We start from the raw sequence: 111,015 nt of genomic DNA on the forward strand, positions 1-111,015 counted from the left end.
ATGTCGTGGATGTTGAACAGCATGGTCCGGGAGGCGTTCGTGACGTCCGTGATGTGTTCTCCCGTCAGATTGTATATCATCCACGAGTCGATGGTGCCGAGCATGAGTTCGCCGGCCTCGGCCCTGTCGCGGACGTCGTCGGGGCGCATGCGCGCCAGTTTAATCTGGTCGGTGTTGTCGAGGAGCCACTCCGCTTTGGTCGCCGAGAAGTACGCGTCGGGTTCGAGTCCCGTCTTCTCGCGGACCCACTCCTCTTTACCCTCGTCCTGAAGCGCCTCGACGCGGTCGGTCGTCCGACGGTCCTGCCAGACGATGGCGTTGGCGAGGGGGCGACCGCTCTCGCGGTCCCAGACCAGCGTGGTCTCCCGTTGGTTCGTGATGCCGATGGCCTCCAACTGTTCGGCCTCCAAGCCGCCCTCGCTGAGCGCTTCGAGTATCACCGCCTCGGTGTTCTCCCATATCTCCTCGGGGTCGTGTTCGACCCACCCGGGTTCGGGATAGATCTGTTCGTGCTTCTGGTAGGCGTTCGCGACGACCCGCCCGTCGTGGTCGAACACCATGAAACGGGTGCCGGTCGTCCCCTGGTCTACCGCGCCGATGTACGTGTCTTCTGTCATCTGTGAACAACTCCGTGTCGTGGGCCGAATCCCACCGCCGACGCCACCACCGCGTCGAACAGTTAACATAGCCCAAGAAATCGCATAAATGTTTCTTGAGTTATGTGTCCGAGACAGTCAGACCGGCGGTCAGGTCCGCGTTCGATACGTTCGGCTCGCCGGCGCCGTCAGGCACATACGCGTCCGGACGAACGACTAGTGATGACGCGAAACACGGACGTGGTCGTGGTGGGCGGCGGGGCGACGGGCGCCGGCGTCGCCCGCGACTTGGCGCTCCGCGGCGTCGACGTGACGCTGGTCGAACGCGGCGGACTCTCCTCCGGGACGTCGGGCCGGTCGCACGGCCTCCTCCACAGCGGTGCCCGGTACGCCGAGTCCGACGAGGTGGGCGCCCGCGAGTGCATCGAGGAGAACCGAATCCTCAAAGACGTCGCCGGCGAGTGCATCCGCGACACGGGCGGTCTGTTCGTCCAACTCCCCGACGACGACCCGGAGTACTTCGAGGCCAAGCGCGCCGCCTGCGAGGAGATAGGCATCCCCGTCGAGACGCTCTCGCCCGAGGAGGCCCGCGAGGCGGTTCCGGGTCTGTCCGAGGACGTCGTCCGGGCGATGGAGGTGCCCGACGCCGTCGTCTACCCCTCCCGCCTCGTCGCGGCCAACGCCGCCGACGCCCGCGAGCACGGCGCGACGGTTCTCACGGACGCGCCCGTCGAGGACCTGCGGGTCGAGGAGGGACGGATAGTCGGCGTCGACGTCGGCGGCGCCGTCGACGAGGAGATTCGGGCCGAACGGGTGGTCAACGCCGCCGGCGCGTGGGCTGGGAAGGTCGCCGAGACGGCCGGCGTCGACGTGGAGATGCGCCCGACGCGGGGGGTCATGGTGTCCGTCGAGCACGAGGGTCTCGGACCGGTGCTCAACCGCACCCGCGACCCCGACGACGGCGACATCGTCGTCCCGCACGACGGCGAAGTCGTCCTCGGGACGACGAGCGTCGAAGTCGAGGACCCCGACGACTACGAGACGGCGGAGTGGGAGGTCGAAAACTCCAGAGCGGAGTGCGCGACGATGCTCCCGGCCGTCCGCGACGCCCCCGAGGTGCGGACGTGGTGGGGCGTCCGCCCCCTGTACGCGCCCGACGAGGACTCCCGCCACGGCGCCCGCGGCATCTCCCGCGGGTTCTTCGTCCTCGACCACGCCGACGAGGGCGTCGAGAACCTCACGAGCGTCGTCGGCGGGAAACTGACGACGTACCGGCAGATGGCCGAGGCGACGGCGGACCGCGTCTGCGAGGCCCTCGGCGTCGACGCCGACTGCCGGACCGCCGAAGAGCGACTACCGGGCGCGGACGACCCGGAGACGCTGGACTCCCTGGTCGAGGAGTTCGGCGGCGCGGGGCCGACGGACGAGGACGTGGTGGGTCGGTAGTCCAGAGAGAAAGAGAGCGAAAAGGCGTTCGGAGGCGCTCAGACCAGCGCTTCTTCGAGCAGTTGCAGGGGGTGCTTGATGTCGTAGCCGGTGCCGTGCTCCATCTGCATCGAGCACGTCGGGCACTCGGTCATGCCGACGTTCCCCTCGGCGTGTTCCATGTGGTCGAACATCTCCTCGCCGATTTTCATCGAGGTGTCGTACTTCTCGTCCTTCCAGCCGTACGTCCCCGAGATGCCGGAACAGGAGTCGCCGACGTCTTCGATGTTCACGCCGTCGAGTTCGCGGAACAGTTCGACCGCTTGGTGCTCCAACCCCTGATTCCGGGCGTGACACGGCGCGTGGTAGGCGAACGACTGCTCCTCGACGGAGGCGTTCTCGATTTCGGCTTCGAGGTCCTCGTGGATGCGGAGGTACTCCATCGCCTCGTAGGTGTGCGCCGACACCTCGGCGGTGCCGTGGAACTCGAACAGTTCGGGGTACTCCTGGCGCAGCGACATCGAACAGGAGGTACAGGAGGCGATGACGTCGTAGCCCTCGTCGATGAGGTCCGAGAACTCCGAGACGTTCACCTCGGCGGCGCGTTCGGCGTCGTCGAGCATCCCGTTGGCGAACATCGGCGTGCCGGAACACCGTTGTCTGGGAACGGCTATCTCGTAGCCGAACACCTCGAAGACTCTCACCAGCGCCTTCGCCACCTCCGGCGTGTTGTAGTTCGAGTAGCAGCCGTGGAAGTAGGCGATTTTCTTCTCCTCGGAGGACACCCGCGCGCCGCCGCGTTCGTGCCACCACTCGCGGAACGTCTGCTGGGCGAACTCGGGGAAGTCGCGTTCGGAGGTGATTCCCAGCACCTTCTCGTTTACCTTCTGGACGACGGAGTTGTTCAGCGCGAAGTTCGTCAGGCGCGGCACCTTGCTGCCTATCTCCGCCATGATGCGGTAGTTCGAGAGGATTCTGTTTCTGATGTACTCCCTGGACAGTTTGTCCATCTGCTCGTCGACGTACTCGCCCCGAGCGGTGTTGTGCATCTGACTCAGGGGGACGCTCGACGGGCAGGCGTTGTCACAGCGCATGCAGTTCGAGCAGGACATGATCGAATCGTCGATGTCCTCGTCGCCCTTGCGCTTCAGGCGCCACTGCTCGGGGCCTTGGAACTTCGGCCCCGGGAAGTCGTCGTCCACCTCCGCGACGGGGCAGGAGGTGTCGCACGACGTGCATTTGTAGCAGTTGTCGGCGCCGGGGCGGAGGTCCATCTCCGTCTCGTCGTCGAACACCTGCACGGGTTCGAAGTCGGTCTGTTCGTCTGGCGTCGGGTTCGATGGGTTCTCTGCGTCGCTCATGTAGATGGTCAGGCCTCCTCGCCCGCGCGGCCGCCGGCGACGGCGCCCGTCGCCAGCGAGACGCCGCTGGCGGATTTCTCGCGGGCCACGTCCGCGCCGCCGACGACGCCGCCCGCCGCGCGGAGGTTCGAAAATTCCGGTTCGCCACTCGCCGCCGTGGGTCGCAACTCCTCGTCGGGGACGACGCCGAACCGCGCGAAGGCGTGCCCGCCGAACGCCTCGGACTCCGACCACTCGTACCGGTCCTCGGAGTGTGGCACGTGACAGTCGAAGACGGGTTCGGTGACGCGTTCGCGGTCGGAGCCGATGCCCTTGCCGACGAGTCCGCCCGTCGCGAGGACGAACTGCTCGGCGTGGTACGGCACGTTCTTCCCCTTGCGGTCGACGTACACCGCCTCGATTCGGTCGCCGTCGGCCTCGTAACCGACCGCGGGGTTGCCCGTCGAGAGGCGGACGCCCGCCTCGTCGAGGGCGGCGAACAGTCGGTCCTCCAGTTTGAGACCGAGGAGGCTCGGCGGCCCCGTCGGCACCTCGAACACGGAGACACCGAGTCGGTCTGCGAGTTCCTCGCGCACCTCGGCGTCCCTGTCGTCGCCGAGCATCGCGGGGAAGCCGACGCGCTCCTCGTCCGTCAGGTGCTCCGCCACCGCGTCCGCGAGGGCGCGACGGACGCCGCCGCCGTCGTCCGCCGCCTCGTCCTCGTCCAACGCCTTCGCGAACCGCGTCGCGCGGGCGTCGTCGCGGAACGTCTTGGGGAACGGAACCGTGACGCCGCGCGCCGCGAACGGGACGCCCGCGGCGACGACGTGTTCGGCGACGACGGGCGCCGAGAAGTCGGTCGTCCCCTCGAAGCCGACGAACAGGGTGTCCTCGTCGATGCTGGCGAGGCCGGGAGCGACGGACTCCGGATAGCGCGCCGTCGGTTTGACCGTCCCGCCGTAGGTGGGCACGAGGGCGTTCGCGTCGGTGTGGCCCCCGGCGTACGCGTCGCCGACGGCGTCGTCGAAGATGCGCAGACCCTCCCTGATTCCCGCCTCGCCGACGAGGCCGTACGGGTGGTCCTCCGGCAGGTCGGCCACCGCGCCGTAGGGGTTCGCGCGAGGGCCGTCGCCGTCGACGTAGCCGAGCACGTCTATCAGGCCGCTGGCCTGCCGGAGCGTGCTCTTCTTGTGCGCGACGAGGCGGACGGACTTTCCGGTCTCCCGCGCCGCGAGGGCCGCCGTCGCCGCGGCGAGGCCGCCGCCGACGACGAGCACGTCCTCACGAATCGGCATTCTCGCCCTCCCGTCCCCCGTCGGTCGCCGCGCGGTCCGGGTCGTCGCCGGTCGTGCCGGCCGCGGCCGTCGCCGTCTCGCCGGCGTCGAACGCGGCGAAATCAACGTTCGAATCGGAGGCCGCGGGGTCGCCGTCGCGGTTCATCGTCGTCGCGTGGAGCATGTGCTTGAGCATCGCTTGGGACAGTTGCTCGCCCCACAGGGCGTGTCGTTCGCCCTTCCAGCGCTCCTGGTAGAGTTCGTCCAAGGAGTCGCGGACGACGAGTTCGTCGTGGTCGTGTATCAGTTCGTTCGCCATCCGGTGACAGCAGAACGCGCCCTGACAGTTGCCCATCGAGGAACGGGTTCGGATGCGGACGGCGTTGAGGTCGGTGCCCGAGTGGTCGATGGCGTCGTGAATCTCCGCGCGGGTGACCGCCTCGCAGTCGCAGACGACCGGGTTCGGGCCGTCCCACCCGCCGAGAACGTCGTCGGTGCGGGAGCCGAGTCGCTGCGCGCTTCGGCGACCGACGGGCGAGCGGATGCCGAACTCGTCCATCCACTCGCGGAGGACGGAGAAGTCCTCCGAACCGGGGAGGGGAACATCGGCGGTCGTGCACTCGGCCTCGACGCCGAGTTTCTCGCAGACGTGGTTCGATATCTTCTCGGCCATCATGCGGTAGGTGGTCAGCTTTCCGCCGACGATGGACGCCATGCCCGGCAGGTCGTCGCGTTCGCCGTGGTCGAGGAGGAAGAAGTCGCGCGTGATGTCCGTCGGGTCGACCGTGCCGGTTCCCGGCGGTTCGTAGAGGGGACGGACGCCCCAAAAGGAGCGGATGGTCCGCGCCTCCGAGAGCATGGGGACGAGTTCCGAGAGCGTGTCTATCATCAGGTCGACCTCCCAGCCCTCCTCGGGGTAGTCCTCGGGGTCCTCGACCTCCTCGTCGGTCGTGCCGAGGATGCAGGTGGTCTCGTGCGGGACGATGATGTCGGCGTCGCCCTTGGGCCGGCAGCGGTTCACCACCGTGTCGACCTGCCGGACGTTCATGATGGTCATGACGCCCTTCGAGGGGCGGACGGCGACTTCGACGCCGGCCATATCGCCGATCTGACCGGCCCACGCGCCCGTCGCGTTCACGACGTAGTCGGCGTACAGTTTCTCGCGGGTGCCGGGTTCGCCGTTCCCGATGCCGATGTCCTTCTCGCCGTGTTCGACCTCGACGCCGACTATCTCGCCGTCCTCGACGAGGACGTCGACGACTTCGGCGTGCGTCTCGACGCGCGCGCCGCGGTCGATGGCGTCGGCGGCGTTGGCGACGCAGAGGCGGAACGGGTCGATTGCGCCGTCGGGCACGCGGATGGCTCGCTTGACGTCCTTCGCGAGGTACGGTTCCATCTCGCGGGCCTCCTCGCCTGAGAGCACCTCCGCGGGGATGCCGCAGTCGCGACAGCCCTGCAACTTCTCCTCGAAGTACTCGTCGTCGTCCTCCGGTCGCTGGACGAACAGGCCGCCCGTCATCTCCACGCAGTGGGTGGCGATTCTCCGCAGGACGCGGTTCTCCTCGATGCACTCGCGCGCGGACGGTTGGTCCGAGACCGCGTACCGCCCGCCGCTGTGGAGGAGGCCGTGCATCCGGCCCGTCGTCCCGTGTGTCAAATTCCCCTTCTCGACGAGGGTGACGTCGAGTCCGCGCATCGCGAGGTCGCGCACGATGCCGCACCCGGTCGACCCGCCGCCGATGACGAGGACGCTCGGCGTTTCGGTCATCTCACTCTCGACTGGTGGGCCCGCCAATACTTTATTTTACCTCTCGCCCCCCATCGCGCGTAAATTATATTCTCGACCGGCGCTCTGCCGGTTCCGCGCACTCACACCGGATGCAAACGGCTCGAAGCCCTCGATTCCGTCCTTTCCGACGACGCGACCGGACGGAACGAGCACGAACGATTACAATAGTTACTGCCGGTTGCCACGTGAACCGCGAGTCAGCGGTCGGTACCGAATCTTCACCGACCAGACGAAGCGAGAGCGCGAAAGAAACACGCTCGTCGGGCGCGCCGACACCGGATGTTTTTATCGGTCCTCGGAGAAGGGGAAGACGACACCCCCGAGGACGCCATGCGACTCACCGACAGAATCGACCGACGCCGACGCCGCGGAGACGGCTCCCGCCATCCGGTCCGGGACCTGTCCGCGCTGGACCCCACGCACCACCTCGACGAACCCGTCGGTCGCGGACCGACGCTCGAACGCCTGCTCGACCGACTGGACCCGGCGTTCGACGGCCGCCTGCCCGAGAACCTCTACGTTCACGGGCCGAAGGGGGCGGGCAAGTCCGCGGCCGTCTCCGCGCTGTTCGCCCACCTCGCGGCGACGGCGCCGGGCCGCCGCGGCGCCATCCGGACCACCACGCGGGCGACGGCGCCGGCGGTCACCGAGTTCGCGGCCGTCGACGCCCGCGCCGCGCCGACGGAGTTCGCCCTCCTCCGCGCCGTGCTCGCGGCCGTCGCCGACGGGTCCGTCCCGGAACAGGGGGTCGGCACCGCGGCCCTCCGGGACCGCCTCCGCGCGGAACTCGACCCCTCGCGCCGGGTGGTCGTCGCCGTCGACCACGTCGGCGAACCCGGAACCCCGGACCTTCCGGCCGTAGACGCCGCGTTCGACCCGGTGGCCGAGGCGCTCTCGTACGTCGCCGTCGGGCGCGACGCTCCCGATTCGACGAGGGAAGTCGCCGGCGCGACGGCCGAGATACCGGCGTACGAGCGCCACGCTCTCGTCGACGTGCTGACCGAACGCGCCTCCGACGGCCTCGCGCGCGACGCCCTCGGCCACGAGACGGTGAGCGAGGTGGCCGCGTGGGCCGACGGCGACGCGCACGACGGCCTCGCGGCTCTGTTCGGCGCGGCGGCCGTCGCCGTCGACGACGGCGCCGCCCGCATCGGCCCCGCGCACGTCGCCGCCGGGCGCGACGCGGTGCCCGCGGACTGCTGTTCGCTGGGTCGGGTGTTCGCGCTCTCGGCGAGTCGCCGGCGCGTCCTCGCGTCGCTCGTCTCGTTGGACCCGGCCGACCGCTCGTCGGTGACCGCCGCCGCGGACGCCGTCGCCGCGGACTCCTCCGTGGGGCTCTCGGCGGCGACGGTCAAGCGCGTCCTCTACGAACTCGCGGAGTCGGGGCTCGTCCGCCGGGTGGAGACGGCCGCCGACGGCGACGGCCCCGGCCGACCCCCCACGCGTCCGGAGCCGAACTTCCCGACGCTCGCCTTCGAGCGCCTCCGCTCGGCGGACGCCGGCGGCACTCACCCCGAGCGGTGACTCTTTGCCGGCGTGCGCCGAACCGCGCCCGTACATGGATACCGACGCGCCGCCGCTGGTCCTCGACATCGACGGGACGCTCACCGACGAACCCGGCCGCCTCGACCCGCGGGCGTGCGACGCGCTCTCGGCGTGGAAGGCGCCGGTCGTGCTCGCCACCGGGAAGGCGTTCCCCTACCCGGTGAGCCTCTGTCACTACCTCGGCATCGAGAAGAACGTCGTCGCGGAGAACGGCGGCGTCGTCCTCGCGGACGGCGAGGTGACGTACACCGGTGACAGAGACCGCGCGCAGGCCGTCGCCGACGAGTTCGCCGAGCGCGGCGGCGACCTCGGCTGGGGGTCGTTCGACGACATCAACTACTGGCGGGAGACGGAGATAGCCGTCGAGCGGACGGCCGACGAGGACCTGCTCCGGGCGGTGGCCGACGAGTACGAGATGGAGGTCATCGACACCGGCTACGCCTACCACGTCAAGACGCCGGGCGTCGAGAAGGGCGTCGGCTTCGAGCGCCTCTGCGAGACGCTGGGGATGGACCCCGAGGCGTTCGTCGCCGTCGGCGACAGCGTCAACGACGCGTCGACGTTCGGCGTCGCAGGCCGCTCGTTCGCCGTCGCCAACGCCGACGAGGCGGCGCGCTCGGCCGCCGACGAGGTGCTGGAGGAGTCGTACATGGACGGGACGCTCTCGGTGTTGAGTCGGATTCTATAGTAGCGTTCGCAACTGATTACTCATCCGATCGCACGACACCGTGCGGTCGAGTGAGCGAAGACGTGCGAACGCTACTATGGAGCGACCGACCGCTGCCGGTTCACCGACTCAGACTTCCGCCCCGTCGGCGCCCTCGTCCTCGAACGGCGCGAACGTGCCGTTGATGTCCCACTCGTGGATGCAGTAGCGGCTTCCGACCCGCTTCTCGCCGCCCTCCTCGGCCACCGTCCACGTCGTCTCGACGCCGTCCCAGCGCTCGACTCGGCCGCACCGCTCGCAGGTCCGCTCCGTCGGCGTACGGAGTGTCGGTTCGGTCATGGTTACCGAGAGTGTCGGCGCCGGGGGAATTAAGCTTGCTCCCGCGGCGACGGACGCGGGCACGCGCCGGACGGGATTTGACTTTGACCCGCCGCGACCGCCGCCGTTTTTGAGGGCTCCCGCGAACGCTCGGTATGGGATTCCACACGTTCGACGTCGAACGCGCCGACGCCCTCGACGACGAGGGGCGCTACCGCTACTGCTCGCGGGAGGAACTGCTCTCGCTTCTGGACCCGGACCCGGACGCCGTCGTGGCCGACCTGGGGAGCGGAACGGGCTTTTACACCGACGACGTGGCCCCCCACGTCGGCGCCTGTCACGCCGTCGACGTGCAGGCGGAGATGCACGAGTTCTACCGCGAGAAGGGGGCGCCCGACAACGTCGAGTTCGTGACGGCCGACGTGGCGTCGCTTCCCTTCGAGGACGGCGAACTCGACGCGGCGTTCTCGACGATGGTCTACCACGAGTTCGCGAGCGAAGAGGCGTTCGCGGAACTCGCGCGCGTGATTCGCCCCGGCGGCCGACTCGTCACCGTCGACTGGTCGAAGACGGGCGACGGCGCGGACGGCCCGCCGACGGACGAGCGGTTCGGACTCGGGGACTGCGTCGCCGCCTTAGAAGAGAACGGGTTCGGCGTCGTCTCGGCGACGACGCGGCGCGAGACGTTCGTCTGCGTCGCCCGTCGCCGCTGACGGCCGCCGATTCTCCGGCGTCGGAACCCGGACGAACGTCGAGTAATCGAGAGATATACTAGGCACTCCTAGGAATGAATACGGTCATAGGCTGTACCAGCGTAACTTTTTTGCCGAAATGTATGATAACTATCGCCATGGTGATGAACCACGCGAAAGTCGACCCGTACTCCCCGACGGAGGGCTACTACGAGTGCCGCGACTGCGACGCGCGCATCTCGGGGACGGGAATCACGACGTGCGAGGAGTGCGGCAGCGACGCCGTGTTCAATATCTCGGTCTCCCGGGAGTAATCGCGGACTCGGCTTCGCTTCCGTCGCCGGGTCCGAACCGCTCTTCTGTCGGTCCGATTCGACCCGCGACCGCCCGATAGCCTCGTCCCGTCGATTGCCGTTCAGTCGACGCTGCGGGCCGCGGTGTCTTCGGTCTCCGCCTCGTCGTCGTCTATCTCCGCCAGTCCGGCGTAGCGGTCCACGAGGAGGACGACGACGGCGCCGAGGACGGCCGTGACGGCGAAGACGGCGTAGCCCTCCGTCGTCCACGCGCGGCCGAGTTCCGCCAGTTGGTTCGACGCGCTCTCCACCGGGGCGCGGAGGGCGCCGACGATGAGGGCGACGAGGAAGGCGAGCGTCGGTTCGCGGTAGTGTTCGAGCGCCCAGCGGACCGCGTGTGCGACGGTGAACAGGCCGACGAGGGCGCCGAGCATGAACGCGACGACGACGACGCCGCTCTCGACGACGGGGGCGACCGGCCCGCCGAGGACCAATCCGAGAAGGCCGTCGACGAACGTCCGCAGCGTCCCCGTCATGTACTCGTACTGCCCGAGGAGGATGAGGAGGAGCGACCCCGAGATGCCGGGGAGGATCATCGCGCTGATGGCGATGGCGCCCGCCACGAACGTGACCGGAGCGCTCGTCCCCAGCGACGAGGCGGCCTGTCCGGAGACGACGAACGCGAAGACGAACCCGGCGACGGCGGCCCCGATTCGTCCGGGCGTGTCCACCTCGACTTCGGAGAACAGCACCCACGCCGAGGCGGCGATGAGGCCGAAGAAGAAGCCGAACGTCGGGACGGGGAAGTCGGTGATGCCCACGTGGACGACGCGGGTGATGCTGACGACGGCGGTGGCGATGCCGGCGCCGAGAACGAGGAGGAAGCGGACGTCCATCTCGCGGAGGGCCGCGGCGGCGTCGGCGCGACCGCCGGGGGTGACGCCCTTGAGGACGTCGACGATTCGACCGGGCGAGACGGCCGTGACGGCCGCGATGAGTCGCTCGTACACTCCGGTAACGAGCGCGATGGTGCCGCCGGAGACGCCGGGGACGGCGTCGGCGGCGCCCATGCAGACGCCCTTGAGGAACACGACGAACCACGAGGCGGTGACCGCCCCCCCCGCGTCGTCGGAAGCCTTCGACATGCTCCCTCGTTCGTCACGGGGGTATTCCCTTGTTTCGTTCCGCGCGAGCGGTGCGACTCGACCGGAGGCGGTGCGACTCGGCGCCGACCGGCGTCAGTTCTCGGGACGGAGGAGAACGTTAAAACGCGCACGACGAGTGAAATCCGACAATGAAACTGAGCATCATCGGCAGCGGCTACGTCGGGACGACCATCGCGGCCTGCTTCGCGGAGGTCGGACACGACGTGGTCAACGTCGACATCGACGAGGACGTCGTGGCGACGCTGAACAGCGGCGAGTCGCCCATCCACGAACCCGGTCTCGACGACCTCATCGAGGAGCACGCCGGCGACCGCCTCCGCGCGACGACCGACTACGAGGCGGTCCTCGACACCGACGCGACGTTCCTCGCGCTGTCGACGCCCTCCACCGACGACGGCCACATCGACCTCTCCATCATGGAGGCCGCCGCGGAGTCGCTCGGCGCGACGCTGGCCGAGAAGGACGACTACCACCTCGTCGTCACGAAGAGCACCGTCGTCCCGACGACGACCGAGGAGGTCATCGCGCCCGTCCTTGAGGAGGCCTCCGGCAAGCGGGTCGGCGAAGGGTTCGACGTGGGCATGAACCCCGAGTTCCTGCGCGAGGGCAGCGCCGTCGAGGACTTCCTCGACCCCGACAAGGTCGTCCTCGGGTCGCAGACCGACCGCGCGGCGGAGACGCTCCGCGCGGTGTTCGACCCCCTCGTCGAACAGGCCTCCGACGCCGCCGTCGTCGAGACGGGCATCCGCGAGGCCGAGATGATAAAGTACGCCAACAACGCGTTCCTCGCGGCGAAGATATCGCTCGTGAACGACCTCGCCAACATCTGCAAGGAGTACGACGTCGACTCCTCGGAGGTGCTGGACGCCATCGGTCTGGACTCCCGCATCGGTTCGGAGTTCCTCGGCGCGGGCGTCGGGTGGGGCGGCAGTTGCTTCCCGAAGGACGTCGCCGCCATCGTCGCCGCCGCGCGCGACGTGGGCTACGAACCGGCGATGCTGGAGGCCGCCGTCGCGGTGAACGACCGCCAACCCGTCCGGATGCTCGACATCCTCCGCGACCACGTCGACCCGTCGGGCGCGCGCGTCGCCGTCCTCGGCCTCGCGTTCAAACCGGGTACCGACGACGTGCGCAACTCCCGCGCGATTCCGCTCATCGACGCCCTCCTCGACGCCGGCGCCGACGTCGTCGGCTACGACCCCGTCGCCACCGAGAACTTCCGCGAGAAGTTCCCCGACATCGACTACGCCGACTCCGCGGGCGCCGCCCTCGACGGCGCGGACGCCGCCCTCGTCGTCACCGACTGGGACGAGTTCGCCGCCCTCTACGACGAGTTCGACGCGATGAACGAACCGGTCGTCGTCGACGGCCGCAGCATCGTCACCCGCCGCGACGACATCGTCTACGAGTCGCTCGTCTGAGGACGGCGCGTTTCGCGTCTCTCCTCTGCGGGCTCTTTTTTTCCTTTCTCCATCTCTCTCGACCCGTCGTTCGGCTTCCGCCGTAGCCGTCGCTCTGCGAGAGAGCAAACCCGGACGAAAATCCGAAGCGATATCGGAGCGATACCGAAGCGAGAGACCGCGCTGCGGACCTACGCCGACGGCTTCGCCGCGAACGCCGAATCCGGAGCGACGAGCGACGGTGCGGTCACCGAACCGGACGGCGTCGACGCGCCGGACGAGTCGGACGACGTCTCACCCGACGCGGACGAGTCGCCCGACTGGGTCGTCGCGCCGGAGTCGCCCGACGCCGACGAGTTCGACGAACCGTTCGAGGTCTGCGTCTGAAGCTGCTGTGCGCTCCGCTCCAGTTCGACCGTGAGCGTGTCGTTCTGGGCGCCGTTCACCTGTCCCTCCGGCACCGAGAGGTTCGCGCTCTCGCGCACGACGTAGCCGCTCTCGTTGACGCTCGCGCCGGTGGATATCGTGTAGGGTCCGGCCGCCCGGACGTTGACGTCCGTGTACCCGTTCTCGGGACCGTACTCGTCGTAGCCCGTCGTCGAGTACGGCAGCGTCATGGTGAACTCGCCGTTCTGGTCCGTCTGAGCCTCCTGCGTGTAGGTGAACGTGCTGTTCGACCCCGCCATCTGCATCCGCACGCTCGCGGTGACGGTGCTGTCGGCGGGGGCGCCGCTGCCCTGCACCGTCGCGCCGGGGACGCGCTCGAACGTCTTGACCCACGAACTGTCGCGCGGGAGGACGGGTTGGAGGTCGCTGATCTGTCGAACGCTGAACCCGGCCGCTCGGGCGTCACCGACGGCCAGTTGCAGGTAGGTGTTCGACGAGGTCAGCGCCGACGTCTGCGTCGCGTGGACGAGTCGGTAGTGCTGCAGGGCCGGCACGTCCTCCTCGGGGTAGCCGCCGATACCGCCGACCTGGGCGGTCCCGTCGCGCTCAACGAACTGCCGCGCCGCGCTCATGTTGTCGAACTGGCGGACGAGCGAGGCGTTGCCCGAGGGGTTACCGGGGACCGAGGCGGTCCCGTCCGCGGTCTGCACCGACCGGGGCTCCCAGTCGAGGACGACCGGTGCGGCCGACTGCGAACTCCCGTGGTAGTAGTACAGGCGGGTCATCAGGCTGTCGTAGTAGCGCTGGTCGCGGACCAGGAAGTTCTGGCCTGCGTACGACCCGTCGCTGCCGAAGCGGTAGACGCGCGTCGCGAAGAAGTCGTCCTGCGAGACGTTCTCCTCGGCGTCGTACCAGACGGTCGGCGCGGTGAACTTCGAACCGGGAGCGACCATCTTCCAGTCGACCATCACGTAGCGGGTCTGCTCGCCCTCGGCGCTCTGCGAGGCGAGGACGTTCTGCGCTTGAGTCTCGTTGGGCGCGAGCAGGAAGTTCGCCGCCTCCGTCGCGCCTTGCTGGAACGGGTTGGCGTTCGGGATGCGCTCGCCTTCGACGGTGATCCAGTGGCCGTAGTCCCACCACGACATCACGCCGTAGGCGCCCTCGGGGTAGTCGAAGTCATCGGTGTACTCGTACGTGCCGTACTGGTCGAGTTGGTCGGCGTTACCGGCGCCGCCGAAGTTGCCCTCGGCGGGCGTCGATGCGTTCATCCACTCCAGCGACTCCTCCCAGATGAGCACCTCCCCCGGGGACGTGGACGCGCCGACTTGCCACGCGGTGCTCGTGCTCGCGCTGCCGCCCGAGGCCGTTCCCACCGATATCGGGACGACGAGCGCGGGCGCGAGGATGAGCAGAATCGCCGCGACGACGGCGAGGACCTGATAGCCCGAAACGTCGTTCACGCGCTCGACCGACTGGAGACCGAGGTAGCTCGACCTGACGAGTTCGCCGATGAGGTAGGCGTTCGCGACGGCGACGCCCACGGCGAGGTAGTAGTTGAAGCGCACCTGGGTGAACGCCGCGGCGGTGATGAACGCCAGCCAGACGAGCACGAACAGCCGCTCGGGTTCGTACCGCGCCTGGAGGACGGCGCCGACGATGAGCGCCGAGACGACGAGGAGACCGACGAGCGCCGGGTCGATGCCGACGGCGTTCCCGATGGCGCCCGTTATCGCCGGCACGAGGAGAATGAGACCGATGACGGCGAGTGCGCCGACCAGGTATCCGATCTTCCGCGAACTGCCGTCGCGAACGAGCGGTTTGGCCGCCAGCCAGATGACCGCCGCGAGACCGGTGAAGAAGGTGAAGCCGTACTCCAGGATGATGGCGCTCGCACCCGTCACCGACCCGGAGAGGAACGGTTGTGCCTCGCCGATAGTCCGCGTTGACGCGCCGGCGCTGAAGCCGACGGTGCGGAGGAGATTCCGAGAGATGCTCCCGAACACGTCCGGAAGAACGACTGCGAACAACCCGATGGAGACGAGGATGAGACCACCGACGGCGGCCGGGTACAGCGACTCGTCGACGTCGTTCGACTCCCAGACGCGAGCGAGGGCGGCGAGGACGACCGCGCCGGCGCCGACGCCGAGCGAGAGGAGGGGTTGGAGGAGCGTAAAGCCCGTCACGCCGAACCCAGGTTCCTCGATGAGGGCGAACGTCATCGCGCCCGCCACGAGCATCGAAACGGCCGCGACGTAGGCGATCGGTTCGGGGGACTCGCCGTGCATCTGGTCGTGCACCATCTGGAGGACGAAGTAGACGCCGACGATGCCGACGAGGAGGATTCCCGGCGGCCACACCCACATGTAGGATCCGATGGCGAACCCCGCGAGGGCCGCCCAGAGAGTCGGCCGGCGGAGCGCCCGTCCGTCGCGCTGTGCGACGAGTTCCCAGACGGGCTTCTCGCGCGACGCAACAGTGAGCGCGAGCATGATCGCGAAGACGGCCAACGTCATGAACAGCGGTTCGGCGACGTTGTGGTCGGCGAAGCCGACGAGGCCGCGGCGGAGGAACGTCCCCGGCAGGAGCATGAGGACGATAGCGCCGAACAGACCGCCGATTCGGCCGCCGAGTCGCTTACCGACGAGGTACGTCGGGATGACGGTGAGGGCGCCGAACACGGCGGGAGCGACCAAGAGCGTCTGCCCGACGAGCATCTGGGAGGGGTCGCCGAGACCGAGAATCAGGGCGGCGGTCGCGATCAGTTGGTCGTACAGCGTGCCGAACTGGCCGGCGAGCGTCCCGTACGGGAACCCGGTCCACGGGTCGAACGGCATCGTGAACGGCCAGTTCCTGACCGTGTAGTTCACTTGTCGGAGGTGGTACCACGCGTCGTTTCCGGAGAAAAACACTTCGCCGTCGACGATGAACCGGTCGTAGCTGCGGAGCCGTATCCACAGCATGACGGCGAAAATGCCGGCGAGGACGGCTTTGGGGTAGTGATTCCGGAGGGAATCCGCTACGGAGGGCGAATCCTCTCTCTGCGAGTCGCTCATCGTCTCCACCGACTGGGAATATGCTGATAAGCCTTGTGATGCGCGTTTTAGCGGGTTTGACCCGCTGATGCGGTCGTTGAAGGACAACGTTTATCGGGCGCCCGGAGATAGCCTCCGCAAATGAAGGTTTCCGTGGTCGTCTGTACGTACTCGATGGAGCGGTACCCCTCCTTCAGCGAGTGTGTGGAGAGCGTCCTCGCACAGACCCACGACGACCTCGAAGTCGTCCTCGTCGTCGACGGCAACGACGAGGTGTTCTCGCGGGTCAAGGAAGACTTCGGTGGTCGCGAGAGAGCCGTCCTCCACTGCAACGACGAGAATCGCGGCATCTCCTACAGTCGGACGAAGGGAGCGAAACTCGCCTCGGGCGACGTGGTAGCGATGATAGACGACGACGCGACCGCCGAACCCGACTGGATCGAAAAGCTCGTCGGGACCTACGAGAACAATCCCGACGCGGTCGCCGTCGGTGGCAACGTCGTCCCCGACTGGGTAGCCGAGAAACCCGAGTTCTTCCCCTCGGAGTTCTACTGGCTCGTCGGCTGCGACGAACGCGGCTTCGGGAACCACCTCGACGAGGTGCGCAACACGTACGGCTCGAACATCTCGTTCAAGCGTGACGCGTTCTTGGAGGCCGGAGGCTACGACGAGAACACCGGCCGTAAGGGCGACAGGCACATTCAGGCCCACGAGGCGCCCGTCTGCGTCCGCATCTACGAGAACACCGGCAAGCGTGTCATCTACAACAAGCGCGCCCGCGTCCACCACAAACTGTTCGAGTACCGAACCGACTTCCGGTGGCTCGTCTTCCGTTCGTTCTGGCAGGGCTACTCCAAGCGCGTCATGGACCTCATCCTTCCGCAGGCCTCCGGAGGGAAGAACGAGTATCTGAAGGACCTCTTGACTGCGTACGTCCCGGACCGGTTGTACGAACTCGCAAAGCAACCTTCGGCGGCGAAAGTGCAGCAGTTGGTCGCGATATTCGTGTTTACTGCCGCCGTGGGGTTCGGGTATCTGTACGGGATGGCGACGCCGGGTTTGGTGGAGAAGGTGAACGAGTAAGGTCGGATCACCGTCGCGCGTTTCCGCCGAGGTACCGGGCGTACTCGCGGTAATACCCCAGTGCACGAACAGCAGTCATCGTGACCGAGAGCGCCTCGAATAGTGCTCGCTTCGGGGCCGACACCGACCGCTCGTCGCCCTCGTCGTCGGCTGACTTCACACCGCTCGGTCGAGGTGGAAGCCCCGGTCGGCCGAAGCGCTCCGGGTAGAACTCCTGTCGCTGACAGAGGCCGCGTCCGATCCTGAGTTCCTTTCGGATCAGTGCTGCGAACGAGTCCCGAACCGGGTGGTACAGCGTCGCGTCGGCCGCGAACGCCTGTTCGTAGCCCGCTTCCGCGACTCTGACTCCGAACTCGGAATCGCCGCCCGAGACGAGGCGAGCGTCGAAGTCGCCGACGGCGTCGATCACTTCCCGTCGGACCAGCAGACAACACGTCGGGGCGTACCGCTGTTGTCGAACGTACCGTTCGATGGGGAACGCTGTTCGCGAGTCGAACTCGGCGGCGAGCGTCTCGGGGCCGTCGACGACGAGTTCGACGTTGCATCCGACGTACGCCGCGTCCCGAGCCGCATCAACAGCCTGCTCCAGCCAGTCTTCGTCCATGTACATATCGGCGTCAACGAACGCCAGAACGTCTCCGGATGACGCAGCGATTCCCGCGTTCCGGGCTGCATACGACCCCTGCGCGTCGTCTTCGACGACGAGCTCGACGGTGTCGTGCTCTGCCGCGAACCGACGAATGATATCTCGGGTTCGGTCCGTCGAGCCGTTGTCGACGGCGATAATCTCTATTTTGTCACCCGGGTACGACTGCCTCGTGAGCGCCGATAGCGTGTCCTCGATACCCTTCGGGTCGTTGTAGACGGGGACGACGACCGAGACGAGAGGGAGATCCGCAGCCTGCATCGACCAGTACATCGGAAAGAGGCCTAAAGAGAACCGGGGTTCGAGTTGCCGGTAACTCTACTCCGCTTCTGCGCCTCGTTCCTCGCGCAGTCGCTCTTCGGCTTCGTCTCGGTCCTCGGGATACCCGATGTCCATCCGCCAGCCGTCGATGCCGATGGCGTCGATAGTTCTTCCTGAACGGATGAGCAGGTCGACCGCTTCGCTGATCTCGTACTCGCCGCGGTTAGAGGGCTGAACGAGGTGGCATGCGTGGAAAATCTCGGGGGTGAACGTGTAGAAGCCGGTCATCACGAGGTTCGACTCGGGTTCGTCGGGCTTCTCGACGACTTCGATTATCTCCCCGTAGTCGTTCGTCACGCAGACGCCGTAGCGAGAGGCCTCGTCCCACGGCACCTCCTCGACCAAGAAAGCGGCGTCCGCGCGGTCCTCTCGCTGTCGCTTGACGACGTCCTGTAAGTTCGCGTTGAAGATGTTGTCGCCGAGCATCAGCATGAAGTCCTCGTCGATGTGGTCTTCGACGGTCAGGAGGGCGTGCGCGAGCCCCTTCTGCTCTCGCTGGTGGGCGTAGGTGATTGGCACTCCTCTGTATTCGTCGTCGTAGTGGCTGATGATGACCTCCTTCTTGTAGCCGACGACGACCACGAGTTTCTCGGCGCCGAGATCGACGAGTTGGTCGAAACAGTGGGTGAGAATGGGTTTGCCGTCGACTTCGACCATTCCTTTGGGCTTGTCTTCGGTGAGCGGTCGGAGTCTGGTTCCTTTGCCGGCGGCGAGGACGACTGCTTGCATGAGTCCCTATTCGTATACGCCGTGTAATATAGCTTGGTTCGAACAATCTCTCACGAGCGTCCGCGAACACGTTACTCTGTCCACGCTGAATGGGTCGGACGTTCACCGGACGGGCGGGAAGGAATCGAACGGCAGGTTATCGACGATAGTCTTCCTGAACTGGCTCGAAAGCGCTACCAGCGTGACAAAGTAGACGCCCGCACCGACGCCGACCAACCCGACGGTGACCGCGATGCCGTACGTCCCCGTCTCCGGGAGCCTCATCCAGCCGAGAACGGTGAGTGCGCCGCCCATCACCAGCGCGGAGAGCACCTCACGGCCGATCTCTCTCAGCGGTGGTGAGACGTCGATGACGCGCGAGAGGAGTACCACCGACATCGACAGTCCAATGCCGGTCGCGAGAACGGTCGCCGCCGCCGCGCCAACCCATCCGTATCGCCACACCAGTATTACGTTCAGTGCTACGTTCGAGGCGATGAATAGCCCGTTCGTCCGGAACGCCAAGTCCGGACGGTCGATGGCGTTCAGCGCCGCCAGAAGCTGGTTCTGATACCCGTACAATAGGCACGCGAGTATCAGTAGACCGAGAACGGTCGAACCTTGGACATACTCGTCTCCGTATATTCTGAGTAGACGCTCCGAGAGCACGACACCGCCGACAAGCCCTGGAAGGAGTACTAATCCACTATACGCGAGACCATCTTCGAGGAGTTTGGTCACTGCCCCTATGTCCTCTTCTGCGGACAACTTGCTCATTTCCGGAAACAGCGTCGCGCTGATAGAGTTTCCGAAGATTGTGAGGAACTTCGAGATGTTCCACGCGACGGCGTACACGCCGACTAAAGAAGGGGAGACGAACGCGTTGAGCACCAGTACGTCGACTTCGTTGAACGACCGCGTTTCGAGTTGTGAGAGCCAGGAGAACTTTGCGTACTCAACGAGGCGGGCGAAATGCTCGACCGTCGGTCGTCGAAGGTGGAGTGAGATGTATCGAAGGCTCGCGACACCGACGCTCGCCCCTCCTGCGGCGTACCCGATTAGGAGGCTGCTTAGCGAGCCTCCTGCGAGCACGAGTCCGATTTGAGCAGCGCTCCGAGTCCCGATTTTCGCCGCTTGCGCGATGCCACCGATGTGAACTAACCGTTCTCCGGACAGCGTCGCATCTACGAACGAGTAGAACAACCTGACCACGAGCAAGAGGATTACGAAGCCAACGACTGATTCGCCGACATACGCGTTGACCATATCAGCAACGAGGATAAGACCGCTTATTACGACCGTTCCCAACGCCGCGATGGAAATCATTCCCGCCGTGAAGTACGCCGACTGGTCTCTTCCCTCGCTTATCCGTTTCGTCGTCGCGTTCGAGAGTCCCATCGAACCTAGCAGTTCCAGCCAGAAGATGAGCGCGATGACGACCGTATAGGTCCCGAATACCGCCGAACCGAGCGTCCGTGCGATGTAGAGCGTCGCGAAAAAACCGAGTACGGAGCCGCCGAATCGAGACACGAAGACGACGAACGATGTTTGGCCGAGTTTCATGCGGTGTTACGCTTTTCCAATCGAAAGTAGCGAACGTTCTAGTTTCTACCGCTTTTCTTCGGTATCGGTTATCGGTGATCTTCCTGCTATCCCGCTACAAATTGCTCGTCTCGTTCGCCGATTTATCGCGCGTGAAACCTTCAATATCAAGCGCTTTGTAAGTTGAGGTAGACCTCTCCACATGACCAGTGACTCGCCGGTTTTACTACTGACTGTCGATACACTCCGTGCGGATCGGTTCAACCAGGAGTGTTTCCCCGAGACGTATGCGACGTTTACTGATGACTTTGCTCATTTCTCCTCGGCGCTTTCTCATGGGAACGCGACTCCCCTCGCATTCCCTTCTATCATAACATCTCATCCAGTGGTCGGTGACGGAAGCTTCGTCGCCGCCGCGAAGACCCTTGCAGAGCTGTTCGACGATCGAGAGTGTATCGGGTTTTCTAACAACGCTCACCTTCGCGGCGAACGTGGATATGATCGGGGATTCGATCAGTTCCACGACCTCGTCCCTCCGGACGCCCGTTCACCGATTGACCGACTGAAACAGAACGACTTACTTCGCGAATCAGATATCGTCACAAAAACCTACCGGGTATTGAAAAACGTAGCCGGTATAGCGAATACCAGAAATACCGGGTCTATCACTGATCCCTTTCCAAACCCCAAAACAACTGCCGAGACAGTAACCGACTTCGTCCAGCGACAACTGTCCAAACACTCAAATCCGTTCGTGTGGGCGCACTATATGGATCCCCACAAACCGTTTCACCCGGATCAAGCAGTCGATGGCCCCGAGATCACGCGATCACGGGAAGAGATCAAGCATCTCAATTCGTACGAACACTCCGATGACCCTCTACCTGACGAGGAGATGTCCCTCATGAGGGCCCTGTACGAGTCGAATATTCGATATCTCGACCGTGAGCTGTCACGGCTGTTCACTTGGTTACAGACCAACGATCAATACGACGATTCTTTGATCATCGTGCTCGGTGACCACGGCGAACTCTTCGGAGAACACCAGCGGATGTTCCATCCGTGGGACGTCGACCCGTTCGACGAACTCATACGAACACCCCTTCTCGTGAAATATCCTAGCGGTGATCATGGCGGTCTGGAGTTTGATCACCTTGTCCAGCACGCCGATATCATGCCCACGGTCGCCGAGGTGTCGGACCTCTCGACGGAATTCATCTCCGAACTCGCACATCCTCTCACCGACACCATCCCCAGACAAGTCATCTCGAAGTCGAACGTCTCGATAAGGATTACGGAACCGAACGGTGTCGGTATCAAGCGGCGAGACGGGTCAACAGAAGGCCTGGAGGATCTCTCAACGACCGCTCGGGGGATTCTCCGAGAGCAACAGTTTCCAGAAGTACGAACGAGTGGTGGAGTCGCGAAAGGTGTCGAAGATCAGGAACGCCAAAAACAGCTAAAAGCACTTGGCTATCAGTAGCCGTCGTTATTTGGGCTATCACGTGATGCCGATTGAGAGAAGAAAAATACTGTCTCTGAAACTCTCTCCCTCGTGGCCCATACCTCGCTACACGCAGCATTTTTGTTCCAGTTCGCGGGCGCTCTACCCCTCTTTGATTTCCGAACTCCACGGCAACTGACCCACTGGCCGTCATCCCAACGGTACGATTCAACTGCATGGTCGAAAATCTGTGATACAGAAACAGATACGATGACCTATCACGGACCACCGAGATTCTGAACCACGGCATCGAAGCCCGCGGTACCTCTCTGTATCGGATATTGACTTACTCGGTGCCATCGAAACGCTTGGTGGCACAGTCGGGGGCGAGAAATTGTTAATAAGGATGGCTGCAGATACGACACCGTGTACAAAAGGCGCCGTCGGTTAGAACACGACCGCACAATCGCAAGTGGGAGAATCTCTGACGTGGGCCTCTGGGATCTCATCGATGCAGAGTAACGATAGTTCGCTTATCACCAAAGTTCGTACGGGCCTGGATAATCCAAAACTAGCGGTTAAGTATCTGATGCGTCCGTATCTTTCGTCTGCTACGCTCACCGCCTCGTCACGTTTGCCTATAGGTACAAACATATTCGAAAGAAAGTGGGACTTACTCATCGTGCTTGATACCTGCCGTCCCGACGCGCTTCGTGCCGTCGCGGACGACTACTCGTTTTTAGACATGCACGAAATCGGCGACACTATCTCTGTTGGGTCGTCTACACTTGAGTGGACTGCAGCGACGTTTGTCGACGACTACCTAAGCGAGATTAAGGATACTGCGCTTATCTCTGCAAACGGCTGGCCGGTCCGTATCCTTGATCAGGGATACCGTCCCGAAGACCGTCATGCACGGTATGCTAAGACTGATTGGGGCACCATATCTGGGGACCAGTTGGGCCTACATCTTCCCGCGTGGCGTTATGGGGGAGGTCGAGCGGGCTACTCGGATCAACCACAGGCAGACGTTGAAACAGTTGTTGACCTCGCTATCAGCGTCGGACGGGACGAGGACTTCAGCCGCGTGATCGCACACGTTATTGAGCCTCACTTTCCTTTCTCAGCGGCAGCCGCGAGACGGAACGCGTCCGAATTATCCACGGCCGAACAAGACCCATGGGAGTACGTTCACAACGGAGGTGACAAAGCGGTTGTATGGGAAAAGTATATGACTGAACTACGCGCCGGATTGGATGGCGTTGAGCGACTACTGGACAATTTCGATGCTAACCGCGTGCTGATCACGGCAGATCATGGGGAGTGCTTCGGCGAGTGGGGTCGGTGGGGACACGCCAGCGGTTCGATCAACCCGGCGCTCCGTCGCGTGCCGCTTGCGTATACCACTGCAACAGACAATCAAACGAGCGACCCAACGATCGAGACTGGAACCAGAGACACTGAGAGGACAGTCGAGGATAATTTGGAATCCTTAGGGTATCTATAGTAGACTACCACGACCGAAGCTACCATCAATAGCCTTAGAAGAACAGAGTGTTCGTTATCGACCGCCGACTCGTCTCCCTCTGGGCCACGGTATTTCATTACAAATACGATTCGCATCTCGTGGGTGCGGTAGGCCCAACAGTCGGAACGCACTATCGCTGACATTCTGGGGAGACGATTCGAGGTCCCCGGTCAGGAAGTCATTCAACATCTCAAGAAGAAAATATGCGTCCACTCACAGGACGCTTTTACTTCGGTCCGTGCAGAACAACCCCGACTGATCTCGCTCTGAGAGCGAAGAAGTTAGTATCAATCAAAAGTCTGTTGTACTGGTATGGCACACCAGCGTGTGGCTATCTTCGCGAACAGTCTCAGACTGGGCGGTGCGGAGCGAGTCGCAGTCAATCTCGTCGCTGGCTTCGCGCGATTTGGCCACGAGGTGGACCTCGTCCTCGTTTCTGAACACGGGGAACTGCTGCGGCACGTTCACGAAAACGTCCACGTAATCGATCTTGATTCCGACCGCGTTCTCCGGAGTGTACTGCCGCTCAGACGCTATCTCTCTCGTCATCACCCAGACGCGCTCATCTCGATCGGGGCACACGTGAACCTGGTCGCAACGTGGGCTTGTTCTTCGGTCCGGCCGTCACCGACGCTGCTCCTTACCGAACACAGTATCATCAAGCGAATGTCGAACAACCGCAAAGCTACTGTGATGCAACTCCTCGCTCATCTCTGCTATCGCGTTTCGGACTCCGTCGTCGCGGTCAGCGAAGGAGTTCTGGACGACCTTCGTTCCGATATTGGATATCACGGCGATGCGCGTGTCATCTACAATCCTATCCTTTCCGAGCAGCTGCTTTCCGAGGCCGCTGAACCTCTCGACCATCCCTGGTTCAGCGACGATATTCCCGTTATTCTCGGTGCTGGACGGTTGGCACCCGAAAAAGACTTTTCAACGTTGATACAGGCATTCGCCGAACTTAGGGAGCGGCGCGAGGCACGGTTGGTTATCACTGGGTCCGGCCCACAGAGAGAGCACCTCGAGTCGCTCATCAGTTCACTCGGACTCAACCGCTGGGTCGATCTTGCTGGATACGTCGAAAACGTCTACCAGTACATGTCAAACGCGGATGTTTTTGTGCTCTCGTCGCTCAACGAAGGATTCGGTATGGTCGTCGCAGAAGCACTTGCGTGTGGCACGCCTGTCGTTTCAACCGACTGCCCGAGTGGTCCAGCCGAGATTCTTGCCGATGGACGATACGGCTCGTTGGTTCCAGTCGCTTCACCGTCGGCCATGGCGGATGCGGTTGCGGACATGCTGAACGACCCGACAGACCCGACATTGATCGCTCAGCGCGCACAGGAATTCTCGGTCGACCGCGTAACCGAGCAGTATAACGCGTTGATAGCTGAGTTCGAGTGAGTGCGACCCGCGCGCGTATCTCAAACGTATCCCAATGCTCTGAGCTTCTCTCTTCTGTCGCCTTGTTCAGTACTGGGCTGCAGTGTGGGAACTAGCGAGCGACTGTCGGTCGCAGAGGTGACGTACCACGGAACTGTTCGGAGCATATCGAACGGCATCCCGAACGGGTGCTCGTAAACGCCGTACTCACCAAATGCCTCACCGTGATCTGCGGTGATGACTACCTTCTCTCCGTCAACATTGTTCAGCAGCAGTTCAACTTCGTCAAGTACGTATCGCAGGTTCTCCCGATACGAGCCCATGACTCTCTCTTTGGAGGCTTCGCCGTCGCGGATTAGATACGGTGCAGCACGCCACTTTCCCCCCATCTCAGGTCTGTTCATGCCCTCCCCGATGGGGTCCGGAACGGAGGGTGCGTGGGGTTGCATGTAGTGTACGAGCAGTCGTTCAGGTTCTGCTTCACGGGCGACCGAGACAGCCCGCTCGGTTATCGACCGAGGAAGGACTGTTCCGTTCTGCTCGTCCCACGCGTATCGCCAGACCTCATCTAAGGCTGCGAGACCGTTCGGGTCCACGTACTCGTCTGTCCAGATATTGCCCGTTACGTACGCTAATTCCGAAAGCACGTTTCTGTACTCCGGAACGAAGTTTCGCCGCATCCACTCTTTCGAGTGCGTCCCCCGGGAACGAAATCGCCCATTCCCCGTGAGGAATCCGTACTCCGACTCGACTGATTCGATCAAATCACAGCGGCAGGCGTCAAGTACGACCATGACATCCCACTCGCGGTCGAAGATCGACTCTTCATTCCCTCGGAAACGAGCGTTGTAGTACCGTCTGTAGAAACCCAACTGAAGCTGGTAGAACGCTTCACTGCCCCCGCCTCGGATTCCCCGTCGCCGAATATCGGACGCGGTGCTCTCTGCCCAGTCGCGCAGCGTCATCTCTCTTTCAGTCGGTTCGTAGAGTCAAGTATATTCCGTTCAATGAGTACACAGACGACAAGAGACAACGCTTTTGAAATCCCGAGAGAGACGGCTTACTGATGCCCCCCCTCTCGTCCGTCTGCGTCCTCGTCCCCACCTACAACGAGGCCGAGACCGTCGGCGACGTCATCAACGACTTCCACAGGGAGGGCTTCGAGAACATCCTCGTCATCGACGGCGGGTCCGAGGACGGCACCCCCGACATCGCCCGAGAACACGGTGCGAACGTCGTCATGCAGTCGGGGTCGGGGAAGGGACAGGCCATCAGGGAGGCGATGGAGTACCACGTCGACGCAGAGTACGTCCTGATGCTCGACGGCGACGCGACGTACCGCGCCGCGGACGCCGAGAACATGCTCGCGCCGTTGGACGAGGGGTACGAACACGTCATCGGCGACCGCTTCGCCGACATGAAGAACGGCGCGATGACGCGGTTCAACAGACTGGGAAACCGCGTCGTCAACGGCGGGTTCGCCACCATCCACGGGCACGACTACCGGGACATCCTCTCGGGGTACCGCGCGTTCACGCGGGCGTCGTTCGGCCGGATGACGCTCACCGCCGATGGGTTCGGCGTCGAGACGGAGATGGCCGTCGAGTGCGTCAAGCGGAACATCCGGACGACGGTGGTCCCCGTCACCTACCTGCCGCGGCCCAACGGGTCGGACACGAACCTCAGACCGATTCGCGACGGAGGCATCATCTTCCTCGAACTCTACCGGCGGGCGAAGACGAACAACCCCCTGTTCTACTTCGGGAGCGTCGGCGGCGTCTCGACGGTCACGGGCTTTCTCATCGCCGCCTACGTCGCCGTCGAGTGGATAACGATTCGCGTCTCCCACGAGGTGCTCGCCGTCGTCGCCGCCTTCGCCATCATCGTCGGCGTCCAGTTGCTCATGTTCGGCGTCCTCTCGGACCTCATCCTGACGCTACACAGGGACACGCTCCGGAAGATAGACGAGGAGTCCGACTGACTGACGGCGTCTGCGTCGGTCCGCGGTGACGGCGACGCGCGGCGCTCCGGCGTTCGGTCCGGCCACTCTCGGAGGGACGACGCGGCGGCGGGGAGGACGACTCAGAAGGGAAGCATGGCGCGGAGTTGGCCGAGGATGCCGCCCGATGCGGACCGTCGGTACTCCTCGAAGACGGGGTGGAGTTGGTCGAGCAGTTCAGCCTTGCTGGCGAAGCGGGACTGCGGCACAGATTCGAGCGCCTCGCTCAGCCGAACCGTCCCGCCGGCGGCGTTGTAGGGGACGGCGACGTCGTCGAGTCGGCGGACGAGTTCGTCGTCCGTCACCGGGTACGACACGTCCGCCTTCGAGAGGTCTTCGGCGAGTGCGGCGATGCCGAACTCGAGCGTGTCCGGTTCGTCCCCGCCCTGCGGTGGTGGTCGTGCGGCCATCACCCCTCGGTAGTACGTCGCACGTTGAAAAACCCCCGACTGCGGACGCCGCGGTCCGGGCGTTCGAGAGCGACGCGCGGGCGGCGACGTCCGCATCTGTTATCCTTCCGGAGTGCCTCGGACGGGACGACGATGACGGAGTACACCACGGTGTCGATTCCGAAAGACCTCGCCGAACGCGTCGAAACCACCATCGAAGGCACGAGTTTCTCCAGCACGAGCGACCTCGTCCGGTTCCTCCTGCGGAGCATCGTCATCCAGCACCAGCGGGAGGGCAAACTCACGGAGGCGCAGTTCGAGGACATCGCCGAACAGCTCGCCGATTTGGGGTATCTCGACCGCTGAAGAACCGAAACCGAACTTCGCCGCGCCGCGTCCGCCCGACCGTTCCCGCTCCGTTCCCGTCCTTCGGCGAACTCACTCGCTCGCCAGCGACTCGTTCGGCGGGTCGGCGTCGACGACGTCGAGAGAGAGTCGCTTGTGCGAGCGGTCGAACGCGGCCACGGACGACGGCTCCCACGGCGGGACGGCGACGATGACGGCCGCCGCGAAGTCGTCCTCGCGCGTCGGTTCGGCCGGCCCCTGCGGGTGCGAGACGAACCGGGCGCGCCCGCGGCCCGCGGGCGTCCCGAGGTCCATACCGAACACCGCGCGGACCGACCCGCCGGTCTCCGGGAGGTAGAAGTGCGTCAGCACGGGCGTCTCCGGGTCGAGAGCCAGCGCCGGCTCGAACTCCTCGGCGGGCGTCGAGGCGAGGACGACCGAGACCCGTTCGGGTTCGGACTCGGACGCCATCTCCAACAGCGCGTCGCGCAACCCGCGCGTGATGTGGACCACGGGCCGTCTACGACGTCAGATTGTAAAAAGTGACCGAGAGGGAAACGTACCGGGAGGCGACTTCCGACCGGTCAGGACAGCATCCCTCTGAGGACCTTCCCGTACGCCGCGGGGAGGTTCTTCCGCGCCCCGGACAGCGCCGTTCGGAGGGCGGCGCCGGCGTCGTCCTGTACGCCCTCACCGTGGCCGACGAGGACGCGTTCGGGGTCGTAGCGGCGGAGGGGGCGGCGCGGCGGCAGGGGGCGGAGCATCGGGTGGACGCCGAGGCGTTCGCCCGGCGCGCGGAAGTACGGCGCCGTCCCGACGGCCTCGGGGACGAAGAGGGTGCCCGACTCCCCGTGGTAGAACCCGACCTCCTGCCACGGCGGGAGCGAGGAGTCCTTGATTGTGAACGCGTCGAAGCCGGAGTCGCCCAGACGGCGACCGAACCGCTCGACGGGGGCGTTTATCTCGTCGGCGACGCCGGTCATCCAGTCGGCGACGTAGACGGGGACGTCGTGGCGGTTCGCCACGCGGGCGGCGTCGCGCTTGTGGCGGTCCAGTCCGACGACGACGCCCGACACCTCGCCGTACTCCGCGAACAGGTCGTCGAGGTCCGGCGCGTCCACCGGGTCGAACACCCAGACGCCGCCGTCGTCGCCGACGACTGCGTGGCTCGCCCGCTGCATCTGCTCGTCGGGGTACGCGAGCCAGCCGACGCCGCCGTCCCACCGGTCTATCGTTCGGTACTCGGCCGTCCCGCGTCCCTTCATGGGCATGGCCGAAACGTGGGACGGAGGGCGCATAAATCCAGCCGCCGGCGGCGAGACGCTCCGGGGAGGACGGTTTTGACCCCTCCCTCCGTAGGGACGCCATGCTCACCCGTCTCTGCCGTCTCGGACTGGAAGCCAAGTACCTCGGCGCGGCCCGGGAGTTCTACGAGACGCGACTCGGTCTCGTCCCCGCCGACGAGTCCGACACGGCCGTCGCCTACGGCGTCGGGGAGACGATGGTCGTCCTCCGGCGGCCGGTGGGTCCCCCCCGCGGCGGCGTCCACACCCACTACGCCTTCGTCACCGCCCGGGACGACTACGACGACTGGCTGTCGTCGCTGTCGGACCTCGACCCCGTCGAGTTCTCCTTCGGGTCCTCCCGGTCGCTGTACGTGTACGACCCCGACGGCAACTGCGTCGAGATAGGCGGTATCGACGAGGGCGCGGACGACGGATCCGCGGACGGAGCGGTGGACGACGACGGAGACTCGCCGCTCTCGTCCGGCCGCCCGCTGACCGGCGTCTTCGAGGTGGTGCTGGAGGTGACGGACCTCGACCGGTCCGAGGCGCAGTTCCGCGCCCTCGGGTTCGAGGTGGTCGACAGGGGCGAGGACCGACCGCGGGTGCGACTCGGGGGGCCGGTCGACCTGGAACTGTGGGAACCGCAGTTGGGCATCGCCGACGCCCGCGGCGGACTGCACGTCGACCTCGCGTTCGAGACGGCCGACCCGGCGGCGGCCGTCGAGGCCGGGGGGCCGTGGGTCGACGGTCCGGAGGCGGTCGAAGGGGGACTCCGCGTCCGGGACGTGGACGGTCACGTCCTGACGTTCCTCTCGGACTGCTGAGTTCCGCTATTCATGCGCCGGCGGCGGGCACGTCGACGGCGCGTCCGCCGTCAGGAGGAGAGCCGACTCGTGTCGATGTCGACGCCCGGCGGCGTCACGACGAGGAACTGTCGGAAGTGCATCAGCTGTCCCTCCATGTCCTTTATCTCGCGTGCGAACCCGGTCGCCAGTTCGTTCAGGTCGCCCTCAACGGCGAGAAAGAGGGCGTTGCCGTTCTCGACGGCTCGGACCCACTCCTCGGGGTCCGTCTCCCCGTCGAGGACGCCGAGTATCACGTCGCCGGTCAACTCCTCCTCGTCGAGGTGTTCCTCCGCCGAGGAGAGGTCGAGGTTGAAGTCGCTCATACCCGCCGACAACGCGGAGGGTGACGAAAAGGGTTCGGTGCGTCCCGACGCCGCGCCGCCCCGCACCGTCCGCCCCGAGTCGGCGCTCCACGTTCGTCCAGTCGGCGGCGCGCGCGAGCCGCCGAACCCATCAATTCAAAACTTAGACGATGAAAATAACGTTCGGACGGGGTCGCCGACCCGTCTTCTCCCGCGACGATATAAGGTGATATACACACCTTCCACCGTACTGAACCCGTTTACGTCGTGCGGTTTCGGCCTCTCGCCGGACATGATATTGATTATCACCCAGCGTTCGCGACACGGTCACAGGGAAACGGTTTTATACCCTTCCGGGTCTCAATCGGGATACGATGTCTCAACGACACACGGAGGACACTTCGTCGGGCTCCCCGGCGGGTCGAGTTCTTCCAGGGCACGTTAGCCCACATTACTGAATCAGAGATAGACGGTGTACGGATTTTCGACACGACGCTGCGCGACGGCGAGCAGTCGCCACGCACCTCGTTCAGCTACGAGGAGAAGCGCGACATCGCGGCGACGCTGGACGAGATGGGGACGCACGTCATCGAGGCGGGCTTCCCGGTCAACTCGGACGCGGAGTTCGAGGCCGTCAGCGACATCGCCGCCGCCACGGACACGGACGTCTGTGGACTGGCCCGCGTCGTCGACAAGGACGTGGAGGCCGCCCTCGACGCGGGGGTGGAGTTGGTCCACGTCTTCGTCAGCACCAGCGACGTGCAGTTGGCCGACTCGATGCACGCCTCCAAGGAGGAGGCCGTCGAGCGCGCCGTCGCGAGCGTCGAGCGCGTGAAAGAGGCGGGCGTCGACGTCATGTTCTCGCCGATGGACGCCACCCGGACGGACGTGGAGTTCCTCGGGGAGATACTGTCGGCCGTCGACGACGCCGGCGTCGACTGGGTGAACATCCCGGACACCTGCGGCGTCGCGACGCCGACGCGCTTCGCGAGCCTCATCCGCGAGGTGCGAGAGCACACCGACGCGCACATCGACGTGCACGCCCACGACGACTTCGGACTGGCCACCGCGAACGCCATGGCGGGCTTCGAGGCGGGCGCCGCGCAGGCGCAGGTGTCGGTCAACGGCATCGGCGAACGCGCGGGCAACGCCGCCTACGAAGAGGTCGTCATGTCCGCGGAGTCGCTGTACGACGTGGACACCGGAATCGACACGCAGCGCATCACCGAGCTCTCCCGTCTGGTCGAGGAGGCCAGCGACATCCCGACGCCGGCGAACAAGCCGGTGGTCGGGCGCAACGCCTTCAGCCACGAGAGCGGCATCCACGCCGCAGGCGTCATCGAGAACTCGGACACGTTCGAGCCGGGGGTTATGACCCCCGAGATGGTCGGCGCCCAGCGGGAGTTCGTCCTCGGCAAGCACACCGGCGCTCACTCCGTCCGCAAGCGGTTGGAGGAGGCCGGGTTCACGCCGGACGATGACGAGGTCCGCGCGGTGACCCGCAAGGTCAAGGACTTCGGCGCGGAGAAAGAGCGCGTCACCGACGACGTGCTCACCCGGTTCGCCGGCGAAATCGGCGTCGACCACGAGGACGACGAGAACGAGGAGGTACGGGCCTGATGCCCCGCGCCCCGTTCGCTCACGACGGTGAGCCGCGGGTGCGCACCCCGCGGCGCCGTCGCCGCAATCGTTGCGCGCCGCGAAACGTTCATTACGTTCCGAGGAAATCGACCGAACAGGATGCGACGACAGACGCGCGAACGGCCGCCCGCCTCCCCGGACGCGGAGTCGGGACGCCGCGCGGACGACGTGGTCGCGATTCGGTCGCTCGGTATCGTAGGGGCCGCCTAGCCCCTCACACCCCTCTCCTCACGACTGTCGATTCGCCCGGCGGGCGACCGCCGAGACCGAGAGATTCCACCACCCAGACGGCGAGCACACTCACGATGGAGTTCCACGACCACGACCGCACACGCGACCGACGACCGCATCGAGCGACGACCAGACCGCACGGAGGCGACCGATGAGCGAACCAGCGCCGCCGACGCGCGACGACGAGGCCGACGGGGCGACCGACGCCGCCGAAGAGAGCGAACCGGAGTCGGAGTCGACCGACGCGACGCCGGTGACGACGGGCGCCTCCTCGGTCATCCGCGCCCTGGAGAACGCCGGCGTCGAAGCCGCCTTCGGCGTGCAGGGCGGGGCCATCATGCCCATCTACGACGCGCTGTACGACTCCGATATCAGACACGTTACGATGGCGCACGAGCAGGGCGCCGCGCACGCCGCGGACGCCTTCGGCGTCGTCCGGAGCGAACCGGGCGTCTGCCTCGCCACCTCGGGCCCCGGCGCGACGAACCTCGTCACGGGCATCGCGGACGCCAACATGGACTCCGACGGCGTCCTCGCCCTGACGGGACAGGTGCCCTCGGGGATGGTCGGCTCCGACGCGTTCCAGGAGACGGACACCATCGGCGTCACGACGCCCATCACGAAGCACAACTACTTCGCCGACGACGCCGACGCCGTCGGCGACACCGTCGGGGAGGCGTTCGCCCTCGCCGGCGAGGGCCGCCCCGGTCCGACGCTCGTCGACCTACCGAAGGACGTCACGCAGGGCGAGACGGACCGCGAACCCGGCCCGGCGGAGACGCCGAAGACCACGACGCCGCAGACGGTTCCGGACGACGACGCCGTCGCCGCGGCGGCCCGCGCTATCGAGGACGCGGAGCGACCGCTCCTGCTCCTCGGCGGCGGGGTCATCAAGGCCGACGCCACCGAGGAGGCCCGCGAGTTCGCGCGCGACCTCGGTATCCCGGTCGTCACCACGATGCCGGGCATCGGCTCGTTCCCCGAGGACGAGGAACTCTGCCTCTCGTGGGCGGGGATGCACGGCACCGGCTACGCCAACATGGCCATCACGCACACCGACGTGCTGATAGCCGTCGGCACGCGGTTCGACGACCGCCTGACCGGCGGCGTCGACACGTTCGCACCCGAGGCCGAAGTCGTCCACGTCGACATCGACCCCGCGGAGATATCGAAGAACGTCCACGCCGACTACCCGGTCGTCGGCGACGCGGGGACGGCGCTCGACGCGCTGTCGAGCGAAATCGCGGCCGACCCCGACGCCGAGGAGTGGCGCGAGCAGTGTCTGACGTGGAAGGAGGAGTACCCGATGGACTACGCGACGCCCGAGGACGAACCGCTGAAGCCGCAGTTCGTCGTCGAGTGTCTGGACGAGGCCACCTCCGACCGCGCCATCGTCACCTCCGGCGTCGGCCAGCACCAGATGTGGGCCGCGCAGTACTGGACGTTCACCGAACCGCGGACGTGGGTGTCCTCGCACGGCCTCGGCACGATGGGGTACGGGCTCCCCTCGGCCATCGGCGCGCGCCTCGCCGCCGAGGACGACCAGGAGGTCGTCTGCGTCGACGGCGACGGCTCGTTCCTGATGACGATTCAGGAGCTCTCCGTCGCGGTTCGGGAGGAGTTGGACATCACCGTCGCGGTGCTGAACAACGAGTACATCGGCATGGTGCGCCAGTGGCAGGACGCCTTCTTCGAGGGCCGACACATGGCCGCGGAGTACAACTGGTGTCCCGAGTTCGACAAACTGGCCGAAGCGTTCGGCGCGCGCGGCTGGCGCGTCGACGACTACGACGAAGTCGCCGACGCCGTCGAGGAGGCCATCGCGTACGACGGTCCCTCGGTCATCGACTTCCACATCGACCCGCGGGAGAACGTCTACCCGATGGTCGCCTCGGGCGGCGCGAACGGCAAGTTCGCCCTCTCGGAGGACCAGCTATGAGCTCGGAGGACGACGACGCGAACGCGGACGAGGAGATTCCCAAGCACGGACTGCAGGGGCCGCACCCCGACGAACGGCCGCACCCGACGGGGCGGCGCAACTCGCAGGGCATCCGCATCGACCCGGAAGTCGAGGCGGAACACCACCCCCGGCGGGCGGTCATCTCCGCCCTGGTCGAGGACGAACCCGGCGTGCTCTCGCGCGTCTCGGGGCTCGTCTCCCGGCGGCAGTTCAACATCGAGAGCCTCACCGTCGGTCCCACGACGGTCGACGGCCACTCGCGGCTCACGATGGTCGTCGAGGAACCCGACCCCGGCATCGACCAGATAGAGAAGCAACTCGCGAAGCTCAAGCCCGTCATCGCCGTCGGCGAACTCGACGACGACATGGTCCGGACCGAACTCGTCCTCCTGAAGGTGGAGGGCGAGGAACCCGACAAGGTCCACGCGGTCACGGACATGTACGAGGGCAAGACGCTCGACGCCGGCCCGCGGACCATCACGGTCCAACTCACCGGCGACGAACAGAAGATAGACGACGCCGTCGACGCGTTCCGGCAGTTCGGCATCATCGAGATAGCTCGGACGGGCCAGACCGCGCTGGCGCGCGGCGACAAGGCGACAGTGCCCGGAGAGGAACCCGGAACCTCCGGCGAACCGACCACACCGGCAAACTACGATGACTGACGACGAACTCAACACCGAGGTATACTACGACGACGACGCGGACCGCTCGAAGATAGACGACAAGACGGTAGCCGTCATCGGCTACGGCAGTCAGGGCCACGCCCACGCGCAGAACCTCGCCGACAGCGGGGTCGACGTGGTCGTCGGCCTGCGCGAGAGTTCTTCCTCGCGCGCCGCCGCCGAGGAGGACGGCCTCCGCGTGGAGACGCCCGTCGACGCCGCCTCCGAGGCTGACATCGTCTCCGTGCTCGTCCCCGACACCGTCCAACCGGCGGTGTTCGAGGACATCAAAGGGGAACTCGACGAGGGCGACACGCTCCAGTTCGCCCACGGGTTCAACATCCACTACAACCAGATTCGTCCGCCGGAGGACGTCGACGTGACGATGGTCGCGCCGAAGTCGCCCGGTCACCTCGTCCGCCGCAACTACGAGGCCGACCAGGGGACGCCCGGCCTCATCGCCGTCTACCAGGACGTGAGCGGCGAGGCGAAGGAGGAGTCGCTGGCGTACTCGCACGCCATCGGCTGCACCCGCGCGGGCGTCATCGAGACGACGTTCCAGGAAGAAGTCGAGACCGACCTGTTCGGCGAACAGGTCGTCCTCTGCGGCGGCGTCACCTCCCTCGTGAAGCAGGGCTTCGAGACGCTCGTCGACGCGGGCTACTCCCCGGAGATGGCCTACTTCGAGTGTCTGAACGAACTGAAGCTCATCGTCGACCTGATGTACGAGGACGGCCTCGGCGGGATGTGGGACTCCGTCTCCGACACCGCCGAGTACGGCGGGCTGACGCGCGGCGACCGCGTGGTCGACGACCACGCCCGCGAGAACATGGAGGAGATACTGGAGGAGGTCCAGAACGGCACGTTCGCCCGCGAGTGGATCGCGGAGAACCAGGCCGGCCGGCCGTCCTACACCCAGTTGAAGGACCGCGAGGAGAACCACCACGTCGAGCAGGTCGGCGCCCCCCTGCGGGACCTGTTCGCGTGGGGCGACGAGGAAGGCGAAGAGGAGGAGGCCGCCGAGGCGCCGGCGGACGACTGAGCGCGAGGGAGATACCATGACAGACACAGACGAGACCGAATCCGAGAACGAAAGCACGATGGCGACCGTCAGCCACACCCATCCGCACACCGACGAGACGTTCGGCGGCGTCTACCGACGCGGCCCGGCCGTCGCGGACGGGGGCGAGGCGGCGGCGCGGACGCGAGCGGAGGAGACGGGGATGGAGAGCGTCGACCACACCCCGCGCGAGGGCGACGACGTCGAGGAGGTATGGACGCGCGGTCCCGACGACGGCGACGGTGATGTAGATGAGTGAGGGAACGCTGTACGACAAGGTGTGGGACGAGCACGCGGTGACGACGCTACCGACGGGGCAGACCCAACTGTTCGTCGGCCTGCACCTCATCCACGAGGTGACGAGTCCGCAGGCGTTCGGGATGCTGCGCGAACGCGACATGGAGGTCGCGTTCCCCGAACGGACGCACGCGACGGTCGACCACATCGTCCCGACGGCGGACCAGTCGCGGCCCTACGCCGACGACGCCGCCGAGGAGATGATGAGCGAACTGGAGGAGAACGTCCGCGCGGCGGGCATCAACTTCTCCGACCCGACGACGGGCGACCAGGGTATCGTCCACGTCATCGGGCCCGAGCAGGGACTCACCCAACCCGGAATGACCATCGTCTGCGGCGACAGCCACACCTCGACGCACGGCGCGTTCGGCGCGCTGGCGTTCGGCATCGGCACCTCGCAGATACGCGACGTGCTGGCCACCGGCTGCATCGCCATGGAGAAACAGAAGGTCCGAAAGATAGAGGTCACGGGCGAACTCGGCGACGGCGTCGAGGCGAAGGACGTCATCCTCGAAATCATCCGCAGGCTCGGCACCGACGGCGGCGTCGGCTACGTCTACGAGTACGCGGGCGAGGCCATCGAGAGCCTCGGGATGGAGGGGCGGATGTCCATCTGTAACATGTCCATCGAGGGCGGCGCCCGCGCGGGCTACGTCAACCCCGACGAGACCACCTACGAGTGGCTCGCGGAGACGGACGCGTTCCGCGACGACCCCGAGAAGTTCGAGCGACTGAAACCGTACTGGGAGTCCATCCGCTCCGAGGCGGACGCCGAGTACGACGACGTGGTCACCATCGACGGCGACGAACTCGAACCCGTCGTCACGTGGGGGACCACGCCGGGACAGGGCGTCGGCATCACGCAACCGATTCCGGCGCCGGAGGACCTCCCGGAGGACAAACGCGACACCGCGCGGCGCGCGCAGGAGCACATGCGCGTGACGCCCGGCGAGACGATGCAGGGCTACCCCATCGACGTGGCGTTCCTCGGGTCGTGCACGAACGCGCGCCTCGCGGACCTGCGCCGCGCGGCCCGTCTCGTGAAGGGCCGGCAGGTGCACGAGGACGTCCGCGCGATGGTCGTCCCCGGCAGCCAACGCGTGCAGGAGGCCGCCGAGGAAGAGGGGCTGAAGGACATCTTCGAGGCGGCCGGCTTCGAGTGGCGCAACGCCGGATGTTCGATGTGCCTCGGGATGAACGAGGACCAACTGGAGGGCGACGAGGCCTGCGCCTCCTCCTCCAATCGGAACTTCGTCGGCCGGCAGGGCTCGAAGGACGGTCGGACCGTCCTGATGAACCCGCGGATGGTCGCCGCCGCGGCCATCAACGGCGAAGTGACGGACGTGCGCGAGATGAAGGAGGTGAACGTCGCATGAGTTCGGGAACCGACCAAATCCCGGAGGTCGACTACGTGTCGGGGACGGGCATCCCCATCCCCGGCAACGACATCGACACCGACCAGATCATCCCGGCGCGGTTCATGAAGGTGGTCACGTTCGACGGCCTCGGCCAGTTCGCCTTCTTCGACCTGCGGTTCGACGACGACGACGAGCCCAAAGAACATCCGATGAACGAGGACCGCTTCAAGGAGTCCTCGGTGATGGTCGTCAACGCCAACTTCGGCTGCGGGTCCTCGCGCGAACACGCCCCGCAGGCGCTGATGCGCTGGGGTATCGACGCCATCGTCGGCGAGTCGTTCGCGGAAATCTTCGCGGGCAACTGCCTCGCCCTCGGGATTCCGACGGTCACCGCCGACCACGAGACCATCTCCGACTTACAGGAGTGGGTCGAGGAGAACCCCCACGGCGAGATAGACGTGGACATCGAGGCCGAAACCGTCACCTACGGCGGGACGACGGTCGACGTGACCGTCGACGACGCCCAGCGGAAGGCGCTCGTCGACGGCGTCTGGGACACCACGGCGCTGATGAAATCGAACGCGGGCGCCGTCCGCGAGAAAGCAGACTCCCTGCCGTACATCGCCGATGACTGAGGAGATAGTCGTCGTCGAGGGCGACGGCATCGGAAAAGAGGTCGTCCCCGCGGCCGTGTCGGTCTTGGAGGCCGTCGGCGACTTCGAGTTCGTCCGCCACGACGCGGGCGACGCCGTGAAGGAGGAGACGGGCGAGGCGCTCCCCCGAGAGACGTACGACGCCGTCGCCGCGGCGGACGCGACGCTGTTCGGCGCCGCGGGCGAGACGGCCGCGGACGTCATCCTCCCCCTCCGGACGGCGGTGGAGTCGTTCGTGAACGTGCGCCCCGCGCGGGCGTACCCCGGCGTGGACGCCCTCCGGCCGGAGACGGACATCGTCTTCCTGCGGGAGAACACCGAGGGCGTCTACTCGGGCCACGAGGACCGACTCTCCGACGACCTCTCGACGCTGACGCGCGTCGTCACCACCTCCGCCTCCGAGCGACTCGCGGAGTTCGCCTGCGACTACGCGCCCGAGGGCTTCCACGTCGCGCACAAGGCGAACGTGATGCGCGAGACCGACGGAAGATTCCGCGACGCCGTCACCGGCGTCGCCGACGAGAAGGGCGTCGAGACGGAGGAGGTGCTGATGGACGCGTTCGCCACGCACGTCTGTCTGGACCCCGAGCAGTTCGACGTGGTCGTCTGCCCGAACCTCGCGGGCGACGTCCTCTCGGACCTCGCCGCCGGCCTCGTCGGCGGCCTCGGTCTGCTTCCGTCCGCCAACATCGGGTCGGACAACGCCCTCTTCGAACCGGTTCACGGGACCGCCCCGGACATCGCGGGCGAGGGCGTCGCCAACCCCTCGGCGACGATTCTCTCGGCGGCGATGCTGTTGGAGCACCTCGGCTACGACGAGGAGGGGACGGCCGTGCGCGAGGCCGTCGAGTCGACGCTGTCCGACGGACCGCGCACGCCGGACCTCGGCGGCGACGCGTCCACCGAGGACGTGACCGAAGCGATCATCGACGAACTCGACTGAACGCGGCCCCCACGGCCGCGGCTTCTTCCGATATCCGACCGCGCGGAGCGACGCGTCCGGCGGACGCCTGCGCGTTCCTACTCGGATACTCGGGAAAGCGTGCAGGACCGAACGATTCTCGAACACAAACAATTAACAACGGACAGGGACTACTCCCGAATACGACTGACGCCTATGTTACCCGCAGAGCGAAAAAGACGAATCGTGGAACTCGTCTCGGCGGACGACGGGCGGTCCGTGGAGGGTCTCGCCGAGGAACTCGGTTACTCGAAGGCCACCATCCGTCGTGACCTCCGGGAACTGGAGGACCGCGGACTCGTCGAACGATCACACGGCGGCGCGGTGCCGGTCACCACCGTCGGGGAGGAGCAGACGTACGGACAGAAGGAGGTGCAGAACCTCGACGGAAAGCGGGCCATCGCGGCCCGTGCCGTCGAGGAGATAACCGACGGACAGGTCGTCTTCTTCGACGCCGGTACGACCACGATGGAGGTGGCGACGCAGGCGCCGAAGGACGGGTCGATGCTGGCCGTGACGAACTCCCCGCGCCTCGCCGTCGAACTCGGCAAGGAGGACAACGACGTGAAACTCACCGGCGGGACGCTCCGCAGTCGGACGCGGGCGCTCGTCGGACCGACCGCGGAGTCGTTCATGGAGCGGACGAACTTCGACCTCCTCTTCCTCGGGACGAACGCCATCGACGCCGAGGGGGGGCTGACGACGCCGAACGAGGACGAGGCGCGGATGAAACAGCTGATGACCGAGAAGGCGACGCGCGTCGTCCTCGTCGCCGACACGACGAAAGTGGGCAAGCGCTCGTTCGTGAAGTTCGCGGACGTAGCGGACGTGGACGTGTTCATCACCGACGGCGAACTCCCCGCGCGGGAGCGGCGGGCGTTCGAGAACGAGGGCGTCACCGTCGTGGAGGTGGGGGCGTGACTGACGACGTGCTGACGGTGACGATGAACCCCGCCGTCGACCACACGGTGACGGTGGACGAACCGCTCCGGACGGGCGCCGTCGCGCGGACGGACGACGCGAAGTTCGACGCCGGCGGGAAGGGAATCAACGTCTCGAAGTACCTCACGGCGCTGGACGTCGACGCCCCCGCGACGGGCTTTCTCGGCGGCCCGTTCGGCCGGATGATCCGCGAGCGACTGGACGCCGACGGCGTCCCGAACGACTTCGTCGCTATCGGTGACCGAACGCGACTGAACACGACCGTTCTCGGTCCCGAAGGGGAGTACAAGATAAACCACAACGGGCCGACCGTCGACGGGGGAGAGATATCGGACCTCGTCGGCCGCGTCCGCGAACGCGACCCGGACAGACTCGTCGTCGCCGGGAGCCTCCCGAAGGGCGTCGGCACCGACGCCGTGGACGAACTCGCCGCGGCGGGCGACTGGGAGACGGCCGTCGACACGGGCGGCGCATCGCTGACCGAACTCGACGCCGAGTACCTCGTCTGCAAGCCGAACCGCGAGGAACTCGCCGTCGCCACCGACATGCCCGTCGAGACGACGGCCGACTGCGCCGCGGCGGCGCAGTCGCTCCGGGAGCGCGGATTCCGGTTCGTCGTCGCCTCGCTCGGACCCGACGGAGCGCTTCTGGCCGCGGAGTCGGGCACCTACCACGCGGCGGCGGTGCCCGTCGACGTCGTCGACACCGTGGGCGCGGGCGACGCCCTCCTCTCGGGCTTCCTCGCGGGCCTCGCGCGCGGCGAGGACGAAAGGACGGCCCTGCGGACGGGCGTCACCGTCGCCGCCCGCGTCGTCGGCGCCTCGGGGACGAGCGTCCCCGACTTCGACGCCGTCTTCGACGACCGGAGGGACGTGACCGTCTCGGCGCTCGGTTCCTAATGTTCGTTATCGCGGGTTGCGCGTCGATAACGCGCAGAGTCAGTCAAATCCGAAAGGGTTTTTGAAGACATTTAGTAACTATCGTTAGGGAGCAAACATGGCAAACACAGAGTCAGCGGAGAGCAGATATCGGGCCTACCTGACGAAAGTCAAGGAGGACGTGATGACCGGCGTATCGTACATGATACCGTTCGTGACCATCGGCGGTATCTTCCTGGCGCTCGGGTACGCGGTGGCGAGTTTCTCGGGCACCGGCGTCCAGCAGGTGTTCGAGGCGACTGGCACCCCGGGATGGTTCCTCGCGCAGATAGGCAACGCGGGATTGACCATCATGATCCCCATCCTGGGGGCGTACATCGCGTACGCCATCGCGGACCGCCCGGGACTGGCGCCGGGGTTCCTGCTGTCGTACATCATCCAGGACGGGGCGCTCCTGCAGGCCGCGGGCGACGTCATCGGCCTTCAGGGCGGGCAGGCCGGGGCTGGCTACCTCGGCGCCCTCGTGGCGGGCCTCATCGCCGGATACGTCGCGCGCTGGATCAAGAACTGGAGCGTCCCGAGTTTCGTTCAGCCGATGATGCCGGTGCTCATCGTGCCGGTGGTGACGATGGCGATTCTCTCGCCCGTCATGATATTCGTGCTGGGCGTTCCGGTCGCCATCGCGAACGGCGCGCTGACCGCGGCCCTCGAAGGGCTTCAGGGCGGACAGGCGGTCGTCGTCGGCGCCATCCTCGGCGGGATGATGGCCGTCGACATGGGCGGTCCGGTGAACAAGGTGTCGTACGTGTTCGCGACCGGTCTCATCGCCGAGGGCATCACCGCCCCGATGGCCGCGGTCATGATCGGCGGGATGGTCCCGCCCATCGGCCTCGCCGTCTCGAACTTCATCGCGCCGCACAAGTACGCCGCGGAGATGTACGAGAACGCGAAGTCGGGCATCATTCTCGGCCTCTCGTTCATCACGGAAGGAGCGATTCCGTACGCCTCCGCGGACCCCGTCCGCGTCGTCCCGTCGGCCGTCGTCGGGAGTGCGGTCGGCGGCGCGATAGCGATGATGATGAACGTCACGATGCCCGCCCCGCACGGCGGCATCTTCGTCATCCCCCTGTCGAACAGGCCGCTGATGTTCCTCGCGGCGCTGCTCATCGGGTCGCTGGCGACGGCCGTCATCGCGACGGTCATCAAACCCGACTTCGACGAACGCGTCGGCAACACCGCCGAGGGCGAGGCGACGACCACGACGTCGGACTGAACTGACCACCCCGCACGGCCCACAACGCAACTACCTTACTCCCTCCGTTCCCATATTCGCACGAAAATGCTCGAAGATGACATCGACCGGCTGATGCCGACGGCGCACATCTCGCTAGACGAACCGCCCGCGGAGAAGAAACTCGCAATCGAGTTTCTCCTCGACCTCATCGTGGAGAACGGCCGCGTGACGGAGCGCGAAACGGCGCTCGCGGCCCTCCGGGAGCGAGAGAAGGAGGCGACGACGGGCGTCGGCATGGGCATCGGTATCCCCCACGCCAAGACGACGGCCGTCGAGGCCCCCTCCGTCGCGTTCGCGCGCTCCTCGGAGGGTATCGACTTCGACGCGATGGACGACAAGCCCGCGAAACTCCTGTTCATGATTCTCGTCCCCGAGGAGGGCGGCGAGGAGCACCTGCAGATACTCAGTTCGCTCTCGCGCGCCCTCATGCACGAGGACGTCCGCGAGAAACTGCTGGAGGCCGAGGACGAGGAGACGGTACAGGAGACGGTCCGGGAGGCGGTGAACTGATGCCCGAACGCGTCGTCACCGTCGTCCCCGAGGACGGCCTGCACGCCCGCCCCGCCTCCGTCTTCGTCGAGACGGCCAACGAGTACGACTCGGAGGTCAAAGTCGGCCCCGAGGACGGCGACCTGGTGAACGCCGCGAGCATGCTCTCCGTCACCGGCCTCGGCGTCTCCGGCGGCGAGAAGGTTCGCATCTCCGCCGAGGGCGAGGACGCCGAGGAGGCGCTCGACGCCCTCGAAGAAGTGCTCTCGACCCCGGAGGACGAACTGTAGCGCGATGACCGAACGACGATTCGAGGGCATCGGCGTCACGCCCCTCTCGGGGGTCGGCAACGTGGTCTGGTACGCGCCCGACGCGGACCTCGACGACCCGCCGGACCCGAGCGAGGTGGACGCCGACGCGGAGACGGCGCGGTTCGAGGAGGCGCGCGACGCGGCGCGCGAGGAACTGGAACGGGAGCGAGAGCGGACGGCCGAACGCGTCGGCGAGGACGAGGCCGCGGTGTTCGACGCTCACGTCCAGTTCCTCGACGACCCGCAGATAACCGACGGCGTCGAAGAGCAGATAGCCGAGGGACTGCCGGCCGAGCACGCCGTCCAGCGGACGTTCGACCGCTTCGTCGAGCAGTTCGAGGGCATGGAGGGTCGGATGGCCGAACGCGCCGACGACCTGCGCGACGTGCGCGACAGACTCGTGCGCGTCCTCTCGGGCGGCGAGCGCGTGAACCTCGCCGAATTAGAGAAGGGAAGCGTCGTCTTCGCCGAGCGGTTGACGCCGAGCGACACGGCGCAGTTGGACCCCGAGCGGGTCGCCGGATTCGTCACCGTCACGGGCGGCCGGACGTCGCACGCGGCCATCTTCGCCCGCTCGTTGGCGCTCCCGGCCGTCGTCGGCGTCGGCGAGGAACTGAACGAGGTCGAGGACGGCGCCGAAGTCGTCGTCGACGGCACCGACGGCGAGGTCATCGTCGACCCCGCCGAGGAGACGCGGAAGGCCGCCGCCGAGGAGGAGGAGGCCGAAATCCGTTCGGAACCCGTCGCCACCGCCGACGGCGTGGAGATAGAGGTTGCGGGCAACGTCGGCACGGCGGCGGACCTCGGTCCCGCCGCCGACCGCGGCGCCGACGGCATCGGTCTCTTCCGGACCGAGTTCCTCTTTCTCGACCGGCAGTCGCCGCCGGACGAGGAGGAGCAGTACGAGACGTACGTCGACGCCTTGGAGACGTTCTCCGACGGGCGCGTCGTCGTCCGGACGCTCGACGTGGGCGGCGACAAGCCCATCGACTACCTCGACCTACCGGACGAGGAGAACCCGTTCCTCGGCGAACGCGGAATCAGGCGGTCGCTCGGTCCCGACTCGGACCTCTTCGAGACGCAACTCCGGGCGCTGCTCCGCGCGGCGGCGAGCGACGCCGGCGGCGACCTCGCCGTGATGCTCCCCCTCGTCTCCACCGTCGAGGAGGTGACGGCGGCCCGCGAGCGACTCGAACTGTTCGCCGACGACCTGGAACGAGAGGGTATCGACTACGCCCTCCCCGAGTTCGGCGTGATGGTCGAGACGCCCGCGGCGGCGTTCATGGCCGAGGACCTGACCTCCCAAGTGGACTTCTTCAGCATCGGGACGAACGACCTCGCGCAGTACGTCATGGCCGCCGAACGCGGCAACGAACGGGTCGCCGAACTCGGCGACTACACCCAACCCGCGGTGCTCCGCGCCATCCGCGCGACGGTCGAGGCCGCCGAGGGGACGGACGTCTGGGTCGGCATGTGCGGCGAGATGGCCGGCGACCCCGACCTGACCGAACTGCTCCTCGGCCTCGGTCTGGACGAACTCAGCATGAGCGCCGTCACGGTGCCGCAGGTGAAACAGGCCGTGACCGAGACGGACACCGGAGACGCCCGCAAACTGGCCGAGAAGGCGCTCTCGGCCGGCACGAAGGATGAAGTACGACGAGTGCTAACGGAGAACACAAAATCATGAAGCTAGTCGCAGTCACGGCGTGCCCGACAGGCATCGCACACAGTCAGATGGCCGCAGAGAACCTCGAACAGACCGCCGAGGAACTCGGCCACGACATCAAGGTCGAAGTACAGGGCGCGATGGGCGCGCAGAACGAACTCACCGCCGACGACATCGCCGAGGCGGACGTCGTCATCATCGCCGCCGACACGGCGGTCAGTCGGGACCGCTTCGAGGGGAAGAACCTCGTGAAGGGGACGGTCAAGGACGGCGTCAACGACGCCGAGGGCCTCATCGAGAAGGCCGAGGACCTCGCCGAGAGCGAGGGCGCAGAGCAGATAGACCTCTCGGCCGGCGAGTCGGCGTCCGGGTCGGAGACGACCGACTCCGACACCGCGGAGGCGACGGAGTCGCCGACGGCCGGCGCCGACGCGCAGGGCCAACAGCGCCGCGGCGGCGACCGGGAGAAGGGTCTCTTCCAGCGACTGAAGCGACTGTTCTCCTGAGGCCGCGAGCCGCGTTCGACCCGTCTTTTTCGCAGCGACGGACCAATCCGTGCACGGGTAGCCACGATATCCCGGAACTTCGATCAGAAACGAACACCACCTCGGTCGCATCGCAGCGACGAGGATTGGGATTAACGCGGATTCGAGTAGCTATCTCTCGCGTTTCGCGGTCCGCGCAGCGAATCGCGCACGAACGAAAGCGCTCCGCATACGTTATAATCCCCGCACGTGAACGCCGAAACAGGTGACCAACAGTGCCTTTCTACGGCGGTAGCGAACTCGACAAGGTGTACGACGACGCGCTGGACGAGGGATTCGGTCTCATCGCCTCGAACATCGCCGAACCGAACATCATGATGGGGTTGATAGAGGGGGCGGCCCGCGAGAACTCGGACCTCCTGATGCAGTTGTCGGGCGGCGCCGCGACCTTCGCCGGGCACGAGGACGACGTCTCGGGCCTGAAGGCGATGGGCAACTACATCGAGACCATCGCCGACCAGTACGACATCGGCGTGTTCCTCAACATGGACCACCAGTCCGACATGGAGTTCATCGAGGCGCAGATGGACCTCGGAATCCCCTCTTCGATCATGATCGACGCCTCCCACGAACCGTTCGAGGAGAACGTCGCCACGAGCAAGGAAGTCGTCGAGATGAAAGAGGAGAAGGGCGCCGACGTGCTCATCGAGGCCGAACTCGGCCAGATAAAGGGCGTCGAAGACGAGGTCGAATCGGAAGAGGCGTTCTACACCGACCCCGAACAGGCCGTCGAGTTCGTCGACCGGACGGGCTGTGACCTGCTGGCCATCTCCGTCGGCACCCAACACGGCGTGGCGAAGGGCAAGGACCTCGAACTCCGTCCGGACCTCGCGGGCGACATCCGGCAGGCCCTGCGCGACCACGGCCTCGACACGCCCCTCGTCCTGCACGGCTCCTCGGGCGTCCAACCCGACCAACTGCAGGAGATGCTCCAGCACGGCATCTGCAAAGTGAACAAGGACACGCGCTACCAGTACGAGTACACGCGGACCGCGTTCGACCACTACCGCGAGGACCCCGAGGCCATCGTCCCGCCGGAGAGCGTCGACGACGACCGGGACACCTTCTTCAACGAGACGGAGTGGTCGCCGAACAAGGACGTGTTCGACCCCCGCGTCGTCGGCCGGAAGATACGCGACCGAATCGCCGACGTGCACGCGGACCTGACGCACGTCTCCGGCAGCGCCGGCAACAGTCGGTACGTCTGACGGGTTGACCGCCGCCGAGAGCCCCTCTCTCGCCCGGCGCGGACGCCTCCGACGCTCCGTCGCCCCGGCGTTTAAGTCGCTCCGCGTCCATTCGGCGTACATGCCCCAGATTCACCTCGACGAGGAGACGGTCGAGCGACTCGACTCCCTGCGCGTCGAAGACGAGGACTACGACGAGATAGTCACCGAACTCATCAACATCTACGAGGCACAGGAGATGACGCTGTTCCACGGCGGCGACGAGGTCTGAGTTTCCTGAGTTTCCACCCACCGACGCGGACGCTTCCTACTCCTGATACGCGACTCTGACCTGCTCCCACTTCCCCTTCGATTCGAGGTGACGCTGTAACTCCTCGGCGTACTCCTGTACGAGTCGCTCGGCCGCCTCCTGTCGTTCGGCGTCGGCGCCGCCGCCGCCGAGGCCGAGTGCGCCCTTGATGGAGTCGAACAGACCGCCGGAGGACCCCGTCCCCGAGTCGGCCGGCGCGCCGCCCATCTGGGCCATCTGCGACCGGACGTTCTTCAGTTCCGGCATGATCTGCGGGAGTTTCTCCGTGTCGGCGACGACGCGGGCGCGTTCGGGGTCGTCGGCGTGCTCGATTTCGAACTCCGTCGCCGTCATGATGAGCCCCCACTCCTGACTGGAGAACTCCGAGGCGGCGACGCGTTCGTTGAACTCCCGGTCGACCGTCATCCGGTCTCCGACGATGCTGTCGGTCCAGTTAGCCATGAGTTGGCGTATGTCCAGGAGGCGTTTCAGCGTTTCCCCCGCAGGAATCGCCGTACGGGCACTCTTTTTGGCCCCGTGGGTCCCGGTAGTCGTATGGAACAGTACGACCTCCTCTATCGGCTGTACGAGGACTCGGAGGCGGAGACGCTCAGGGAGTTGCAGAACTTCGTCGACCTGTTCCCGCCGGTCGACTCGCGCATCGCCCTCGACTACTGGCAGGACGCCAGCGACGAACTGGAGGAGCGAAAAGACGAGATACGCTCCTCGTTCGCCGCGGGGGAGACGTTCGCCGAGGTGGCCGCGCGGGCGACGCGCGACCAGACGTTCGCCGCCCTCGACCTCCACTCGAAGTACGGGCGCGCGGTGAACGCCCTCGTCCTCGACGTGGACGAGACGCTCCGCTCGGCGGGGCGGACGGACAACGAGATTCCGCGCGACACGCTGCACCTCCTCACCGAGTTCCACGAGTCCGGCGTGCCCATCGTCATCTGCACCGGACAGACCTTGGAGAACGTGAAGGGGTTCACCATCCAGGGACTCGGCAACGAACTCGTCCACTCCGGAACCGTGAGCATCGTCTACGAGGCGGGCACCGGCGTGTTCACGCCGGGGCACGGGTCGACGACCAAGCAGTTGCTGTACGAGGAGTTGGACGAGGCGGTCCGCGAGGTGTTCTCGGAGGTCCGCTCGCGCGTCCTCCCGCAGGCGCCCGACGACCTCCGCGAGTCGGTCCACCTCCAGGGTAACGAGTTCAACATCACCCTCAAGCCCAACTTCGACATCGGGAGCGACCCCGCCGCCGAGGTCATCGACCGGGGACTCCGCTACCTCGTCGACCTCCTCGGCCGCGCGGTCGCGGCCGCCGTCGGGGGCGTCGACGCCGACAGCGGCGAGGAGTGGTCGCGGGCGTACTACGCCGCCGCCGACCCCGAAGTCGCGGACGTTCTCGCCGCCGAGGGCGCCGCGCCCGAGGCCGAGGCCGACGACGTCCCGGAGGCAGTGACGGCCCTGTTCGACCGCATCGACGTGGCGTACTACCACGCCGACGCCGCCGAAATCGGTTCTCTGGAGTTGAACAAGCCGAACGGCGTCCGGGCCGCCCTCGACGTCCTCGACGTCGAGGACCCGTTCGTGCTCGTGATGGGCGACAGCAAGTCCGACCTGCGCGTGATGGAGTGGGCCGAGGAGGCCGACGCCGGCATCGCCGCCGCGCCCGAACACGCCTCGGAGGACGTGTTGGCGCACGTCCGCGACACGGACGAACTGGTGTACGACCGCGGCGACGCGGCGTCGATGCTCCGCATCGCCTACGTGCTGAACCTCCTCGACGGAATCTAATACACTCTGGTATTCGGACTGGTATAGATTCTTGTACTTCCGGAACGACGGGAGAGATATGTACGGCCGCTCGCTGTTGACGCTGGAGGGGACGCCCTTCGCGGAGGGTGAGTTCTCGCGGTTGTGGCTCCTCGCCGCCGCGACGTACGGCGTCGGCGACGTCGTGACCACCATCGCGCTCATCTACTTCAGCGCGTCCGTCGACGAGGCGAACGTCTTGGTCCGTTTCGCCGTCGAGTCGTCCGGACAGGTCGGACTCGTCGGCCTCAAACTCGCCGTCCTCCTCGCCTGCATCGGCATCAGTCTCGCCGCGGCGAACGACGAGGACGCCTTCTCCTACTACCTGCCGCCGGTCGTGCTCTCCGTCGTCGGCGCGTTCGTGACGGCGTACAACGTCCGTCTGCTCCTCGGCTGAGCGCCCCCACCCGTCTCCGCGTCGGCCGCCGTGCCGCGGGAGCCCCGACGGTCCGCTCGCACCGTCCGACGCCCGGAGATAATCAGCGCTGCGAGAGGACGACCCGGACGTTCACCGTCGTGGTATCGCTCTGTATCTCGTTTCCGGCGACCGGGTCGACGCGCCACTCGATGTCGAGCGCTCGCGTCTCTCCCGGCCGGAGCGTCGCCGTGCCGACGTCGGCGGCTTCGAGCGCCGACAGGGGAACCCACGTGTCGTCGTCGCCGACGAGGTAGTCGTCGCCGACGGAGATGCGGACGGCGACGGCCGACGACAGTTCGCCCTCGGCGCCGTCGTCGCCGGCGTCGCGTTCGGGTTCCAGCAGTCCGTTCTCCCGGTCGACGACGTCCGCGACGCGCACCGAGAGGTCGCCGGTCTCCCTCCCTTCGTTGTGAGCGGATAGTCGGACGGCTCCGTCCGAACCCGGAACGACGCCGTCGAACCGGAGCGACTCGGCGGCCGCGCGGCCGACCGCGAGGTCGACCGGAGCGCGCTCCCCGCCCGAGTCGTCGTTGTCGTCCGCGCCGCGGTCGCTCCTCCCGGCCGTGCGTTCCGTACCGGCGACGGAGTTCCCCGTCGACCCCTCGTCCCTCGAGGCCGACGGCGTCGACGGGGCGTTCCGGTCGACGGCGTCTCCGCCGCCCCCGTCGCCCTCCGTCGCGGTCGATGCGTCGCCGAGCGAGTTCGACCCCGCGGCGGGCGTCGAGGTCTCCCGTCCGCTCGCGTCGACGCCGCTGGCACCGGACGGCGTCACCGTCGCGGCGACGTCCGAGGCGACGTTCGCCCCCGAGTCCCCGCTCTGCAGCACTCCGACGCCCGCGCCGCAGAACACCGACAGAACGACGAGAACGGCGAGGCTCCGCCGCCCGAAGGGCCAGGTGAGTCTCCCTTCGACTCCCCCGCTCATTCTCCGCCCTCCGTCGGTACGGTTCCGGTCGGTTCGGCGCCCGTCGGCTCCGGGGTCGCGGTCGCGTCGGTCGCAGTCGTCGGCTCCGGCGTCGGAGTTGCCGACGCTTCCTCCGCGGGCGCGTCCGTCGCCGTCTTCCGTTCGGTCGCCGTCTCCGTTCCGGTCTCGGTCGACCGCTCGCTGGTCGCCGAAGCACCCGAGGCGTTCGTGCCGTTCCTCGCGGACTCCGACTCGGTCTCTCCGCCGTCGCCGGCGACTGCGGTCGGCTCGAACGTGCCGACGCCGACGGAGACGACGGCGCGCTCTTCGTCCGCGAGCGCGCCGTACGTGACTCCCCCGCCGACCACCGAGAACACGACGGTGGCGACGACGAGCAGCGATAGCCGGGTTCGGAACCGGTCGCACGACTGGTCGCTCACGCGCTCTCCTCGGTTTCCGCGGCCCTGTAGAGGTCGTACAGTTCGCTCCCGCCGAGGAGGACCGCCGGCACGACGAGGAACAGCAGCGAACCGAGCCTCGTTCCGGCGAACGCGACGACGTACCCGACGTACGGGAGGTGGAACGAGACCGCGCCCACGACGTCGTCGGCGGGGACTAGTTCGGGGTCCGCCTCCTCGTTGGCGTCGCCCTTCGTCCGGAAGGCGCGTTCGCCCCCGTCTTCGACGACGGCGGCGACGCGGTGCGTCACGAGCGACGAACCGCTCCCGGCGGCGAGGTCCACGCTCTCGAACGTTATCACGTCTCCTTCGCCGATTTCGGCGACCGGACGGTCGGCCACGAACACGACGTCCCCCGCGTCGATGGCGGGAGACATGCTGTCCGAGAGGACGACGTAACTGTGACTCGCGCCGGCCAGTTGCGGCACGGCGTAGAGGACGAACGGGAGGACGGCGAGTGCGAACAGCACCAGGGCGGCCGTCTTGGCGGTATCGGTATGAGGTGTCATCGTTTGAATATGAAAAGTGTCCTATGAAACGTTCTGATGGATGAGAACCGCGCCGAATCGACTTATTCCGCGGCGTCGATGAGTAGTTCCACCGGTCCGTTGTTGCCGTCGCCGGTGTACTCGAACGTCACCGTACCGGTGAGCGTCAATCCGTCGGAGCCGTCGAGGTCGCTGAACTCAACGTACTCGCGACCGCTGTCGCTCTCCAGCGTGTTCGGCAGTGCCGCCGCCCCGTCGATGGAGAGGTCTTCCACCGTCACCGTCGCACCGTTCTCCCGCGAGGAAGCGATGAGCGCGAGTCGGGTGAAACTCCCCGAGTACGTGTTGGTGACCGAGTAACCGTTCGACGAGAGCGTGGTCTCTCCGTCGTCGGCTATCTCCAACTCGAAATCGTAGCTCTCGCCCGACTGGTACGTCGAGGCGTAGCCGCCGGCGGAGAACGAGGCGTCGGCGGTGGACTGGCCGCCGTCCTTCAGGCGCAGGTCGTAGTTGCCCTTCGACACCTTTAGCTCGGAGCCGAAGACCTTCTCGTAGGACGTCTGCGGGAACCCGGTCCCCGTCTCGCCCTGCGGGTTGTCCGTCTCCTGCGTGAGCGACAGCGTCATATCCGCCGTCACGCGGTCGCTCTGAACGGCGTTCCCCGCCGTCACGGGGAGGTGCCACTTGATGGGGATGGTCAGCTTCTCCCCGCCGTTCAGCGTGTACGACGGGTACGACTGACCCTCAAGGTCGCTGAGCGTCTTCCACCCGTTGCCGGGAATGTGCACTTCGAGGTACTCCGAGAGCTCCCCTTCGCTGTCGCCGTCTTTCTCGCTCTCGACCTCGCTCCGGCCGTTCTCGTAGTCCTGAACGGAATCGATGCTGCCCGTGAGCAACCCGGCGACGGTGCCTGCGTTCTTCACCGTGATCTTTTCTTGCCCGTCGTCCCCGGGCGCGATACCCTCTTCGTCGAGAATCGTTACGACGCCGTTCTGGCCGTTGACCGTCAGGTCGAGAGTGCCCGCCTGCACGTCCGCCTGTACGCTCTCGCTGTCGGAGAACAGTGCCATCGTTCCCGCCCCTGCCCCCGCGGACGCGAGGCCGATGGTGCCGAGTCCAGCCAGAATCTTGCGCCGCGACAGTTTGATGTTGGTGTTGTTGTCTGCCATTGGGTTTTCCACGTCTTTCGACGATTCGAGCCACGGCCGGACCCCCCTTATCTATGGTCTAAATTCGAGACTGTAACTAAAAGTTATAGGACACGAACGAACACGCTTAGAACGCTAATTCGTTCGTTTCAACCCCGATAACGACCGGTTAAGGCAGGGTACCGTCGGCGACCGTTGCGTCCGACGGCCCGACCGACCGCGCCGTGGACGGAACCACTTTTGCCGCGGGGGGTCGAAGCCCCGAATCAGAGACTTCGGCGGCGGACGCCCCGGAGTGTAAAGGTTTACAATTTATCGAGTGAACACCAATCCATGAAAGACTACTCACAGCTACACGACCCGAACGCGGAGTATACGATGCGGGAGCTCTCGGCCGACACGATGCAGGTCACGGCCAAGCGCGGGGGCGGCCGCGACGTGGAGATCACGGACGTACAGACGACGATGATAGACGGGAACTTCCCGTGGACGCTGGTCCGCATCTACACCGACGCCGGCATCGTCGGCACCGGCGAGGCCTACTGGGGCGCGGGCGTTCCGGAACTCATCCAGCGGATGAAGCCGTTCCTCATCGGCGAGAATCCCCTCGACATCGACCGCCTGTTCGAGCACCTCGTCCAGAAGATGTCCGGCGAGGGCTCCGTCGAGGGCGTCACCGTCACGGCCATCTCCGGTATCGACGTGGCGCTGCACGACCTCGCGGGCAAGATTCTGGAGGTTCCGGCCTACCAGTTGCTCGGCGGGAAGTACCGCGACAAGGTGCGCGTCTACTGCGACTGCCACACCGCCGACGAGGCGGACCCGCAGGCCTGCGCGGACGAGGCCGAACGCGTCGTCGACGAACTCGGCTACGACGCGCTGAAGTTCGACCTCGACGTCCCCTCCGGTCTGGAGAAGGACCGCGCGAACCGCCACCTCCGACCCGGCGAGATTCGACACAAAGTCGACATCGTCGAGGCGGTCACGGAGCGCGTGAAGGACCGCGCGGACGTCGCGTTCGACTGCCACTGGACGTTCTCGGGCGGGTCGGCCAAGCGCCTCGCGAACGCGCTCGAAGGACTCGACATCTGGTGGCTCGAAGACCCCGTCCCGCCGGAGAACCTCGACGTGCAGGAGGAGGTCACGAAGTCCACCTCCGTGCCCATCACGGTGGGCGAGAACCGCTACCGAGTCAGCGAGGAGCGACGCCTCATCGAGAACCAGGCGGTCGACATCATCGCGCCCGACCTGCCGAAGGTCGGCGGCATGCGCGAGACGCGGAAGATAGCCGACGTGGCGAACCAGTACTACGTCCCCGTGGCGATGCACAACGTCTCCTCGCCCGTGGCGACGATGGCCTCGGCGCACGTCGGCACCTCCATCCCGAACGTCCTGGCCGTCGAGTACCACTCCTACGAACTCGGCTGGTGGGAGGACCTCGTCGAGGAGACGGTCATCGAGGACGGTCACATCGAGATTCCCGAAGAACCGGGTCTCGGCGTGACGCTCGACATGGACGTCGTCGAAGAGCACATGGTCGACAACGAAGAGCTGTTCGACGAGGCCTGAACGGTCTCGTCGAGCCAGCGAGTCGCAGCGCGAACGAAGTGAGCGACCGTCTCGCGCGGTTCGACGAAGCGTAGCTTCGTCAAGCCAGCAAATCTCCGATTTGTGCTGTTCGACGAGGCGTAGAGCGGACGACGAACCACCGACTCGACGCTCTGTTGCGAACAGGCGGCGCCCCTACTTCTCCGAGACGACTGCGCCGCGCATCCGCGAACCGTCCCGGGTTCCCGCTCAGGTCACGCCGCGGAGTGGCCCCGGCTTCGTATTTGAACCCTCGTCTGCCGGGACGCCGAGATTTATCGGCCGCCCAGGCCATCGGTACCTCATGTCATACGAGGTCGACTACGACCTGTCCGACGACGACGAGAACGTCCACCACGTCTGGGACAACAGCCTCGACCCCCTGGTGACCGTCGAACCGGGAGAGGTGGTCCGCTTCGAGTGCCGCGACGCCCTCGACGGGCAGGTGGGGCCGGACTCCGGGGTGGAAGACTTAGCGAACGCGACGTTCGACCCCGTTCACCCGTTGACCGGCCCCGTCGCCGTCGAGGGAGCGGAACCGGGCGACGTGCTCGCCGTCGAACTCCTCGACTTCGAGCACAAGGGCTGGGGCTTCACCGGCTACATGCCCGGCGAGATGGGGCTCGGCCTCCTCCCGGAGGAGTTCGAGGAGGCGGGCCTGCACATCTGGGAGTTAGAGGAGGAGGTCGGCCACTTTGTAAACGGCATCGAGGTCCCCCTCGACATGTTCCCCGGCATCATCGGCGTGGCGCCCGGCGAGGACGGCGAGCACGACACCCTGCCGCCGTACGACACCGGCGGCAACGTGGACGTCAAGCACATGACGAAGGGGTCGACGGTGTACCTCCCCGTCGAAGTCGAGGGGGGCCTGTTCTCGACGGCGGACTGCCACGCGGCGCAGGGCGACGGCGAGGTGTGCGTGACGGGCATCGAGGCCCCGATGTACGTCACCGCCCGGTTCGACGTGCTGAAGGACAAATCCATCGAGCAACCCCAACTGAAGACGACGGGACCGTTCACGCCCACGGGGTCGGACGAACCGATGTACGCGACGACGGGTATCGCTCCCGACCTGATGGAGGCGACGAAGAAGGCGGTCAGGCACATGATAGACCACCTCGAAGCCGAACGCGACCTGACGCGCGGCGAGGCGTACATCCTCTGCTCGGCGGCCGCCGACCTGAAGATAAGCGAAGTCGTCGACGCGCCGAACTGGACCGTGACGGCGTACGTCCCGGACAGCATCTTCCCCGACGAGTGATTCGGGGTCAGTCCCCGCCGAACGCGTCCTTGAGTCGGTCCGCGATGGACTGCCCGACGGTCCGCGGGTCGGCTTCTATCAGTTCGAGTTCGTCGCCGACGCTCACGGTTCCGGCCTCCACGACGTTCGCGCAGATGCCCCCGCGCTTCTGCTTGAGTGCGCGCGCGACGCCCTCCTCGCCGGCGACCCGTTCGACGTGCGCGCAGGGCGGGCGGGGGCGCGTCCCGCGGAACGTCGCGTCGCCGACGCGGAACGTCGTCTTCAACAGGTCGTGGAGTTCCTCGCCGCCGACGCCGCGGACGACGATGTTGCGTCGGTGCCGGCCGTCGGTCAGGTCGATGCCCGTCTCGTCGAGAATCTCCTCTAAGGCCTCCCACGCGACGAACGTCACCTCGCAGACGTCGTACGGGGAGTAGTAGCCCGTGCCGAGCAGGTAGCGGTCGCCGCGCAGGCCGCCCTCGACGGCCTCGACTGACTCGTGCGACTCCATCGGCGCGCCGTCCTCGGGGCTGGTCCACAGTTGCTCGACGCGGCCGCGAATCTCGCTTTCGTTCTCTCTTTCGTCTCCGCCCTCGGTGTCGCTCATCAGCACACCGACCTCGGGTCGAAGCCCAGTCCCTGAAGGGCGTCCGCGTAGTCGTCGTACGCCACCTGAACCGTGTAGCCGGCGACCATCTCGGCGGCCTCCCACTCCTCGTCGCTCCCGCACAGCGATTCGAGCAGCGAGAGGCCCTCGGTCAGCGTCTCCGCCGTCTCCGCCTTCAACTCCCGCAGGACGTCCGCCGTCCGCTCGTCCGCCTCGTTGACGAAGAAGCCGACGAGTTGGTTGTACGTCCGCAGGCTGACGAGGGGCCGGCCGACCATCCCGCCGGCGACGCGTTCGACGGCCGACTCGCGCCCCCGGAGGTAGCCGTGCATCGGGCCCGGTTCGTCGTCCGGTTCCCACGCGCCGTCGAGTTCGTCGGTCACGCGCCGGAGGTGGTCGTCCTCCTGGTCGGCGACGGCGGCGAACGCCGCGCGCGCGGCCTCCTCGTCCTCGTCGTCGGCCCACCCGCGGAACGTCTCGCGGGCGGCGTGCTCGCTCGCCGCCGCCACGTCGAGGACGCGTTCGCGCGTCAGGTCGGCGTCCGTCAGCGCGACGAGCAGTTGCTGGGAGCCGAGTCGGTCCAACTGCGTCCGTTTTTCGGTCTCCACGGCCGACCGAAAGCTCTCGCCGTCCATATCCCCCTCACGCGCGGTGCGACCCTGAATGTTGGCCTGCTGGTGCTATCACCCGTGATACTGAGCCGGGAACGTTCATTACGCGGAATAGTCTCTGAACTGGTATGACCGACCAGGCGTTCGCCGTGAACGATACCAACAGACGCGGGGTGGACGGGGAGAACCTCGCGGCGAAACTCGGCATCGACGACGAGGAAATCGCGTGGCGGAAGTCGTTCAACCGCTTCGACGGCGAGGACGTCGAGCGACTGCGGGACCTCTCCGACGCGTTCGACCGCTCGGCCGACGACATCGTCGAGGAGTTCTACGAGCACCTGACGGGCGACCCGGCGGCGAACGAGATTCTCGGCCGGTCGAACAAGGGGTTCGACGCGCTCAAGGCCGACCAGGCCGCGTACCTCCGGTCGCTCGGCGCCGGCGAGTACGACCGCCGGTACTTCGAGCGACGCGCGCGCATCGGGAAGATACACGACATGCTCGACCTCGGACCGAAGTTCTACCTCGGCGCCTACTCGGTGTACTACGAGGGCCTCTTCGAGGCCGTCGCCGAGGACGTGAAGGCCGAGTACGGGGGCTCGGACGGGCGACTCGCCCGACTCGGTCTCGGGGGCGGCGTCGAGGCCGGAGGCGTCGACGGGGCGGTCGACGCGCTGACCGAGCGGATGCTCTCGGTGTTGAAACTGCTCCTCCTCGACCAGGGCGTCGCCATGGAGACGTACATCGACTCCTACAGCGAACAGGCCAGAGAGCAGGCGCGGCGCCGGCGCGAACTCGCCGTGCAGGTCGGCTCCGAACTCCGCGGCCCCATCGACGACGTCCACCGCTCGTCGCTCGTCGTCTCCGAACACGCCGAGGACATCCGCGACATCGCCGCCGAGCAGGTCCGGGACATGGAGTCGGTCGCCGACGAGGTGTCGCAGATGAGCGCGACCGTCGAGGAGATAGCCGCCACCTCCGAGGAGGTCCATCGCACGAGCACCGAGGCGGCCGAGCGCGCCTCCGAGGGGGAGACGGCCGCCGACGAGGCCATCGAGGTGATGGAGGCGGTCAGCGAGGCCGCCGCCGGCGCCTCCGAGGACGTCCGGAGCCTGCAGGAGCGCATCGACGAGGTCGACGGCGTCATCGAGACGATAAACGAAATCGCCGAGCGGACGAACCTCCTCGCGCTGAACGCCTCCATCGAGGCCGCCCGCGCGGGCGACGCGGGCGAGGGGTTCGCCGTCGTCGCCGCGGAGGTGAAGTCGCTCGCCGAGCAGTCCCAGACGCAGGCCGCCGAGGTCGAACGGACCGTCGAGCGCGTGCAGTCGGAGGCCGACGAGACGGTCGCCAGCCTCTCGCGGACCACCGGAAAGCTCCACGACGGCATCGAACTCGGCGAGGAGGCGATGCGGAGCCTCGGCGAAATCGTCGACTCCGTCGAGCGGACCACCGAGGGCATCGCGGAGGTGGCCGACGCGACGGACGAGCAGGCGCTGAGCGCCGAGCAGGTCACCGGACTCGTGGACAACACGCGCGAACAGGCGAAGACGGTCGCCTCGCGGGTCGACGACGTGGCCGAGGCGAGCCGCGAACAGGCCGGGCGGGTCGAGTCGCTCCGAGCGTCGAGCGAGCGACTCGCCGGCGACGCCGACGACGGCGCGACGGCCTCCCTCGACGACGGGGAGGAGTCGGCGTCGGCGCCGCGAGGTCCCCCCGAGTCGGTGCCGACCGGCGACCGGGACGCGCGGCCGTCCGCCGCCGTCGAGACCGACGGCGGGTCGACGGAGTAGCCGACCGACCCGAAAACTGCCCGACGGCGCGACCTTCGAGCCGAAATCGAGTCGGCGAACTGACCGCTCGAACGGCAACTATATTCTGTAGGAGAGTCGTATCGAGACTGATGACTCCCGAGGGACTGCACGAGCGAATCGAACGGGGTGGGTCGGTCTCTCTGCTCGACGTTCGGAACCGAGACGAACACGACGCGTGGCACATCGGGGGCGACGGCGTCGAGACGACGCTCGTCCCGTATTCGAAGTTCATGGCGGCCGCGGCGCGCGGCGACGTCGCCGCGACCGCCAGGGAGGCGGGTCTCGACCCCGACGAGCCGGTCGTCGTCGTCTGCGGTCGCGGCGAGGCCAGCGCGTACGTCGCGGACCTCCTCCGGGAGGAGGGCTTCGAGGCGGAGAACCTCGACGGCGGCATGCGCGGGTGGGCGCGCGTCTACGTCTCCGTCGTCGTCCCGGCGAACGTCGACGCGGTGATCCACCAGTACCGCCGTCCCGCCAGCGGATGTCTCGCCTACTTCGTCGTCTCGGACGGCGAGGCCGCGGTGATAGACCCACTCAGGCAGTTCACGGAGCGGTACGTCGCCGACGCCCGCGAGTACGACGCCGACCTCGTCTACGCCCTCGACACGCACGTCCACGCCGACCACGTCAGCGGCGTCCGGACGCTGGCCGACGAGACGGGGGCGACCGCCGTCTATCCCGAAGGCGCCCGCGACAGGGGTCTCGACGCCGGCACCGGCGCGGAGTTCGTCTCCGACGGCGACGAGATTCGCGTCGGGAACGCGACGCTCACCGCCGTCGACGCCCCCGGACACACGAGCGAGATGACCGCCTACCGCCTCGGCGACGTGGTGTTCTCGGGGGACAGCCTGTTCGTCGAGAGCGTCGCCCGCCCGGACCTGGAGGTGGGCGACGAGGGGGCGACCGACGCGGCCCGACAGTTGTACGGGACGCTCCGGTCGGTTTTCGGGGAGTTCCACGACGACGTCCGCGTCGCGCCGGCGCACTACAGCGACGCCGCCGACCGGCGGAGCGACGGCACCTACTCCGCGTACCTCGGCGACCTGCGGGACCGCCTCCCGCTTCTCATGCTCTCTGAAGAGCGGTTCGTGGAGGCGGTGCTCGCGGACATGCCGCCGCGGCCGGCGAACTACGAGGAGATAATCCGGACGAACCTCGGCCGCGAGTCGCCCGACGACGAGACGGCCTTCGAACTCGAACTCGGGCCGAACAACTGCGCGGTGTCGCAGGCGGACTGAGTTCGGCGGCCGACGCCGACTTCTTCGACTCGGACGGCCGCGCGCTCAGTCCTCAGTCGTCGTCCGCGGCGGGCGCGGCGGCCGAGGCGTCGTTCTCGATGCTCGGCGGGTAGACGCCGCGCTCCAGTTTGAGGTCGCTCTGCGGGCGCGCCATGCACGTCAGCGCGTAGTGCTCTCGCTCCTCGTCGGTGAGGCCGCGGGCGGCGGGTTGGACCACGTCGCCTTCGAGAATCTCCGCGGAACAGGCCAGACACATCCCGACCCGGCAGGAGTACTCCTGCGCGATTCCCTCCTCGATGCAGGCCTTGAGGATGGTCTGCTTGTCGGAAACCTGAATCGACTCGCCCGTCCCGACGAACTCGACGGTGTACTCGGTCATGACCCTCGATTTGCGTGACCGCGCCAAAACTCTTTATGGAGCGATTCGGTCGGCGAAGAGAGGTCGAATAGGGAGACGCGCCGGCGTCCGCCCTCAGGTCATTCCCTGTTCGGCGGCGCCCTCGCGTATCTTCTTCGCCCGCTTGCGGACGCACTCGACGTATCGCTGGATTCGGTCGGGTTTCTCGCCGTAGTAGGAGGCGACCCACTCGACGTCGACGTACGGTTGCGTCAGGAAGTAGGCGATGAGCGTGTCCCGCCCCGCCTGAATCATCTCCGGCGGGACGCCTCGCTCTCCCGTCCCCGCCTCCTGAAAGCCGTTGACGTCGAAGTAGACGTCGGCGTACAGCGTCGCCGTGTCGGCGTCGTCGAACTCGATTCCCTCGTGGTGCGGCGCCTCGAACCGGTAGACGGGTTCGGTCCCGGTCGTTCGCTCGACGATGCGGACGCCGAGGATGTACTCCCGGTAGACGGATTCGGTCTGTTCCTCGCGGGGTGCGTCGTTTGATTTTGACATTTTCGGTAGATGTATCGAAAGGGGGAAACGGAGCGCCCGGGGCGGCGGTCGGCGACTCGCCGGTCGCGGTCTCCGACCGACGACCGCAGCGACGAGTCCGTTTAGCTGCTGGACTCGGTTCCGGTTCCGGTCGCGGTCTCGGTCTCGGTTTCCGAGTGTTCGGTCTCGGTCTCGGTCTCGGTCTCCGCCTCCGTCTCCGAGTGTTCGGTTTCGGTCTCGCTCTCGCTCTCGGTTTCGGAGTCTTCCTCCTCGGTCTCCGTCTCGCTTTCCGTCTCGGTCTCCGCGTCCTCTTCGTACTCGCTCACGTTCTCCGCGGCCGTCCCGCCGAGGCTCTCCGGTTCGTAGACGTAGAGGCAGTCGTTGGGGTACGACCGGGCGGGACCGCCGAAGCCGTCCTCACAGCAGAGCACGCGGCCGTCGCGCATCGCGTAGACGTTGTCGATGTTGCGGAGCGAGTGGTTCGCCTCCTCCGGCGGGTCCGTGAAGTCCGGACCGACGATGACCGGTTCGAGCGTCGAGACGTCGTAGTCGTCTTCGAGTTCCGCGCGGTAGACGACGCCCCCGTCGACGCGGTCCATCCGAACGTCGCCCGTGTCGTCCGCGAGGTCGTCGTTGAACTCGGAGATGCCGAAGTAGACGTAGTCGCCCGGCCCGGCCTCGTCGACGCTGTCGACGCCCTCGGCCTTGTTGAACTCGATGGACGCGCCGATCTCCTTGGCGGCCGCGCGCGTCTCGAGGAACGGCACCTTCCGCAGTTCCTCGTCGACGCCGCCGGGGCCGTCCTCCTCGTACTGCTCGGCCCACTCGACGATCTCCTCGTTCGTGATGTAGTTCTGGTTGCCGTTGTGGATGACTTCGAGGTCCGCCTCGCGCAGCGCCGCCGCCGGGTCGTCGGCCCAACTCGTGTTGGCGTGCGACTCGAGGTAGTCCACTTGGGTGACGTCGTCGTACTCGGCGACCCACGACTCGACCTCGGCGTTCGTCGCCTCGCCGAGTTCCAGCCACTCCACTTCGAGGTCGACGTTCGCCGGCGACTTCCGCTCGCCGATCTCCTCGGCGTTCGCGGAGTCGTTCGTGATCTTCGGCGCGTACAGCGTGCCCGCCACGTCCATCGGGTCGGCGTACTCCGGGATGGGCGAGTTGGCCACGAACTTGTAGATGCCCTTGCTGTCGCCGTCCGAACAGCCGTAGACGGTCTTCTCGTCGCCCAGGATGTCCGGCGACTCCCAGGCGGCCCGGCCCATCACGTAGTACTTGACCGCTTCGGGCTCCTCGGCGGTCGGTTCGCGGAAGTCGACGAAGTAGCCGTACCGGTACGGGTTCGGGTAGACGTCGTCGATGGGCGAGGTCCGGAGGTTCCGCCCGTCGACCTGGTCGTTCTGGTCGGAGCCCAGGTAGTACGCGAGGAACTCGACGCCGGTCAGCGCCCAGTAGCCCTGCGGGCTGAAGTCCTCTTCGAGGTGACCGTTCTGCGCGTACGTCGATATCGCGTTTCCGATCTCGCTCGGGTTCGGGCGGTTCCAGAAGTGGTTGGCGCCGACGAGCGCCTCGCCGGAGCCCGCCTCGACGGTGTCGCTCACCGTGTGCGTCAGGTTGACGCGGGGATGCGCGTAGTTCTCCTCGGCGGAGATCATCGTGCCCCACGGGCTGAGGTCGCCGTAACAGTTGATTCGCGTTCCGCCGTGGGCGCGCAGCGATTCCGTGTTCGACAGGTTCATCGCGTTCTCCAGGTCGGCGCTCCACTCGCCGTCGTCGTCCTGGCTGATCGGAACGCGCGAGACGTTTCCGGGGCTGTTCTCCCAGTTGGTGAACAGGTAGCCCTCGGTCTCCTCCTCGTTCGAAGGGACGAACTGGTTGCAGTCGGGGTTGCTCCCGGCGAGTCCGTACTGCGTACCCGCGAAGTACGGCCGCTCCTCGCGGTCCGGTTCGAGGGCGTCCTCGCGGTAGATGTTCCGTCCCTCGGGCGTCTGCGAGACGCCGAGCAGTTCCTCGCCGTCGTTGATCTCGTCGCGCCCGTAGAACAGTATCTCGTAGTCCCCCTCCCCGGACTGAACGTCGCGCTGTTCCTCGTCCGTCTCCGGGATGCCGACCTCCTCGAAGTCGTCGTTGCTCCCGTCGAACTCGAAGTTGAAGCCGCTGAAGTAGCCCACTCCCGCCCGCCCGAACGGTTCGGGGTTCTCCTCGGAGGGGTGCTGGAGACTGTACAGCAGTCCCCCGTCGCGGAAGACGAACGGACCCGTCACTTCCGCCCCGAACGCCGTCGTCGAGAACCGCTTGAGGCTGCCTTTGACGCTCGGTGCCCCCGGCGTGTCAGTCTCTTCGACCTCTTCCGCGTCTTGCGCGCTCGCTACCCCTGCCACGCTTGCCCCGAGCGTAGCAGCCACGGATGTCGCCATCAGTTTGCGTCGAGTAAAGTCGACCATGCAAATCGATAGATATGACGACACGTTAAATAAATTTGTAATGGTTATACATACATATACCGAGAGTAATGAATCACACCTTGGACAATATATCCGTACGGGACAAAATTTGGAAGCAAAAGCGAATATTCAAAAATAAATACAGTGTATCGATACCTATCGGCCGGACGTCGCTCGCGGCCCCCGTTCGGCGTCCGGTGGCCGATTCCCGCGCGTCGGAGTCGCGGACCCCGCCCGGACCGCCGCGCCGCTTACTCCTCCTCGTCGGCCCGGACCGTCAGCACCGGCACGTCGGACCGCCGGACCACCTTCTCCGTGACGCTGCCGAGGAGGTAGCGGTCGAGGCCGCTCCGGCCGTGCGTCCCCATCACGATGAGGTCGCAGTCGTTCGCCTCCGCGTAGTCGAGGATGGTCTCGTAGGCCGACCCCGACTCCACGCTCGTCGTCGTCTCCACGCCGGCCCGTTCGGCCGTCTGGACCACGTGTTCGACGGCCTCCTTCCCTTCGGTCTCGAGGGACTCGACGACGATGTCCGTTCCCGCCTCCAGCGAGGCGTACGTCCCGGAGTCGACGACGTAGAGGGCGTGGATGGTGGCGCCGTACTGCTTCGCGAGGTCGACCGCGTTCTCGACGGCGCGTTCGGTGGCGTGACTCCCGTCGGTCGGCACGAGGATTCGGTCGTACATCGTTCGTAGTACGGCCACCCCCGTTTAGAAACTGTCCGCCGAACGGCGCGTCACTCGGCGCCGGCGTCCGCCTCGGTGCGGGCGTCGGCGTCCCCGCCGTCGCTCTCGTCGTCGGGGACGTTCCTCCCGACACCGTCCGGCGACTCGCCGCGGAACGCTAAAATCGCGTCTTCGCAGGCCCGAAGGCCGTCTATCCGCTCCCGCTCGGCCAACGACACCGTCTCCACGACGGTCCAGCCGTTGTCCTCCCCCCCGCCGTCGCCGTCTCCCTGCTCCCCGTCGAAAACGAGCCCTTTCACCCACGACTCGGTGGCGAGGATGACGGCGCCGGCGTCGCCCTCCTCCTCGATGGGGCTCGCGAGTTCCAGTGCGTCCGAGCGGTTGAGGTCCAGCAGTTCCTTGGCCGACAGCGGTCGCGGCGGCAGCGACTCCACGAGTGCCATGCTCGATACTCCCCCGCCGCCGTGCTTGTGCCTTCCGAACCGTCGGGACCGTCCGGACCGTCGGCCGGAGCGTGGGTCGGACCGAAAACTCGGACCAAAAAGCTTCTACCCGCGACCGCGGGAGTCTCCCCTATGTCTCTCGGAGACGCGCCGGACGACGCCGCGAGTCGTCGCCGCGGCGTCCGACTCGACGGGGTCGCCGCCGCCGTCGCCGTCCTCGCCGCGTTCGGCCTCCTCGCGCGCCTCGTCGACCTCGGCGCCCGCCCGTTCCACTGGGACGAGGCGCGCGTCGGCTACTGGTCGCTCCGCTATCTGGAGATGGGCTCCTTCGAGTACCGCCCCGTCGCCGGCGGCCCCCTCCTCTATCACCTCGACCGACTCGTCTTCGCCCTCGTCGGCGCGACGGACGCGACGGCCCGCCTGCCCGTCGCCGTCCTCGGCGCGGCGCTCCCGCTCTGTGCGCTCCTGTTCCGCGACCGACTCGACGGCGCCGAGACGCTGCTGTTCGCCGCGCTCCTCGCCTTCAGCCCGCTGTTCGTCTACTACTCGCGCTTCCTCCGCGGCGACGTCCCCCTCGCGCTGTTCGCGCTGGCGTTCGTCGGGTTCGCCGTGCGCGCCTACGACCGCCGGAGCCGACGCGACGCCTATCTGGGTGCCGTCGCCCTCGCCCTCGCGTTCGCCTCCTCCGGATTCGCCGCCGCCTACCTCCTGTGTTGGCTGGCGGCCGGCGTCCTCCTCCTCGACCAACCGAGCGCCGTCGTCGACGCCGGGTCGTCGACGCGCCGACAGCTCGCCGCGCTCCGCTCGCGCGTGGCCGGTCGGACCGGCGCCGCGGCGCGCGCGTCGCTCCTCTTCCTCGGAACGACCGTACTCTGCTTCGCCCCGCGCGCCGGCCCGCACGTCGACGCCGGCCTCTGGAAGCCGACGACGTGGCACCTCGTGCTGTACGAGTCCACCGTCGGGGCGCTCTGGTCGTTCCTCGGCGTCCGCGTGCTCAACCGCTGGCCGTACTGGACGCACTCGCTGTTCCCGTACGTCGAGGCGTTCGTCGACACCCTCCTCGGCGCCGCGCTTCCGGTGGTCGTCGCCGCCGTCGCCGTCTTCCTCTGGAACCGCTACGCCGGCGCGGCGCGCCGCCCCCTGCTCGACGGCTTCGCCTACTGGAGCGCGGCCGCGTTCGCCGTCCTCCCCGTCGTGACCGAGGTGTCTGCGCCGTGGGTCGCCGTCCACCTTCTCCTCCCGATGTCGCTCCTCGCCGCCGTCGGCGGCGCCGCCCTCCTGCGGCGCACCGTCGCCCTCGCCGACGGGACGGAGAGTGACCGAGAGCGCGACGCCGCGAGCGTCGCCGCCGTCTGCCTCCTCCTCCTCGCCGTCCTCGCGCAGACCGGCGCGGTGACCGCTGCGGGCGTGTACGGCCCCTCCGACCGCTCGAACGACCTCGCGCAGTTCGCCCAACCGAGCGACGACCTCGAACCGCTGTACGAGAACGCGACGGCCGTCGCCGACGGCGACCCCTCCACCCCCGAGGTGCTGTACGTCGGCGAGGAGTACTACACCGGTTGGGACCCCGGCAACGAGTTCCCGCCGACCGTCGAGTCGTGGGGCAACCGCCTCCCCCTCCCGTGGTACTTCGAACGCGCCGGCGCCGACGAGGTGAGCGCGGAGAACGCGACGGCCGTCGCCGACCGGGAGTCCGTCCCACCCATCGTCGTCACGGAACCGGAACTCGCGAACGCCGTCGAGGGCGCCCTCGGCGACGGCTACGAGCGGTCGACCTATCGGTTAGGACTGTGGGACCGCGAGACGGTCGTGTTCGTGCGGCGGTAGGGGACGGGGAGAAGCGCGAGGAGGGAAAAGCGGGATAGAACGCCGCCACTCGGCGGGTCGAAAGAGGAAGAACGTCTGTGTTTACCGACCGACTCAGCGGAAGCCCATCGCTTCGATCTGCTCTTGGTACCGGTTTCGGATGGTGACTTCCGTCACCTGCGCGACGTCGGCGACCTCGCGCTGGGTCTTCTTCTCGTTGCAGAGCAGCGAGGCGGCGTAGATTGCGGCCGCGGCGAACCCCGTCGGCGATTTACCCGAGAGCAGGCCCTGTTCGGCGGAGACGTCGATTATCTCGGTCGCCTTCGCCTGTACCTCCTCGCTCAGACCGAGGGCGGAGGCGAAGCGCGGGACGAACTGCTTGGGGTCGACGGGCTTCAGTTCGAGACCGAGTTCCTGGGAGATGTAGCGGTACGTCCGTCCGATCTCCTTCTGGGGGACGCGGGACACCTCCGCGACTTCGTCGAGCGAGCGCGGGATGCCCTCCTGTCGGCAGGCGGCGTACAGCGCGGAGGTGGCGACGCCCTCGATGGAGCGCCCGCGAATCAGGTCCTCGTTGAGCGCGCGGCGGTAGATGACCGACGCGACCTCTCGCACCGAACGCGGCACGCCGAGCGCCGAGGCCATGCGGTCGATTTCGGAGAGGGCGAACTGGAGGTTGCGCTCGCCCGCGTCCTTCGTTCGGATGCGCTCCTGCCACTTGCGGAGGCGGTGCATCTGCGAGCGCTTCTCCGAGGAGAGCGACCGCCCGTAGGCGTCTTTGTCCTTCCAGTCTATCGTCGTCGTCAGGCCGCGGTCGTGCATCGTCTCGGTGATGGGCGCGCCGACGCGGGACTTCGACTGCCGTTCGGAGTGGTTGAACGCCCGCCACTCCGGGCCGCGGTCGATCTGACGCTCGTCGAGAACCAAGCCGCAGTCGTCGCACACCAACTCCCCCTGGTCGGCGTCCGTGATGATATCCGTGGATTCACACTCCGGGCACGCGATGTGCTCCTCGGAACCCTTCTCCGCTTCCTGCTCCTGCTGACGCTGGCGGCTCGGACGTTCCATTATAAGGTTTGTGGTGAACGACGTATTTAAATCTTCGTATAAGAATGCCGATACACTGACGCGGGCTAACAACTAGTATCTATCGATTTTGTGGTTCAAGCGGGGGCGATTCTCAAATGATGCGATGTCTCTATCGGGCGAGTCCCGCCCTCGTTATACCGGCACCGACCCAACGGGTTCGCATGCGACCGCGCCTCCTCGCGTTCGTCGCCGTTCTCCTCGTCCTCGGCGGGTGTCTCGGCGTCGCGCCGTCCGCCCCGGAAGCGCCCCGAGAGACGCCGTCTCCGGCATCGGAGGCGGCGACGCCCGCCGAACAGAGCGTCCGCGTCACCGTCACGGAAGTAGTCGACGGCGACACCGTGAAAGTGAGGTACGCCGACGGGTCGCGCGACACGGTCCGTCTGCTGGGCGTCGACACTCCTGAAGTATATGGGTCGAACGCGCCCGACGAGTACGAGGGCGTCCCCGACACCGCGGCGGGGGCCGCCTGCCTCGACGCCGCCGGGGAGAACGCCTCGGCGTACGCGAAGGCGCGTCTCTCGGGCGAACGGGTGCGCCTCGTGTTCGACGAGACGTCGGACCGGCGGGGCTACTACGACCGCCTCCTCGCGTACGTCCACGTCGACGGCGAGTCGTTCAACTACGCGCTGGTCGAGTCCGGCCACGCGCGACTGTACGAGAGCACCTTTACCGAACGTGAACGTTACCGCGCCGCCGAGGCCGACGCCCGTGCGGCCCGACGCGGCCTCTGGTCGTGCGTCGACCCCTCGACGTCGGAACCGTCCGAGACGCCGTCGGGGAGCGTCACCGACGCCGAGATAGAGGTCGCCGAGATTCACGCGGACGCGACCGGCAACGACAACGAGAACCCGAACGACGAGTACGTCGTCTTCCGGAACGAGGGCGAGGAGACGGTCGACCTCTCGGGGTGGTCCGTCGTCGACGCCGCGGGCAACGACTACGCCTTCCCGCCGGGGACGAGACTCGAACCGGGCGCGGAACTCACGCTCAGGACCGGGAGCGGAACCGACGGCGCGGGGACGGTGTACTGGGGGCGGGGGTCGGCGGTGTGGAACAACGGCGGCGACACGATACGACTGCGGGACGGCGACGGCGCCGTGGTGCTGGAGCGTCGGTATTAGACGGAAGAAAACCCGAAGCGGCGGCACCGCTCGGCGCGATGAGTGCGGGAGTACGAACGTGAATGTGGGGGAATGGGGGCGCGGAGCGTGCGACCCCGTGCGAACGTCTCGAACGAGGCGGCTTCAGTCCCCGGGGCCGTTTCTCGCGGCGTCGAAACCCGCCGCCGTCCGGCGATAACCACGATATAATATTACTACTGGACATTCAGCAAGGCTTTTGTATGAACATCGGGTATGTAGCGACGACATGAGCACGACGCCCGCCCAGCAGTCGTCCGTGGTGAGAGACGTGGACGCGGCCGCCGTCCCCGAAGTGACGCCGGTATCGCTCTCGGCGTCTAGCCTCGATTCGACCGCTCCCGACTACCTGCGCGACCTGAAGGCCGGACTCGCCGCCGACGGCTACCACCCGGCGGTGCTGACCGTCGAGGCCGGCTTCGAGGAGGACTGCCCGTACGCGACGCAGACCGTCGCGGAGGACCTCCGCGCGCACGTCCGCGCCGCCGCCTTCCTCGGCGTCTCCCGCCTCGAACTCACCGTCACGGCGGCGGCCGACGAGGAGGCCGTCCGCTCGGCGCTCCGCGCCCTCGAGGAACGCGCCCGCCGCGAAGGCGTCGCGCTCTCGGTGTCCGGCGCCGTCTCCGCCTGATGGCGACGAAGGCAGCGCTGGAGACGCAACTCTCCGTCGTCGCCGGCTTCGAGAACCCGCGGGTCGAACTCGAACAGTACCCGACGCCGCCGACGCTCGCCGCCCACGTCGTCCACGTCGCGGACCTCAACGGCGACGTCGAGGGGAAGACGGTGGTGGACCTCGGAACCGGAACGGGGATGCTCGCCCTCGGCGCCGCCCTCCGCGGCCCCGCCCGCGTCGTCGGCGTCGACGTGGACGCGGAGGCCCTCGACACCGCCCGCGAGAACCGCGTCCGCGTCGGCACGACGACGCCCATCCACTGGGTCCGCGGCGACGCCACGCGCGCGCCCCTGTGCGTCGACGAACCCGCGACGGTGCTGATGAACCCGCCGTTCGGAGCTCAGCGCGGCCGCGAGCACGTCGACCGGGCGTTTCTGGAGACGGCGTCGAGCCTCGCGGACGTCTCCTACTCCGTCCACAACGAGGGGTCGCAGGAGTTCGTCGAGGCGTTCGCCGCCGACGAGGGCGGCGAGGTGACCCACGCCTTCCGCGCGACGTTCAGCCTCGACCGGCAGTTCGACTTCCACGACGCGGAGACGAAGGAAATCGACACCGAGGTGTACCGCATCGAGTGGCGCTGATCACTTGTACGTCTCCCGCTTGGCTATCTGTAACCGCGTCTCCCCGTTCTCCCCGTACTCGACGAACAGCTTTCGCTTCTCTCTGGTGAACGTCAAACCGTCGAGCGTCACCGACCGGTTGTCCGCCGGCAGGCGCGCCGCCACGGTTTCGTTCTCTCTCGTCACCCGCAGGTAGTACCCCTGCGGGGCCGCCGCGACGCTGACGTTCCGCCCGCCGACGACCGGTCCGGCCCGCACGGGGTCGGCGGTGTAGACGACGCGTGCGCTTCCCTCGTGGCTCAGGAGGACGCGGTAGGTGGTGTTGCCGCCGGTGACCGTCCACCCGTCGCGCAGGGCGTAGACCGTCTCCCGCCAGCCGACGCCGCCGAGGACGACGGCGGCCCGGCCGCCGAACGCGAGTCGCCCTTTCGTCACCGCCGTGGTCCAGATGCCGCGCTCCTCGCTCCTGACGACGACGCCGGAGGTGTTCACCGCCGTCGTCTCGCCGAACGCGCTCACGTCGACGGCGGCGGTCATCCCGTTCGTCACGCCCTCGGCGTACGTCACCTCGTAGTCGCGGACGGTCACCGTCTCGCCCGGCAGTCCGCCGTCGTCGGCGGTGTAGAGGTTGGCGACGACGGCCGGTCCGGTCATTGCCCCCGTGACGAGGATGAGACAGGCGGCGCCCGCCTGCCAGCGGCGGTGCGCGAACGCCCCGTCGAAGGCGCCTTCGAGGACGGACCGGTCCGACCCGACGACGGTGTAGGTGACGACGACGGCCGCCACCGCGACGAGGCCGACGCCGACGGCGCGGTAGAGCACGTAGGTGTCGCCGCCGCGGTACCAGTACACCGCCCACAGCGACTGCTGGACGCCGAAGATGACCGTCGCGGTCCACAGTCTGAGCGCCGACGGGCGGGCGTCTCTCGGTCGGCTTCTGACGACGGCGGCTCCGAGGAGAACGCCGACGAAGAGGCCGAACGCGTGCCCCTGAATCGCGATGTCCGCCCACCACGGCGTGATGTAGGCGGGGCGACCGCCGGCGGTGAGTTGCGGCGTCTGCACCGCCGTGTAGACGGTGCGGACGACGCTGCCACCGGCGAGGGCGACGACGGTGCCGAACGGGTAGTTGACGAGCGCGAACCCCGCGAAGGCGAAGACGACGCCGGAGAAGCCGATGATGGGGCCGATGGCGAACGCGGCGCTGAGCACGCCGACGACGAAGACGACGGCGGGGAAGACGACGAACGCGCGGACGTACGGGTTCGTCCGCCACGACCCGAACGACGTCGCCCCCCGTTCGCGCGGGAAGTGGCCCCACGCGTACTCGGCGAGGGGGGCGAACGCCGCCGCCCCGACGAGGTTGCCGACGAGGTGGCCGGGACCGTTGTGCGCGAACGCGGCGGTGAGCACGCCGAGCGGGTAGAAGTAGGACCACGCCCGGAACGGCAGCGTCAGCGGGTTGTACCAGTGGCCGAGGCCGCCCTGCACGAACAGGTAGACGGCGAGGACGCCGAGGAGGGTGAGGAGGCTGCCCCACGGCACCCCGAGGACGAACCTGCGCCGGAGCGCCGCCCCCCACCGCCCCGACGGTCGGTCGGCCGCGACGACGGCGGCCGCGGCGAGCACGAACGCGACGACGACCCCCGCGCGCTGAACGACTACCCATCCCGAAACGTCCATCGTTCGGGTCATTCGTCGGCGCGGTTAAGAATCTCTCGCAGGCGCGGACGCCCGTCTGGACGGCGCGACGGCTACGCGGCGCTCTCGGGGACGACGGGGCGACCGCGACGCGTCGAAAAATCCCGGCTCAGAGCTTCGATTCGGCGTCCTCGGCGAGTTCCTCCATCCGCTTGCCGACCCGGCCGGCGTTGGAGAACTCGTCTTCGCTCATCGCCGCCGCGAGGGCGTTACCGAGGACGAAGACGGCGTGTTTGTGCTCGCTCTTGGATTTGTGGACGTGCGAGGGCTCCACCGCGAGCTGATCGTACGGGTCGAACAACCCGTCGTCCACGTTCTCGCGAGCGGCGAAGTGGTCTTTGATGATAACCATCTGCTCGTGAAGTTCGAGGAGTTCGTCCTTGTGCATGGTCTCGGGTACGTGAGAGGTCGATTTAAGGGTTATTGGGTTTCGCTGACACGCCGGGTCAGAAGACGTACTCGTCCTCGTGTCCCATCATCCCGTCGTCTTCGAGGTGGTCGTCCTCGTCCATCGGACCGCTCGTCTTGAACGCCCGGATGCCCGTCGAGAGGAGTTCCTCGATGGCCTCTTCGCGGCTCATGAACTCACCCTGTTCGACGAGCTGTGCGATCTGCATCTCGAGGTGTTCGGGTACGCTGATGTTGACTTTCGGCATCTGAACGCCCGGGGGTTTGGAGTCGGCTTATTTAAGTCCTGCGCCCGACTTTTCCTCGAACGCCAACATCTGTGCCCGCTTTCGTGGGAATACGTTCTTTCGGTCCCAAGCGAAGTTTGCGACTCGAAACGGCCGTCAGACTTCGTTCCTCCCCCGCCGGAGTCGTCACCGTTAGGTGCGCCGCGGCGAACGGTCGGGTATGAGTCAGGACGTGACGGGCCTCTACGAGGAGTTCGGAGACGACAGGCTCCCGCCGGGTCAGCGCGAGACGTCCCGGTTTCCGGTGCTGTCGAAGAGCGGCACGCCGTCGTGGGACCGCGAGGACTGGACGTTCGAGGCGTGGGGCGCCGTCGAGGAGGAACTCGCCCTCTCCTACGAGGAGTTCCGCGACCTCCCTTCGGAGACGCAGATACAGGACTTCCACTGCGTCACCGGGTGGTCGAAGTTCGACTGCGAGTTCACGGGCGTCACGTTCCCGACGCTGGCGGAGGCGGCGGGCGTCCGCGACGGTGTCGACGGGCGGAGCTCGTCGGGCGACCGGACTACGTCCGGTAACGCCGAGCACGTCATGTTCCACGCGCTGGACGGCTACACGACGAACCTTCCCCTCGAAGACTGCATGCGCGAGGAGGTCATGTTCGTCTACGACTACGACGGCGAACCGCTCCCCGCCGACCACGGCGGCCCCCTCCGCGTCGTCACTCCGCACAAGTACGCCTACAAGGGCGCCAAGTGGGTCTCCGGCGTCGAGTTCCTCACCGAGGCCGAACGCGGCTACTGGGAGAAGCGCGGCTACTCGAACACGGCGAACCCGTGGAACGAGGAGCGGTACAGCTAACCGCGGCGAAAACAGCGCGCCGCGCCGGGATAGTCAGGTAAAAGGCTGTGGCCTCCTCAGGTTCAGCAAATGGCATCGCTGCGGACCGACGAGGCGGAGACGCACCTCGTCAGTAGGTCGGTCCCCGTGTCGGCACCGTCGTTTCGCGCCGTCCTCGACGCCGCCGAGGCGCCGCGGACCGTCTGGTCGGCCCCGGACGAGGCGACAGTGGTCGGAGAGGGCGCCGCCGCGACGGTGACCGCCGACGGCCCGAACCGGTTCGACCGGGTGCGCGAGGCCGCGGAGGAACTGTTCTCCTCGGGCGACGTCCACGCCGGCACCGAGGCCGCCCGGCCCCGCCTGTTCGGCGGGTTCGCGTTCCACGCCGACAGCGCGCACGGGCCGCCGTGGGAGGGGTTCCCCGGCGCCCGCTTCGTCTTCCCGCGCGTGCAGGTGACGTACACCGACGACGGCGCGTGGCTCACGGTCAACGCCGTCGGTCCGGACGCGGATTCGGAGGCCGTCGAGGAGCGCCTCGACCGCGAACGCGAGCGAATCGCGTCGCTCCCGGACGCCGGCCCCGTCGCGGACCCGCCGGGTGTCGTCGACAGGCGGCGGACCACGGCCAGAGACGACTGGAACGCGAGCGTCGACGCCGCCGTCGACCGCATCCGCGCGGGCGACCTACTGAAAGTAGTGCTCGCGCAGGCGCTCGAAGTGGACCTGGAGGCCCCGCTCTCGGTTCCGGACGTGCTGGAACGCCTCGGCGACGCCTACCCCGAGTGCTACCGCTTCCTCGTCGAACCGGAACCGGAACCGGACCCCGAATCCGGACCGGAGTCCGACGCCGCGGCCGACCGTCCGCAGGCGTCGTTCTTCGGCGCGACGCCGGAGCGACTCGTCAGCCTCCGCGGCCGGACCGTCGAGACGGACGCGCTGGCCGGAACGACCGGTCGCGGCGAGACGCCCGCCGAGGACGAGTGGCTGGCGCAGGAGCTGTTGAACGACGAGAAGAACGTCCACGAGCACGAACTCGTCGCCGAGACGGTCCGCGAACAACTCGCCCCGTTCGCCTCGTCGGTGAACGCCCCCGAACGCCGCGTCAAGCGCCTCGCCACCGTCCAGCACCTCTGGACGCCCGTGACGGCGACGCTCTCGGAGAACGAGCACGTCCTCTCGCTCGTGGAGGCGCTCCACCCGACGCCCGCCGTCGGCGGCCTGCCGCCGGAGACGGCCTTGGAGACCATCCGCGACACCGAACCGTTCGACCGGGGCTGGTACGCCGCGCCCGTCGGTTGGATAGACGCCGCGGGCTACGGCACGTTCGCCGTCGCCCTGCGCTCGGCCGTCGCCCGCGGCGACGTGGCGACGCTGTTCGCCGGCGTCGGCGTCGTCGAGGACTCCGACCCCGACCGCGAGTGGGACGAGGTCCAACTGAAGTACCGCGCCCTCCTCGACGAACTGGAACGCTGATTCTCGACTCTCGATACCACAAACCATGACCGCACCAAACCGAAACGTCCTCTGGGCGCACGCCTTGGTCGACGAACTCGCCGCCGCCGGCGTCGACGCCGTCTGCATCACGCCCGGAAGCCGTTCGACGCCCCTGACCGAAGCGTTCGCCGACCACGACGACGTCCACGTCTTCTCGCACCTCGACGAGCGTTCGTCCGCCTTCTTCGCCCTCGGGCGCGCGCGCCGCACGGGCGAGGTGACGCCGCTCGTCTGCACGTCCGGCACCGCCGCGGCGAACTTCCACCCCGCGGTAATCGAGGCGTCGCAGTCGCGCGTGCCGCTGCTCGTCCTCACGGCCGACCGCCCCCCGGAACTCCGCGACTCCGGGGCGAACCAGACCATCGACCAGGAGAAGCTCTACGGCGACGCCGTCCGCTGGTACAAGGACGTCGCCGAACCCGAGGCGACGCCCCGGAAACTCCGCTCGCTCCGGACGACGGCGGCCCGCGCGCTGGCGAAGGCGACGGGGACGCCCGCCGGACCGGTCCACCTCAATTTGCCATTCAAGAAGCCGCTAGAACCCGTCGAGGTGGAGGGCGACGTGCCCGCGGACCTGCCCGAACTCGCCGCCTCGGGGCGCGAGGAGGCGTTCGTGTCGACGACGGAGGGCGTCCCCGAACTCGACGACGACACGCTCCGCGACCTCGCCGACCGACTCTCCGAACCCCGCGGCCTCGTCGTCGCCGGCCCCGCGGACGCGCCGGGCGTCGAACGCGAGGCGCTGGCGGCGTTCGCCCACGCCACCGGCTTTCCGATACTCGCGGACCCCCTCTCGGGCGCCCGATTCGGCGGACACGTCCGCGTCGCGCCCGTAATCGGCGGGTACGACGGCTTCCTCGACCCCTCGGTGACCGAGCCGTGGCCCGACCCGGACGTGGTGTTCCGCGTCGGCGCCTCGCCAACCTCGAAACCGCTGCGGAAGTACCTCGCCCGCGTCGACGCCGAGCAACTCGTGGTCGACCCGGCCGCGGGGTGGCGCGAGGCGGAGTTCACCGCCACGGACCTCGTCGTCGCCGACCCCTCGCGCCTGATGGGTCGGCTCTCCCGTCTGCTCGCCGGTCCCGGCTCTCCGGAGTGGCGCCGCCGCTGGGAGGACGCCGACGCGACCCACGAGTCGGCCGTCGCCGACGCCGTCGACGCCGCCGAGTCCGAGGCGTTCGAGGGCCGCGTTCTCGCGGACATCTTCGAACTCGCACCGGACCCTGCCACAGTATTCGTCTCGAACTCCATGCCCGTCCGCGACGCCGACCGCTTCGCCGCGCCCTCGACGAAGAGCCTCACCGTCCTCGGCAACCGCGGCGCCTCCGGCATCGACGGAATCGTGTCGACGGCGCTCGGCGCCGGGTCGGCGACGACGGACGACCTGACGCTCGTCACCGGCGACATCGCCTACTACCACGACATGAACGGCCTCCTGGCTATCGGCCGCGCGGACGTCGACGCCACCGTCGTCGTCCTCAACAACGACGGCGGCGGCATCTTCCACATGCTTCCGATAGAGAAGTTCGACCCGCCCTTTACCTCGCAGTTCAAGACGCCGCACGGTCTCGACTTCGAACCGAGCGCCGACCTCTACGGCCTCTCGTTCGCCCGCGTCGATGCCGAGGACAGAGATGGGTTCCGCGAGGCGTACGAGGCGGCGACGGCGAGCGAGGGGTCGCACGTCATCGAGGTCACCTCCGACGCCGAGGCGAGCCACGGGGTCCGCGAGGAGATACGAGAGCGGGTCGTCGGCGAACTGCGCGAGTAAGAGCCCTCGACGCCGACCGCGACGGTGCGTTTTTCACCCCCGACGTCCACCTACGTGATATGTCACGAGGCGTCACCGACCCCGAGACGGAGGCGAGGCAGGTCCGCGCGCGCGAGGAGAACGACGAACTCGGCCGGTGGCTGGAGAACCTGTTCGACGGCACGGCCGAGGCGACGGTGCTCGGACTGCCTGCCCTCGTCGCCGCAACCTTCTCCGGGAGCCTCCTCGCCTCGTCGGCGGCGCTGGGCGCGGCCGTCGCCCTGTCGTTCGGCGTCGCCGCCTACCGGAACGGGAGCCTCACCTTCGGACCCGGGTGGCCGCCGTTCTCGCTGTTCTACGTCGGCGTCCGGACCGTCTGGTACAACCTCGTCTACTTCGCCGCCATCTACGCCGTCATCGGCACGGGCCTGTTCGAGTCGACGCCGTCCGGTCTCGCCCTCGCCATCGTCGCCGGCGCCGCCGTCGCCGCCGCCGCCGTCCTGACGTTCCCGTTCGTGGCGAACGGCGTCGAATCGGCGCGTCGGCTCTGAGCGCGGAGAAGCGCCCTCACCGCGAGCGAACGCAGTGAGCGAGCGGGCCGACGACCGAACGGAGGGCGGCGAAGCCGCCCAAAGTGAGGGAGGAGCGCTTTTGGTCCAGCTTTTGCCGAGGGCTGCCGAAGGCAGCCCACAGCGTGAAAGGTGGGAATCTTTTTGCGCGCACCGTCCGCCTCGTCGGTATGGTCTCGGACATCTTCGACGCCGACCGCTGGGAACCGGTCGACGGCTCCGCCGACTTCGACGATATCACGTACCACGAGGCGGTGGACGTCCCCGCCGTCCGCATCGCCTTCGACCGCCCGGAGAAGCGCAACGCGTTCCGCCCGGGCACGGTCGACGAACTGTACGCCGCCCTCGACCACGCCCGCAAGCGGGCCGATATCGGCTGCGTCCTCCTCACGGGCAACGGCCCCTCCGAGAAGGACGGCGGGTGGGCGTTCTGCGCCGGCGGCGACCAGTCGGTCCGCGGCGGGTCGGGCTACGAGTACCGCGACGACGACGAGGCCGACGAGGGGGAGGACGAACTCGTCCGCGAGGCGAAGGCCGGCCGCCTGCACGTCCTCGAAGTCCAGCGTCTCATCCGCTTCATGCCGAAACCCGTCGTCGCCGTCGTGCCGGGGTGGGCCGTCGGCGGCGGCCACTCCCTCCACGTCGTCTGCGACCTGACGCTCGCCTCCGAGGAGCACGCGAAGTTCCTCCAGACGGACCCCGACGTGGCCTCCTTCGACGCCGGGTTCGGCTCCGTCTACCTCGCAAAGCAGGTGGGACAGAAGAAGGCGAGAGAGGTGTTCTTCCGCGGGAAGACCTACTCCGCCGAGGAGGCCGTCGACATGGGGATGGCGAACGAGGCCATCCCGCACGAGGAACTGGAGGACGTCGCTCTGGAGTGGGCCGAAGAGATGACGAACAAGTCGCCGATGGCGATGCGGATGCTGAAGTACGCGTTCAACATGACCGACGACGGCCTCGTCGGCCAGCAGGTGTTCGCCGGAGAGGCGACTCGGCTGGGGTACATGACCGACGAGGCCCAAGAGGGCCGGGACGCCTTCCTGGAGAAGCGTGACCCCGACTTCTCCGACTATCCCTGGTTTTACTAACCCACCTTTTTACTTCGTCGGGTGCGCCTGCGGCGCACCGCTCCTCGCAAAAATCTGGACCAAAAAGACGCCGCGACGAGCGGAGCGAGTCGCGGTACGACCGCTCGTCTTACCGCACCGCCGGCCGGACTCCATTTTGCAGTCGTCGGTAGAATCCCGTGGTCAACCCCCTGCCGTCGCTCCGCGTTCGATTTCGGAACTCGACGCCGCAGAACCGTCGCTCCCGGTCGTTACGTCGTGGAAGGGTGTGTCGTCGCGGAGAGTGAAGCCGCGAGACTCACCTGGCGAACCACAGTCGGAGTAACGGGTTCGATGAATAAGTAGTTTCTGGAGAATATCATCTCTCGAAGTAACCCCGCTGAATAAAGAATGTTGTTCGGTTTGACAGTGTGCGCTGCTCGCTTTCGGCCCCGGTCGTCTCCCGTCACCGGCGTTCGCCGGGAAACCGAACTTTGACGCCCGCGCCGTCCTCAACTGCACTAAATGAGTACGCAGGACATCTCGCGGACGAAGGCGTGGGTGATGGCCGCGCGCCCGCAGACGCTCCCCGCGGCCGCGGCGCCCATCCTCGTCGGCGCCGGTCTGGCGTTTCACGACGGCGTGTTCGCCGCCCTCCCGGCGCTCGCCGCCTTCCTCGGGTCGGCGCTCATCCAGGTCGGAACGAACTTCGCCAACGACTACTACGACGCCGCGCAGGGCGCCGACACCGCGGACAGGGAGGGGTTCACCCGCGTCACCGCGGGCGGCCTCATCGAACCCGCGGAGGTCAAGCGCGCGATGTACCTCACTTTCGCCGCCGCCGTCGCCCTCGGCACCTACCTCGTCTACGTCGGCGGCCTCCCCATCCTCGTCGTCGGCCTCGTCTCCGTCGCCTCCGGCATCGCCTACACCGGCGGGCCGTACCCCCTCGGCTACCACGGCCTCGGCGACGTGTTCGTCTTCGTCTTCTTCGGCGTCGTCGCCGTCACCGGCACGTACTACGTGCAGGCCGCGGCCGTCCTCGCGGACCCCCTGAGCGTCGGCCTCCCGGCGAACACCGTCACCGTCGAGGCGTTCGTCGCCTCCCTCGCCGTCGCCGCCGTCTGCACGAACATCCTCGTCGTGAACAACGTGCGCGACAAGGAGGAGGACGCTACGACCGGAAAACGGACGCTCGCCGTCCGCTTCGGCTACGGCTTCTCCCGGGCGGAGTACGCCGCCATGCTCGTCCTCGCCTACGCCGTCCCGCTCTGGTTCCTCGGCCGCGAGGGGTTCGGCGTCGCCGTCCTCCTCCCCCTGCTCACGCTCCCGTACGCCATCTCCGTCGCGCGGACGGTGTTCACCGAGACGTCGGGTGCGGCGCTGAACCCGGCGCTCGAACGGACGGGGAAGCTCCTGTTCGCGCACTCGCTGCTGTTCGGAATCGGCCTCTCGGTCGCGGAGTTCCCGTTCTGATGCGTCTCGAACGGTTTTCGCTGCGACTGGCCGACCCGCTCGAAACCGCCAACGGCCCCATCGAGGCGCGGGAGGGGTTCCTCGTCCGCGTCGGTGGGCCCGGCGGCGACGGCGGCAGAGCGGAGGACGGCGACGAAGACGGAAACGGCGACGGACCCGCGTCGGGACTGGGCGAGGCGACGCCGCTGCCGGGGTGGACCGAGTCGCTCGACGACTGCCGGGCGGCGCTCGACGGGGGAAATCCAGACGCGACGACCCCCGCCGCGAGGCACGGCGTCTCGCTCGCTCGCGCGGACGCCGACGCCCGCCGCGCGGGCGAACGACTCTGCGACCGCCTCGCGGCCGAGGGCCCGTTCGACTCCGACGGGGTGACCGACGCCGTCCCCGTGAACGCCACCGTCGGCGACGGAACTTCCGAGGAAACGGCCGACGCGGTTCGCGACGCCGTCGACGAGGGGTTCGACGCGGTGAAGGTGAAAGTCGGCGCGCGGGAGGCGGCGGCGGACCGGGAGCGACTCCGCGCGGCCCGCGACGCCGCGCCGGACGCCGAACTCCGCGCGGACGCCAACGGCGCGTGGGACCGAGAGACGGCCGAGGAGATGCTCGACGCGGCGGCCGACCTCGGGTTCGCGTACGTCGAACAACCGCTCTCCGCCGAGAATCTGTCGGGTCTCGCGTCCCTCCGCGGGCGCGGTGTCGGCGTCGGCGTCGACGAGTCGCTGGCGTCGCACTCGGCGCGCGAGGTGCTCGCGGCCGACGCCGCCGACGTTCTCGTCCTCAAACCGATGGCGCTGGGCGGTCCGGATCGGACGCTGGACGCGGCGCGGGCGGCCCGCGACGCCGGCGCGGACGCGGTGGTCACGACGACTATCGACGGCGTCGTCGCCCGCCTCGGCGCCCTCCACGTCGCCGCCGCCGTCCCCGACGTCCGGGCGTGCGGTCTCGCCACCGGGTCGCTCTTAGCGGAGGACCTCGGCCCCGACCCGGCGCCCGTCCGCGACGGCGAGATGACGGTGCCCGAGGGTCCGGGACTGGCGGGCGGCGCTTTGGACTCGCTGTACTGACCCGACTCGTCTCCCGAACCCGAGCGGTCGACCGTGTTCTTTTGTGCGCCGCGCGCGTCCACGTCGCATGGCCGAAGAAACTGACAACTCGGTGTCCGTGGTTCGGGAGGCGGGCGTGGTGACGGTGACGCTCGACCGACCGGACGTGCGGAACGCGCTGACGGAGGACGTGACCGCCGGCCTCCGCGACGCCTTCGACTCGCTCGACGACGACACGCGCTGCGTCGTCCTCGAAGGCGCCGGCGGAGCGTTCTGCGCCGGCGGCGACATCAACGCCATGATGGAGGTTCGCGGGGGCGAGAAGTCGATGGAGGAGGCGGTGCGGCACGTCATCGACGACACGGCCGGCGCGGTGAAACGCGTCCACGACTGTCGGTTCCCGACGGTGGCGAAGATAGACGGCCCGGCCGTCGGCGCGGGCGGCGCACTCGCCCTCGCCTGCGACCTCCGGGTGTTCTCGCCCGAGGGGAGAATCGGCTTCAACTTCGAGCAACTCGGCCTCGCCGTCGATTCGGGCGTCTCCTACCTCCTGCCCCGCGAAGTCGGCGCGGGCGTCGCCAAGGAACTCGTCTACACGGGCGAGGTGCTCGACGCCGAACGCGCCGCGGACCTCGGGTTGGCGAACCGCGTGTTCGGGACGGCGGGCGACGGGGAGGGGAGCAGGCGAGGAGACGGAGACGAAGACGAGTCGTTCGAGGACGCCTTCGACTCGTTCGTCGGCGAACTCGCTGCCGGTCCGACGGCGGCGCTACGGACCTCGAAGCGCCTCCTCCGCCGGGGATTCGAGACGTCGCTCGACGCCGCCATCGAACACGAGGCGGCGGCCCAGGCGTCGCTGTTCGGCACCGACGACCACGCGGAGGGCGTCGACGCCTTCCTCGAACGCCGGGACCCCGAGTTCGGGGGGCGATAATTAGAATCAATTTTGATAATTTACGGAGTGGGTTTTTATCCCCGCTCGGGATGTATTCGGTATGAGCATCCGAGAATGGGCCGCGTTCGGCATCGACCTCGCACACATACTCCTCCTCAGCGTCGTCTACGTCGTCGGTCTGACGGCGATGACCGCGAATGCGCGCGTCCGACGGGCGTGTCTCGACATCCGGACGTCCGCGGACTGGCGGTCGAACGGGCGTCCGAACTGAGGGCGTCGGCGATATCGAAATCAGTACTGATATTTTGGCTCGGCGGTGACGGAGTCGGCGCGGAGCGGTGACTACTTGTCCGGTCCGCGTGTCGGAGGCGCCGTGAGCGAGAATCTCTCCGTCACGGTCTGGAACGAGTACCGACACGAACGCGACAGCGACGAGGTGGCCGAGGTGTACCCCGACGGCATCCACGCGGCCGTCGCCGAGGGCTTCGACGAACGCGGCTTCGAGACACGGACGGCGACGCTCGACGACCCGGAACACGGTCTCTCCGAGGGCGTCCTCGCGGATACGGATGTGCTGACGTGGTGGGGACACCGCGCCCACGACGAGGTGTCCGACCACGTCGTCGACCGGGTGGTCGAACGCGTCCGCGAGGGGATGGGCCTCCTCGTCCTCCACTCGGGACACTACTCGAAGCCGTTCAAGCGCCTGATGGGCACCTCCTGCTCGCTGAAGTGGCGGGAGGCGGACGAGAAAGAGCGCATCTGGGTCGTCGAACCCGGTCACCCCATCGCCTCCGGAATGTCCGAGTACCTCGAGGTTCCCGAGGCCGAGATGTACGGGGAGCGCTTCGACGTGCCCGCGCCGGACGAACTCGTCTTCACGAGTTGGTTCGAGGGCGGCGAGGTGTTCCGGTCGGGGTGCTGTTACACCCGCGGGTCGGGCAAGGTGTTCTACTTCCGCCCGGGCCACGAGACGTACCCCATCTACCACCGCGACGACATCCGCGACGTCCTCGCCAACGCCGCCGAGTGGGCTGCACCCTCCGACGGCCCGGAACCGTTCTTCGGCAACGCGGACCCGCTCGAAGACGTCTGAACGGTCGACGCCGGTCTCAGTTCCCCTCTTCGCCTCCGCCTCCGTCTCCGTCTCGAAACTCGCGGTGGAGAGCGAGCGCCTCGGCTTCCAGGACGGGGCCGACCACGTCGACGTCGCGGCCGCGTCGCTCGAACACCTCGCCGCAGGGGACGCCCTCGCTCCCGCCGAACTCCTCGGCGAGGCGGGCCCCCGAGACGCCGTAGACGACGGCGCCGACGTTCGATATCGAGAGCCCGCCCGAACACATCGGGCAGGGCTCGGTGCTCGTGTACAGCACCGCGCGTTCGCGCTCTCCGGGGGTGAGTTCGCGCGCCATCCGCCGCGCGACGGTGAGTTCGGGGTGGAGCGCCACGTCGTCCTCCGTCCGTTCGCGGTTCGTCTCCTCCATGACGACGGCGCCGTCGACGACGAGCAGCGACCCGTACGGGCCGTCGCCGCGGGCGCCGGCCTCGCGCGCGAGAGCGATGGCCCTCTCGACGTAGCGCTCGTGGTCGAGCGAATCTAAGTCGGGCATCGTCGGGGGTTCGACGCGTCGAACCAAGAAGCCTCCACGTCGACGCCGCCTCGCGGGGACGGGCCGCACTCGCTGCCCGCCCCGCCGGCGCCGGGCAGTATAAACCGACCCCGCCCTACCGGACGACTATGGCAGACCCGACATCGGGGCAGCGAAGGCTCATCCTCGGCCTCTTCGTCGTCGCCTTTCTCGTGTTCGTCGCCGGTTTCGTCGTCATCGCGTTCCTCTCGGGAGCGGTCTGACCGGGCGGCCGCGCTCCCGCCGCCCGGCGCTCAGTTCTCTCCGTCCCCGTCCCCCGGGCGGTGGGTGACGCCCTCCTGCTGGTCGGCGCGCTTGCGCCGGAGGGCGGCGGCGGCGTTCGAGGCGTCGTAGCCGAAGTAGACCTCGTCGGCGTAGGCCTCCGCCACCTCCGTCGCGTGGATGAGGTCGTCCATCTCCATCTCGGCGTCGACGGCGTACAACTCGATTGCGAACGGGACGTCGAGCGGTTCCAGAAGCGACCGGAAGCCCTTCGCGATGGTCTCCAGCCAGTAGGTCGTCCCGTAGTGGACGTCGTACAGGGGGACGACGAACTCGTCGACGTGCTCCGCGAGCGCCTCGATGTCGAGGCCGGCCCGTTCGTAGAGGTGGCCGGGGTACGGGTCGGGGTACAGGGTGAGGTATGTCCGGCCGGGGACTCGCTCGGCCGCCTCGGCGACGAACTCGGTGATGACCTCCGCGCGCCAGGCGTACCAGTCGGCCTCGTCGCCGTCGGCGCCGTTCTCCGCGACCCACTCGTCGAACAGTCGCTCGCAGCGCTCGCAGTGACAGTAGCCGTCGCGGGGGAAGCCGACGTCGTCCAAGCGGACGTCCGCGTTCTCGGCGGCGCAGTCCGCGACGATTTCGAGTAAGCCCGCGCGGTAGTCCTCGTTCGTCGGGCAGATGTACGCCCAATCGAAGAACCGCTGGTCGCGGGTGGCGAGGTTCCCCTCGTCGTCGACGGGGACGAGTTCGGGGTTGTCCTCCGCGGCGGCCGTGTCGCCGAAGCACGACACCATGTTCACCGCTTCGGGGAGGGGTTCGGCCGCCCGACCGGTGACGTCTTTGACCTCGTAGAACGCCCGGTCGAAGTCGGGCCACTCCACTTCGTCCGGGTTTCGCGTGACGACGCCGTACATGACCCGACGTTACCGAGGGAGGGGCATGAGTCGTTCGCTCCCGGCCTTCCGTCGAGGCCGTCGCTGGTCGGACGACGCCACGAAGAATCGGAACGAGAACCGAAGCGGCCGCGCGCGACGCCGCGCGGTGCGGCGACGGCCGTTACGGTCTCTTACTCCTCGACTTCGACTTCGATGGGTTCGCTCCCGCCGGAGACGAGGACGTAGACGACGGCCACCAGTGCGAGCACCACGAGCAGTTTTGCTTTTCCGGACATGTTCGACGATACGACGGTTCGGTACAAATGCGTTCCCCTCGCTGTCGCGCGGTTCCGCGATAGTTCTGTCGCTTCGACAGAACGTTTTTATCCTCTCACGTCGCCCTCTCTGTTGGATACGACCGAAATGAGTGCAGATGGCGAGCGTGTTCGCGTGCTCTACGTCGACGGCGACGCCGGCCGCCGCGACCGCTTCCGGACGCGGTTCGAGGCCGACGCCGCGGAGCACACGCTCCGGACGGCCGACACCGCCGAGGCCGCCCTCGCCGCGCTAGCGTCGGCCGGGCCGCCGTCCTGTCTCGTCGCGGTCCCCTCCCTGCCCGACGGCGACGGACTCGACCTCATCCGCGACGCCCGCCGCCGATGGGAGGAGCTTCCGGTCGTTCTCGCCGTCATCGAGGGTTCGGACGAACTCGCCCGCGACGCCGTCGACGCCGGCGTCTCCGCCTACCTCCCCGCCCGCTCCGAAGAGGAGGTCGGAGCGCTCGTCTCCCGGACGGTCGCGCTGGGTCGAACCACCCGTCCTCCGTCGGGGTACGCCAGTCCAGGAGCGTTCCTGCAGGACGCCGTCGACGCCCTCGACGACGTGTTCTACGTCTTCGACGCGGAGTTTCGCCTCGTCCGCTGGAACCGCCGGCTGAGCGAGCTGTTCGGGCTGACCGACGAGGAACTCCACGGGATGCGCCCGACCGAGTTCTTCCTCGAGGCCGACCGCTCGGCGGTCGAACGCGCCGCCGCGACGGCCGTCCGGGAGGGGGAGACGACGGTGGACGCGCGCGGAGAGACGACTGAAGGAGTCGTGCTCTTCGAACTCACCGGACGCCGCCTCACCGCGCCGGACGGCAGCCTCGTCGGCCTCTGCGGCGTCGGCCGCGACGTGACAGACCAGCGGCGCCGGGAGCGACAGCTCCGCCAGCAGAACGAGCGGTTAGAGGAGTTCGCCAGCGTCGTCACGCACGACCTGCGGAACCCCCTCGCCGTCTCGACGGGCTTTCTCGACCTCGAACGGGGAGAGAACGACTCGGCGAACCTCGGACGGGTCGCCGACGCCCTCGACCGGATGAGCGCCATCGTCGACGACGTGCTGCGAACGGCCCGAGACGGACTCGTCGTCGAGGAACCCGAACCCGTCTCCCTCGCCGCCGTCGCCCGGGCGGCGTGGGCGACGGTGGAGACGGACGCGGCGACGCTAACGGTGGAGACGGACCGGACGGTCCTCGCGGACGAAGACTACCTGCGGCGTCTGTTCGAGAACCTGTTTCGAAACTGTATGGACCACGGCTCCGCGGGCGGTCCGACGCGGTCGGACGACGCCGGCACCGAGTCCGTCACCGTCACCGTCGGCGCCCTCCCCGACGGCTTCTTCGTCGCCGACGACGGCCCCGGCGTGGCCGAGGGGGTCCGCGGGACGCTGTTCGACTCGGGCGTCTCCACCGCCGCCGGGGGGACGGGGTTCGGCCTCCACATCGTCCGGTCGCTGGCGGCGGCGCACGGGTGGGAGGTGTCGCTTGCGGACGGCGGCGCTGGAACCGATGTTGATGCCGGCGCCCCGGGCGCGCGATTCGAGTTCCGGAACGTGTCCGTCGCCGTCGGGGACGGCGCCGGCGGGGAGGCGGAGCGCGGGCGACGGAGCGACGGCGTCGGACGATGACTAGGAGACGTCGAGGTTCTCCGCCACCTCGCCCTCGCGGACGATGTCGCCGCAGTAGCCGCAGCGGAGGCCGTCGGAGAGCACCTCGAAGCGCGAGACGACCGGTTCGTCGGCGTTCGTGATGCAGTTGCGGTTCGGACAGGAGACGACGCCGGCCACCTCCGCGGGTCGCTCGACGCGTTTCTTCTCGACCACCTCGTAGTCGCGGACGATGTTGATGGTCGCCTCCGGGGAGATGACCGAGAGCACGTCCACCTCCGACTGGCTCAGTTCCCGCCCTTCGACCTTCACGATGTCCTTGCGGGCGAGTCGGTCCGAGGGGACGTTCATCCCGATGGAGACGCCCTCGCCGCCGGAGCCGTCGATGCCGAGGATGGCGAGGACGTTCAGCGCCTGTCCGGCGGTGAGGTGGTCGATGACGGTGCCGTCGCGTATCTTCGAGACGCGGAGTTCCGTGTTCTTGTCACTCATCTCGGTCGCCCTCCAGCAGCATATCCAGGAGCGCCATCCTGACGGGGACGGCGTTGTGCGCCTGCTCGAAGTACTTCGCGTGCGGCGTCTCGTCCACCTCGGGGGCGATTTCGTCGACGCGGGGCAGGGGGTGCATCACGGTCAGGGAGTCCTTGGCGTCGGCGAGGTCGTCGGGTCCGATCTGGTACTGGCCGGCCACCTTCCGGTACTCGTTCTCGTCGGGGAAGCGCTCGCGCTGGATGCGCGTCACGTACAGCACGTCGAGTTCGGGGAGTATCTCGGCCAACTCGGTGTGCTCGCGGACCTGCGCGCCCGAGGCGTGCAGGTCGTAGCGGACGCTGCGGGGCAGGCGCAGGCTCTCGGGGCTGACGAAGTGCTGGCGGCTCTCGAAGTTGGTCAGCATCTCGGCCAGCGAGTGGACCGTCCGGCCGTACTTCAGGTCGCCCATGACGCCGATGGTGAGGTCGTCGAGGCCGGCGTTCTCGCGGATGGTGTAGAGGTCCAAGAGGGTCTGCGTGGGGTGTTGGCCCGCGCCGTCGCCCGCGTTGATGACGGGCACGTCGACGAACTCGGCGGCCATCTTCGCCGCGCCTTCGAGGGGATGTCTGAGGACGATGGCGTCCGCGTACCCCTCGACGACGCGGACGGTGTCGGCCAGGCTCTCGCCCTTCTTGACCGACGTGGAGTCGACGGGTCCCATGTCGACGGTCCGTCCCCCGAGTCGCTTCATCGCGGTGTCGAAGCTCATCCGCGTGCGGGTGCTGGGTTCGAAGAAACACAGGCCGAGCACCGACCCGGCGCGCCGTTGGCGCCACGCCCCCGGGTCAGCGTCGATGTCCGCCGCGCGGTCGAGCACCGCCTCGACGTCGTCCCGCGACAGTTGCGCCGCGGAGATGAGGTGGTCCTGACGCATCGTCGGATAGCGCGTATGGGACCGACTTGAATTGCTCGGCTTCGAGCGACGCCGGAAAACAGCACGTTCGTGCATATCGCGTCGCCTCACCGAGGACGGGATTCGGCCGACGATGAACCGCGCCGGAGCGGCGGTTCGCCCCGGTCACCCGGGCCGGCCGGGTCCCTCGCCGGCCGACTCAGCACCCGGCGGCGGCGGGCGTGTCGGACCGCCCGCCGAGGTAAGTCTCTCCGAGGTGGTCGAAGACGTAGTCGACCGTCTCCGGGTCGTACGTCCAGAAGCCGTAGAACCGGCGGGGTTCGCGCTCCTCGGCGAGGAGCGCGCACTTCGACTCCTCGTCGCCGCCGCCGTCGAAGGCGACGAACCAGGTGTCGCGAATCTCGGCGGCGCGTTCGGGGTAGACGTCGAACGTCCCCTCGTGGTCCGGGAGTTCGGCGTCGGGGAAGGCGAAGGCCGTCACGTCGAGGTTCGTCTTCGTCCCCAACTGCTCGTACACCGGTAGCTGTCGTTCCAAAACCGAGTAGCGCTGGAAGCCGGCGTACAGCGTTCCCTCGCCGGCGCGCCACGCGCGGTCCTCGATTTCGCGCGAGGCGGCGAGCATCCGCCGCCAGTCGTAGGAGGTGAACATCGTCTCGTCGAGTTCGTCCAGAATCGGTTTGTAGGGCTCGGAGCCGAACCCGGGGGTCTGCGGCCGGCCGCCGCCGGGGACGACTTCGGCCAGCGAGGTGGCCGAGAGCACCCGGTCGCCCTCCGAGAGGACGACGTACTCGGGGGGCCCCGACTCGGTGGAGGCCGTCGTCACGCTCACGTTGCGGTCGGCGAACCGGTCGACCACCGAGTCGACCGTCGGTTCGTCGGCGTTGTGAACCACGAGCGTCTTCTCGCTGTCTTCGACACCGGCGATGAGTTCAGTGAGGGACACGCTCGTAATTTAGAGCGATAGCATATAATTCTTGCTCGGAAGGTGCGTAAACAAGGGGGCGTACGCGAGGCGTACCCGGCGACGATTACCGGTTTTCGAGGCGGATACTACCGGTTCAGGGCCAGTTGCCGTTGTCGGTGTAGGCGTCGACGACGCGGCGGATGGCGACGACGTAGGCGGCGGTGCGGAAGTTCGGCAGGTCGTGCGTCTCGTAGGCCTCGACGAGGGTGTCGAACGCCTCGGTGATGACCCGTTCGAGTTCGTCGTTGACGCGCTCTTCGGTCCAGGCGAACCGCTGGCGGTTCTGCACCCACTCGAAGTAGGAGACGGTGACGCCGCCGGCGTTCGCGAGGATGTCGGGGAAGACGGAGACGTCGCGTTCTGTGAGGACGTCGTCGGCGTCGGGCGTGAGGGGTCCGTTCGCCGCCTCGACCACCACGTCGGCCCGCACCTCCTCCGCGAGTTCGCCGTCGATGGCGTTCTCCAGGGCCGCGGGGACGAGCAGGTCCACGTCGAGGGTGAGCAGGTCCTCGTTCGAGAACTCCTCGTCGGCGCCGTCGTAGCCCGAGACGCTCCCCGTCTCGCGCTTGAACTCCTTGACCGCCTCGGTGTCCAGTCCCCCCTCCCGGTAGACGGCGCCGCTGGAGTCGGAGACGGCGACGACGTTCGCGCCGACGTCTTCGAGGAGCGTTGCCGCGACGGACCCGGCGTTACCGTACCCCTGCACGGCGACCGTGGCGCCCTCCATCTCCACGTCGAGGTAGTCGAACGCCTCGCGGGCGGTGAGCATCGTCGACCGACCGGTGGCCTCCACGCGGCCCTCGCTCCCGCCCGAGGAGATGGCCTTTCCGGTGACGACGCCCGGCGCCGTCGTGTGTTCGAGTTTCTCGTAGGTGTCCTTTATCCAGTTCATCTCCCGCTGACCCGTGTTCACGTCGGGAGCGGGGATGTCCTCGTTCGGGCCGATAATGGGCCGGAGTTCCTTGGCGAACGACCGCGTGACGCGTTCGAGTTCGGCCGCCGAGTACTCCTTCGGGTCGATGACGACGCCGCCCTTCCCGCCGCCGTAGGGGATGTCGACGACGGCGCACTTGTACACCATCCACCCCGAGAGCGCCTTCACCTCGTCGCGGGAGACGTTCGGGTGATACCGGATGCCCCCCTTGTACGGCCCCCGGTCGCCGTTGAACTGCGAGCGGAACGCCCGGAACCGCTCCCGCGACCCGTCGTCCAAGTCTACTGACAGGTTCAGTTCGAGCACGCGTTCGGGATGTTTCAGTCGCTCGACGACGTCGTCGTCGACGTCCAAATGCGCCGCGGCGTCGTCTATCTGTTCCTGTAGGCTCTCGAATGGGTTCGCCTCCTCGCTCATACGTACCGCACCGACCGGCGCGCGGTTAAGTCTGCCGGGGACAATGTCTTCGAAATGGACATTTATGGCGAGCTGACCGCTCTTCTCTCCGGTGTCGGGTTTCCCGCGCCCGCGGGACCGCCGTCCGCGCCCGCCGCGGCACGGCCCGTCGTCCCGTCTGGTTGGTCCCCGACTGTGCCCGCATCCGCCGCGCGGCGGTACGTCCCTCCCGTTACACGTCGATTGCCGACGACCCGTATAATATTAATGTCCTTATGTTATATTAATACACTGAGCCGCGGTCCTCCGCCCTCTTGGCCGCGGACGCGCGGCCGCCCTGACACTCGCGTCAGAGCGCGCGGTCGCGGTGCGCCTCCGCGAGGCGTTCGAGGGCGACGACGTACGCGGCGTCGCGCCACCGCAGGTCACGCGCGTCGACGACGCGGCGCACCGCCTCCCGGGCGTCGAGCACTCTCGCGTCGAGTTCGCGTTCGACCCGGCCGAGCGACCACGAGTCGCCCTCGACGTTCTGGTGCCACTCGAAGTAGGAGACGGTGACGCCGCCGGCGTTCGCGAGAACGTCCGGAATCACCGGCACGCCGCGGTCCGCCAGCGCCCCGTCGGCGGCGAACGTCGTCGGGCCGTCCGGAGGGGATCTTCGGGGTCGTCGTTCGGTTGGGGCGGTGCGTCGGGCGGGGAAACTGCGGCCGCGTTCGGGGACGATGTTGGTCGGTGGATCACGTACTTTTCCAGACAAAAGATGCACGAGTAGGTACTAGTACACTAACTCTGTGCCTAATTGTGCTCCTAACTGCCGTTAAGGAACAGACCGTTACTTTTCTTCTCTCGCGAGCGAGACGATGCGCTCGGCCTGCGCGACCAGCGGCGCGTCTACCATCTCGCCGTCGACGCGGAACACCCCGGAGTCGGACGCTTCGGCCTCCTCGCGGGCGCGGAGCACCTTCCGCGCCCACTCGACCCGTTCGGGCGACGGGGCGAACGACTCGTTGATGACGGGCACCTGTGCGGGGTGGATGGCCATCTTGCCGTCGTAGCCGAGGGTCCCCGCGAACGCCGTCTCCCGCCGGAGACCCTCCTCGTCCTCGAAGTCGGTGTGGACGGTGTCGATGGCGTCGACGCCCTCGGCGGCGGCGGCGAGGACGACCCGTTCGCGGGCGTACAGCACTTCGGTGCCCTCCTCGGTCCGCGTCGCGCCCACGTCGGCGGCCAAATCCTCCGCGCCGAAGACGAGCGCCGTCGTCGGTCCCGCGGCGGCGACGTCGGGCGCGTTCAGCACGCCGCGCGCCGTCTCCACGAGGGCGAACACGGGCAGCGTCCACCCGCGGGCCGCGAGTTCGTCGTCCACGTCGAGGACGTCCTCGGCGAACCCGGTTTTGGAGAGCATAACCGCGTCGAGGCGCACGTCCGCGTCGCCGTCCGGACCGAGAACCCCGTCCAGGTCCTCGGCCGCCGTCTCGGCGGCGACCCGGACGACGACTTCCGCGTCGGGGTCGAACGACGGGTCCGACAGCACCTCGCGGACGGCGGCGCGCGCCTCGTCCTTCTTCGCCGGCGCGACGGCGTCTTCGAGGTCGAAGCAGACCACGTCCGCGCCCGCGGTCGGCGCCTTGCGCATCAGTTCCGGGCGGTCGCCGGGCGAGAAGAGGAGACTTCGTCGTGCCATACCGACACAACGGGCGGCGACGGCTTGAAACTGTACCGCCGCGCCGCCGGTCGCTCGTCGGTCGCTTACTCGTCGTCCTCGGCGTCGTTTCCGTCCGCGTCGTCGTCGGTATCGCCGCGGTCCGCGCTCGTTTCCTCGACGGTTTCGCCCTCGACCGCCGGTTCGGATTCGGACTCGACGAACGTCCCCTCGCCGGCGTCGTCTTCGACCCCGTCGGGAGCGACTTCCGACGGCAGGACGCGCCGCAGGTCGTCGTCGAGCAACTCGTCGAGTTCGCCGCCGTCGGCGTCCAGACCGCTGTAGCCGTAGGCGAGACCGAACCCGCCGCCGAGCAGCGCCCCGGTGGTTCGGTTTCCGACCTCCGGTGAGGCGTCGGCGGCGCGCGCGCCCATCTCAGCCCCGCGGAGCACCGCCTCGGGGTCGACGTTGGCGTACCAGTGGGCGTACTCGGCGGGCGGGTTCGTCCGGTCGAAGACGTGTTCGGCCGCGCCGAGGAGGTTGCCGGCGGCGGCCCCGCCCGGTCCGCCCTCGCGGTCCCACCGCCGGCCGCGCGTCCGCGCGCCGACGGCCATCTCCAAGGGGTCGATGCGCGCGGCGGCCGAGCCGGGGTTGGCGCTGGCGTAGGCGCCCGTGGCGGCGCCGCCGAGGGCGATGGCGCCGAGACCGGCCGCCGTCGAGAACGGGAGCGACACCGCGACGCTGAACCCCGCGATGCCCGCGCCGATGGCCCATTTACCGGCCTCCTTCGGGTCGCCCTCGCGGAACGCGCGCTTGAGGTTCCGTCCGAACGGTCGGGCGTCGAGTCGAACCCGCCGAGCCGTCGGCAACTGGTCCGCCAACTCGACGGCGCCCGTCCCGCCGTTCGCGGGCGTTCCGTCTTCCGTCGTCTCGTCCTCGGCGGGGCGCGGCGGCGACGACCCGACGAGCGTCGACTCCGACAGCAGCGCGAACAGTTCCTCGACGGAGTCGGCCTCCCCGACGAAGCGGTCGAATCCCGACCCGGATTCGGACTCCTCGTCCCGAGCGGCGAACACGTCCGCCGCCGCCCGGAGCGCCGTCTCGGCGTCCGACGCGTCCGCGACGGCGGCGTCCAGGTCGCGGCGGAACCCGGCGGCGCGCGAGGCCGACGAGTGGACGCTGTGCGCCAGTTCGCGCGTCCGCTCGGCGACCGGGTCGAGGTCGTCCGGGTCGGCGACGGAGAGCGTCGCCGTCGACCCGTCGGCCAGTTCGAGCGCGAGCGTGTCCGTCAGCCACGACGACCCCGTCTCGACGCCGACCACGTCGGCGAAGTCGAACGCCCCGACCTGGTCGCCGCGGTCCGAGGGCGAGACGACGACCACTCGCCGGTCGCTCACGAGGGCGTGGCCCCGCTTTCTGAAACCGGGGTTTATCGACCAGGTCTCGCCGTCGGGGGTATCGACGCCGAGTTCGTCCACGGTGAGGACGAATCGCGGTCGCTCGTCCTCGAACAGGTACGCGCCCAGCGGCCGGTCGTACCGGTCGTGCTTCGAGCGGAGCGTCTCGAAGGTGACGCTCTCGTGGTCTGCCTCGGCGGCGACTTCGCTCAGGTGGCTCGTGAGTTCGGGATGGCGGTCCGGAATCCCGACCGCGTCGAGCGTCGCGCGGCAGTTTAGGCAGAATCGCGTCTCGGGGACGACCGTCGAACAGCGCGAACAGCGGGTCGTGCTCATGGGCGTACGAAGGGGCCGGCCGAGGTAGTGTCTTGTCCCTATTCCCCGCCCTCCCTCCCCCGCGCCGGTCTCACCGCCGCGAGGCGCGGGCCGCGAACGCCGCCGCGGCGAGCACCGCGACGACCGCGGCGACCGGGCCGAATCCGGGCACCGGCGAGTCGGTCAACGCCACCACGTCGGCGCCGTCGGATTCCGCCGTCGTTCCCGTTTCGTCCGTCGTCGCGGGCGTCGCGCCGGCGTCTCCCGGGACGGTCACGGTGGCGTTCACCGTCGCGCGTTCGCCGGGGGCGTTGAGGGAGAGCGGAACGGTGTGTTCGCCCGGCGCCGGCGTCGGAATCCCCTCCACGACGACGACGAGTTCGTCGCCCGCGCGGAGTTCGTTCGTCCCGTCGAACACCACCTCGACGGTGCCGTCGTCGCCGACGCTCACGCCCGCGATGTCCTCGCGGACCGAGACGTCGACCTCGGTTCCCGGTCGGTCGCCGCCCCGGTCGATGCCGGCGACGGCGACGGCGTTCGGCGGGACCGACGAGGGAGTCACGCCCGCCTCGCCGAGATGCATCTCGAAGGCGTCGAGCGGACCGACGTCGCTCTCCTCGACGGTCATCGTCGCCGCGTACGTCGCCGACCCGGCGTTCGATTCCGAGGGGCGGATTTCGAGCGTCGCGTTCGACGCGCCGGCGACCCCGCCGGCGAACGCGCTCGAACTCAGCAGTGCGACGACCAGCAGGCCGAAGGCGGATTTCGCGTTCATCTGTATATAGGGCGGACGGCGGCCGTCCGTTCGTCGGTTGTTAGGAGGACGGCGAGAAGGGGTTTGCGGCTCGCGGACCGTCACGGTTTTTCGACCGAGACGAGAGGGGGACGTATGACGGGACGCTACTACGAGGAGTTCGAGGTGGGCGAGACCATCGACCACGAGAAGCGCCGAACCGTCTCCGAGTCGGACAACCAGCGCTTCTGCGACATGACGATGAACCAGCAGCCGTTGCACCTCGACGAGGAGTTCGCGGGCGAGACGAGGTTCGGCGAGCGACTCGTGAACGGGCTGTACACGCTGTCTCTGGCCGTCGGGCTCTCCATCCCCGACACGACGGACGGCACAATCGTGGCGAACCTCTCCTACGACGAAGTAGAGCATCCGAACCCCGTCTTCCACGGCGACACCATCCGCGCGCGCAGCACCGTCACCGACAAGCGGGAGACGTCGGACGGGGAGCGCGGCGTCGTCACGATGCACGTCGAGGCGTTCAACCAGGACGACGAGTTGGTCTGCGAGTTCGACCGGACCGCGCTCTCGCTGAAGCGTCCGGAGGAGTAGCGTGGACCGAGACGCCTCGGCCCGACTCCGAGTTCGGCCCCGGGCGCTGGCGGCGCGCGCCCCGGACCCGTCGACGCTGGCGCGCCTGAGTCTCGGCGCGATGGTCCTCCTCGCGGGCGTCCACAAACTGCTCGACCCGGCCGCGTGGGCCGCCTACGTCACCGACTGGCTGGAACCGTGGCTCGTCGTCTCGCCCGTCGCGTTCATGCTCCTCAACGGAATCTTAGAGGTCGGATTCGGCGCCGCCATCCTCGCGGACCGGTACACGGCGTTCGCCGCGGCCGTCGCCGCCGTCTCGCTCACCGCCACCTGCGGCTACCTCGCCCTCGCCTTCCTCCTCGACGGCGCGTTCGGCGACGTGCTCGCTCGGGACGTGGGGCTCGCCGGACTGGCGTGGGCCGTGCTGGTCGACGCTCTGCGGGGCGAGACCGCCGGCGTGGACACCGAACTCAGCCGAAGATGAGGAGAGAGTTGGACACCGACGCCACCGCCCACGGCGTCGCCACCGCCAGCGGGATGAGCGGTCGGCCGCCGGGCGGGGCGTACCGCGTGAAGACGACAGCGATACCGACGACGACGGTCTTGAGGCCGACCATCGCCGGCAGGGGGCCGACGGCGAGCATCGTCGCGCGGGCGACGGGGTTGGCCTCCTCGAAGCCGAGGCTGAGACCGTAGGCGGTGAGCGCGACGTCGAGGACGTACGTGACGGCGACGGCGGCCCAGAGGGTCCGCTCCCGTCGGGCGAGGGCGTCGACGGCGTCGGCGAGGAGCGTCGCCGGCCGCGTCGCGTTGGGTGCTGCCATGGCACCGTTCACACGGGCAACACTTCTCAGTAGTCGTCACATACCTTCTGAGAGTCAGGATAATTTGTACGTTACTCCCCGATAAACGCCCGCCTACGGCCCGGCGACCGGGGGAAATGCGGTCGCGGCCGCCTCAGAGGACGGTGCCGTGCTTCTTGTCGGGGAGGGATTTCTCCACGTCCTCGTAGAACGCGAACCGGCCGGCGAGTTCGGCGCGGAGGTCCGAGGGCGGCACGATTTCGTCGATGACGACTTCGCTCGCCATCCGGTGGGCGTCGATGTCGCGGCGGTACTCCTCGCGGAGTTCGTCCTCGCGTTTCGCCCGTTCGTCGGGGTCGTCGATGTCGTTCAGTTTGTTCGCGTAGACGGCGTTGATGGCCGCCTCCGGACCCATGATCCCGATTTCTCCGGAGGGAAGCGCGAGGACGCTCTCGGGGTCGTAGGCGGGTCCGCCCATCGCGTAGATGCCCGCGCCGTACGCCTTGCGGACGACGACGGTCTGTTTCGGCACCGTCGCCGACGACGTGGCGTAGATGAACTTCTTGCCCTTCTCCAAGATAGCGTCCTCCTCCACCTGCGACCCGGCCATGAACCCCGGCGTGTCGCAGAGGTAGAGGAGCGGAATCTCGTAGGCGTCGCAGGTCCAGATGAACTCCGCGGCCTTCTCGGCGGCGTCGGGGAAGATGGCGCCCGACCGCTGGGCGGGTTGGTTGGCGACGACGCCGACGGGCCGGCCGTCGATGCGCGCGAACGCGGTGACTATCTCCGTCCCGTAGTCGGGCTTGAGTTCGAAGACGGATTCGGCGTCGGCGATTCTGTCCAAGAGGTCGTGGACGTCGTACGGGCGGTTCGGCGCCTCCGGGATGAGTTCGTCGATGCCGTCGGGGGAGTACTTGGGAGGACGCGTCTCCGATTTCGGGGGCTTCTCGCCGGCCTTGTCCGGGAGGTACGTCACCAACTCCGCGACGAGTTCGCGGGCGTGGGCCTCGTCGCGGGCGACCAAGTCGGCGCTGCCGGACTCCTCGGCGTGCATCCGCGCGCCGCCGAGGTCCTGCATATCTATCTGCTCTCCCGTCACCATCTCGACCATGCGCGGGGAGGCGATGGCCATCGCGGACATCCCCTCGACCATGACCGTGAAGTCCGCGAACACGGGGGTGTAGGCCGCGCCGGCGATGCACGGCCCGTAGAGCACGCATATCTGCGGCACCCGCCCCGAGAGCATCGAGTGGTTGTAGTAGTACTTCCCGATTCCCTCCCTGTTCGCGAAGAAGCCCGTCTGCTGGTCGATTCTGCCCCCGGAAGAGTCCATCAGGTACAGCACCGGTTTCCCGCTCTTGAGGGCTCGCTGCTGCATCCGGAGGAACTTCTCGACGCCGTGGCGGGCCATGCTACCGGCCTTCACGGTGAAGTCGTTCGCCATGAAGTGCAGGTCGCGTCCCTCGAACGTCGCCGCGCCCGTGATGAGGCCGTCCGCCGGGAGGCGGTTCCCGTCGTCCGGGTCCTCCACTTCGGGGCTGTCCGGATGCCAGCCGTCGAAGTGGGCGAACTTGCCGTCCTCGAAGGTGACGCCGTCCTCGCCGAACCAGAGGTCGAGTCGGTCGCGGACGAACAGTTTCCCCTGGTCGCCGAGTCGGGCGCGGTACTTCTCCGGACCCCCCTCCAGGATGTCCCGAATCTCCGCGCGCAGTCGCTCCTCGCGTTCGGTCGGCCCCAACTCGTCGTCCAGGGGGTACGCCGCGGTCGGTGCGTCGGCCGTCGCCGCGGGGGCGTCCGCCCCGCCGGCGTACACCTCGACGGCCGAGTCGAGGTGCTGCGCGAGGGCGCTCGCGATGGCGGACGCCTCCTCGTCGGAGGCGTCGGCGCCGATTCGGACCTTCATACCCCGGACTCCGCGGGGGAGTTCAAAATTGTTTTCTATGTAAGATATGCGGGCCGCCGGTCGCTCGGCGGAGCGCCGGCCGTTGGCGCGCCGTCGCCGGTCAGTTCTCGAACGCCGCTTCCAGGTCGTCGACGAACGTCTCGTTGCCGACGTACACCGGCGTCCGGGCGTGTAGGTCGTCCTTCTCGACGTCCATGAGCGACTGCTCGCCGTCGGAGGACCGCCCGCCCGCCGTCTCGACGATGTAGCCGACGGGGTAGCCTTCGAACTGGACGCGGAGTTTCCCCTCCGGGGCGTCCGCGAGCGTCGGGTAGGCGAAGATGCCGCCGTAGGTCATCACCTGGTTCACGTCGCCGATCATCGACCCGCCGTAGCGGAGTTTCATGCTCGGGTCCGACTCAACCTCCTCGGCGTAGGCGGCGAAGTCGTCGACCCAGTCGGGCACCCGGCCGCCGAAGCCGTACACCGTCGGGTCGTCCGGCAGCGACACGTCCTCGCGTATCGTCTCGTAGTCGCCGTCGTCGTGAATTACGTACTCGGTGACCGCGCCGTCGCGCGCGACGACCATCGTCGTCGTCGCGCCGTACAGAACGTAGGCGGCCGCGACCATGTCGTCCCCCGTCGCCGGGAGGGGGGCGTCGTAGACGGCGACGATGGTGCCCATCGTGTTGTTCGGCTTCAGGTTCGAGGAGCCGTCGAGGGGGTCGATACACACCGAGAGGCCGCCCGCGCCGGTGTCGATGACCTCCTCGCGTTCCTCGCTGGCGTACTCGCCGACGCCCGGCAGGTCGCCGAGGCGGTCGCAGAGCATGCCGTCCGCGAAGATGTCCGCCTCCAGCGGCGTCTCACCGGAGGGATTGTCCGTCTCCGCGTACACCCGGCGGCCGGGCAGACCGGCGCGAATCTCCGGGGCCGCGGCGGCGACTGCGTCGATGATCCGCGTGATAGTGGTCGCGTTCGATACCGTTTCCGCCGGGGTGGTGTCTTCCTGCGTAGCCATCGGTTAGAGCGCACCTCCGCGGGTCGGAGCGAAGCGTGCAGTGGGGGAGTCTCGGTGCGGACCGGACGCCGAGGGAGTCGACCGGTCGGGGGATGCGAGGCGTCCGGACGCGGCACCGACGTTCATCAGTTCTGTTTCCGGTCACCGAATATATAAAAGCAGCGTCGTCAGGAATCGCTATACGAATCCTAACTGACGGACAGAAATAGGTTTAGGGGCCCTATTCTCGAACTTGAGGCTTCAGATTCAAATTAACTCGAAGAGTAAATACTTCTTCGGAGCGCGTTCAGTCGAAGCGGGCTCGGGCCGCCTCGCACCACTCGCGGACCCGCCGCTCGTCGAGTTCGAGGGCGTCGGCGACGCTCGCGGGGTCCGCGGTGGCGAGCCGTCGGACCGAGCGGATGCCCGCGTCCGCGAGTCGCGCCGCGTGGTCGTCGTCGACGGCGGCGAGGGCCGTCACGGGCGTCAGTGCGCTTCGCTCGCGCCACGCGGCCTCGTCGTCGGCGTCCCCGCGCGTCCCCTCTCCTTGCCCCGTCTCGCCCGGCTTCGTCGCCCGTTCGCGCCACGCGGCCTCCTCGTCCGTCTCCGCTTCCCGTCCGCCGGCCGGCGTCGACTTCGCCCGCCACTCGGCCTCCTCGTCGCGCGTCGGTTCCTCGGACGCCGTCCCTTCGGCCGCGGCGCGCCACTCGGCCTCCGCGTCGGCCGTCGACTCGGTTCCGGACGCCTCCGAATCCGGCGTTCCGTCGGCGGCCTCCTCGACTTCCTCGGTCCGCTCGCGCCACGCGGATTCGGCGCCCGCCGCGTCGCCCGAACCGTCCGTCTCGGCGGCCGACTCCCCGTCCGCCGCCCACCCCGAGGACGCGGCGACCCACGCGCGTTCGTCGTCGTCGAGTCCGCGCACCTGCGAGGACCGCCGCGAGAGGTCGCCGTCCTCGGAGTCGAACGACCACGACAGCGAGTGCTCGCGCCGTATCTTCGCCGCCACCCCGGGGTGGACGCCGTTCGCGGTCAGGTCGCGGTAGGAGACGCGCTTGCGGGCCAGGTCCTCGACGTCGACGGGGGAATCGCGGAGGGCCGCGGCGGTCTTCGGACCGACGAAGCGCAGGTCCTCGAACGCCTCGGGGACCGTCTCCTCGGACTCCTCGGAGGGCGTCTCCTCCGATTCCTCCTCGTCGGGGACGGTCCACGGGAGGGGAATCTCCCCGTCGTCGTCCGTCGGCGCCGCCGCGCTCCACGACTCGGGGTCGGCCTCGGCCACCGTCCCCCCGTCGTCCTGTCCGGTATCGGCGTCAGTACCGGCGCCGGTGTCGCCCTCCCGGCCGTCGGCCCCCGCGACCCCCTCGGCGTCCCCCCGCTCCGCCGTTCGGTCCTCGGCGCCGTCGCTCCCGTCGGCGCCGTCGCTCCCGTCGGCGGCGTCGTCGCCCTCGCGCCCGCTGTCGGCACCTCGGTTCACGCGTTCACCCGTTGACCCCTACCTTCACGTTCTGCAACTTGAGGGTTTCCGTGCATGTCTGTGTGGAAACAAGTCCTTCGGGAAGCGACTGATACCGCCGTCGGTTCGTCACGTTTAGCACCCGCGGCGGCGACTGAGGTTCATGGACGTTCGTGAGCTATCAGACGTAGGGACGGTCGGCGTCGTCGGCGCCGGGACGATGGGCAACGGCATCGCGCAGGTGGCGGCGACCGCGGGGTACGACGTGGTGATGCGCGACATCGAGGAGGGGTTCGTCGACCGCGGCCTCGACAGCATCGAGGACTCACTCTCCCGGTTCGTGCGCAAGGAGCGACTCTCGCAGGCGGAGGCCGACGACGCCCTCGACCGGGTGCGCGGCACGACGGAGTTGGCCGACCTCGCGGCCGCGGACCTGGTGGTCGAGGCGGCCGTCGAGGAGATGGACGTCAAGCGCGACATCTTCGCGGAGTTGGACGAAATCGTCGACGACGACGTGGTCCTCGCGACGAACACCAGCACCCTCTCCATCACGACCATCGCCGCCGCGACCGGTCGGCCGGAGAAAGTGGTCGGCGTCCACTTCATGAACCCCGTCCCGGTGATGAAGGGCGTCGAAGTCGTCGTCGGGGAGAAGACCGACCCCGCCGTCGTCGAACTCGCCCACGAGTTCTCCGAGGCCCTCGACAAGGAGACGTGGGAGTCCGACGACAAACCCGGGTTCGTCACCAACCGCATCCTGATGCCGTGGATAAACGAGGGTATCCGCGCGTACGACGAGGGCGTCGCCTCGAAGGAGGACATCGACCGCGGGATGACGCTCGGGACGAACGTCCCCATGGGACCGCTGACGCTCGCGGACCACATCGGCCTCGACATCTGTCTGCACGCCTCGCGGACGCTCCACGAGGAACTGGGCGACCGGTACAAGCCGGCGTACCTCCTCAAGCGCAAGGTCGAGGCGGGCGACTTGGGGAAGAAGACGGGTGCGGGGTTCTACGAGTACGACTGACCCGCCCTTACCACGTGCAGTTCGGACAGCGCTTCTCGCCCAACTCTTGAGGGTCGGCCTCCCGTTCCTCGACGGTCGCCAGCACGGACGACTCCGCGCAGGCGAGGATGTCCGTTCGGTGCCACCGTCCCGCCTCGTCGCGTACGACAGTTGTTGTCATACGTTCGAACGACGCTCGCGCGCCCACCAAAGCGTGTCGCCGGCGACGCCTACTCGCCCCCGCCTCGGAGCACCGCCGCGACGACGGCACCGGCGAGGAGGAACAGGAACCCGAGTCCGACGAATCCGAGGGCGAACGCGCGGACGACGGGGAGGACGTCGCCGGCGGCGACGTACGCGAGGCCGGCGGCGAACCAGAACAGGACGGCGACGAACCCGCCGACGAACAGGGCGGTCCGCGGGTCGAGGTAGTCGTCTGCGGGCACAGGTGGACGTTTCGCGCGGAACCCCATTACTGCGCCGCCGCCCCGAGTATCAGCGCTGAGTCTCTGCACGAACGATTTATCTGAGTGACTTTCTTTTCCCCGATCATGATACGGGTCGCGGGGCTCAGGAAGACGTACGGGGGGTTCCCCGCCGTCGTGGGGAGCGACTTCGAGGTGAGCGAGGGGGAGATTTTCGGCGTCGTGGGGCCGAACGGCGCGGGGAAGACGACGACGCTGAAGACGCTCGCCGGACTGATCGAACCGACCGAGGGGACCGTCGAGATAGGCGCCTACGACGCCGGCGACGCGGAGATGCGTCGTCACCTCGGCTTCCTCCCCGAGGAGTCGCCGCTGTACGAGGACATGACCGCGCGGTCGTACCTGCGCTTCTTCGCGGACCTCTACGACGTTCCTCGGGAAGAGGCGACGCGTCGGACCGAGGACACCCTCGACCGACTCGAACTCGAACACAGGGACAGACGGCTGGGCGACATGTCGAAGGGGATGAAGCGGAAGGTGGCCATCGCGCGGTCGCTGGTCAACGACCCCGACCTGCTCATCTACGACGAACCCGCGTCGGGGTTGGACCCGCTGACGACGAACTACGTTCTGGAGTTCACGCGCGAGTTGGCCGAGCGCGGCAAGACCGTCGTGTTCAGCGCGCACAACCTCTATCACGTCGAGAGCGTCTGCGACCGCGTCGTCATCATGAACCGCGGGGAGATAGTCGCTCGCGGCACTGTGCCCGAAATCCGAGAGGAGCACGGCGAGACGACCTACCGCGTGTTCGCGACGGTGCCCGTCGAGGGCTCGGAAGCGACCGACGACGGCCGTTATCTGAGAACCGTCGGCGACATGGCGGCCGTCGAGGCCGTCCGCGTCGAGGCCGAGTTCGCCGGGGGCGGGGTGGCCGACATCCGCACCGACGAACCCAGCCTGGAGGACGTATTCCTCGACATCGCCGGCCGGCCGCCCGCGGCGCGCGAGGACGGACGGGGGCGCGCGGACTCCGCCGCGGCCGCGCGGGCCGACGGCGGGCGAGAAGGCGAGCGCACGGATAGCGGCGACGACCGGGGGACGTGGTGAGTCGGTCGCTCGCGGAGCGACTCCGCGCGGTCCGCCGCATCGCCCGCTGGGAGGTGTCCCGTTTGGCGGGGACGCTCGACCGCCGGACGCTCGGACTCGCCCTCGTCGCCCTCGTCCTCGCCGGCGGCGTCGCCAGCGCGGGCGCCCTCTCGGGCGGCGTCGCCCTCGACCGGGACATCTACCGCGTCGGCGTCGACGCGGACAGTCCGTACTACGGCCCCGTCGTCGCCTCGCCGGCGCTCGACCCGCAACCGGCGGACGCGAGTCGGATGGACGAGATGGACCTGTTCGTCGGTCAGGGGTACATCGCCGCGGACGACTCCCAGAAGAGCAGGGCCGCGCTCGCGGAACTGAACGACGCCGTCCGGCGGTACAACACCCGGACGATGGCGGCCGAGGAGAACCGAACGGCGGCGTTCCCCGTCGTCGTCTCCCTGGAGTACGCCTCGCGGACGTCGTCGCTGCCGGCGGGCGCGACGGCCGGCGGCGAGTCCGGAGGGGCGGGCGGAACCGACGGCGTCGCCTCCGGCAACTCGGGCGGCGCTTCGGGCGGTTCGAGCGGTTCGAGCGAAACGGGCGGCGACGCGGCCTCCGAGGACGGATCTGTGGTCGGTGGAGCGAACGGTGGGCCGACGGGGGTCTCGGGTTCCGCCGACTCCGACGACTCGCTGTCGGTTCCCTCGCTCGGCGGCGTCGACCCGTTCGCCTCGGGGTCGACCGGGTCGCCGGCCGACATCCGGCCGCCGTTCCCCTTCGCCTCCCTCGTCCTCGCGTTCGCCTTCCTCGTGCCGATGAACTTCGTCGTGCAGGCCTACGGCGGGACGATGCTGAACGAGCGCATCAACCGCCGCGGCGAACTGCTCCTCGTCGCGCCCGTCTCGCCGGGCGACATCGTCCTCGGGAAGACGCTGCCGTACCTCGCCGCCGTCGTCGGCATCACGGCGGCCATCGCACTCGCCGTCGGGGGCGGCCTCGTCTCCATCGCGGCGGTGCTGCCAATCGGCCTCGTCTTCCTCGGCGCGACGTTCGTCGGCGCGATGTTCGCGCGGTCGTTCAAGGAACTCACGTTCGTCACCGTCGCGGTGTCGGTGTTTCTCACCTCCTACACCTTTGTCCCGGCCATCTTCACGCAGGTGACGCCCGTGGCGCTCATCTCGCCGCTCACGCTCGTCGTGCGCGACTTGGGTGCTCAGCCGGTGAGCCTCGGGGAGTACCTGTTCTCGACGGGGCCGTTCTTCCTCTGCGGCGTCGCCCTGTTCGCCCTCGGCGCGGGCGTCTACCGCGAGGAGGACATGTTCACCCAGCGGCCGGTGCCGCTGAAGTTCCTCGACGCCCTCGACGCGCGCGTCACTCGGCCGCGGGACGCCGCCGTCGTCTCCGCGGTGTCGATTCCGTTCGTCTTCGCCGCGGAACTGCTCGCCATCGCCGTGCTGTTCGTCCTGCCCGTCGCGCTCACGGTGCCGACGATGCTCCTCCTCGTCGCCCTCATCGAGGAGGCGGCCAAGAGCCTGCACGTCTTCGCGGCGTTCGAGAAGTCCCGCTTCGAGCGGACGCTCCCGACGGCGCTCCGACTCGGCGCGCTCTCCGGCCTGGGCTTCTTCGTCGGCGAGAAGTTCACCGCCGTCGCGCAACTCATCGGCCTCCAGCAACTCGAACTCGGGCGGACGGTTCTCGCCCCCGCGGGCGTCGACGCCGGCGCCCTCGGCGGCGCGGGTGCGGGCGCGGCGCCGGGCGCCGCGGGCCTTCTCCTCGCCGTCGGCCTCCTGCTCGCTCCGCTCGCACTCCACGCCGTCACGGCGGGCATCTCCGCCGTCGGCGCCTCGCGCGGGAAGCGTTCCTACGCCGCGGCGTTCCTCGTCGCGGTGGCGGTTCACGCCGCCTACAACTACACGGTGGTGAGTTTCCTTGGGTGACCCCCGCGTCACCGTCGCGCGGCGCGAACTCGCCTCGCTCGGCGAGGAGAAGACCATCGTGCTGGCGCTGGTGTTACAGCTGTTCATCGCGGCGTTCTCGTCGTTCCTCGTCGTCGGCCTCGTCTCGCTGTACGACCCCGGCGAGATGGGCGGGTACGAGGTGGACGTGGCGATAGCGGGCGACGCGACGGACGAACTCGTCGCCGCCGCCGACGGGGTGACGGGCGTGGACTCGCACGTCTATCCAGACGCCGCGGCCGCGACTGACGCCTTCGAGCGGCCGTCGGAGACCGGAATCGACGCGGTGCTGATAGGCGAGGTCCGCGACGGCAGAGTGTACGTGTCGGCGACGGTGCCGGACGGGAACGTCCAGACCACCGTCGTCGTCGTGCAGTTGCGCGACGTGCTCAGAAACCTCGAAACGGCCGAGCGGACCGACCGCGCGGCGTGGCTGTCGTCGCTTCCGGTCGACCTGCCGCCGGAGACGCGCTCCAGTCCGTACTACGGCTTCACCTACACCGTGCTGGTGCCGCTCCTCCTCTTTCTCCCGGTGTTCATCAGCGGCTCCCTGACCGTGGACTCGCTGGCCGAGGAGCGAGAGCGCGGGACGCTGGAACTGCTCCGGGTCGCTCCCGTCTCCCTGCGCGAAATCGTCGACGGCAAACTGCTCGCCGCGGCGGCGCTGGCGCCCGCGCAGGCGGCGCTGTGGGTCGTCCTCCTCGGGTTCAACGGGACGCGCGTGGCGAACCCGCTCGCGCTCCTGGCGCTCGTGGCGGCGCTGTCTGCGCTGGTCTGCTCGCTCGGGGCGGCCGTCGCCCTGCTCTCGCCGGAGCGACGCTCGGCGCAGTTCCTCTACTCGATAGGGGTACTGTTCGTCTTCGGCGGCACGGCGCTGTTCCCGAACAACCCGGTGAACACCGCCGCGCGCCTCGCCATCGGGAGCGCGGACGCCTCGTCGTGGGTCGTCGTCGCCGCCTACGTCGTCGTCGGCGTCGGCGTCTACGTCGCGCTCAGGCGGCTCGTCGGCGACGTGGACGCGAACGCGCTCTGAGCCGCGCGCGACTTCGACTCTCTTTTCCTCGCGGATGCGGGCGGACGGGTAGGGAAAAGCGGAACGCACACAAGCCCGGAGTGCGCACCCCCGTGCATGGGAATCGGAGGGACGGCGAAGAAGCTCCAGAAGGTGGCCGAGATGGCCGAGGACGTGTACGCTCGACTGAACGAACTGCGCGACCAACTCGCGGAGATGCGCGAGACGGCGCAGGCGACGAAGGCGCGCGTGGACCGACTCGAAGTCGAGAACGCCGAGCAGCGCGCCCTGCTGGAGGCCCTCGCGGAGCGTGAGGGTATCGACGTCGAGAGCGTCACCGCCAACGCCCACATCGCCGAGGCGGAGACGGCCGGGTCGGACGCCGCGAGCGACGACCTGACCGGCGAGGCGGCGACGGACGCCGGGACGAACGAGGAGATACCCGTCGACGAGGACGACGCGACTGGGACGAACGGCTCGAACTGACGCCGGACGACGCGGACCCCTTCTCGCGGCCGACCGGCGCTCGTCAGCGGGAACGCCGTCGACCGTCCGCCGCCCATCGCCCGCCGCCCGCCGCCCGACGCCCGGATGGGAACTTTGAGGTACTGGGGCAACATTTGCCAGCGCATGACAACGCACCGGGAACCGCTCGCCTCGGTCCTCGACGCCGTGGGCGAGACGCCCCTCGTCCGCGTCCACGCCTCCCCCGACGAGGTACCCGTCTACGCCAAACTGGAGTCGTTCAACCCCGGCGCGAGCGTCAAGGACCGCATCGGGAAGTACATGCTCGAACGCATGCTCGAAGACGGGACGCTCCCCGAGGGCGGCACCATCGTCGAACCGACGGCCGGCAACACCGGCATCGGCTTCGCCCTCGCGGCCGGGCAACTCGGTATCGAGGCGGTGTTCGTCGTCCCCGAGCGCTTCAGCGTCGAGAAGCAGCAACTCATGCGCGCCCTCGGCGCGACGGTCATCAACACGCCCAGCGAGGACGGCATGGGCGGCGCCATCGACCGGGCGCACGCCGTCGCCGCGGAGACGGACGACGCCGTCGTCCCCCAGCAGTTCTCGAACCCGCTGAACGTCGAGGCGCACTACGCGACCACCGGTCCCGAAATCTACGACGCCCTCGACGGCGAGGTGGGCGCCGTCGTCGCCGGGTGCGGTACCGCGGGGACGCTGATGGGTATCGCGAAGTACGCCCTCGAACGTGACTCCGACACCCGCGTCGTCGCCGTCGAACCCGAGGGGTCGCTGTACGGAACGCTGAAGGGCGACGAGGAGGAGGAGGGGGCGTACAAGACCGAGGGCATCGGCACGCACGACCCCGCGACGAACGAACTGTTCGACCCCGAACTCGTCGACAGGGTGGTGCAGATTTCCGACCGGGACGCCCACAGGGAGGTGCAGCGACTCGCCCGCGAGGAGGGCCACCTCGTCGCCTCCTCGGCCGCCGCGGCGAGTCTCGCCGCGCGCGACGCGGCCGAGCGAATCCGCGACGGCGCGGTGGACGCGCCGCACGATTCGGTCGCCACGGTGTTCCCCGACTCCAGCGAGCGATACCTCTCGAAGGGAATCTACGGCGACTTCGAGTCCTGGGAGGGATGAGGCGTCGCGGGTGAGTCGCGGGTCGCGGCGCCGTCCGTTCTCTTCTCCGCTCCGCTCAGCCGAGGAGCCGCGAGTGCTCGACTTTCATGCACTTATCCTGCACGAACGCGAGGCCGGCCTCGCGCGCCCGTTCGCCCGCCTCGTCGTCCGTGATTCCGAGTTGGAGCCACACCGAGCGCACGTCCCCGACTGACTCGTGGCGCTCGATCGCGGCGTCGACGATGTCGCCCGCCTCCTCGCTCGGGCGGAACACGTCCACGAGGTCGATTTCGACGTCCTCGGGCACGTCCGCGAGCGAGTCGTACGCCGTCTCGCCGAGAACCTCGTCGGCGAACGGGTTGACCGGAATCACGCGGTAGCCGTGTCGCTGAAGGTACGCGGGGATGTCGTGGGCCGCCTTCCCCTCGGTCGTCGAACAGCCGACGACGGCGACGGTGTCGGCGTCGAGCATCTCTCTGAGGTCGTCGTCGCTCACCATGCCCGGAGGGAGGCGGTCCGCGGCAAAAAGTCCGCCGTCGGCGCGGGTGCGGCGTCCGTACCCGAGGTCAGAGACGAGGAGGCCGGGGGTCGGTCAGTCGGACGCGAGCCGAATCCGCGGTTCGCCGTCCTCGGAGGTGGTGACGATGCCGTCGAACAACTGCTTGAGCGTGTTCATCGTCTTGTCGTCGTGCGCGCTGGCGTCGATGGCGAACAGGCCGAGACCCTCGACGCTCTGGATGCGCCCGGTGAAGACGTGCAGGAAGCGAAACACCGTCTGGAGGTCGGCGTACATCAGGAGCGTCGACAGCGAGTGGAGCATGATGCGGTTCTGCTCGATGTTTCTGTCCTGATAGAACGCCTGCAGGAACTCGGAGAGTTTGATACCGATGCCGGTCATGTCGACGGGCGAGGATGTGTACTTGATGCGGTCGTCGTCGCGGATGTCGTTGACGCCCTGCTGGCGCGTCACGCAGTCGACGACGGCGACGGGTTTCCCCTCGTAGGGGGTGCGTTTCTCGAAGTCCGAGAGGACGCGTTTGGCTCCGTCCTTCGTGGTGACGATGATGGCGCCGTCGCCGTCGCTGGCGCCGTGCGCGAGGATATCGAGCGCGAGCGAACGCTTCCCCGTGAGCGGCGGTCCGCTGATGAGGAGGTTCGTCCCCGGCGGGACCTCGGCATCGAGCGCCGGCGAGAGGTCATACATGCGGGTGCCTCTGCGTCGGCCGACCGACTGGTGGTTCGTTTCCGGGGGGTGTGACCTCACCGAGAGCCATAGACGATGTAATGATACCGTGAGCCGATATTATTCTTTTTGATTTGATGACCATCTGGTTCGAGTGATATGCTCCCGTGCTGTCGAATGGGACGGCGAGGTTTTCCGTTCCGCTCGTCTCGTGATAACATCATACCGGGGCGCCCGTCATAAACACCCGGCCCGCGATGAACGCCGCCGTGGCGAGCAGCATTCCGCGCTTGAGGCGACGCTGTGCGACCGCGGGGTCCGAGAACGACCGGACGCACGCGGCCAGCATCAGGAGGTCCGCGGGGACGACTAGGGCGAGGTAGGCGAGGCCGAATCCGCTCTCCAGATACGGGAGGACGCTGGCCGCCGTCGCGACGACCATCGCCGCGAGGCCGACGCCGAGGGCGACGCGTTCGCCGGCGACGATGGGGAGCGTCCGCAGTCCCTCCTCCCTGTCGCCCGCGAGGTCCTCGACGTCCTTGACGACTTCTCTCGTGAACGTCGCCAGCGCGGCGAGGCCGAACAGCACGAGGACGCTCCGGTTCAGGGGGTCGCCCACCGCCGCGGCGCCGAACAGGAACGTCGACCCGGTGAGGTAGCCGACGACGACGTTGCCCACGCCGGGCAGCCCCTTGAAGTACTCCGTGTAGGCGACGAGAGCGAGCAGGTTCACCACCGCGATGCCGAGCGCTTCGAGGGGGAGCAGCGCCGCGCAGACGACGGCGCCGAGGAACAGGGCAACGCTGAACGCTAAGGCGCCGCGCGAACTCACCGCGCCGCGCGGGATGGGCCGGTCCGGTCGGTTGATGGCGTCTATCTCCCGGTCGAAGTAGTCGTTCACCGCGTTGCCCGCGCCCGTGGCGAACACCGTCGCCAGCACCGCCGCGGCGACGCGGAACGGCGAGGCGAACAGGCCCGCCGCGACGAACGACCCGGTGAACGTCAGGACGCCCGCCGAGAGGGTGTTGCCGGGACGCGTGAGGTCGAGCAGTCCTCGGGCCGTCCCGGTCGACGCCGCGGACGTCGCGTCCGGCGGCGCGCCTTCGGACGCCGCCGCGTCGCCCCTGTCGGCGGACTCGGACTCCCCGGCGGGTGGCATACGCGGAACGTCCCCGTCCCGCGATGATAAATGGCGCGGAGTCGGCGGGTTCGCCGAACGGAATCCGTGGGTTTAAATTACACCGCGTCGGTACGAATGAGTGAGGGCGCTTAGCTCAGTCTGGACAGAGTGCTTGGCTTCGGACCAAGTTGCCACGGGTTCAAATCCTGTAGCGCCCACTTCTCTGCGACGAACGGAGTGAGGAGCGAGAAGTGTACCGCGAAGGATTCGAACCAGCGAGCAGCTCCGCTGCGAGTGGAGTTCAAATCCTGTAGCGCCCACGATTCTTCCGCGGAAAACACGAATTCCCCGTCTCTTGCGCCGGCGTTCGGCGCTACGTCTCCGGGTCGTACTCCTCGTCGGTGACGTGTTCCAGCCACTCGACGGCCTCGCCGTCCTGTTCCTCCTGAATCGCGATGTGCGTCATCGCCTTCTCCGGCGTCGCGCCGTGCCAGTGTTTCTCGCCCGGCGGGAACCAGACGACGTCGCCCGCTCGAATCCGCTCGATATCGCCGCCCTCCCGTTGGACGAGACCACAGCCGCTCGTCACGACCAGTCGCTGACCGAGCGGGTGGGTGTGCCACGCGGTTCGCGCGCCGGGCTCGAACGTCACGCTCGCCGCCGCCGCGCGGGCCTCGTCCTGCGAACCGAACAGGGGGTCGATTCGGGCGTTTCCGGTGAAGTACTCGTCGGGTCCGTCGCTCGACGGGCGTGCGCAGTCGTTCGTTATCTCCATGTGCGATATCCGATTTGACGCCACCCGACTTGGATTCGATGCTATCTGGAAACCCCGTTTATACGCTCACCGAGTCGAGCGGGGTGCGAAGAATCGGTGACCGAACGAGAACGGGGAGAGAGGAGAACTGCCGTCGAGACCGAGGCTACGGCTGGACGTGACGACCGTCGGCTCCCTCTGGGTCGCGGTGAACCGCTCGGGGGCGAAGGCCTTCGAGACGACGTCCGCCAGTTCGATGGTGAGTTGGTAGACGTCCTTGCCGCTCGCGCGCCCGAGCGGAGCCGTCTCGACGACTTCGTCGAGCGCCGAGAGGTCCTCCTCGGAGGCGTCGTCGTCGGGGTCGAGGTAGACGACGAACACGCGGGAGTTCCCCTCGTGACAGAGCCCGTGCACGCACTCAACTTGGTCCGACGGGAGCGACTCCGCGAGGCTGACGAACGGGAGCGAGGGCGACCGGATGACGAACTCCGTGGTGAGGTCATGGGGAGGCCATAGACTTCATCCGAAGTTGACTCATCGGTCCCTCGCCCCCGGTTTCGGCCGTCTCACGGTGCGAGCGACCGTTCGGCGGCAGGCTGGCGGCGCGAATCAGGTCCGTCCCGGCGCCCGTCTCGAATCGGGGACGAGGGTCAGTCGGCCGTCGACGCCGACCCCTCGCCCGGTTCCGACCCCTCGTCCATCCGGGAGAACAGCGTCGCCAGCGCCGGCCCCGAAACGTTGTGCCAGACGCTGAACAGCGCGGGGACGAGCGCCGCACTCGCGCCGAAGTGCGCCGTCGCCAGGGCGACGGCCAGCCCGCTGTTCTGCAGTCCGACCTCGAAGGCGCAGGTCCGAGCGCGGTCCTCGGACATCCCGCTGGCGCGCCCGATGCCGTAGCCCGACCTGAGGCCGAGGCCGTTGTGCAGGACGACGGCGAGGAAGACGACGAGGCCCGCCGAGAGGATGGTCGTCACGTTCAGTCCGACGACGGCGGCGATGATGGCGACGATGGCGACGACGCTCACGGCCGGAAAGATGGAGACGCCCGCCCGAGCGACGGCCGGCGCGTACCGGTCGAGGACGTACCGCAGGAGCAGTCCACCGACGACGGGCAGGAGGACCACCTGCACGATGGAGGTAGCCATCTCCGCGAACGTGACCGAGATGGACTCGCCCGCGAGCAGGACTATCCACGCCGGCATCACCACCGGCGCCGCGACGGTGGTCACCGAGGTGATGGTCACCGACAGCGCCACGTCGCCGCGCCCGAGGTAGGTCATCACGTTCGAGGCGGTGCCGCCCGGCGCCGCGCCGACGAGAACCAGTCCGACGCCTATCTCCGGCGGCAACCCGAGGAGGGCGACGAGGCCGTAGGCGAAGAGCGGCATCAACAGCCACTGGCTGGCCGCGCCGACGAACACGTCCCGCGGGCGTTCGACGACTCGGCGGAAGTCCGCGGGCGTCAGCGTCAGTCCCATCCCGAGCATGATGACTCCCAAGAGCGGCGTGATGTACGGCGCGATGGGGGTGAACGTCTCCGGCGAGTACAGCGCCAGCGGCGCCACCGCGACCACCCAGAGGACGAAGTACTCGCTCGTGAAGTCGCCGACCCGTTCCAGCGTCGTCTGCAGGCTCATCTGTCGGTCACCGAGGGAGCCGTTCCGCGGGCCGACGCATCAAGACTCGGCTTGCTGAAAATATGTCCCCGGACCCGACTCGGTACCCGATTCAGTCGTCGGCGGCGGAGGCGACCGACAGCCACTCGCGCATCCGCTCGCGGTGGAACCCGACGGCCGCCTCCCCCTCCAGTTCGGGGTAGCGCGGCCGGGTCACGACGCCGTGGGAGTCCACCGCCGAGCGGACCACCGCCGCGAGTCGGTAGACGGGGGGAACCTCCGGGTACGGCCGCACCGAGCGGTAGCCCTCGCGGAACGCCGCGCGGAGGGGGTCGCCGTCGGCGACGTACCAGTCGGCGACGAGGTGTTCGACCTTGGCCGCTCCGAGACCCGCCGCCGCCGCCAGCGGCCCGCCCCAGTCGAGCACGGCGACCACCTCCTCGCCGTCGAAGACGGCGTTTCCGGGCCGGAGGTCCCACGGGTACAGCCGCGGCGTCGGATTCCGCGGAAGGTGGGCGTCGTCGAGGGCGGCGAGGAGTTCCCCCCGGACGTCGTCGAACGCCGCCGGGAGCGCGCTGATACCGTCCCGGACGTGGGCGTCGAACCACGAGGCCCACGACCCGGCGCCGTCGGATCGGAGGGTGACGGCCGCGTCGCTCGGGTCCCTCGCGGCTTCTTCGTCGCCATCGTCGCTTCCGTCTCCGTCCTCGCCCTCGTCCTCGACGCGCACGGCGCCGTAGCCCTCGAAGGCGAACGACCCGTGCAGCGCCGCGAGCGAGCGACCGAACCCCCGGCTCAGCCGTCGCCGCGTCGCCGAGGAGACGCGCGAGAACCGCTCGTGCAGGTCGACGCCGTCGACCAGTTCCACGACGGCGTACGGTCGGCCGTTCAGGACTCCGTCGGCGAGAACCCGCGGCGTCGGCACCGCGGTGCGCGCTCCGACCGCGCGGGCGACCGCGAGTTCGGTCCGGAACGCCTCGGCGTCCGCGGAGAACTGCACGACGACGCCGCCGCCGTCGGCGAACCGCACCAGCGTCGTCTCCTTCGTGTTGCCCCGCCGCGCGGGCGCCGTCTCCGCGACGGTCCGCGCGGGGAACTCCCGGTCGAGCACCGCTGTCACGTCGTCCACCGGGGCACCTCCCGCGGCCGGTCGTCGGTCGCCGGCCGGCGCGAGCGGTCCGCGCGGGTCACTCGGCGGACCCGTCCAACACGGCGGCGAGTTCCGGGAGCGACTCGACGACGTAGTCGGGGTCGTACGACCCGGGGTCGGCGTCACCGTCGGGGTACCACGCGACGGGCATCCCGGCCTCGCGGGCGCCGGCCACGTCGTACTGCAGGGAGTTGCCGACGTACAGCGTGTCGGAAGCGTCGACGCCCAGCGACTCGACCGCCCGGTCGAACGGGTCGGCGTGGGGTTTCCGCCGCTCCATGTCGCCGGCGTAGACGACCACCTCGAAGG

The 111,015-nt window shown here is 67.8% G+C and carries 113 protein-coding genes, 1 tRNA gene and 1 pseudogene (2 of these 115 running past the window's edge); 60 read left to right on the top strand and 55 right to left on the bottom strand.

The features are described 5' to 3' along the window. Positions 1-617, bottom strand: the 5' end (the start) of a protein-coding gene (gene glpK / locus NDI79_RS01085) for a glycerol kinase GlpK (protein ID WP_310926602.1). It extends 925 nt beyond the left edge of the window; 617 of the gene's 1,542 nt are visible here — the first part of the coding sequence; it begins with the start codon at positions 615-617; its stop codon lies off the left edge, out of view. Between the two features lie 201 nt (positions 618-818). Here glpK and NDI79_RS01090 point away from each other — a divergent pair, with 201 nt between their 5' ends. Continuing rightward, complete coding sequence (locus NDI79_RS01090; protein WP_310926603.1) at positions 819-2,042, top strand: FAD-dependent oxidoreductase; 1,224 nt, start codon at positions 819-821, stop codon at positions 2,040-2,042. A 38-nt stretch (positions 2,043-2,080) separates the two neighbouring features. On the opposite strand, the gene NDI79_RS01095 is transcribed toward NDI79_RS01090, so the two are convergent. The 3 genes from NDI79_RS01095 to glpA are packed head-to-tail and all read right to left on the bottom strand — an operon-like array spanning position 2,081 to position 6,403. Next, positions 2,081-3,382, bottom strand: a complete 1,302-nt coding sequence (locus NDI79_RS01095) for an anaerobic glycerol-3-phosphate dehydrogenase subunit C (protein ID WP_310926604.1) — start codon at positions 3,380-3,382, stop codon at positions 2,081-2,083. An 8-nt stretch (positions 3,383-3,390) separates the two neighbouring features. Then, positions 3,391-4,656: a glycerol-3-phosphate dehydrogenase subunit GlpB gene (glpB, locus tag NDI79_RS01100; RefSeq protein WP_310926605.1), complete on the bottom strand. Its 1,266-nt coding sequence runs from the start codon at positions 4,654-4,656 to the stop codon at positions 3,391-3,393. Next, positions 4,643-6,403: an anaerobic glycerol-3-phosphate dehydrogenase subunit GlpA gene (gene glpA / locus NDI79_RS01105; protein WP_310926606.1), complete on the bottom strand. Its 1,761-nt coding sequence runs from the start codon at positions 6,401-6,403 to the stop codon at positions 4,643-4,645. Before glpA ends, glpB begins: the two co-directional genes overlap by 14 nt. 351 nt (positions 6,404-6,754) lie before the next feature. Between glpA and NDI79_RS01110 the strand changes: the two genes are divergently transcribed. Both NDI79_RS01110 and NDI79_RS01115 read left to right on the top strand, forming a co-directional pair. Next, on the top strand, positions 6,755-7,948 hold the full coding sequence (locus NDI79_RS01110; protein WP_310926607.1) for a Cdc6/Cdc18 family protein: 1,194 nt from the start codon (positions 6,755-6,757) through the stop codon (positions 7,946-7,948). 34 nt (positions 7,949-7,982) lie between these two features. After that, the gene (locus tag NDI79_RS01115; protein ID WP_310926608.1) at positions 7,983-8,657 is read left to right on the top strand and encodes a phosphoglycolate phosphatase; all 675 of its coding nucleotides are present in this window, start codon (positions 7,983-7,985) and stop codon (positions 8,655-8,657) included. Between the two features lie 108 nt (positions 8,658-8,765). Here the strand turns inward: NDI79_RS01115 and NDI79_RS01120 are convergent, their stop codons facing one another. Further along, entirely contained in the window at positions 8,766-8,975 is a 210-nt protein-coding gene (locus NDI79_RS01120) for an HEWD family protein (RefSeq protein ID WP_310926609.1), read from the bottom strand. A gap of 134 nt (positions 8,976-9,109) precedes the next feature. On the opposite strand from NDI79_RS01120, the gene NDI79_RS01125 reads away from it, so the two are divergent. Further along, on the top strand, positions 9,110-9,667 hold the full coding sequence (locus NDI79_RS01125) for a class I SAM-dependent methyltransferase (RefSeq protein WP_310926610.1): 558 nt from the start codon (positions 9,110-9,112) through the stop codon (positions 9,665-9,667). Between the two features lie 137 nt (positions 9,668-9,804). Continuing rightward, positions 9,805-9,960, top strand: a complete 156-nt coding sequence (locus NDI79_RS01130; RefSeq protein WP_310926611.1) for a rubrerythrin-like domain-containing protein — start codon at positions 9,805-9,807, stop codon at positions 9,958-9,960. A gap of 101 nt (positions 9,961-10,061) precedes the next feature. Here the strand turns inward: NDI79_RS01130 and NDI79_RS01135 are convergent, their stop codons facing one another. Then, positions 10,062-11,084 (bottom strand): DUF368 domain-containing protein, encoded by a 1,023-nt coding sequence (locus NDI79_RS01135; RefSeq protein WP_310926612.1) that lies wholly within the window; start codon positions 11,082-11,084, stop codon positions 10,062-10,064. Between the two features lie 149 nt (positions 11,085-11,233). Between NDI79_RS01135 and aglM the strand changes: the two genes are divergently transcribed. Further along, complete coding sequence (gene aglM, locus NDI79_RS01140) at positions 11,234-12,526, top strand: UDP-glucose 6-dehydrogenase AglM (RefSeq protein WP_310926613.1); 1,293 nt, start codon at positions 11,234-11,236, stop codon at positions 12,524-12,526. Positions 12,527-12,696: 170 nt separating this feature from the next. On the opposite strand, the gene NDI79_RS01145 is transcribed toward aglM, so the two are convergent. After that, on the bottom strand, positions 12,697-15,945 hold the full coding sequence (locus NDI79_RS01145; RefSeq protein WP_310926614.1) for an oligosaccharyl transferase, archaeosortase A system-associated: 3,249 nt from the start codon (positions 15,943-15,945) through the stop codon (positions 12,697-12,699). A 120-nt stretch (positions 15,946-16,065) separates the two neighbouring features. Between NDI79_RS01145 and aglG the strand changes: the two genes are divergently transcribed. Continuing rightward, the gene (aglG, locus tag NDI79_RS01150; RefSeq protein WP_310926615.1) at positions 16,066-17,007 is read left to right on the top strand and encodes a glucosyl-dolichyl phosphate glucuronosyltransferase; all 942 of its coding nucleotides are present in this window, start codon (positions 16,066-16,068) and stop codon (positions 17,005-17,007) included. Positions 17,008-17,014: 7 nt separating this feature from the next. Here aglG and NDI79_RS01155 read toward each other — a convergent pair whose 3' ends face one another. From NDI79_RS01155 to NDI79_RS01165, 3 genes are all read right to left on the bottom strand, one after another. Next, entirely contained in the window at positions 17,015-17,914 is a 900-nt protein-coding gene (locus NDI79_RS01155; RefSeq protein ID WP_310926616.1) for a glycosyltransferase family 2 protein, read from the bottom strand. A 57-nt stretch (positions 17,915-17,971) separates the two neighbouring features. After that, positions 17,972-18,703 (bottom strand): UTP--glucose-1-phosphate uridylyltransferase AglF, encoded by a 732-nt coding sequence (aglF, locus tag NDI79_RS01160; protein WP_310926617.1) that lies wholly within the window; start codon positions 18,701-18,703, stop codon positions 17,972-17,974. Positions 18,704-18,805: 102 nt separating this feature from the next. After that, positions 18,806-20,245, bottom strand: a complete 1,440-nt coding sequence (locus NDI79_RS01165; protein WP_310926618.1) for a flippase — start codon at positions 20,243-20,245, stop codon at positions 18,806-18,808. Between the two features lie 181 nt (positions 20,246-20,426). Between NDI79_RS01165 and NDI79_RS01170 the strand changes: the two genes are divergently transcribed. From NDI79_RS01170 to NDI79_RS01180, 3 genes are all read left to right on the top strand, one after another. Continuing rightward, on the top strand, positions 20,427-21,707 hold the full coding sequence (locus tag NDI79_RS01170; RefSeq protein WP_310926619.1) for a sulfatase-like hydrolase/transferase: 1,281 nt from the start codon (positions 20,427-20,429) through the stop codon (positions 21,705-21,707). 472 nt (positions 21,708-22,179) lie between these two features. Continuing rightward, positions 22,180-23,175, top strand: a complete 996-nt coding sequence (locus NDI79_RS01175) for an alkaline phosphatase family protein (protein WP_310926620.1) — start codon at positions 22,180-22,182, stop codon at positions 23,173-23,175. A 333-nt stretch (positions 23,176-23,508) separates the two neighbouring features. Continuing rightward, entirely contained in the window at positions 23,509-24,600 is a 1,092-nt protein-coding gene (locus tag NDI79_RS01180; RefSeq protein ID WP_310926621.1) for a glycosyltransferase, read from the top strand. Between the two features lie 20 nt (positions 24,601-24,620). Here the strand turns inward: NDI79_RS01180 and NDI79_RS01185 are convergent, their stop codons facing one another. Continuing rightward, positions 24,621-25,544, bottom strand: a complete 924-nt coding sequence (locus NDI79_RS01185; RefSeq protein ID WP_310926622.1) for a sulfatase-like hydrolase/transferase — start codon at positions 25,542-25,544, stop codon at positions 24,621-24,623. A 101-nt stretch (positions 25,545-25,645) separates the two neighbouring features. On the opposite strand from NDI79_RS01185, the gene aglJ reads away from it, so the two are divergent. Continuing rightward, positions 25,646-26,560, top strand: a complete 915-nt coding sequence (aglJ, locus tag NDI79_RS01190) for an S-layer glycoprotein N-glycosyltransferase AglJ (RefSeq protein ID WP_310926623.1) — start codon at positions 25,646-25,648, stop codon at positions 26,558-26,560. A gap of 101 nt (positions 26,561-26,661) precedes the next feature. Here aglJ and NDI79_RS01195 read toward each other — a convergent pair whose 3' ends face one another. Then, positions 26,662-26,988, bottom strand: a complete 327-nt coding sequence (locus NDI79_RS01195) for a DUF5789 family protein (RefSeq protein WP_310926624.1) — start codon at positions 26,986-26,988, stop codon at positions 26,662-26,664. 132 nt (positions 26,989-27,120) lie between these two features. On the opposite strand from NDI79_RS01195, the gene NDI79_RS01200 reads away from it, so the two are divergent. Then, entirely contained in the window at positions 27,121-27,333 is a 213-nt protein-coding gene (locus tag NDI79_RS01200) for a ribbon-helix-helix domain-containing protein (protein ID WP_008389796.1), read from the top strand. Between the two features lie 72 nt (positions 27,334-27,405). Here NDI79_RS01200 and NDI79_RS01205 read toward each other — a convergent pair whose 3' ends face one another. Then, on the bottom strand, positions 27,406-27,825 hold the full coding sequence (locus NDI79_RS01205) for a JAB/MPN domain protein-containing protein (RefSeq protein WP_310926625.1): 420 nt from the start codon (positions 27,823-27,825) through the stop codon (positions 27,406-27,408). A gap of 71 nt (positions 27,826-27,896) precedes the next feature. After that, positions 27,897-28,583 carry a DUF4336 domain-containing protein gene (locus NDI79_RS01210; protein WP_310926626.1) on the bottom strand — a complete coding sequence of 229 codons (687 nt, stop codon included), beginning with the start codon at positions 28,581-28,583 and terminating at the stop codon, positions 27,897-27,899. A 95-nt stretch (positions 28,584-28,678) separates the two neighbouring features. Here NDI79_RS01210 and NDI79_RS01215 point away from each other — a divergent pair, with 95 nt between their 5' ends. Next, positions 28,679-29,422: a VOC family protein gene (locus NDI79_RS01215; protein WP_310926627.1), complete on the top strand. Its 744-nt coding sequence runs from the start codon at positions 28,679-28,681 to the stop codon at positions 29,420-29,422. A gap of 50 nt (positions 29,423-29,472) precedes the next feature. Here NDI79_RS01215 and NDI79_RS01220 read toward each other — a convergent pair whose 3' ends face one another. Then, complete coding sequence (locus NDI79_RS01220; RefSeq protein WP_310926628.1) at positions 29,473-29,766, bottom strand: DUF5779 family protein; 294 nt, start codon at positions 29,764-29,766, stop codon at positions 29,473-29,475. A gap of 342 nt (positions 29,767-30,108) precedes the next feature. Here NDI79_RS01220 and NDI79_RS01225 point away from each other — a divergent pair, with 342 nt between their 5' ends. The 17 genes from NDI79_RS01225 to NDI79_RS01305 all read left to right on the top strand — a co-directional run bounded on the left by NDI79_RS01225 (position 30,109) and on the right by NDI79_RS01305 (position 46,154). Further along, complete coding sequence (locus tag NDI79_RS01225) at positions 30,109-31,365, top strand: LeuA family protein (protein WP_425499577.1); 1,257 nt, start codon at positions 30,109-30,111, stop codon at positions 31,363-31,365. A 403-nt stretch (positions 31,366-31,768) separates the two neighbouring features. After that, on the top strand, positions 31,769-33,556 hold the full coding sequence (ilvB, locus tag NDI79_RS01230; RefSeq protein ID WP_310926629.1) for a biosynthetic-type acetolactate synthase large subunit: 1,788 nt from the start codon (positions 31,769-31,771) through the stop codon (positions 33,554-33,556). Continuing rightward, positions 33,553-34,242 carry an acetolactate synthase small subunit gene (ilvN, locus tag NDI79_RS01235; protein ID WP_310926630.1) on the top strand — a complete coding sequence of 230 codons (690 nt, stop codon included), beginning with the start codon at positions 33,553-33,555 and terminating at the stop codon, positions 34,240-34,242. The genes ilvB and ilvN overlap by 4 nt, the downstream gene beginning before the upstream one ends. Then, complete coding sequence (ilvC, locus tag NDI79_RS01240) at positions 34,235-35,284, top strand: ketol-acid reductoisomerase (RefSeq protein ID WP_310926631.1); 1,050 nt, start codon at positions 34,235-34,237, stop codon at positions 35,282-35,284. Before ilvN ends, ilvC begins: the two co-directional genes overlap by 8 nt. Positions 35,285-35,300: 16 nt before the next feature. Continuing rightward, positions 35,301-35,561, top strand: coding sequence for a DUF7989 family protein (locus tag NDI79_RS01245; protein ID WP_310926632.1), 261 nt, complete (start codon positions 35,301-35,303; stop codon positions 35,559-35,561). Then, the gene (gene leuC, locus NDI79_RS01250; RefSeq protein ID WP_310926633.1) at positions 35,554-36,975 is read left to right on the top strand and encodes a 3-isopropylmalate dehydratase large subunit; all 1,422 of its coding nucleotides are present in this window, start codon (positions 35,554-35,556) and stop codon (positions 36,973-36,975) included. Before NDI79_RS01245 ends, leuC begins: the two co-directional genes overlap by 8 nt. Further along, the gene (leuD, locus tag NDI79_RS01255; protein ID WP_310926634.1) at positions 36,972-37,592 is read left to right on the top strand and encodes a 3-isopropylmalate dehydratase small subunit; all 621 of its coding nucleotides are present in this window, start codon (positions 36,972-36,974) and stop codon (positions 37,590-37,592) included. Before leuC ends, leuD begins: the two co-directional genes overlap by 4 nt. Beyond that, positions 37,585-38,553 (top strand): 3-isopropylmalate dehydrogenase, encoded by a 969-nt coding sequence (gene leuB / locus NDI79_RS01260; RefSeq protein WP_310926635.1) that lies wholly within the window; start codon positions 37,585-37,587, stop codon positions 38,551-38,553. Before leuD ends, leuB begins: the two co-directional genes overlap by 8 nt. 174 nt (positions 38,554-38,727) lie before the next feature. After that, on the top strand, positions 38,728-39,492 hold the full coding sequence (gene glpR / locus NDI79_RS01265; RefSeq protein ID WP_310926636.1) for an HTH-type transcriptional regulator GlpR: 765 nt from the start codon (positions 38,728-38,730) through the stop codon (positions 39,490-39,492). Then, positions 39,489-40,412, top strand: a complete 924-nt coding sequence (pfkB, locus tag NDI79_RS01270; protein WP_310926637.1) for a 1-phosphofructokinase — start codon at positions 39,489-39,491, stop codon at positions 40,410-40,412. Before glpR ends, pfkB begins: the two co-directional genes overlap by 4 nt. A gap of 97 nt (positions 40,413-40,509) precedes the next feature. Continuing rightward, positions 40,510-41,664, top strand: coding sequence for a PTS fructose transporter subunit IIC (locus tag NDI79_RS01275; protein ID WP_310926638.1), 1,155 nt, complete (start codon positions 40,510-40,512; stop codon positions 41,662-41,664). A 66-nt stretch (positions 41,665-41,730) separates the two neighbouring features. Continuing rightward, positions 41,731-42,195 carry a PTS sugar transporter subunit IIA gene (locus NDI79_RS01280; RefSeq protein WP_310926639.1) on the top strand — a complete coding sequence of 155 codons (465 nt, stop codon included), beginning with the start codon at positions 41,731-41,733 and terminating at the stop codon, positions 42,193-42,195. After that, complete coding sequence (gene ptsH1, locus NDI79_RS01285) at positions 42,195-42,464, top strand: phosphocarrier protein HPr (RefSeq protein ID WP_310926640.1); 270 nt, start codon at positions 42,195-42,197, stop codon at positions 42,462-42,464. The genes NDI79_RS01280 and ptsH1 overlap by 1 nt, the downstream gene beginning before the upstream one ends. Positions 42,465-42,468: 4 nt before the next feature. After that, the gene (gene ptsP / locus NDI79_RS01290; RefSeq protein WP_310926641.1) at positions 42,469-44,172 is read left to right on the top strand and encodes a phosphoenolpyruvate--protein phosphotransferase; all 1,704 of its coding nucleotides are present in this window, start codon (positions 42,469-42,471) and stop codon (positions 44,170-44,172) included. After that, entirely contained in the window at positions 44,169-44,657 is a 489-nt protein-coding gene (locus NDI79_RS01295; RefSeq protein ID WP_310926642.1) for a PTS fructose transporter subunit IIB, read from the top strand. The genes ptsP and NDI79_RS01295 overlap by 4 nt, the downstream gene beginning before the upstream one ends. Positions 44,658-44,911: 254 nt before the next feature. Then, the gene (gene fba, locus NDI79_RS01300) at positions 44,912-45,904 is read left to right on the top strand and encodes a class II fructose-bisphosphate aldolase (RefSeq protein ID WP_310926643.1); all 993 of its coding nucleotides are present in this window, start codon (positions 44,912-44,914) and stop codon (positions 45,902-45,904) included. A 100-nt stretch (positions 45,905-46,004) separates the two neighbouring features. After that, positions 46,005-46,154, top strand: coding sequence for a DUF7557 family protein (locus NDI79_RS01305; RefSeq protein WP_310923611.1), 150 nt, complete (start codon positions 46,005-46,007; stop codon positions 46,152-46,154). Positions 46,155-46,190: 36 nt separating this feature from the next. Here NDI79_RS01305 and NDI79_RS01310 read toward each other — a convergent pair whose 3' ends face one another. Continuing rightward, positions 46,191-46,634, bottom strand: a complete 444-nt coding sequence (locus tag NDI79_RS01310) for a DUF5799 family protein (RefSeq protein ID WP_310926644.1) — start codon at positions 46,632-46,634, stop codon at positions 46,191-46,193. Between the two features lie 93 nt (positions 46,635-46,727). Here NDI79_RS01310 and NDI79_RS01315 point away from each other — a divergent pair, with 93 nt between their 5' ends. Together NDI79_RS01315 and NDI79_RS01320 are read left to right on the top strand one after the other, a co-directional pair. Further along, positions 46,728-47,972, top strand: coding sequence for an HAD family hydrolase (locus tag NDI79_RS01315; protein WP_310926645.1), 1,245 nt, complete (start codon positions 46,728-46,730; stop codon positions 47,970-47,972). 58 nt (positions 47,973-48,030) lie between these two features. Next, positions 48,031-48,387: a DUF5658 family protein gene (locus NDI79_RS01320; RefSeq protein WP_310926646.1), complete on the top strand. Its 357-nt coding sequence runs from the start codon at positions 48,031-48,033 to the stop codon at positions 48,385-48,387. Between the two features lie 82 nt (positions 48,388-48,469). Here NDI79_RS01320 and NDI79_RS01325 read toward each other — a convergent pair whose 3' ends face one another. The 4 genes from NDI79_RS01325 to NDI79_RS01340 all read right to left on the bottom strand — a co-directional run bounded on the left by NDI79_RS01325 (position 48,470) and on the right by NDI79_RS01340 (position 51,427). Further along, positions 48,470-49,333 (bottom strand): hypothetical protein, encoded by an 864-nt coding sequence (locus tag NDI79_RS01325; RefSeq protein ID WP_310926647.1) that lies wholly within the window; start codon positions 49,331-49,333, stop codon positions 48,470-48,472. Further along, positions 49,330-49,752 (bottom strand): hypothetical protein, encoded by a 423-nt coding sequence (locus tag NDI79_RS01330; protein ID WP_310926648.1) that lies wholly within the window; start codon positions 49,750-49,752, stop codon positions 49,330-49,332. Before NDI79_RS01330 ends, NDI79_RS01325 begins: the two co-directional genes overlap by 4 nt. Further along, positions 49,749-50,279, bottom strand: coding sequence for a signal peptidase I (locus tag NDI79_RS01335; RefSeq protein WP_310926649.1), 531 nt, complete (start codon positions 50,277-50,279; stop codon positions 49,749-49,751). Before NDI79_RS01335 ends, NDI79_RS01330 begins: the two co-directional genes overlap by 4 nt. Before the next feature lie 62 nt (positions 50,280-50,341). Continuing rightward, entirely contained in the window at positions 50,342-51,427 is a 1,086-nt protein-coding gene (locus NDI79_RS01340) for a TasA family protein (RefSeq protein WP_310926650.1), read from the bottom strand. Between the two features lie 312 nt (positions 51,428-51,739). On the opposite strand from NDI79_RS01340, the gene NDI79_RS01345 reads away from it, so the two are divergent. Then, positions 51,740-52,975: a mandelate racemase/muconate lactonizing enzyme family protein gene (locus tag NDI79_RS01345; protein WP_310926651.1), complete on the top strand. Its 1,236-nt coding sequence runs from the start codon at positions 51,740-51,742 to the stop codon at positions 52,973-52,975. Between the two features lie 322 nt (positions 52,976-53,297). Beyond that, a complete protein-coding gene (locus NDI79_RS01350) occupies positions 53,298-54,254 on the top strand; it encodes an acetamidase/formamidase family protein (protein WP_310926652.1) in 957 nt (318 codons plus the stop codon). A gap of 7 nt (positions 54,255-54,261) precedes the next feature. Here the strand turns inward: NDI79_RS01350 and NDI79_RS01355 are convergent, their stop codons facing one another. Together NDI79_RS01355 and NDI79_RS01360 are read right to left on the bottom strand one after the other, a co-directional pair. Then, positions 54,262-54,840, bottom strand: a complete 579-nt coding sequence (locus tag NDI79_RS01355) for an MOSC domain-containing protein (RefSeq protein ID WP_310926653.1) — start codon at positions 54,838-54,840, stop codon at positions 54,262-54,264. Further along, positions 54,840-55,475, bottom strand: a complete 636-nt coding sequence (locus NDI79_RS01360) for a rubrerythrin family protein (RefSeq protein ID WP_310926654.1) — start codon at positions 55,473-55,475, stop codon at positions 54,840-54,842. Before NDI79_RS01360 ends, NDI79_RS01355 begins: the two co-directional genes overlap by 1 nt. Before the next feature lie 104 nt (positions 55,476-55,579). On the opposite strand from NDI79_RS01360, the gene NDI79_RS01365 reads away from it, so the two are divergent. Together NDI79_RS01365 and NDI79_RS01370 are read left to right on the top strand one after the other, a co-directional pair. Further along, entirely contained in the window at positions 55,580-57,244 is a 1,665-nt protein-coding gene (locus NDI79_RS01365) for a globin-coupled sensor protein (protein ID WP_310926655.1), read from the top strand. Between the two features lie 110 nt (positions 57,245-57,354). Next, positions 57,355-58,503: an MBL fold metallo-hydrolase gene (locus NDI79_RS01370; RefSeq protein ID WP_310926656.1), complete on the top strand. Its 1,149-nt coding sequence runs from the start codon at positions 57,355-57,357 to the stop codon at positions 58,501-58,503. A gap of 52 nt (positions 58,504-58,555) precedes the next feature. On the opposite strand, the gene NDI79_RS01375 is transcribed toward NDI79_RS01370, so the two are convergent. From NDI79_RS01375 to NDI79_RS01395, 5 genes are all read right to left on the bottom strand, one after another. After that, a complete protein-coding gene (locus tag NDI79_RS01375; RefSeq protein WP_310926657.1) occupies positions 58,556-58,882 on the bottom strand; it encodes a 2Fe-2S iron-sulfur cluster-binding protein in 327 nt (108 codons plus the stop codon). Between the two features lie 93 nt (positions 58,883-58,975). Beyond that, positions 58,976-59,398 (bottom strand): hypothetical protein, encoded by a 423-nt coding sequence (locus tag NDI79_RS01380; RefSeq protein ID WP_310926658.1) that lies wholly within the window; start codon positions 59,396-59,398, stop codon positions 58,976-58,978. 101 nt (positions 59,399-59,499) lie between these two features. Further along, positions 59,500-61,821: an alkaline phosphatase PhoX gene (locus tag NDI79_RS01385; RefSeq protein WP_310926659.1), complete on the bottom strand. Its 2,322-nt coding sequence runs from the start codon at positions 61,819-61,821 to the stop codon at positions 59,500-59,502. A 251-nt stretch (positions 61,822-62,072) separates the two neighbouring features. Continuing rightward, positions 62,073-62,507 carry a universal stress protein gene (locus NDI79_RS01390; protein WP_310926660.1) on the bottom strand — a complete coding sequence of 145 codons (435 nt, stop codon included), beginning with the start codon at positions 62,505-62,507 and terminating at the stop codon, positions 62,073-62,075. 50 nt (positions 62,508-62,557) lie between these two features. Then, on the bottom strand, positions 62,558-62,950 hold the full coding sequence (locus NDI79_RS01395) for a DUF7964 domain-containing protein (protein ID WP_310926661.1): 393 nt from the start codon (positions 62,948-62,950) through the stop codon (positions 62,558-62,560). 132 nt (positions 62,951-63,082) lie between these two features. On the opposite strand from NDI79_RS01395, the gene NDI79_RS01400 reads away from it, so the two are divergent. Beyond that, a complete protein-coding gene (locus NDI79_RS01400) occupies positions 63,083-64,777 on the top strand; it encodes a flippase activity-associated protein Agl23 (protein WP_310926662.1) in 1,695 nt (564 codons plus the stop codon). A gap of 93 nt (positions 64,778-64,870) precedes the next feature. Here the strand turns inward: NDI79_RS01400 and NDI79_RS01405 are convergent, their stop codons facing one another. Continuing rightward, complete coding sequence (locus NDI79_RS01405) at positions 64,871-65,824, bottom strand: transcription initiation factor IIB (RefSeq protein WP_310926663.1); 954 nt, start codon at positions 65,822-65,824, stop codon at positions 64,871-64,873. A gap of 182 nt (positions 65,825-66,006) precedes the next feature. Here NDI79_RS01405 and NDI79_RS01410 point away from each other — a divergent pair, with 182 nt between their 5' ends. The 3 genes from NDI79_RS01410 (at position 66,007) to NDI79_RS01420 (ending at position 68,238) form a co-directional block, all read left to right on the top strand. After that, positions 66,007-66,966, top strand: a complete 960-nt coding sequence (locus NDI79_RS01410; RefSeq protein ID WP_310926664.1) for a lamin tail domain-containing protein — start codon at positions 66,007-66,009, stop codon at positions 66,964-66,966. A gap of 247 nt (positions 66,967-67,213) precedes the next feature. After that, on the top strand, positions 67,214-67,615 hold the full coding sequence (locus NDI79_RS01415; RefSeq protein ID WP_310926665.1) for a DUF7961 family protein: 402 nt from the start codon (positions 67,214-67,216) through the stop codon (positions 67,613-67,615). Beyond that, the gene (locus NDI79_RS01420) at positions 67,615-68,238 is read left to right on the top strand and encodes an METTL5 family protein (RefSeq protein WP_310926666.1); all 624 of its coding nucleotides are present in this window, start codon (positions 67,615-67,617) and stop codon (positions 68,236-68,238) included. The genes NDI79_RS01415 and NDI79_RS01420 overlap by 1 nt, the downstream gene beginning before the upstream one ends. On the opposite strand, the gene NDI79_RS01425 is transcribed toward NDI79_RS01420, so the two are convergent. From NDI79_RS01425 to NDI79_RS01435, 3 genes are all read right to left on the bottom strand, one after another. Continuing rightward, on the bottom strand, positions 68,239-69,900 hold the full coding sequence (locus tag NDI79_RS01425; RefSeq protein WP_310926667.1) for a rhomboid family intramembrane serine protease: 1,662 nt from the start codon (positions 69,898-69,900) through the stop codon (positions 68,239-68,241). A 127-nt stretch (positions 69,901-70,027) separates the two neighbouring features. After that, positions 70,028-70,306 carry a UPF0058 family protein gene (locus tag NDI79_RS01430; protein ID WP_310926668.1) on the bottom strand — a complete coding sequence of 93 codons (279 nt, stop codon included), beginning with the start codon at positions 70,304-70,306 and terminating at the stop codon, positions 70,028-70,030. A 58-nt stretch (positions 70,307-70,364) separates the two neighbouring features. Then, the gene (locus NDI79_RS01435; RefSeq protein ID WP_008389858.1) at positions 70,365-70,574 is read right to left on the bottom strand and encodes a ribbon-helix-helix domain-containing protein; all 210 of its coding nucleotides are present in this window, start codon (positions 70,572-70,574) and stop codon (positions 70,365-70,367) included. Positions 70,575-70,773: 199 nt separating this feature from the next. Here NDI79_RS01435 and NDI79_RS01440 point away from each other — a divergent pair, with 199 nt between their 5' ends. From NDI79_RS01440 to NDI79_RS01485, 10 genes are all read left to right on the top strand, one after another. After that, positions 70,774-71,412, top strand: a complete 639-nt coding sequence (locus NDI79_RS01440) for a sulfite oxidase-like oxidoreductase (protein ID WP_310926669.1) — start codon at positions 70,774-70,776, stop codon at positions 71,410-71,412. A 69-nt stretch (positions 71,413-71,481) separates the two neighbouring features. After that, positions 71,482-72,864 (top strand): isochorismate synthase, encoded by a 1,383-nt coding sequence (locus NDI79_RS01445; RefSeq protein WP_310926670.1) that lies wholly within the window; start codon positions 71,482-71,484, stop codon positions 72,862-72,864. Between the two features lie 25 nt (positions 72,865-72,889). After that, positions 72,890-74,656 (top strand): 2-succinyl-5-enolpyruvyl-6-hydroxy-3-cyclohexene-1-carboxylic-acid synthase, encoded by a 1,767-nt coding sequence (gene menD / locus NDI79_RS01450; protein ID WP_310926671.1) that lies wholly within the window; start codon positions 72,890-72,892, stop codon positions 74,654-74,656. A 59-nt stretch (positions 74,657-74,715) separates the two neighbouring features. Continuing rightward, on the top strand, positions 74,716-75,186 hold the full coding sequence (locus NDI79_RS01455; protein ID WP_310926672.1) for a DUF8215 family protein: 471 nt from the start codon (positions 74,716-74,718) through the stop codon (positions 75,184-75,186). Positions 75,187-75,374: 188 nt separating this feature from the next. Next, entirely contained in the window at positions 75,375-76,292 is a 918-nt protein-coding gene (locus NDI79_RS01460; protein ID WP_310926673.1) for a 1,4-dihydroxy-2-naphthoyl-CoA synthase, read from the top strand. A 483-nt stretch (positions 76,293-76,775) separates the two neighbouring features. Beyond that, positions 76,776-77,726, top strand: a complete 951-nt coding sequence (locus NDI79_RS01465; protein WP_310926674.1) for a 1,4-dihydroxy-2-naphthoate polyprenyltransferase — start codon at positions 76,776-76,778, stop codon at positions 77,724-77,726. Then, entirely contained in the window at positions 77,726-78,790 is a 1,065-nt protein-coding gene (locus NDI79_RS01470; protein ID WP_310926675.1) for a mandelate racemase/muconate lactonizing enzyme family protein, read from the top strand. Before NDI79_RS01465 ends, NDI79_RS01470 begins: the two co-directional genes overlap by 1 nt. 67 nt (positions 78,791-78,857) lie before the next feature. Next, the gene (locus tag NDI79_RS01475; RefSeq protein ID WP_310926676.1) at positions 78,858-79,703 is read left to right on the top strand and encodes an enoyl-CoA hydratase/isomerase family protein; all 846 of its coding nucleotides are present in this window, start codon (positions 78,858-78,860) and stop codon (positions 79,701-79,703) included. Between the two features lie 61 nt (positions 79,704-79,764). After that, on the top strand, positions 79,765-79,935 hold the full coding sequence (locus NDI79_RS01480) for a hypothetical protein (RefSeq protein ID WP_310926677.1): 171 nt from the start codon (positions 79,765-79,767) through the stop codon (positions 79,933-79,935). 102 nt (positions 79,936-80,037) lie between these two features. Further along, positions 80,038-80,760, top strand: coding sequence for a ThuA domain-containing protein (locus NDI79_RS01485; protein WP_310926678.1), 723 nt, complete (start codon positions 80,038-80,040; stop codon positions 80,758-80,760). Positions 80,761-80,776: 16 nt separating this feature from the next. On the opposite strand, the gene NDI79_RS01490 is transcribed toward NDI79_RS01485, so the two are convergent. Continuing rightward, positions 80,777-81,274, bottom strand: a complete 498-nt coding sequence (locus tag NDI79_RS01490) for a nucleoside deaminase (protein ID WP_310926679.1) — start codon at positions 81,272-81,274, stop codon at positions 80,777-80,779. 272 nt (positions 81,275-81,546) lie between these two features. Then, positions 81,547-82,431 (bottom strand): hypothetical protein, encoded by an 885-nt coding sequence (locus NDI79_RS01495; protein ID WP_310926680.1) that lies wholly within the window; start codon positions 82,429-82,431, stop codon positions 81,547-81,549. A gap of 369 nt (positions 82,432-82,800) precedes the next feature. Here NDI79_RS01495 and NDI79_RS01500 point away from each other — a divergent pair, with 369 nt between their 5' ends. Further along, positions 82,801-84,339: a PAS domain-containing protein gene (locus tag NDI79_RS01500; RefSeq protein WP_310926681.1), complete on the top strand. Its 1,539-nt coding sequence runs from the start codon at positions 82,801-82,803 to the stop codon at positions 84,337-84,339. On the opposite strand, the gene pyrI is transcribed toward NDI79_RS01500, so the two are convergent. From pyrI to NDI79_RS01540, 8 genes and pseudogenes are all read right to left on the bottom strand, one after another. Further along, positions 84,340-84,810 (bottom strand): aspartate carbamoyltransferase regulatory subunit, encoded by a 471-nt coding sequence (pyrI, locus tag NDI79_RS01505; RefSeq protein ID WP_310926682.1) that lies wholly within the window; start codon positions 84,808-84,810, stop codon positions 84,340-84,342. Further along, on the bottom strand, positions 84,803-85,723 hold the full coding sequence (pyrB, locus tag NDI79_RS01510; RefSeq protein WP_310926683.1) for an aspartate carbamoyltransferase: 921 nt from the start codon (positions 85,721-85,723) through the stop codon (positions 84,803-84,805). The genes pyrI and pyrB overlap by 8 nt, the downstream gene beginning before the upstream one ends. A gap of 178 nt (positions 85,724-85,901) precedes the next feature. Beyond that, complete coding sequence (locus NDI79_RS01515) at positions 85,902-86,645, bottom strand: DICT sensory domain-containing protein (protein ID WP_310926684.1); 744 nt, start codon at positions 86,643-86,645, stop codon at positions 85,902-85,904. A 115-nt stretch (positions 86,646-86,760) separates the two neighbouring features. Beyond that, positions 86,761-88,017 (bottom strand): Glu/Leu/Phe/Val family dehydrogenase, encoded by a 1,257-nt coding sequence (locus NDI79_RS01520; protein WP_310926685.1) that lies wholly within the window; start codon positions 88,015-88,017, stop codon positions 86,761-86,763. 328 nt (positions 88,018-88,345) lie between these two features. Beyond that, positions 88,346-88,642 (bottom strand): annotated as a pseudogene (locus NDI79_RS01525) (Glu/Leu/Phe/Val dehydrogenase); the annotation flags it as partial. A gap of 186 nt (positions 88,643-88,828) precedes the next feature. Then, positions 88,829-89,680: an HpcH/HpaI aldolase/citrate lyase family protein gene (locus NDI79_RS01530; RefSeq protein WP_310926686.1), complete on the bottom strand. Its 852-nt coding sequence runs from the start codon at positions 89,678-89,680 to the stop codon at positions 88,829-88,831. A 65-nt stretch (positions 89,681-89,745) separates the two neighbouring features. Then, positions 89,746-91,371, bottom strand: a complete 1,626-nt coding sequence (locus NDI79_RS01535; RefSeq protein WP_310926687.1) for a hypothetical protein — start codon at positions 91,369-91,371, stop codon at positions 89,746-89,748. A 70-nt stretch (positions 91,372-91,441) separates the two neighbouring features. Further along, positions 91,442-92,125 carry a PGF-CTERM sorting domain-containing protein gene (locus tag NDI79_RS01540; RefSeq protein WP_310926688.1) on the bottom strand — a complete coding sequence of 228 codons (684 nt, stop codon included), beginning with the start codon at positions 92,123-92,125 and terminating at the stop codon, positions 91,442-91,444. A gap of 114 nt (positions 92,126-92,239) precedes the next feature. Between NDI79_RS01540 and NDI79_RS01545 the strand changes: the two genes are divergently transcribed. Next, positions 92,240-92,692, top strand: coding sequence for a MaoC family dehydratase (locus NDI79_RS01545; RefSeq protein WP_310926689.1), 453 nt, complete (start codon positions 92,240-92,242; stop codon positions 92,690-92,692). A 1-nt stretch (position 92,693) separates the two neighbouring features. Further along, the gene (locus tag NDI79_RS01550) at positions 92,694-93,155 is read left to right on the top strand and encodes a DoxX family membrane protein (protein ID WP_310926690.1); all 462 of its coding nucleotides are present in this window, start codon (positions 92,694-92,696) and stop codon (positions 93,153-93,155) included. Here the strand turns inward: NDI79_RS01550 and NDI79_RS01555 are convergent. The 4 genes from NDI79_RS01555 to NDI79_RS01570 form a co-directional block, all read right to left on the bottom strand. Next, positions 93,142-93,495: a DUF5658 family protein gene (locus tag NDI79_RS01555; RefSeq protein ID WP_310926691.1), complete on the bottom strand. Its 354-nt coding sequence runs from the start codon at positions 93,493-93,495 to the stop codon at positions 93,142-93,144. The two genes, NDI79_RS01550 and NDI79_RS01555, sit on opposite strands and share 14 nt — an antisense overlap. 133 nt (positions 93,496-93,628) lie before the next feature. Next, on the bottom strand, positions 93,629-95,377 hold the full coding sequence (locus NDI79_RS01560) for an acyl-CoA carboxylase subunit beta (protein ID WP_310926692.1): 1,749 nt from the start codon (positions 95,375-95,377) through the stop codon (positions 93,629-93,631). A gap of 100 nt (positions 95,378-95,477) precedes the next feature. Further along, on the bottom strand, positions 95,478-96,377 hold the full coding sequence (locus NDI79_RS01565; RefSeq protein WP_310926693.1) for a class 1 fructose-bisphosphatase: 900 nt from the start codon (positions 96,375-96,377) through the stop codon (positions 95,478-95,480). Between the two features lie 286 nt (positions 96,378-96,663). Continuing rightward, entirely contained in the window at positions 96,664-97,830 is a 1,167-nt protein-coding gene (locus NDI79_RS01570; RefSeq protein ID WP_310926694.1) for a DUF7409 domain-containing protein, read from the bottom strand. A gap of 142 nt (positions 97,831-97,972) precedes the next feature. On the opposite strand from NDI79_RS01570, the gene NDI79_RS01575 reads away from it, so the two are divergent. After that, complete coding sequence (locus tag NDI79_RS01575) at positions 97,973-98,839, top strand: 3-hydroxyacyl-CoA dehydrogenase family protein (RefSeq protein ID WP_310926695.1); 867 nt, start codon at positions 97,973-97,975, stop codon at positions 98,837-98,839. Between the two features lie 7 nt (positions 98,840-98,846). On the opposite strand, the gene NDI79_RS01580 is transcribed toward NDI79_RS01575, so the two are convergent. Beyond that, on the bottom strand, positions 98,847-98,999 hold the full coding sequence (locus tag NDI79_RS01580) for a hypothetical protein (protein WP_310926696.1): 153 nt from the start codon (positions 98,997-98,999) through the stop codon (positions 98,847-98,849). A 49-nt stretch (positions 99,000-99,048) separates the two neighbouring features. Next, positions 99,049-99,264, bottom strand: a complete 216-nt coding sequence (locus NDI79_RS01585; RefSeq protein WP_310926697.1) for a hypothetical protein — start codon at positions 99,262-99,264, stop codon at positions 99,049-99,051. Between the two features lie 105 nt (positions 99,265-99,369). Here NDI79_RS01585 and NDI79_RS01590 point away from each other — a divergent pair, with 105 nt between their 5' ends. From NDI79_RS01590 to NDI79_RS01610, 5 genes are all read left to right on the top strand, one after another. Then, positions 99,370-100,350 (top strand): ABC transporter ATP-binding protein, encoded by a 981-nt coding sequence (locus NDI79_RS01590; RefSeq protein ID WP_310926698.1) that lies wholly within the window; start codon positions 99,370-99,372, stop codon positions 100,348-100,350. Continuing rightward, a complete protein-coding gene (locus NDI79_RS01595) occupies positions 100,347-102,263 on the top strand; it encodes an ABC transporter permease family protein (protein ID WP_310926699.1) in 1,917 nt (638 codons plus the stop codon). Before NDI79_RS01590 ends, NDI79_RS01595 begins: the two co-directional genes overlap by 4 nt. Next, positions 102,256-103,314, top strand: coding sequence for an ABC transporter permease (locus tag NDI79_RS01600; RefSeq protein ID WP_310926700.1), 1,059 nt, complete (start codon positions 102,256-102,258; stop codon positions 103,312-103,314). The genes NDI79_RS01595 and NDI79_RS01600 overlap by 8 nt, the downstream gene beginning before the upstream one ends. Positions 103,315-103,410: 96 nt before the next feature. Beyond that, positions 103,411-103,779, top strand: a complete 369-nt coding sequence (locus NDI79_RS01605) for a DUF5798 family protein (protein ID WP_310926701.1) — start codon at positions 103,411-103,413, stop codon at positions 103,777-103,779. Between the two features lie 144 nt (positions 103,780-103,923). Next, positions 103,924-104,904 (top strand): PLP-dependent cysteine synthase family protein, encoded by a 981-nt coding sequence (locus tag NDI79_RS01610; RefSeq protein ID WP_310926702.1) that lies wholly within the window; start codon positions 103,924-103,926, stop codon positions 104,902-104,904. Between the two features lie 55 nt (positions 104,905-104,959). Here the strand turns inward: NDI79_RS01610 and NDI79_RS01615 are convergent, their stop codons facing one another. The 3 genes from NDI79_RS01615 to NDI79_RS01625 all read right to left on the bottom strand — a co-directional run bounded on the left by NDI79_RS01615 (position 104,960) and on the right by NDI79_RS01625 (position 107,225). After that, positions 104,960-105,382, bottom strand: coding sequence for a CoA-binding protein (locus NDI79_RS01615; protein ID WP_310926703.1), 423 nt, complete (start codon positions 105,380-105,382; stop codon positions 104,960-104,962). 93 nt (positions 105,383-105,475) lie between these two features. Continuing rightward, positions 105,476-106,087 (bottom strand): RAD55 family ATPase, encoded by a 612-nt coding sequence (locus tag NDI79_RS01620; protein ID WP_310926704.1) that lies wholly within the window; start codon positions 106,085-106,087, stop codon positions 105,476-105,478. Between the two features lie 199 nt (positions 106,088-106,286). Beyond that, positions 106,287-107,225, bottom strand: a complete 939-nt coding sequence (locus tag NDI79_RS01625; protein WP_310926705.1) for a geranylgeranylglycerol-phosphate geranylgeranyltransferase — start codon at positions 107,223-107,225, stop codon at positions 106,287-106,289. Between the two features lie 104 nt (positions 107,226-107,329). Here NDI79_RS01625 and NDI79_RS01630 point away from each other — a divergent pair. Further along, a tRNA-Arg gene (locus tag NDI79_RS01630) sits at positions 107,330-107,404 on the top strand. A 155-nt stretch (positions 107,405-107,559) separates the two neighbouring features. Here the strand turns inward: NDI79_RS01630 and NDI79_RS01635 are convergent. The 5 genes from NDI79_RS01635 to NDI79_RS01655 all read right to left on the bottom strand — a co-directional run. Then, positions 107,560-107,961, bottom strand: a complete 402-nt coding sequence (locus NDI79_RS01635) for a (R)-mandelonitrile lyase (RefSeq protein ID WP_310926706.1) — start codon at positions 107,959-107,961, stop codon at positions 107,560-107,562. A 66-nt stretch (positions 107,962-108,027) separates the two neighbouring features. Next, positions 108,028-108,354 (bottom strand): hypothetical protein, encoded by a 327-nt coding sequence (locus NDI79_RS01640; RefSeq protein ID WP_310926707.1) that lies wholly within the window; start codon positions 108,352-108,354, stop codon positions 108,028-108,030. A gap of 236 nt (positions 108,355-108,590) precedes the next feature. Further along, on the bottom strand, positions 108,591-109,577 hold the full coding sequence (locus NDI79_RS01645) for a bile acid:sodium symporter family protein (protein ID WP_310926708.1): 987 nt from the start codon (positions 109,575-109,577) through the stop codon (positions 108,591-108,593). Positions 109,578-109,668: 91 nt separating this feature from the next. Further along, on the bottom strand, positions 109,669-110,685 hold the full coding sequence (locus NDI79_RS01650; protein WP_310926709.1) for a phosphotransferase family protein: 1,017 nt from the start codon (positions 110,683-110,685) through the stop codon (positions 109,669-109,671). Between the two features lie 58 nt (positions 110,686-110,743). Continuing rightward, a protein-coding gene (locus NDI79_RS01655; RefSeq protein ID WP_310926710.1) for an HAD family hydrolase crosses the window boundary here: on the bottom strand, positions 110,744-111,015 show its 3' portion. The gene runs 409 nt beyond the window's last position; 272 of the gene's 681 nt are visible here — the last part of the coding sequence; the start codon falls outside the window, past its right edge; the stop codon is at positions 110,744-110,746.

The sequence above is a fragment of the Halogeometricum sp. S3BR5-2 genome (genome assembly GCF_031624635.1).
Taxonomy (GTDB): domain Archaea; phylum Halobacteriota; class Halobacteria; order Halobacteriales; family Haloferacaceae; genus Halogeometricum; species Halogeometricum luteum.

Bases quoted from the DNA above. Each gene is read 5' to 3' on its own strand.
- NDI79_RS01180 (WP_310926621.1), top strand. From the start codon at position 23,509: ATGGCACACCAGCGTGTGGCTATCTTCGCGAACAGTCTCAGACTGGGC.
- NDI79_RS01125 (WP_310926610.1), top strand. From the start codon at position 9,110: ATGGGATTCCACACGTTCGACGTCGAACGCGCCGACGCCCTCGACGAC.
- NDI79_RS01645 (WP_310926708.1), bottom strand. From the start codon at position 109,577: ATGAGCCTGCAGACGACGCTGGAACGGGTCGGCGACTTCACGAGCGAG.
- NDI79_RS01605 (WP_310926701.1), top strand. From the start codon at position 103,411: ATGGGAATCGGAGGGACGGCGAAGAAGCTCCAGAAGGTGGCCGAGATG.
- NDI79_RS01375 (WP_310926657.1), bottom strand. From the start codon at position 58,882: ATGACCGAGTACACCGTCGAGTTCGTCGGGACGGGCGAGTCGATTCAG.
- NDI79_RS01445 (WP_310926670.1), top strand. From the start codon at position 71,482: ATGGCATCGCTGCGGACCGACGAGGCGGAGACGCACCTCGTCAGTAGG.
- NDI79_RS01145 (WP_310926614.1), bottom strand. From the start codon at position 15,945: ATGAGCGACTCGCAGAGAGAGGATTCGCCCTCCGTAGCGGATTCCCTC.
- leuD (WP_310926634.1), top strand. From the start codon at position 36,972: ATGAGTTCGGGAACCGACCAAATCCCGGAGGTCGACTACGTGTCGGGG.
- aglM (WP_310926613.1), top strand. From the start codon at position 11,234: ATGAAACTGAGCATCATCGGCAGCGGCTACGTCGGGACGACCATCGCG.
- NDI79_RS01135 (WP_310926612.1), bottom strand. From the start codon at position 11,084: ATGTCGAAGGCTTCCGACGACGCGGGGGGGGCGGTCACCGCCTCGTGG.
- NDI79_RS01635 (WP_310926706.1), bottom strand. From the start codon at position 107,961: ATGGAGATAACGAACGACTGCGCACGCCCGTCGAGCGACGGACCCGAC.
- NDI79_RS01275 (WP_310926638.1), top strand. From the start codon at position 40,510: ATGGCAAACACAGAGTCAGCGGAGAGCAGATATCGGGCCTACCTGACG.
- NDI79_RS01420 (WP_310926666.1), top strand. From the start codon at position 67,615: ATGGCGACGAAGGCAGCGCTGGAGACGCAACTCTCCGTCGTCGCCGGC.
- NDI79_RS01520 (WP_310926685.1), bottom strand. From the start codon at position 88,017: ATGAGCGAGGAGGCGAACCCATTCGAGAGCCTACAGGAACAGATAGAC.
- NDI79_RS01545 (WP_310926689.1), top strand. From the start codon at position 92,240: ATGACGGGACGCTACTACGAGGAGTTCGAGGTGGGCGAGACCATCGAC.
- NDI79_RS01495 (WP_310926680.1), bottom strand. From the start codon at position 82,431: ATGTACGGCGTCGTCACGCGAAACCCGGACGAAGTGGAGTGGCCCGAC.
- NDI79_RS01320 (WP_310926646.1), top strand. From the start codon at position 48,031: ATGTACGGCCGCTCGCTGTTGACGCTGGAGGGGACGCCCTTCGCGGAG.
- NDI79_RS01490 (WP_310926679.1), bottom strand. From the start codon at position 81,274: ATGCCCGACTTAGATTCGCTCGACCACGAGCGCTACGTCGAGAGGGCC.
- NDI79_RS01115 (WP_310926608.1), top strand. From the start codon at position 7,983: ATGGATACCGACGCGCCGCCGCTGGTCCTCGACATCGACGGGACGCTC.
- NDI79_RS01175 (WP_310926620.1), top strand. From the start codon at position 22,180: ATGCAGAGTAACGATAGTTCGCTTATCACCAAAGTTCGTACGGGCCTG.
- ilvN (WP_310926630.1), top strand. From the start codon at position 33,553: ATGAGCTCGGAGGACGACGACGCGAACGCGGACGAGGAGATTCCCAAG.
- NDI79_RS01310 (WP_310926644.1), bottom strand. From the start codon at position 46,634: ATGGCTAACTGGACCGACAGCATCGTCGGAGACCGGATGACGGTCGAC.
- NDI79_RS01530 (WP_310926686.1), bottom strand. From the start codon at position 89,680: ATGGCACGACGAAGTCTCCTCTTCTCGCCCGGCGACCGCCCGGAACTG.
- NDI79_RS01385 (WP_310926659.1), bottom strand. From the start codon at position 61,821: ATGGTCGACTTTACTCGACGCAAACTGATGGCGACATCCGTGGCTGCT.
- NDI79_RS01120 (WP_310926609.1), bottom strand. From the start codon at position 8,975: ATGACCGAACCGACACTCCGTACGCCGACGGAGCGGACCTGCGAGCGG.
- leuB (WP_310926635.1), top strand. From the start codon at position 37,585: ATGACTGAGGAGATAGTCGTCGTCGAGGGCGACGGCATCGGAAAAGAG.
- NDI79_RS01410 (WP_310926664.1), top strand. From the start codon at position 66,007: ATGCGACCGCGCCTCCTCGCGTTCGTCGCCGTTCTCCTCGTCCTCGGC.
- NDI79_RS01620 (WP_310926704.1), bottom strand. From the start codon at position 106,087: ATGTATGACCTCTCGCCGGCGCTCGATGCCGAGGTCCCGCCGGGGACG.
- NDI79_RS01415 (WP_310926665.1), top strand. From the start codon at position 67,214: ATGAGCACGACGCCCGCCCAGCAGTCGTCCGTGGTGAGAGACGTGGAC.
- NDI79_RS01430 (WP_310926668.1), bottom strand. From the start codon at position 70,306: ATGCACAAGGACGAACTCCTCGAACTTCACGAGCAGATGGTTATCATC.
- NDI79_RS01365 (WP_310926655.1), top strand. From the start codon at position 55,580: ATGACCGACCAGGCGTTCGCCGTGAACGATACCAACAGACGCGGGGTG.
- NDI79_RS01200 (WP_008389796.1), top strand. From the start codon at position 27,121: ATGACGGAGTACACCACGGTGTCGATTCCGAAAGACCTCGCCGAACGC.
- NDI79_RS01535 (WP_310926687.1), bottom strand. From the start codon at position 91,371: ATGAGCACGACCCGCTGTTCGCGCTGTTCGACGGTCGTCCCCGAGACG.
- ilvB (WP_310926629.1), top strand. From the start codon at position 31,769: ATGAGCGAACCAGCGCCGCCGACGCGCGACGACGAGGCCGACGGGGCG.
- NDI79_RS01095 (WP_310926604.1), bottom strand. From the start codon at position 3,382: ATGAGCGACGCAGAGAACCCATCGAACCCGACGCCAGACGAACAGACC.
- NDI79_RS01480 (WP_310926677.1), top strand. From the start codon at position 79,765: ATGAGCATCCGAGAATGGGCCGCGTTCGGCATCGACCTCGCACACATA.
- NDI79_RS01470 (WP_310926675.1), top strand. From the start codon at position 77,726: ATGCGTCTCGAACGGTTTTCGCTGCGACTGGCCGACCCGCTCGAAACC.
- NDI79_RS01345 (WP_310926651.1), top strand. From the start codon at position 51,740: ATGAAAGACTACTCACAGCTACACGACCCGAACGCGGAGTATACGATG.
- leuC (WP_310926633.1), top strand. From the start codon at position 35,554: ATGAGTGAGGGAACGCTGTACGACAAGGTGTGGGACGAGCACGCGGTG.
- glpR (WP_310926636.1), top strand. From the start codon at position 38,728: ATGTTACCCGCAGAGCGAAAAAGACGAATCGTGGAACTCGTCTCGGCG.
- NDI79_RS01475 (WP_310926676.1), top strand. From the start codon at position 78,858: ATGGCCGAAGAAACTGACAACTCGGTGTCCGTGGTTCGGGAGGCGGGC.
- NDI79_RS01405 (WP_310926663.1), bottom strand. From the start codon at position 65,824: ATGGAACGTCCGAGCCGCCAGCGTCAGCAGGAGCAGGAAGCGGAGAAG.
- NDI79_RS01560 (WP_310926692.1), bottom strand. From the start codon at position 95,377: ATGAAGGTCCGAATCGGCGCCGACGCCTCCGACGAGGAGGCGTCCGCC.
- NDI79_RS01465 (WP_310926674.1), top strand. From the start codon at position 76,776: ATGAGTACGCAGGACATCTCGCGGACGAAGGCGTGGGTGATGGCCGCG.
- NDI79_RS01305 (WP_310923611.1), top strand. From the start codon at position 46,005: ATGCCCCAGATTCACCTCGACGAGGAGACGGTCGAGCGACTCGACTCC.
- NDI79_RS01440 (WP_310926669.1), top strand. From the start codon at position 70,774: ATGAGTCAGGACGTGACGGGCCTCTACGAGGAGTTCGGAGACGACAGG.
- NDI79_RS01455 (WP_310926672.1), top strand. From the start codon at position 74,716: ATGTCACGAGGCGTCACCGACCCCGAGACGGAGGCGAGGCAGGTCCGC.
- NDI79_RS01195 (WP_310926624.1), bottom strand. From the start codon at position 26,988: ATGGCCGCACGACCACCACCGCAGGGCGGGGACGAACCGGACACGCTC.
- glpB (WP_310926605.1), bottom strand. From the start codon at position 4,656: ATGCCGATTCGTGAGGACGTGCTCGTCGTCGGCGGCGGCCTCGCCGCG.
- NDI79_RS01355 (WP_310926653.1), bottom strand. From the start codon at position 54,840: ATGAGCGACACCGAGGGCGGAGACGAAAGAGAGAACGAAAGCGAGATT.
- NDI79_RS01220 (WP_310926628.1), bottom strand. From the start codon at position 29,766: ATGAGCGACTTCAACCTCGACCTCTCCTCGGCGGAGGAACACCTCGAC.
- NDI79_RS01295 (WP_310926642.1), top strand. From the start codon at position 44,169: ATGAAGCTAGTCGCAGTCACGGCGTGCCCGACAGGCATCGCACACAGT.
- NDI79_RS01110 (WP_310926607.1), top strand. From the start codon at position 6,755: ATGCGACTCACCGACAGAATCGACCGACGCCGACGCCGCGGAGACGGC.
- NDI79_RS01325 (WP_310926647.1), bottom strand. From the start codon at position 49,333: ATGAGCGGGGGAGTCGAAGGGAGACTCACCTGGCCCTTCGGGCGGCGG.
- NDI79_RS01615 (WP_310926703.1), bottom strand. From the start codon at position 105,382: ATGGTGAGCGACGACGACCTCAGAGAGATGCTCGACGCCGACACCGTC.
- NDI79_RS01395 (WP_310926661.1), bottom strand. From the start codon at position 62,950: ATGGCACTCGTGGAGTCGCTGCCGCCGCGACCGCTGTCGGCCAAGGAA.
- NDI79_RS01090 (WP_310926603.1), top strand. From the start codon at position 819: ATGACGCGAAACACGGACGTGGTCGTGGTGGGCGGCGGGGCGACGGGC.
- NDI79_RS01130 (WP_310926611.1), top strand. From the start codon at position 9,805: ATGGTGATGAACCACGCGAAAGTCGACCCGTACTCCCCGACGGAGGGC.
- NDI79_RS01625 (WP_310926705.1), bottom strand. From the start codon at position 107,225: ATGCCACCCGCCGGGGAGTCCGAGTCCGCCGACAGGGGCGACGCGGCG.
- NDI79_RS01185 (WP_310926622.1), bottom strand. From the start codon at position 25,544: ATGACGCTGCGCGACTGGGCAGAGAGCACCGCGTCCGATATTCGGCGA.
- NDI79_RS01425 (WP_310926667.1), bottom strand. From the start codon at position 69,900: ATGGACGTTTCGGGATGGGTAGTCGTTCAGCGCGCGGGGGTCGTCGTC.
- NDI79_RS01610 (WP_310926702.1), top strand. From the start codon at position 103,924: ATGACAACGCACCGGGAACCGCTCGCCTCGGTCCTCGACGCCGTGGGC.
- NDI79_RS01245 (WP_310926632.1), top strand. From the start codon at position 35,301: ATGACAGACACAGACGAGACCGAATCCGAGAACGAAAGCACGATGGCG.
- NDI79_RS01165 (WP_310926618.1), bottom strand. From the start codon at position 20,245: ATGAAACTCGGCCAAACATCGTTCGTCGTCTTCGTGTCTCGATTCGGC.
- glpA (WP_310926606.1), bottom strand. From the start codon at position 6,403: ATGACCGAAACGCCGAGCGTCCTCGTCATCGGCGGCGGGTCGACCGGG.
- aglJ (WP_310926623.1), top strand. From the start codon at position 25,646: ATGCCCCCCCTCTCGTCCGTCTGCGTCCTCGTCCCCACCTACAACGAG.
- menD (WP_310926671.1), top strand. From the start codon at position 72,890: ATGACCGCACCAAACCGAAACGTCCTCTGGGCGCACGCCTTGGTCGAC.
- NDI79_RS01340 (WP_310926650.1), bottom strand. From the start codon at position 51,427: ATGGCAGACAACAACACCAACATCAAACTGTCGCGGCGCAAGATTCTG.
- NDI79_RS01315 (WP_310926645.1), top strand. From the start codon at position 46,728: ATGGAACAGTACGACCTCCTCTATCGGCTGTACGAGGACTCGGAGGCG.
- NDI79_RS01210 (WP_310926626.1), bottom strand. From the start codon at position 28,583: ATGCCCATGAAGGGACGCGGGACGGCCGAGTACCGAACGATAGACCGG.
- NDI79_RS01280 (WP_310926639.1), top strand. From the start codon at position 41,731: ATGCTCGAAGATGACATCGACCGGCTGATGCCGACGGCGCACATCTCG.
- NDI79_RS01460 (WP_310926673.1), top strand. From the start codon at position 75,375: ATGGTCTCGGACATCTTCGACGCCGACCGCTGGGAACCGGTCGACGGC.
- NDI79_RS01580 (WP_310926696.1), bottom strand. From the start codon at position 98,999: ATGACAACAACTGTCGTACGCGACGAGGCGGGACGGTGGCACCGAACG.
- NDI79_RS01335 (WP_310926649.1), bottom strand. From the start codon at position 50,279: ATGACACCTCATACCGATACCGCCAAGACGGCCGCCCTGGTGCTGTTC.
- ilvC (WP_310926631.1), top strand. From the start codon at position 34,235: ATGACTGACGACGAACTCAACACCGAGGTATACTACGACGACGACGCG.
- ptsP (WP_310926641.1), top strand. From the start codon at position 42,469: ATGACCGAACGACGATTCGAGGGCATCGGCGTCACGCCCCTCTCGGGG.
- NDI79_RS01350 (WP_310926652.1), top strand. From the start codon at position 53,298: ATGTCATACGAGGTCGACTACGACCTGTCCGACGACGACGAGAACGTC.
- NDI79_RS01380 (WP_310926658.1), bottom strand. From the start codon at position 59,398: ATGTCAAAATCAAACGACGCACCCCGCGAGGAACAGACCGAATCCGTC.
- NDI79_RS01575 (WP_310926695.1), top strand. From the start codon at position 97,973: ATGGACGTTCGTGAGCTATCAGACGTAGGGACGGTCGGCGTCGTCGGC.
- NDI79_RS01215 (WP_310926627.1), top strand. From the start codon at position 28,679: ATGCTCACCCGTCTCTGCCGTCTCGGACTGGAAGCCAAGTACCTCGGC.
- NDI79_RS01155 (WP_310926616.1), bottom strand. From the start codon at position 17,914: ATGCAGGCTGCGGATCTCCCTCTCGTCTCGGTCGTCGTCCCCGTCTAC.
- pyrI (WP_310926682.1), bottom strand. From the start codon at position 84,810: ATGAGTGACAAGAACACGGAACTCCGCGTCTCGAAGATACGCGACGGC.
- aglF (WP_310926617.1), bottom strand. From the start codon at position 18,703: ATGCAAGCAGTCGTCCTCGCCGCCGGCAAAGGAACCAGACTCCGACCG.
- NDI79_RS01540 (WP_310926688.1), bottom strand. From the start codon at position 92,125: ATGAACGCGAAATCCGCCTTCGGCCTGCTGGTCGTCGCACTGCTGAGT.
- NDI79_RS01590 (WP_310926698.1), top strand. From the start codon at position 99,370: ATGATACGGGTCGCGGGGCTCAGGAAGACGTACGGGGGGTTCCCCGCC.
- NDI79_RS01435 (WP_008389858.1), bottom strand. From the start codon at position 70,574: ATGCCGAAAGTCAACATCAGCGTACCCGAACACCTCGAGATGCAGATC.
- NDI79_RS01565 (WP_310926693.1), bottom strand. From the start codon at position 96,377: ATGGCTACGCAGGAAGACACCACCCCGGCGGAAACGGTATCGAACGCG.
- pyrB (WP_310926683.1), bottom strand. From the start codon at position 85,723: ATGCGTCAGGACCACCTCATCTCCGCGGCGCAACTGTCGCGGGACGAC.
- NDI79_RS01170 (WP_310926619.1), top strand. From the start codon at position 20,427: ATGACCAGTGACTCGCCGGTTTTACTACTGACTGTCGATACACTCCGT.
- aglG (WP_310926615.1), top strand. From the start codon at position 16,066: ATGAAGGTTTCCGTGGTCGTCTGTACGTACTCGATGGAGCGGTACCCC.
- NDI79_RS01555 (WP_310926691.1), bottom strand. From the start codon at position 93,495: ATGGCAGCACCCAACGCGACGCGGCCGGCGACGCTCCTCGCCGACGCC.
- NDI79_RS01360 (WP_310926654.1), bottom strand. From the start codon at position 55,475: ATGGACGGCGAGAGCTTTCGGTCGGCCGTGGAGACCGAAAAACGGACG.
- NDI79_RS01390 (WP_310926660.1), bottom strand. From the start codon at position 62,507: ATGTACGACCGAATCCTCGTGCCGACCGACGGGAGTCACGCCACCGAA.
- ptsH1 (WP_310926640.1), top strand. From the start codon at position 42,195: ATGCCCGAACGCGTCGTCACCGTCGTCCCCGAGGACGGCCTGCACGCC.
- NDI79_RS01370 (WP_310926656.1), top strand. From the start codon at position 57,355: ATGACTCCCGAGGGACTGCACGAGCGAATCGAACGGGGTGGGTCGGTC.
- NDI79_RS01400 (WP_310926662.1), top strand. From the start codon at position 63,083: ATGTCTCTCGGAGACGCGCCGGACGACGCCGCGAGTCGTCGCCGCGGC.